111 protein-coding genes, 1 tRNA gene, 1 pseudogene and 1 riboswitch (2 of these 114 only partly in view) are annotated in these 115,343 nt (G+C 42.5%); of the genes and pseudogenes, 46 read left to right on the top strand and 67 right to left on the bottom strand.

Annotation, left to right across the window (positions count from 1 at the left end):
* A protein-coding gene (locus PQ469_RS21115; protein WP_274209450.1) for a YciI family protein crosses the window boundary here: on the top strand, positions 1–88 show its final stretch. Its footprint begins 293 nt before the window's first position; 88 of the gene's 381 nt are visible here — the last part of the coding sequence; its start codon lies off the left edge, out of view; the stop codon is at positions 86–88.
* 352 nt (positions 89–440) lie between these two features.
* Here the strand turns inward: PQ469_RS21115 and PQ469_RS21110 are convergent, their stop codons facing one another.
* Entirely contained in the window at positions 441–1,142 is a 702-nt protein-coding gene (locus tag PQ469_RS21110) for a DUF4304 domain-containing protein (RefSeq protein ID WP_274209449.1), read from the bottom strand.
* A 299-nt stretch (positions 1,143–1,441) separates the two neighbouring features.
* Between PQ469_RS21110 and fumC the strand changes: the two genes are divergently transcribed.
* From fumC to PQ469_RS21090, 4 genes are all read left to right on the top strand, one after another.
* Positions 1,442–2,836, top strand: coding sequence for a class II fumarate hydratase (fumC, locus tag PQ469_RS21105; RefSeq protein ID WP_274209448.1), 1,395 nt, complete (start codon positions 1,442–1,444; stop codon positions 2,834–2,836).
* A 271-nt stretch (positions 2,837–3,107) separates the two neighbouring features.
* Positions 3,108–3,536, top strand: coding sequence for a fumarate hydratase (locus PQ469_RS21100; RefSeq protein WP_274209447.1), 429 nt, complete (start codon positions 3,108–3,110; stop codon positions 3,534–3,536).
* The gene (locus PQ469_RS21095) at positions 3,536–4,330 is read left to right on the top strand and encodes a S1/P1 nuclease (protein ID WP_274209446.1); all 795 of its coding nucleotides are present in this window, start codon (positions 3,536–3,538) and stop codon (positions 4,328–4,330) included. Before PQ469_RS21100 ends, PQ469_RS21095 begins: the two co-directional genes overlap by 1 nt.
* A gap of 139 nt (positions 4,331–4,469) precedes the next feature.
* On the top strand, positions 4,470–4,907 hold the full coding sequence (locus PQ469_RS21090; protein ID WP_274209445.1) for a low molecular weight protein-tyrosine-phosphatase: 438 nt from the start codon (positions 4,470–4,472) through the stop codon (positions 4,905–4,907).
* A gap of 205 nt (positions 4,908–5,112) precedes the next feature.
* Here PQ469_RS21090 and PQ469_RS21085 read toward each other — a convergent pair whose 3' ends face one another.
* Positions 5,113–5,640, bottom strand: a complete 528-nt coding sequence (locus tag PQ469_RS21085; protein WP_274209444.1) for a GNAT family N-acetyltransferase — start codon at positions 5,638–5,640, stop codon at positions 5,113–5,115.
* Between the two features lie 430 nt (positions 5,641–6,070).
* Here PQ469_RS21085 and hisS point away from each other — a divergent pair, with 430 nt between their 5' ends.
* The gene (gene hisS / locus PQ469_RS21080) at positions 6,071–7,444 is read left to right on the top strand and encodes a histidine--tRNA ligase (protein WP_274209443.1); all 1,374 of its coding nucleotides are present in this window, start codon (positions 6,071–6,073) and stop codon (positions 7,442–7,444) included.
* A 268-nt stretch (positions 7,445–7,712) separates the two neighbouring features.
* Here hisS and PQ469_RS21075 read toward each other — a convergent pair whose 3' ends face one another.
* Both PQ469_RS21075 and lon read right to left on the bottom strand, forming a co-directional pair.
* Entirely contained in the window at positions 7,713–8,318 is a 606-nt protein-coding gene (locus tag PQ469_RS21075) for a hypothetical protein (protein ID WP_274209442.1), read from the bottom strand.
* 218 nt (positions 8,319–8,536) lie between these two features.
* Positions 8,537–11,011 (bottom strand): endopeptidase La, encoded by a 2,475-nt coding sequence (lon, locus tag PQ469_RS21070; protein WP_274209441.1) that lies wholly within the window; start codon positions 11,009–11,011, stop codon positions 8,537–8,539.
* A gap of 366 nt (positions 11,012–11,377) precedes the next feature.
* On the opposite strand from lon, the gene PQ469_RS21065 reads away from it, so the two are divergent.
* Positions 11,378–12,019, top strand: coding sequence for a tetratricopeptide repeat protein (locus PQ469_RS21065; RefSeq protein ID WP_274209440.1), 642 nt, complete (start codon positions 11,378–11,380; stop codon positions 12,017–12,019).
* A gap of 16 nt (positions 12,020–12,035) precedes the next feature.
* Here PQ469_RS21065 and PQ469_RS21060 read toward each other — a convergent pair whose 3' ends face one another.
* Together PQ469_RS21060 and gpmI are read right to left on the bottom strand one after the other, a co-directional pair.
* The gene (locus tag PQ469_RS21060) at positions 12,036–12,596 is read right to left on the bottom strand and encodes a hypothetical protein (protein WP_274209439.1); all 561 of its coding nucleotides are present in this window, start codon (positions 12,594–12,596) and stop codon (positions 12,036–12,038) included.
* A complete protein-coding gene (gpmI, locus tag PQ469_RS21055; RefSeq protein WP_274209438.1) occupies positions 12,583–14,106 on the bottom strand; it encodes a 2,3-bisphosphoglycerate-independent phosphoglycerate mutase in 1,524 nt (507 codons plus the stop codon). The genes PQ469_RS21060 and gpmI overlap by 14 nt, the downstream gene beginning before the upstream one ends.
* A 186-nt stretch (positions 14,107–14,292) precedes the next feature.
* On the opposite strand from gpmI, the gene PQ469_RS21050 reads away from it, so the two are divergent.
* From PQ469_RS21050 to PQ469_RS21030, 5 genes are all read left to right on the top strand, one after another.
* Entirely contained in the window at positions 14,293–14,691 is a 399-nt protein-coding gene (locus PQ469_RS21050; protein ID WP_274209437.1) for a DUF4783 domain-containing protein, read from the top strand.
* Between the two features lie 267 nt (positions 14,692–14,958).
* Positions 14,959–15,804, top strand: coding sequence for a carboxylating nicotinate-nucleotide diphosphorylase (gene nadC / locus PQ469_RS21045; RefSeq protein ID WP_274209436.1), 846 nt, complete (start codon positions 14,959–14,961; stop codon positions 15,802–15,804).
* Between the two features lie 129 nt (positions 15,805–15,933).
* Entirely contained in the window at positions 15,934–16,581 is a 648-nt protein-coding gene (gene plsY / locus PQ469_RS21040) for a glycerol-3-phosphate 1-O-acyltransferase PlsY (RefSeq protein ID WP_274209435.1), read from the top strand.
* Between the two features lie 5 nt (positions 16,582–16,586).
* On the top strand, positions 16,587–17,390 hold the full coding sequence (locus tag PQ469_RS21035) for a M48 family metallopeptidase (protein WP_090652787.1): 804 nt from the start codon (positions 16,587–16,589) through the stop codon (positions 17,388–17,390).
* 123 nt (positions 17,391–17,513) lie between these two features.
* Positions 17,514–18,239 carry a YqjF family protein gene (locus PQ469_RS21030; protein WP_090652788.1) on the top strand — a complete coding sequence of 242 codons (726 nt, stop codon included), beginning with the start codon at positions 17,514–17,516 and terminating at the stop codon, positions 18,237–18,239.
* Positions 18,240–18,252: 13 nt separating this feature from the next.
* Here the strand turns inward: PQ469_RS21030 and PQ469_RS21025 are convergent, their stop codons facing one another.
* The 6 genes from PQ469_RS21025 to PQ469_RS21000 form a co-directional block, all read right to left on the bottom strand.
* The gene (locus PQ469_RS21025) at positions 18,253–19,515 is read right to left on the bottom strand and encodes an anthranilate synthase component I family protein (RefSeq protein WP_337993742.1); all 1,263 of its coding nucleotides are present in this window, start codon (positions 19,513–19,515) and stop codon (positions 18,253–18,255) included.
* A 98-nt stretch (positions 19,516–19,613) separates the two neighbouring features.
* The gene (locus tag PQ469_RS21020; protein WP_090652789.1) at positions 19,614–20,891 is read right to left on the bottom strand and encodes an adenylosuccinate synthase; all 1,278 of its coding nucleotides are present in this window, start codon (positions 20,889–20,891) and stop codon (positions 19,614–19,616) included.
* Positions 20,891–21,523, bottom strand: a complete 633-nt coding sequence (locus PQ469_RS21015) for a nucleotidyl transferase AbiEii/AbiGii toxin family protein (protein WP_274209434.1) — start codon at positions 21,521–21,523, stop codon at positions 20,891–20,893. The genes PQ469_RS21020 and PQ469_RS21015 overlap by 1 nt, the downstream gene beginning before the upstream one ends.
* Entirely contained in the window at positions 21,478–21,771 is a 294-nt protein-coding gene (locus PQ469_RS21010; RefSeq protein WP_090652791.1) for a DUF6922 domain-containing protein, read from the bottom strand. The genes PQ469_RS21015 and PQ469_RS21010 overlap by 46 nt, the downstream gene beginning before the upstream one ends.
* A 2-nt stretch (positions 21,772–21,773) precedes the next feature.
* Positions 21,774–22,241 (bottom strand): Fur family transcriptional regulator, encoded by a 468-nt coding sequence (locus tag PQ469_RS21005; protein ID WP_090652792.1) that lies wholly within the window; start codon positions 22,239–22,241, stop codon positions 21,774–21,776.
* 149 nt (positions 22,242–22,390) lie between these two features.
* The gene (locus tag PQ469_RS21000; RefSeq protein WP_090652793.1) at positions 22,391–24,613 is read right to left on the bottom strand and encodes a RelA/SpoT family protein; all 2,223 of its coding nucleotides are present in this window, start codon (positions 24,611–24,613) and stop codon (positions 22,391–22,393) included.
* A gap of 186 nt (positions 24,614–24,799) precedes the next feature.
* Between PQ469_RS21000 and PQ469_RS20995 the strand changes: the two genes are divergently transcribed.
* The 3 genes from PQ469_RS20995 to bshB1 are packed head-to-tail and all read left to right on the top strand — an operon-like array spanning position 24,800 to position 26,572.
* Positions 24,800–25,336, top strand: coding sequence for a DUF4294 domain-containing protein (locus tag PQ469_RS20995; protein ID WP_255369930.1), 537 nt, complete (start codon positions 24,800–24,802; stop codon positions 25,334–25,336).
* Between the two features lie 2 nt (positions 25,337–25,338).
* The gene (locus PQ469_RS20990; protein ID WP_090652795.1) at positions 25,339–25,839 is read left to right on the top strand and encodes a glutathione peroxidase; all 501 of its coding nucleotides are present in this window, start codon (positions 25,339–25,341) and stop codon (positions 25,837–25,839) included.
* A gap of 13 nt (positions 25,840–25,852) precedes the next feature.
* Positions 25,853–26,572 (top strand): bacillithiol biosynthesis deacetylase BshB1, encoded by a 720-nt coding sequence (gene bshB1 / locus PQ469_RS20985; protein ID WP_274209433.1) that lies wholly within the window; start codon positions 25,853–25,855, stop codon positions 26,570–26,572.
* Between the two features lie 78 nt (positions 26,573–26,650).
* On the opposite strand, the gene PQ469_RS20980 is transcribed toward bshB1, so the two are convergent.
* From PQ469_RS20980 to PQ469_RS20970, 3 genes are all read right to left on the bottom strand, one after another.
* Positions 26,651–27,088 (bottom strand): hypothetical protein, encoded by a 438-nt coding sequence (locus tag PQ469_RS20980; RefSeq protein WP_274209432.1) that lies wholly within the window; start codon positions 27,086–27,088, stop codon positions 26,651–26,653.
* A 196-nt stretch (positions 27,089–27,284) separates the two neighbouring features.
* Positions 27,285–28,616 carry an L-lysine 6-transaminase gene (gene lat / locus PQ469_RS20975; protein WP_274209431.1) on the bottom strand — a complete coding sequence of 444 codons (1,332 nt, stop codon included), beginning with the start codon at positions 28,614–28,616 and terminating at the stop codon, positions 27,285–27,287.
* A 383-nt stretch (positions 28,617–28,999) separates the two neighbouring features.
* Positions 29,000–30,343, bottom strand: a complete 1,344-nt coding sequence (locus tag PQ469_RS20970) for an OmpA family protein (protein ID WP_274209430.1) — start codon at positions 30,341–30,343, stop codon at positions 29,000–29,002.
* A gap of 327 nt (positions 30,344–30,670) precedes the next feature.
* On the opposite strand from PQ469_RS20970, the gene kduI reads away from it, so the two are divergent.
* From kduI to PQ469_RS20945, 5 genes are all read left to right on the top strand, one after another.
* On the top strand, positions 30,671–31,510 hold the full coding sequence (kduI, locus tag PQ469_RS20965) for a 5-dehydro-4-deoxy-D-glucuronate isomerase (RefSeq protein ID WP_274209429.1): 840 nt from the start codon (positions 30,671–30,673) through the stop codon (positions 31,508–31,510).
* Positions 31,511–31,535: 25 nt separating this feature from the next.
* Positions 31,536–32,351 carry an SDR family oxidoreductase gene (locus tag PQ469_RS20960; RefSeq protein ID WP_274209428.1) on the top strand — a complete coding sequence of 272 codons (816 nt, stop codon included), beginning with the start codon at positions 31,536–31,538 and terminating at the stop codon, positions 32,349–32,351.
* Between the two features lie 112 nt (positions 32,352–32,463).
* Positions 32,464–33,498, top strand: coding sequence for a LacI family DNA-binding transcriptional regulator (locus PQ469_RS20955; protein WP_274209427.1), 1,035 nt, complete (start codon positions 32,464–32,466; stop codon positions 33,496–33,498).
* Positions 33,499–33,667: 169 nt separating this feature from the next.
* Entirely contained in the window at positions 33,668–34,456 is a 789-nt protein-coding gene (locus PQ469_RS20950; protein WP_274209426.1) for a hypothetical protein, read from the top strand.
* Positions 34,457–34,483: 27 nt separating this feature from the next.
* Positions 34,484–34,939 carry a nuclear transport factor 2 family protein gene (locus PQ469_RS20945; RefSeq protein ID WP_274209425.1) on the top strand — a complete coding sequence of 152 codons (456 nt, stop codon included), beginning with the start codon at positions 34,484–34,486 and terminating at the stop codon, positions 34,937–34,939.
* Between the two features lie 644 nt (positions 34,940–35,583).
* Here the strand turns inward: PQ469_RS20945 and PQ469_RS20940 are convergent.
* Complete coding sequence (locus tag PQ469_RS20940) at positions 35,584–36,471, bottom strand: 1-aminocyclopropane-1-carboxylate deaminase/D-cysteine desulfhydrase (RefSeq protein ID WP_274209424.1); 888 nt, start codon at positions 36,469–36,471, stop codon at positions 35,584–35,586.
* Between the two features lie 75 nt (positions 36,472–36,546).
* Here PQ469_RS20940 and PQ469_RS20935 point away from each other — a divergent pair, with 75 nt between their 5' ends.
* Together PQ469_RS20935 and PQ469_RS20930 are read left to right on the top strand one after the other, a co-directional pair.
* A complete protein-coding gene (locus tag PQ469_RS20935; protein WP_090652806.1) occupies positions 36,547–37,602 on the top strand; it encodes an RluA family pseudouridine synthase in 1,056 nt (351 codons plus the stop codon).
* A gap of 132 nt (positions 37,603–37,734) precedes the next feature.
* Positions 37,735–38,571 (top strand): aminotransferase class IV, encoded by an 837-nt coding sequence (locus PQ469_RS20930; protein ID WP_274209423.1) that lies wholly within the window; start codon positions 37,735–37,737, stop codon positions 38,569–38,571.
* 117 nt (positions 38,572–38,688) lie between these two features.
* Here PQ469_RS20930 and PQ469_RS20925 read toward each other — a convergent pair whose 3' ends face one another.
* Positions 38,689–39,483, bottom strand: a complete 795-nt coding sequence (locus tag PQ469_RS20925; RefSeq protein WP_274209422.1) for a DUF3050 domain-containing protein — start codon at positions 39,481–39,483, stop codon at positions 38,689–38,691.
* Between the two features lie 151 nt (positions 39,484–39,634).
* On the opposite strand from PQ469_RS20925, the gene PQ469_RS20920 reads away from it, so the two are divergent.
* On the top strand, positions 39,635–40,258 hold the full coding sequence (locus tag PQ469_RS20920; protein WP_274209421.1) for a hypothetical protein: 624 nt from the start codon (positions 39,635–39,637) through the stop codon (positions 40,256–40,258).
* A 174-nt stretch (positions 40,259–40,432) separates the two neighbouring features.
* Here the strand turns inward: PQ469_RS20920 and fmt are convergent, their stop codons facing one another.
* Both fmt and PQ469_RS20910 read right to left on the bottom strand, forming a co-directional pair.
* On the bottom strand, positions 40,433–41,350 hold the full coding sequence (gene fmt / locus PQ469_RS20915) for a methionyl-tRNA formyltransferase (RefSeq protein WP_177183936.1): 918 nt from the start codon (positions 41,348–41,350) through the stop codon (positions 40,433–40,435).
* A gap of 29 nt (positions 41,351–41,379) precedes the next feature.
* Positions 41,380–42,624 (bottom strand): exo-beta-N-acetylmuramidase NamZ family protein, encoded by a 1,245-nt coding sequence (locus PQ469_RS20910; protein ID WP_274209420.1) that lies wholly within the window; start codon positions 42,622–42,624, stop codon positions 41,380–41,382.
* 85 nt (positions 42,625–42,709) lie between these two features.
* On the opposite strand from PQ469_RS20910, the gene PQ469_RS20905 reads away from it, so the two are divergent.
* A complete protein-coding gene (locus PQ469_RS20905; RefSeq protein WP_274209419.1) occupies positions 42,710–43,930 on the top strand; it encodes an ABC transporter permease in 1,221 nt (406 codons plus the stop codon).
* A 5-nt stretch (positions 43,931–43,935) separates the two neighbouring features.
* Here the strand turns inward: PQ469_RS20905 and PQ469_RS20900 are convergent, their stop codons facing one another.
* From PQ469_RS20900 to mazG, 5 genes are all read right to left on the bottom strand, one after another.
* On the bottom strand, positions 43,936–44,946 hold the full coding sequence (locus tag PQ469_RS20900) for a hypothetical protein (RefSeq protein WP_274209418.1): 1,011 nt from the start codon (positions 44,944–44,946) through the stop codon (positions 43,936–43,938).
* 88 nt (positions 44,947–45,034) lie between these two features.
* Positions 45,035–46,525 (bottom strand): hypothetical protein, encoded by a 1,491-nt coding sequence (locus PQ469_RS20895; RefSeq protein ID WP_274209417.1) that lies wholly within the window; start codon positions 46,523–46,525, stop codon positions 45,035–45,037.
* Entirely contained in the window at positions 46,518–47,072 is a 555-nt protein-coding gene (locus tag PQ469_RS20890) for an RNA polymerase sigma factor (RefSeq protein ID WP_274209416.1), read from the bottom strand. Before PQ469_RS20890 ends, PQ469_RS20895 begins: the two co-directional genes overlap by 8 nt.
* A 212-nt stretch (positions 47,073–47,284) precedes the next feature.
* Positions 47,285–47,728 carry a hypothetical protein gene (locus tag PQ469_RS20885; RefSeq protein WP_274209415.1) on the bottom strand — a complete coding sequence of 148 codons (444 nt, stop codon included), beginning with the start codon at positions 47,726–47,728 and terminating at the stop codon, positions 47,285–47,287.
* A gap of 64 nt (positions 47,729–47,792) precedes the next feature.
* A complete protein-coding gene (mazG, locus tag PQ469_RS20880; RefSeq protein WP_274209414.1) occupies positions 47,793–48,596 on the bottom strand; it encodes a nucleoside triphosphate pyrophosphohydrolase in 804 nt (267 codons plus the stop codon).
* Between the two features lie 117 nt (positions 48,597–48,713).
* Here mazG and PQ469_RS20875 point away from each other — a divergent pair, with 117 nt between their 5' ends.
* Positions 48,714–49,550: a hypothetical protein gene (locus PQ469_RS20875; RefSeq protein ID WP_274209413.1), complete on the top strand. Its 837-nt coding sequence runs from the start codon at positions 48,714–48,716 to the stop codon at positions 49,548–49,550.
* Positions 49,551–49,672: 122 nt separating this feature from the next.
* Here PQ469_RS20875 and mnmC2 read toward each other — a convergent pair whose 3' ends face one another.
* The 9 genes from mnmC2 to PQ469_RS20830 form a co-directional block, all read right to left on the bottom strand.
* Positions 49,673–50,350, bottom strand: a complete 678-nt coding sequence (mnmC2, locus tag PQ469_RS20870) for a tRNA (5-methylaminomethyl-2-thiouridine)(34)-methyltransferase MnmC2 (protein ID WP_274209412.1) — start codon at positions 50,348–50,350, stop codon at positions 49,673–49,675.
* A 131-nt stretch (positions 50,351–50,481) separates the two neighbouring features.
* Complete coding sequence (locus PQ469_RS20865; RefSeq protein ID WP_274209411.1) at positions 50,482–51,834, bottom strand: MBL fold metallo-hydrolase; 1,353 nt, start codon at positions 51,832–51,834, stop codon at positions 50,482–50,484.
* A 131-nt stretch (positions 51,835–51,965) separates the two neighbouring features.
* A complete protein-coding gene (locus tag PQ469_RS20860; RefSeq protein WP_090652820.1) occupies positions 51,966–52,463 on the bottom strand; it encodes a DUF6155 family protein in 498 nt (165 codons plus the stop codon).
* Positions 52,464–52,762: 299 nt separating this feature from the next.
* Positions 52,763–53,083, bottom strand: coding sequence for an SHOCT domain-containing protein (locus PQ469_RS20855; protein WP_274209410.1), 321 nt, complete (start codon positions 53,081–53,083; stop codon positions 52,763–52,765).
* A gap of 563 nt (positions 53,084–53,646) precedes the next feature.
* Positions 53,647–55,713 (bottom strand): M13 family metallopeptidase, encoded by a 2,067-nt coding sequence (locus PQ469_RS20850; protein WP_274209409.1) that lies wholly within the window; start codon positions 55,711–55,713, stop codon positions 53,647–53,649.
* Between the two features lie 126 nt (positions 55,714–55,839).
* Positions 55,840–57,909, bottom strand: a complete 2,070-nt coding sequence (locus tag PQ469_RS20845) for a M13 family metallopeptidase (protein ID WP_274209408.1) — start codon at positions 57,907–57,909, stop codon at positions 55,840–55,842.
* 72 nt (positions 57,910–57,981) lie between these two features.
* Entirely contained in the window at positions 57,982–58,854 is an 873-nt protein-coding gene (locus PQ469_RS20840; protein WP_274209407.1) for a 3-keto-disaccharide hydrolase, read from the bottom strand.
* A gap of 390 nt (positions 58,855–59,244) precedes the next feature.
* Positions 59,245–60,204 carry a 23S rRNA (adenine(1618)-N(6))-methyltransferase RlmF gene (gene rlmF / locus PQ469_RS20835; RefSeq protein ID WP_274209406.1) on the bottom strand — a complete coding sequence of 320 codons (960 nt, stop codon included), beginning with the start codon at positions 60,202–60,204 and terminating at the stop codon, positions 59,245–59,247.
* 64 nt (positions 60,205–60,268) lie between these two features.
* Complete coding sequence (locus PQ469_RS20830; RefSeq protein ID WP_255369932.1) at positions 60,269–60,739, bottom strand: pyrophosphohydrolase domain-containing protein; 471 nt, start codon at positions 60,737–60,739, stop codon at positions 60,269–60,271.
* Between the two features lie 324 nt (positions 60,740–61,063).
* On the opposite strand from PQ469_RS20830, the gene PQ469_RS20825 reads away from it, so the two are divergent.
* From PQ469_RS20825 to PQ469_RS20805, 5 genes are all read left to right on the top strand, one after another.
* Positions 61,064–61,444 (top strand): hypothetical protein, encoded by a 381-nt coding sequence (locus PQ469_RS20825; protein WP_274209405.1) that lies wholly within the window; start codon positions 61,064–61,066, stop codon positions 61,442–61,444.
* A 158-nt stretch (positions 61,445–61,602) separates the two neighbouring features.
* Complete coding sequence (locus PQ469_RS20820; RefSeq protein ID WP_274209404.1) at positions 61,603–63,213, top strand: sensor histidine kinase; 1,611 nt, start codon at positions 61,603–61,605, stop codon at positions 63,211–63,213.
* Complete coding sequence (locus tag PQ469_RS20815; protein WP_274209403.1) at positions 63,200–63,601, top strand: response regulator; 402 nt, start codon at positions 63,200–63,202, stop codon at positions 63,599–63,601. The genes PQ469_RS20820 and PQ469_RS20815 overlap by 14 nt, the downstream gene beginning before the upstream one ends.
* Before the next feature lie 117 nt (positions 63,602–63,718).
* Positions 63,719–65,149: a DUF2142 domain-containing protein gene (locus PQ469_RS20810; RefSeq protein WP_274209402.1), complete on the top strand. Its 1,431-nt coding sequence runs from the start codon at positions 63,719–63,721 to the stop codon at positions 65,147–65,149.
* Positions 65,150–65,443: 294 nt separating this feature from the next.
* Entirely contained in the window at positions 65,444–68,380 is a 2,937-nt protein-coding gene (locus tag PQ469_RS20805) for a PAS domain-containing protein (protein ID WP_274209401.1), read from the top strand.
* A gap of 88 nt (positions 68,381–68,468) precedes the next feature.
* Here the strand turns inward: PQ469_RS20805 and PQ469_RS20800 are convergent, their stop codons facing one another.
* The 3 genes from PQ469_RS20800 to holA all read right to left on the bottom strand — a co-directional run bounded on the left by PQ469_RS20800 (position 68,469) and on the right by holA (position 71,212).
* On the bottom strand, positions 68,469–69,296 hold the full coding sequence (locus PQ469_RS20800; protein ID WP_274209400.1) for a sulfotransferase: 828 nt from the start codon (positions 69,294–69,296) through the stop codon (positions 68,469–68,471).
* A gap of 44 nt (positions 69,297–69,340) precedes the next feature.
* Positions 69,341–69,901 (bottom strand): adenylyl-sulfate kinase, encoded by a 561-nt coding sequence (gene cysC / locus PQ469_RS20795; protein ID WP_274209399.1) that lies wholly within the window; start codon positions 69,899–69,901, stop codon positions 69,341–69,343.
* 288 nt (positions 69,902–70,189) lie between these two features.
* A complete protein-coding gene (holA, locus tag PQ469_RS20790; RefSeq protein WP_274209398.1) occupies positions 70,190–71,212 on the bottom strand; it encodes a DNA polymerase III subunit delta in 1,023 nt (340 codons plus the stop codon).
* 232 nt (positions 71,213–71,444) lie between these two features.
* On the opposite strand from holA, the gene PQ469_RS20785 reads away from it, so the two are divergent.
* Positions 71,445–71,903: a type I restriction enzyme HsdR N-terminal domain-containing protein gene (locus tag PQ469_RS20785; RefSeq protein WP_274209397.1), complete on the top strand. Its 459-nt coding sequence runs from the start codon at positions 71,445–71,447 to the stop codon at positions 71,901–71,903.
* Here PQ469_RS20785 and PQ469_RS20780 read toward each other — a convergent pair.
* The gene (locus tag PQ469_RS20780; protein ID WP_274209396.1) at positions 71,900–73,705 is read right to left on the bottom strand and encodes an ATP-binding protein; all 1,806 of its coding nucleotides are present in this window, start codon (positions 73,703–73,705) and stop codon (positions 71,900–71,902) included. The genes PQ469_RS20785 and PQ469_RS20780 overlap by 4 nt on opposite strands.
* 98 nt (positions 73,706–73,803) lie before the next feature.
* Positions 73,804–76,506, bottom strand: a complete 2,703-nt coding sequence (locus tag PQ469_RS20775) for a valine--tRNA ligase (protein ID WP_274209395.1) — start codon at positions 76,504–76,506, stop codon at positions 73,804–73,806.
* Between the two features lie 525 nt (positions 76,507–77,031).
* Here PQ469_RS20775 and PQ469_RS20770 point away from each other — a divergent pair.
* Positions 77,032–79,104 (top strand): M13 family metallopeptidase, encoded by a 2,073-nt coding sequence (locus PQ469_RS20770; protein ID WP_274209394.1) that lies wholly within the window; start codon positions 77,032–77,034, stop codon positions 79,102–79,104.
* 203 nt (positions 79,105–79,307) lie between these two features.
* Here the strand turns inward: PQ469_RS20770 and PQ469_RS20765 are convergent, their stop codons facing one another.
* Positions 79,308–80,459, bottom strand: a complete 1,152-nt coding sequence (locus tag PQ469_RS20765) for an acyltransferase family protein (RefSeq protein ID WP_274209393.1) — start codon at positions 80,457–80,459, stop codon at positions 79,308–79,310.
* 252 nt (positions 80,460–80,711) lie between these two features.
* On the opposite strand from PQ469_RS20765, the gene PQ469_RS20760 reads away from it, so the two are divergent.
* Complete coding sequence (locus PQ469_RS20760) at positions 80,712–81,389, top strand: pseudouridine synthase (RefSeq protein ID WP_274209392.1); 678 nt, start codon at positions 80,712–80,714, stop codon at positions 81,387–81,389.
* 86 nt (positions 81,390–81,475) lie between these two features.
* Complete coding sequence (locus tag PQ469_RS20755) at positions 81,476–81,772, top strand: hypothetical protein (protein WP_274209391.1); 297 nt, start codon at positions 81,476–81,478, stop codon at positions 81,770–81,772.
* A gap of 86 nt (positions 81,773–81,858) precedes the next feature.
* On the opposite strand, the gene PQ469_RS20750 is transcribed toward PQ469_RS20755, so the two are convergent.
* From PQ469_RS20750 to PQ469_RS20730, 5 genes are all read right to left on the bottom strand, one after another.
* Entirely contained in the window at positions 81,859–82,248 is a 390-nt protein-coding gene (locus PQ469_RS20750) for a response regulator (RefSeq protein ID WP_274209390.1), read from the bottom strand.
* Between the two features lie 164 nt (positions 82,249–82,412).
* Entirely contained in the window at positions 82,413–83,018 is a 606-nt protein-coding gene (locus PQ469_RS20745; RefSeq protein WP_274209389.1) for a TetR/AcrR family transcriptional regulator, read from the bottom strand.
* Positions 83,019–83,176: 158 nt separating this feature from the next.
* Positions 83,177–84,718, bottom strand: coding sequence for a DHA2 family efflux MFS transporter permease subunit (locus PQ469_RS20740; protein ID WP_090652841.1), 1,542 nt, complete (start codon positions 84,716–84,718; stop codon positions 83,177–83,179).
* 69 nt (positions 84,719–84,787) lie between these two features.
* Positions 84,788–85,528, bottom strand: a complete 741-nt coding sequence (locus tag PQ469_RS20735; RefSeq protein ID WP_274209388.1) for an SDR family oxidoreductase — start codon at positions 85,526–85,528, stop codon at positions 84,788–84,790.
* A gap of 105 nt (positions 85,529–85,633) precedes the next feature.
* Positions 85,634–86,257 carry a class I SAM-dependent methyltransferase gene (locus tag PQ469_RS20730; RefSeq protein WP_274209387.1) on the bottom strand — a complete coding sequence of 208 codons (624 nt, stop codon included), beginning with the start codon at positions 86,255–86,257 and terminating at the stop codon, positions 85,634–85,636.
* A 54-nt stretch (positions 86,258–86,311) separates the two neighbouring features.
* On the opposite strand from PQ469_RS20730, the gene PQ469_RS20725 reads away from it, so the two are divergent.
* A complete protein-coding gene (locus PQ469_RS20725; RefSeq protein WP_274209386.1) occupies positions 86,312–86,785 on the top strand; it encodes a rhodanese-like domain-containing protein in 474 nt (157 codons plus the stop codon).
* 299 nt (positions 86,786–87,084) lie between these two features.
* Here the strand turns inward: PQ469_RS20725 and PQ469_RS20720 are convergent, their stop codons facing one another.
* The 3 genes from PQ469_RS20720 to PQ469_RS20710 are packed head-to-tail and all read right to left on the bottom strand — an operon-like array spanning position 87,085 to position 89,802.
* Entirely contained in the window at positions 87,085–87,681 is a 597-nt protein-coding gene (locus tag PQ469_RS20720; RefSeq protein ID WP_274209385.1) for a LutC/YkgG family protein, read from the bottom strand.
* Entirely contained in the window at positions 87,678–89,063 is a 1,386-nt protein-coding gene (locus PQ469_RS20715) for a lactate utilization protein B (RefSeq protein WP_274209384.1), read from the bottom strand. The genes PQ469_RS20720 and PQ469_RS20715 overlap by 4 nt, the downstream gene beginning before the upstream one ends.
* Before the next feature lies 1 nt (position 89,064).
* Positions 89,065–89,802, bottom strand: coding sequence for a (Fe-S)-binding protein (locus tag PQ469_RS20710; protein WP_274209383.1), 738 nt, complete (start codon positions 89,800–89,802; stop codon positions 89,065–89,067).
* Positions 89,803–90,281: 479 nt separating this feature from the next.
* Positions 90,282–90,392: riboswitch (SAM riboswitch) on the top strand.
* Positions 90,393–90,441: 49 nt separating this feature from the next.
* Between PQ469_RS20710 and PQ469_RS20705 the strand changes: the two genes are divergently transcribed.
* Positions 90,442–90,512: transfer RNA gene (locus PQ469_RS20705), tRNA-Cys, on the top strand.
* Between the two features lie 133 nt (positions 90,513–90,645).
* Here PQ469_RS20705 and PQ469_RS20700 read toward each other — a convergent pair.
* Both PQ469_RS20700 and PQ469_RS20695 read right to left on the bottom strand, forming a co-directional pair.
* Complete coding sequence (locus PQ469_RS20700; protein WP_274209382.1) at positions 90,646–91,962, bottom strand: DUF3943 domain-containing protein; 1,317 nt, start codon at positions 91,960–91,962, stop codon at positions 90,646–90,648.
* A 287-nt stretch (positions 91,963–92,249) separates the two neighbouring features.
* The gene (locus PQ469_RS20695; protein WP_274209381.1) at positions 92,250–93,422 is read right to left on the bottom strand and encodes an ATP-binding protein; all 1,173 of its coding nucleotides are present in this window, start codon (positions 93,420–93,422) and stop codon (positions 92,250–92,252) included.
* A 472-nt stretch (positions 93,423–93,894) separates the two neighbouring features.
* On the opposite strand from PQ469_RS20695, the gene PQ469_RS20690 reads away from it, so the two are divergent.
* Entirely contained in the window at positions 93,895–94,275 is a 381-nt protein-coding gene (locus PQ469_RS20690) for a transmembrane 220 family protein (protein ID WP_274209380.1), read from the top strand.
* Between the two features lie 41 nt (positions 94,276–94,316).
* On the opposite strand, the gene PQ469_RS20685 is transcribed toward PQ469_RS20690, so the two are convergent.
* From PQ469_RS20685 to PQ469_RS20660, 6 genes are all read right to left on the bottom strand, one after another.
* Entirely contained in the window at positions 94,317–95,168 is an 852-nt protein-coding gene (locus PQ469_RS20685) for a transglutaminase-like domain-containing protein (RefSeq protein WP_274209379.1), read from the bottom strand.
* A gap of 3 nt (positions 95,169–95,171) precedes the next feature.
* Positions 95,172–95,909: a proteasome-type protease gene (locus tag PQ469_RS20680; RefSeq protein WP_274209378.1), complete on the bottom strand. Its 738-nt coding sequence runs from the start codon at positions 95,907–95,909 to the stop codon at positions 95,172–95,174.
* Positions 95,910–96,122: 213 nt separating this feature from the next.
* Positions 96,123–97,055 carry a bestrophin family protein gene (locus PQ469_RS20675; protein WP_274209377.1) on the bottom strand — a complete coding sequence of 311 codons (933 nt, stop codon included), beginning with the start codon at positions 97,053–97,055 and terminating at the stop codon, positions 96,123–96,125.
* Positions 97,056–97,073: 18 nt separating this feature from the next.
* Entirely contained in the window at positions 97,074–97,556 is a 483-nt protein-coding gene (locus PQ469_RS20670; RefSeq protein WP_274209376.1) for a hypothetical protein, read from the bottom strand.
* Positions 97,557–97,793: 237 nt separating this feature from the next.
* Positions 97,794–99,176, bottom strand: a complete 1,383-nt coding sequence (locus tag PQ469_RS20665; RefSeq protein WP_274209375.1) for a sensor histidine kinase — start codon at positions 99,174–99,176, stop codon at positions 97,794–97,796.
* Positions 99,160–99,858: a response regulator transcription factor gene (locus PQ469_RS20660; protein WP_274209374.1), complete on the bottom strand. Its 699-nt coding sequence runs from the start codon at positions 99,856–99,858 to the stop codon at positions 99,160–99,162. Before PQ469_RS20660 ends, PQ469_RS20665 begins: the two co-directional genes overlap by 17 nt.
* 227 nt (positions 99,859–100,085) lie before the next feature.
* Between PQ469_RS20660 and PQ469_RS20655 the strand changes: the two genes are divergently transcribed.
* Complete coding sequence (locus tag PQ469_RS20655) at positions 100,086–100,310, top strand: hypothetical protein (RefSeq protein WP_274209373.1); 225 nt, start codon at positions 100,086–100,088, stop codon at positions 100,308–100,310.
* Here PQ469_RS20655 and PQ469_RS20650 read toward each other — a convergent pair.
* On the bottom strand, positions 100,307–101,062 hold the full coding sequence (locus PQ469_RS20650; protein ID WP_274209372.1) for a YdcF family protein: 756 nt from the start codon (positions 101,060–101,062) through the stop codon (positions 100,307–100,309). The two genes, PQ469_RS20655 and PQ469_RS20650, sit on opposite strands and share 4 nt — an antisense overlap.
* Positions 101,063–101,247: 185 nt before the next feature.
* Here PQ469_RS20650 and PQ469_RS20645 point away from each other — a divergent pair, with 185 nt between their 5' ends.
* The 4 genes from PQ469_RS20645 to PQ469_RS20630 all read left to right on the top strand — a co-directional run bounded on the left by PQ469_RS20645 (position 101,248) and on the right by PQ469_RS20630 (position 104,743).
* Positions 101,248–101,457, top strand: coding sequence for a YtxH domain-containing protein (locus PQ469_RS20645; RefSeq protein ID WP_274209371.1), 210 nt, complete (start codon positions 101,248–101,250; stop codon positions 101,455–101,457).
* Between the two features lie 136 nt (positions 101,458–101,593).
* On the top strand, positions 101,594–101,947 hold the full coding sequence (locus PQ469_RS20640) for a YMGG-like glycine zipper-containing protein (RefSeq protein ID WP_274209370.1): 354 nt from the start codon (positions 101,594–101,596) through the stop codon (positions 101,945–101,947).
* A 257-nt stretch (positions 101,948–102,204) separates the two neighbouring features.
* Positions 102,205–103,377 carry a BamA/TamA family outer membrane protein gene (locus tag PQ469_RS20635; protein ID WP_274209369.1) on the top strand — a complete coding sequence of 391 codons (1,173 nt, stop codon included), beginning with the start codon at positions 102,205–102,207 and terminating at the stop codon, positions 103,375–103,377.
* 139 nt (positions 103,378–103,516) lie between these two features.
* Positions 103,517–104,743 carry a multidrug effflux MFS transporter gene (locus PQ469_RS20630; RefSeq protein WP_274209368.1) on the top strand — a complete coding sequence of 409 codons (1,227 nt, stop codon included), beginning with the start codon at positions 103,517–103,519 and terminating at the stop codon, positions 104,741–104,743.
* A gap of 119 nt (positions 104,744–104,862) precedes the next feature.
* On the opposite strand, the gene PQ469_RS20625 is transcribed toward PQ469_RS20630, so the two are convergent.
* The 5 genes from PQ469_RS20625 to PQ469_RS20605 form a co-directional block, all read right to left on the bottom strand.
* A complete protein-coding gene (locus PQ469_RS20625) occupies positions 104,863–105,546 on the bottom strand; it encodes a ClpP family protease (protein ID WP_274209367.1) in 684 nt (227 codons plus the stop codon).
* A 111-nt stretch (positions 105,547–105,657) separates the two neighbouring features.
* A complete protein-coding gene (locus PQ469_RS20620) occupies positions 105,658–105,930 on the bottom strand; it encodes a hypothetical protein (RefSeq protein ID WP_274209366.1) in 273 nt (90 codons plus the stop codon).
* On the bottom strand, positions 105,911–106,456 hold the full coding sequence (locus PQ469_RS20615; protein WP_274209365.1) for an RNA polymerase sigma factor: 546 nt from the start codon (positions 106,454–106,456) through the stop codon (positions 105,911–105,913). The genes PQ469_RS20620 and PQ469_RS20615 overlap by 20 nt, the downstream gene beginning before the upstream one ends.
* Before the next feature lie 790 nt (positions 106,457–107,246).
* Positions 107,247–107,654: a lipocalin family protein gene (locus PQ469_RS20610; protein ID WP_274209364.1), complete on the bottom strand. Its 408-nt coding sequence runs from the start codon at positions 107,652–107,654 to the stop codon at positions 107,247–107,249.
* Between the two features lie 55 nt (positions 107,655–107,709).
* Complete coding sequence (locus tag PQ469_RS20605; protein WP_177183937.1) at positions 107,710–107,862, bottom strand: hypothetical protein; 153 nt, start codon at positions 107,860–107,862, stop codon at positions 107,710–107,712.
* 429 nt (positions 107,863–108,291) lie between these two features.
* Between PQ469_RS20605 and PQ469_RS20600 the strand changes: the two genes are divergently transcribed.
* Positions 108,292–110,175 carry an SPFH domain-containing protein gene (locus tag PQ469_RS20600; protein ID WP_090652866.1) on the top strand — a complete coding sequence of 628 codons (1,884 nt, stop codon included), beginning with the start codon at positions 108,292–108,294 and terminating at the stop codon, positions 110,173–110,175.
* Positions 110,176–110,384: 209 nt separating this feature from the next.
* Here PQ469_RS20600 and PQ469_RS31420 read toward each other — a convergent pair whose 3' ends face one another.
* The 4 genes and pseudogenes from PQ469_RS31420 to PQ469_RS20590 all read right to left on the bottom strand — a co-directional run bounded on the left by PQ469_RS31420 (position 110,385) and on the right by PQ469_RS20590 (position 111,890).
* Entirely contained in the window at positions 110,385–110,573 is a 189-nt protein-coding gene (locus tag PQ469_RS31420) for a hypothetical protein (protein WP_443192813.1), read from the bottom strand.
* Positions 110,510–110,650: pseudogene (locus PQ469_RS31415) on the bottom strand (hypothetical protein); the annotation flags it as partial. The gene PQ469_RS31420 and the pseudogene PQ469_RS31415, both read right to left, overlap by 64 nt.
* Before the next feature lie 7 nt (positions 110,651–110,657).
* Complete coding sequence (locus tag PQ469_RS20595; protein ID WP_274209363.1) at positions 110,658–111,416, bottom strand: hypothetical protein; 759 nt, start codon at positions 111,414–111,416, stop codon at positions 110,658–110,660.
* Positions 111,417–111,446: 30 nt separating this feature from the next.
* Positions 111,447–111,890: a hypothetical protein gene (locus PQ469_RS20590; RefSeq protein ID WP_274209362.1), complete on the bottom strand. Its 444-nt coding sequence runs from the start codon at positions 111,888–111,890 to the stop codon at positions 111,447–111,449.
* 200 nt (positions 111,891–112,090) lie between these two features.
* On the opposite strand from PQ469_RS20590, the gene PQ469_RS20585 reads away from it, so the two are divergent.
* Positions 112,091–112,828: a hypothetical protein gene (locus PQ469_RS20585; protein WP_274209361.1), complete on the top strand. Its 738-nt coding sequence runs from the start codon at positions 112,091–112,093 to the stop codon at positions 112,826–112,828.
* Positions 112,829–112,835: 7 nt separating this feature from the next.
* Here PQ469_RS20585 and PQ469_RS20580 read toward each other — a convergent pair whose 3' ends face one another.
* On the bottom strand, positions 112,836–113,318 hold the full coding sequence (locus PQ469_RS20580; protein WP_274209360.1) for a GNAT family N-acetyltransferase: 483 nt from the start codon (positions 113,316–113,318) through the stop codon (positions 112,836–112,838).
* Positions 113,319–113,474: 156 nt separating this feature from the next.
* Between PQ469_RS20580 and PQ469_RS20575 the strand changes: the two genes are divergently transcribed.
* Both PQ469_RS20575 and PQ469_RS20570 read left to right on the top strand, forming a co-directional pair.
* On the top strand, positions 113,475–114,635 hold the full coding sequence (locus tag PQ469_RS20575; protein WP_274209359.1) for an acyltransferase family protein: 1,161 nt from the start codon (positions 113,475–113,477) through the stop codon (positions 114,633–114,635).
* 160 nt (positions 114,636–114,795) lie between these two features.
* Positions 114,796–115,188: a DoxX family protein gene (locus PQ469_RS20570; protein ID WP_274209358.1), complete on the top strand. Its 393-nt coding sequence runs from the start codon at positions 114,796–114,798 to the stop codon at positions 115,186–115,188.
* 136 nt (positions 115,189–115,324) lie between these two features.
* On the opposite strand, the gene PQ469_RS20565 is transcribed toward PQ469_RS20570, so the two are convergent.
* A protein-coding gene (locus PQ469_RS20565) for a DUF4342 domain-containing protein (protein WP_274209357.1) crosses the window boundary here: on the bottom strand, positions 115,325–115,343 show its end. 257 nt of this gene lie beyond the right edge of the window; 19 of the gene's 276 nt are visible here — the last part of the coding sequence; the start codon falls outside the window, past its right edge; the stop codon is at positions 115,325–115,327.

The following is a 115,343-nucleotide window of genomic DNA, read 5'->3' as shown; positions in this document are numbered from 1 at the left end:
CGAGTTTGAGTACGTGCCTTCGGCCACAATTGAGGTAAGGCCTATAAAATTGAAAGAAGAGCAAACTAATTTTGTATATCCAAAATAGCGGGTTGTGAAAATATATTAATCATACCTTGATGGGATTTTGAAAGTCACTGGAAACATGAAGAAAGCCTGAATGGGCACATTAACTTTCGATTTCGTCTTTACTATAAACCTTGCTTGCCGTATACGAACGAGGGCAATTAAAATATTTTGCTGTGAGTGATGAGTCCGGATAGCTATCGGCAGTTCCCTCGACCTCGTTGTTTAATGGGATGTTCTGAGATTTTTTTAAAAATAAAAAAGCTCCGGTTTTTACTGAGTGTTCCTGCGGGATGAACGGGAATCTATTAGTACACTTAGAAGGAATTTTAGAAGCTGTAAAAGAGATTACTCAAAGTGATGACAGATAATTGTTAAATATCGATTTTATATTTTTTCGCTATCCTTATCAATTTGTTAACATGAAAATCGTTCACGGATGGCTCGGACCATCTAATATCTTCTCTTCCGTCGGGATGTACGGTAGTGTGTTTGGTCGATTTTGGAATTATTGCCTCATTATAGAGCCTCTTTAATATAGTTCTCCCTCTAACATAATCACCAAATTCTAATTCCAAAAGTGAAACATCATCAATGTTTGCTATTAAATGAAATGGACGATATTTATAATCAATTCGTATGAAGTCAAGCAATGCATCCAAGGTTTGTAGTTTTGTAAACAATGGAAGGACATGATTTTTTAAATCATTCTCTATTTGCTTAGATACCTTCTCATATTCTTTGATGTGGTCTAACTCATACCAGTAATCGCTGTTATATATCAACATTCCCGTTCTTCCCCAAATGAAGCAATTATCAGAAGTCACAAATTGAGGTTCATCAACTCTATCTTTTGAAATCTTAAATATTAAACTATTATAGAACCCCAGATTTATGGTAAATCTTATGCTTTCAGAGTGATTATACTGACTTTTTTGGACGTTTAGAGATTGAGTTAAATTTGGAAAAACGCAATTAAAATTTAAGTTCTTTTTTTTAAATCCAGTTTGCTTTAACTGGGGAGTGATAATATTTTTAACAAGTGTTTTAAATTCTACAGTTAAATCTCTTTCCATTTATCAGTTTTAGCAATCTCTCAAAATAATTGTAAATAAAAGTAATAAAAAAAGCCTATAAATATTTATCTATAGGCTTTGGGTGTTCTAAAAATCGAATCGCAGGAAGGACGGGATTCGAACACATCAGTCATTTTAAACAACCTTATCAAGCTCACTTTTCTGTCGGCCCTGAGAAACCCTGAAGTGAAGGAAACCGACCATTTAAAATCTTCCCTCCCCCATCACAAAAAGATTACCATTTCCCCATCTCCCGCATCAGATAAAAACATAACTTTGCCCCTGCAAATTTTAACATCATGAGTTTTAGGACCGAACACGATACCATGGGCGAGGTACAGGTACCTGCCGATAAATACTGGGGAGCACAAACAGAACGTTCACGCAATAACTTTAAAATTGGTCCGGAGGCGTCAATGCCCAAAGAGATCATCGACGCGTTTGCCTATTTGAAAAAAGCTGCCGCTTATACCAATACCGACTTAGGCGTACTATCTGCCGAAAAGCGCGACTTGATAGCACAGGTTTGCGACGAGATATTGGCCGGATCGCTGGCCACGGAGTTTCCGCTGGTGATTTGGCAAACAGGTTCGGGCACGCAATCAAACATGAACGTGAATGAAGTTGTGGCCAACCGCGCCCATGTATTGCAGGGCAACAAACTGGGCGAAGGCAAAACTTTCATCCACCCCAATGATGATGTAAACAAATCGCAATCATCAAACGATACATACCCAACCGCTATGCACATTGCGGCGTATAAAATACTGATGGATGTTACCATCCCCGGTGTTGAAAAACTGCGCGATACCCTGCAATTAAAAGTAGAGGCTTTTAAATCGGTAGTAAAAATTGGCCGTACCCACTTAATGGATGCTACACCGCTTACACTGGGCCAGGAATTTTCCGGTTATGTATCGCAGCTAAACCACGGCCTGAAAGCCCTGCGTAATACGCTTGATCACCTGTCGGAACTTGCCCTTGGCGGTACAGCCGTAGGTACCGGCATCAACACCCCAAAAGGTTATGATGTTAAAGTAGCCGAATATATTGCCCAGTTTACCGGCCTGCCATTTATCACTGCCGAAAACAAATTTGAGGCTTTGGCAGCTCACGATGCCATTGTAGAGAGCCATGGTGCGCTTAAACAAATAGCCGTATCGTTAATGAAAATAGCCAACGATATCAGGATGCTGGCTTCTGGTCCGCGTTCGGGTATTGGCGAGATCCATATCCCCGATAACGAGCCGGGTTCATCTATAATGCCGGGCAAGGTTAACCCAACCCAAAACGAAGCTGTTACCATGGTAGCCGCGCAGGTAATGGGCAACGATGTAACCATTTCTATTGGTGGCTCAAATGGCCATTACGAACTGAACGTATTTAAACCGGTGATGGCTGCCAACTTCCTGCAGTCGGCAAGGTTAATTGGCGATGCCTGCGTATCGTTCAATGATCATTGCGCTGTAGGTATAGAACCTAATTACGATGGTATCAAAAAACACCTCGAAAACTCGCTGATGCTGGTAACAGCGCTTAATCCGCACATTGGTTATGAAAATGCCGCCAAAATTGCCAAAACCGCGCTAAAGGAAAACAAATCCCTGCGCGAAGCCGCCATTGGCCTGGGCCTGTTAACCAACGAACAGTTTGACCAATGGGTTATACCCGAAAATATGATAGGTAGCTTATAAAGAGGAGCCTCACCCCAAACCCCTCTCCTGAAGGAGAGGGGCTTTTGATTTACTGCTTTTGAATAGCAAGTTTATGCTAAAACCCCTGAACGATTTTCTTTCAGCCCCGACACAAAAAAAGGCTTTTCGCTTTCAGCCTTCGGCTTTCAGCAAAAAAGCCTTTCACCTTTCGCCTTTCACCTTTTACCTCAGCAAAGCCTTTTTCCTAAACAGGGCCTTTTACCTTTTACCTTTCGCCTTTTACCTCTGCGGCTGCAGCATGAACCCTAACATGCAAAAGCCAGGATTAACTTATTTACAGGGCGAGTGGAAGCAGGATTCTGTTCCGGCCGAGAAGCGGTTGGTTACCTATTCGCTTTACGATATTAAATTTAGCTGCGATTCGTTTGTGATGAAGATAAGTACCGTAAGCAAGGTAAACTACGGTGCCGATACCTGCATGAATAAAGGCCATTGGGACGAGTATATTCGCGGCACCTATTCGCAAAAGCAGGATACCCTGCATCTTAAAGGCGAATTTTGCAACGCCAACCTGAGCTACAAAGACGAGAAAACCTGTTTCCGCTGGGGCGATTACGAGGAGTTTTTTAAAGTAAAACAACCTAAAGATTCGCTCATTCAATTTACAAGTACATCAAACGTAATACCCATTAATGCCCGATTGGTTAAACGTACAAGCTGCATCCCAAAACCATTATAATGAAAACATCAATCTTTAAAAAAATCGCTTTTTTTTTAGCCATTTGCTATATCCCGGTGCAAAGCATGGCCTGGGGTACCAATGGCCACCGCATTTGCGGGCAAATAGCCGATAGTTATTTAACGCCCAAGGCACGCAAAGCCATACAGGCCATTTTAGGCGACGAGTCGATAGCGATTACCAGCAACTGGGCCGATTTTATTAAATCCGATCCTGCTTACGGCTATCTGTACAACTGGCATTTTATCGACCTGGATAAGGCTTATACCTACCCCGAATTGCAAACCTATTTAAAGGCCGACACAGCTACGGATGCCTATACCAAAATGAATTTTTTGATAGCCGGCCTTAAAAATAAAAGCACCACCAAAGCGAATAAACTGCTTTACCTGCGCATGCTGATCCACATTGTTGAAGATGTGCACCAGCCCTTCCATACCGGCCACACCAGCGATAAAGGCGGCAACGATTTTAAAGTACAATGGTTTGGCAAGGACAGCAACCTGCACTCGGTTTGGGATAGCCAGCTGATAGATAACCAGCAATTGAGCTATACCGAATATGCCGCCTGGATAAACCATAGCACCACTACTCAGCGCGTAGCCCTGCAAAAGGCCCCCATAAGCCAATGGCTGTTTGAAAGCAACCAACTGGCCGAAAAGTTTTATGCCGACATTAAACCAGGCGATAACCTTACTTATAAATACAATTTTAACCACATAGCCACCCTGAACCAACAACTCCTTAAAGCCGGCATCCGTTTGGCAGGGGTGTTGAATCAGTTGTTTGGATAGGTGGTTGATTGGGTTGATTGAGTTGGACTAAGTTGATTGGGTTGAATTAGGGCACCTAATCCATCAGTACCTAATCTAAACTGAAATTAAATCACTCAACTTAATCAACCCAATCAACCACTCACTTAATCAACTTAAGATGAAAATACTAATGGTATGCCTCGGCAACATCTGCCGTTCGCCGCTGGCCGAGGGGATAATGCAGCACCTTAGCGATGAGCAGGGGCTGGGCTGGCAGGTAGATTCGGCAGGCACCGGCAACTGGCACGTAGGCGAGGGGCCCGACAGGCGCTCGGTACGCGCGGCCCGAAACCACGGCATTGATATCAGCGGGCAGATTTGCCGCCTGTTCAGGAAAAGCGATTTCGATGAGTTTGACCATATTTTTGTTATGGATAAGTACAACCTCAGCGATATCCTGAACATGGCCCGTAACGATGAACATGCGCAAAAAGTGAAGCTCCTGTTAGGCGATAAAATTGTACCCGACCCATACCACGACGATACCCAGTTTGAGCCGGTGTTTGAACTGATAGAAGGTGGGTGCAAGGACATTATAAGGGAGTTGACGGCCTGAATTCATGTCATTGCGAGCGCCTTATAGCGCGTTGTGTAAGTTGCTGAATATGAAAACACATATCCGTCATTGCGAGGCACGAAGCAATCCCGAACTGTTTGGGACTAAGCATATCGGGGATTGCTTCGTGCCTCGCAATGACGGTAGCGTAGGACATCGGTTTAACTATATTACCAGCTAAAGCTCCAACAAAAACGTTTTGTCTTTAATTCCTGACTCTAATCTCTTGATTGTCTTTCCTCACTCTAAAAAACGGCAAATCTTCTCCATACCAAAAAGCCTCGCCAAAACGCCCAAAACCGGCTTTTAACAAAACCTTTTGCGAAGCAGCGTTATTCGGATGGGTAACAGCATAAATTTCCGTTAACCCGACTGTATTGAAACCGTAATCAATTAAAGCTTTTGAAAGTTCGGTGGCAATGCCTTTCCCCCAGTATTTGAAATGCAGGCGGTAGCCCAGTTCAATTTTATCGCTGTCCGATTCGCTTGGTTTTAGCATGCATACGCCAATGAAATCATTATCGGCTACGTTGAAAATTCCCCAACGGCCCAGGCCGGTTTTGTTTTTGTAATCCTTCAGGGTATCCTTAAACACCTGCTTGCTTTCGGCCGGGGTGCGTTTCTTTACGTATTGGGTAAGGCGTTCGTCCTCATCCATAACAAGGGACAGCGCTTCGTCGGCAACACTAAGTTCACGGATGAGCAGGCGGGGCGTTTGAGTGATAATGTTCATGGGCTTCAAAAATATGGTAAATGGGCGTTCGTTGGAATTGCCGACGGTAAAAAGAGTGTCATATAAAGGATTAGGGATCGTTTGTCTGATTATTCGATTAGGTATTGCAGCGGTTTAAGGGTTGACGATCTGGCATCTTCAATCGCCGTGCCCAGCTTAGTATCAATATTCAAACTGGGTTAACATAACTTAACACATTTAGGAAATATTATGTCATAAATATTTGATAATCAATTATTTGTATTTTTTACATGGTTAACACAAAATCTGTTGTTTTTCCCGGTTAAACTCATTCAAAAGGTATTGCCAACAGTTTAGATTTCAATGGTATTCAAAGGGATATTTTTTGCGTTTTTGTGGCCAGCTTATAGCCACCTGGCAGCACCCAATTTTGCAAAACGTATAATTTGCTTTTTTGTACATTTGCCGCATGGCATCCATCAAACCATCTGTACCCAAAGGCACCCGCGATTTTTCACCTGTTGAAATGGTGAAGCGTAACTATATTTTCGATACTATTAAAAGCGTTTTTCGTAAATACGGCTATCAGCAGATAGAAACCCCGACGATGGAAAACTCATCGACACTGTTGGGTAAATATGGTGAGGAAGGAGATAAACTGATTTTTAAGGTACTAAATAGCGGCGATTACCTGGCCAAGGTAAATCCCGAAAAACTGGCGGCGCTTAACTCAAATGCGGTTGCTTCGGATATCTCAGAAAAAGCCCTGCGCTACGACCTTACCGTTCCTTTTGCCCGCTACGTAGTAATGCACCAGAACGAGATCACTTTCCCGTTCAAACGCTTCCAGGTTCAACCCGTTTGGCGTGCCGACAGGCCGCAACGTGGCCGCTACCGCGAATTTTACCAGTGCGATGCCGATGTGGTAGGTTCGGATTCTTTGCTGAACGAGGCGGAATTTATACTGATCTACGACGAAGCCTTAAGCAAATTAGGACTGAAAGATTTTACCATCAAAATTAATAACCGCAAAATACTCACAGGCATAGCCCAGATCATAGATAAGGCTGATAATATTATTGATCTTACCGTCGCCATCGACAAGCTGGACAAAATAGGGCTGGATGGCGTTACCAAAGAACTGATTGAACGCGGCTTTACCGAAGCCGACATCGAAAAAATAAAACCGGTTATTTTGCTGCAAGGCACCAATACCAAAAAACTACAAAGCCTGCGCGAAGCACTGGCCCAGTCTGATATCGGCCTTAAAGGCTGCGATGAGATAGAAACCGTTTTTAAATACATTGAAAGCTGCCCGCTGCAAACCGCAACGCTCGAACTGGATATAACCCTTGCCCGGGGCTTAAATTATTACACCGGCGCCATATTTGAGGTGAAAACAAACGAGGCAGCCATGGGCAGCATCGGCGGCGGCGGTCGGTATGATGACCTTACCGGCATGTTCGGCCTGAAAGGCCTCACCGGTGTAGGTATCTCCTTTGGTGCCGACAGGATTTATGACGTGCTGGAAGAACTAAACCTTTTCCCAGCCACGGCCAACCAAAGTACCCAGGTGCTCATCTGTAACTTTGACAAGGAGGGCGAAACTTACGCGTTACCATTGTTGCAGCAATTACGCCGTAATAATGTCAATACGGAGTTGTACCCCGCCGGTGCCAAAATCAAGAAGCAGTTAGACTACGCCAACAATAAAAATATCCCCTACACCGTAGTTATCGGCGGCGATGAAATGCAAAGCGGCTTACTAACTTTTAAAGATATGGCCAGCGGCGTGCAGGAAAAATTAACTGCGGAAGAGATTGTGGGTAGGATGGCAAGGTAAAGTATCCCTGGTTTTTATGGCTTTGGGGAAAATGGTGTCCTTATAGCATTGTCAATACAGGATAGTAAATTTCGCGAAATTTTGAAGAGGAAATGAAGTTCAAAATAAAGACTGTCATCCTTCGTTACTATCAATGACCAAAGAAAAATCGAAGACTTACGAAGTTTCAAAAACTTCGTAAGTCTTTCACCGTCGTGTCAATCCTCCTTCAGCGTCTCGCCAAATTTGATTGCCCGAAATAATGTTTTAGAGAAAATTTCCAGGAAAATTACTTGAACGTATAACCTACGCTGACGCCGCCGGCTGCAATAATGCCCTCATCACAGATTATGGGTACAAAGCCTATTCTTAAATTGATGCCGCGTTCCTGTGGCTGATAACGATAGCCTATTGTTGCTGTGCCAATAAAGCCGGTAATCCTGTCGAAAATAAATGTTTTGCCATTACTGTTTCCATGCGAATTTAAAAAGGTAGTGCCTGCGCCAAGTTCAATCAGGCTGTTGCCTTTTCCTAACAGGTAATTTATTTGTATCGGAACAGAAAATACATCATTGCCGTCGGTTGCAAAATAACCAGCGCCGGCCCTAAAGCCCAGTCCGGTACGCTTGTGGCCAAAGCGCATATCATAATTTAGTGTTAAAGCGAGGCCTGGCCCGCCAACTTCAAAAAAAGCCGTTTGGGCGCGTTCACCTTCCGGTTCAGAGCTGGTTGAATCAACCTTGGTAGTATCTATAACCACAGTTTTAGTACCGGTCGGATGCGATTTTTTAACGGTATCCGTCATGTTAGGCTCAACAATTTGTGCCGATGCGTTAAGTCCAGACAATAGGAGCAGCGTAAGAATAATTCCGTTGAGCGTAAAAAATTTCTTCATTATTTAGGTAAGTTGAACTAATATGGCAATTCATGTTGTATTACGCTAAAGGGAAATAAAAGGTTTCAAAAACGGTGGCTCGTGGATGTAAGCGATGGAATTGGTTTGATTACCAGTTGAATAAAAACAATGGGAATCAAAATATCAGCGTTAAATAGGGTAAAATATACGGCATCTCCATATAAACAAAAAAGGCACCTGATGAGGCGCCTTTTTGTTTAGTTTAAAACAGGTTTTGTTTCTTCCTTAACCGTAAGGTCAAGCGGTTCGCTCACCTTTTCATCCAGTAATGCAAGCTTAATCACATCGCGCATATCGGTTACGTAATGGAAATTCAAATCTTTTATATAATCCTCTTTAATTTCCAGGATATCTTTCTGGTTTGATTTACATAGGATGATCTCTTTGATATTGGCGCGCTTCGCCGCAAGTATTTTTTCCCTGATCCCCCCAACGGCCAAAACGCGGCCGCGTAAGGTTATCTCGCCTGTCATGGCCAGGTTGGGTTTTACTTTGCGTTGCGTAAATGCCGAAACCAGGGCTGTGAGCATGGTGATACCTGCCGATGGGCCATCCTTTGGCGTAGCGCCTGCCGGTACGTGCACATGCACGTCCCAAAGGTCAAAAAGTTTAGGGTTGATGTCAAAATAACCGGCATGGGCCCTTAAATAAGCCAGTGCAATGGTTACCGATTCTTTCATCACATCGCCCAGGCTGCCGGTAAGCGTTAAACGGCCTTTGCCGGGGCTTAAGCTTGCTTCGATGAACAGGATATCGCCGCCAACCGATGTCCAGGCCAGGCCTGTTACAACGCCGGCTACATCATTGCCTTCGTAAAGATCTTTGTCGAATATAGGCGCACCCAATATTTTTTCGATATCTTTTTTATTTACCGCCGGATTGTAAGGCTCTTCCAAAGCGATGTTTTTGGCAATGCCACGCACTACCGAACCTATCTTTTTCTCCAGCGCACGTACGCCAGATTCACGGGTATAATCAACAATGATTTTTTCCAGGATCTCGCTTTTAAGGGCAATGTCTTTTAATTTTAAGCCATGCGCCTCGCGTTGTTTGGGTACAAGGTGTTGTTTGGCTATTTCTATTTTTTCTTCGATGGTATAGCCGTTCACCTCAATAATCTCCATCCTGTCTAATAGCGCAGGCTGGATACTGCTCAGGGAGTTGGCAGTTGCAATAAACATTACGTTGGATAGGTCGAAGTCCATCTCAACGTAGTGATCATAAAAAGTGCTGTTTTGTTCGGGGTCAAGCACTTCCAGTAAAGCCGAAGACGGGTCTCCGCGGAAATCGTTTCCTACCTTATCAATCTCGTCTAAAATAAAAACAGGATTTGCCGCGCCTGCTTTTTTCACCGATTGGATGATGCGGCCCGGCATTGCGCCGATATAAGTTTTACGGTGGCCACGAATCTCGGCTTCGTCGCGGATACCGCCCAAAGCCATGCGCACATATTTGCGGCCCAAAGCCTTGGCGATAGATTTACCCAGCGAGGTTTTACCAACTCCGGGAGGGCCAACCAGGCAAAGGATGGGGGCTTTCATGTCGCGCTTTAATTTCAGCACGGCCAGGTATTCAATAATGCGTTGTTTAACCTTATCCAATCCAAAATGGTCTTTATCCAAAACCTTTTGGGCGCGTTTCAGGTCGAAGTTATCTTTAGTAAACTCGTTCCATGGCAAATCAAGCAATAACTCCAGGTAATTTATCTGTACCGAGTAATCTGCCGCTGCAGGGTTGGTGCGGGCAAGCTTCTCCAGCTCTTTGGTAAAATGATCTTTAACCTCTTTAGCCCATTTCCTTTTAACAGCACGCTGGCGTAAGCTCTCTATCTCTAAATCAGGAGAATTACCGCCCAACTCTTCCTGTATAGTTTTAAGCTGTTGATTTAAAAAATAATCGCGTTGCTGTTTATCCAAATCAACACGCACCTTGCTTTGAATCTGGTTTTTTAACTCCAGCATCTGCAAATCAAGTGTAAGGTGTTCCAGTACCAGGTTAATCCTTTCGCGCAAACTGGCAACTTCCAACAGGCGTTGCTTGGCCGCCATATCGGCATTCATGTTTGATGATATAAAGTTGATCAAAAATGAAGTGCTCTCAATATTGCGGATAGCTATGCCGGCTTCGCTGGGGATATTTGGCGATAGCTGGATAATATTCATGGCCATGTCTTTTATAGACGATACCATGGCCTTAAATTCTTTATCCTCTTTTATTTTGGTTTCGTGAAAAGGCTCAACGGTTGCTTTAATATAGGGTTCTGACTGAACCTCATCTTTTAAAACAAAACGTTTTTTACCCTGCAAAATAACTGTGGTGTTACCGTCGGGCATTTGCAGCATTTTGATGATGAGCGCAATGGTACCAACTTTATTCAATTGGTTAAAATTGGGGTCTTCAATACCCACATCCTGTTGCGCAACTACCCCAATCATCCGGTTGCCTTTATTGGCATCACGAATAAGTTTGATTGATTTGTCGCGGCCAACGGTTATCGGGATAACAACCCCGGGAAACAGCACAGTATTACGCAGCGGCAGAATGGCCAGTAAATCAGGCAATTGCTCGTTGTTCATTTCCTCTTCGTCTTCGGTAGACATTAAAGGAAAAAACTCCGAGTCTTCATTTATAACCGGTAAAGCATTTTTAAAATCGAATGGATCGAAACTCATTAATATATTTTTTGTGTAGAAAATAACGTCATGTTGTCAGCCCATAAACTTATTGGGCTTGTAATATACAGGTAAACGATGATTAAAACCTGTGCGGTATTATGGTTCAAGAGCTGTGCCAAGTTGGGTTAATAATGAATTCCGTTTGATTTGGTGTTGTAATATTTTGATTATGTGGCAATTGTAAAATTAGCATCAATTTTTCAAATAAGCAGGATTTTGTTGTTAAAGATGAAAAAAAGTCATAGTATCGCTTTCCCGATTAAGGTACCCTGATGGAATTATTTTTAATAAATTTAATTTTGGCATAATAATTCGAAGGAATGATAGTTAATGATATACAATTTGTTCACCATTAATCCGTTGATGAGGCTTTCAGTTATTTTACCATTCCTGCTACTGTCAACCATTGAAACTACATTGGCGCAAAGCGCTTATGTAAAAATGGGGCAGCAAGCTGTTATGGATGGTGATTTCAGATCGGCAGTAGCCCACCTCGAAAAAGCCTGTATCACCGATTCTACCAATGCCAATGCTTTGTGGATGTTGGGCTATTCTTACTATCACAGCGATAACTACAAAAAATCAATAGCTGCTTATACCCGCGTAATTGCTATAAAACCGGCTGATGCTACTGCTTACTATTACAGGGCGCGCGCAAAAAGCTACTTAGGTAGAGATAACCAAACTAAAGATGCCGATAAAGAACTATATTTATTAGGCGCCATTGTTGACCTTACCAAAGCCATATCTATCAACGACGACCCAGGCGATAGTAAATACTACCAAAACAGGGGTATAGCCTACCGCGATTACGGCGTATTCAAACTCCAAACAAATTCCCGCTTTTATGACAGGAGCCGTGGTGTAAATTCATTAAAAGCATCTATTGCCGATCTTGAAAAGATATTGAACGCCAACCCGGGCCGCAACGATATCGCAGTGCTTATCGATCAATCAAAAGAAAAGCTGAACCAGGCAAGTTCAACAGCTGCTACAAAACATTAATAGTTGCTGCGATAACTTAATGTTTTAAGATTCCCTTTATCCTATACAAATTCTTCCCCATTAGCCTCACTTGCTGCGATTTCTCTATCTGGTAAACCGAATCTGGAAAGTAGCTTAATTTTTCGTGTGTTTCGTAAAGCAGGTTTTTGGTATGGTTAAATATTGCAATCCATTTTACTTTGTCGCCGTCTTTTTTAATCATCACCTCGGTTGTACGCAAATCGGGGGTTTTGGCCCGGTAAATAATTAGCGAATCGGTGTTTAATACGCTGTAACTGTTTTTCCAGGCCGGGCGGTTAATGTCTGAAAGAATGAAGAGATTAAATTCCTGCCCCCAGTTGGCAATTTGTACGGTTTTGTTTTCTGTTACGCCGTTGTGGGTAACGGTTTTATCAACCTGTGGATTTAGTTTGGTTAGCCTGGCAGTATCACCTTTAAAATACCCGGCTATATCAAAATACTTAAGCGTACCGTTTGATTGCGTTTTATCGGGCCTGCAGGCTTGCAAACCCAATAAAAGCAAAATGCCACCCAACAGGGTGGCATTATAAGTTAGTTTCAGTTTATACCAATACATTACCGGTCATTTCCGCGGGGATATCAACCCCAAGTATTTTTAAAATGGTAGGTGCTATATCGCCCAGTTTACCATCGTTTACGTGGGTTACATCTTTGTCTATTATGATACAAGGCACCAGGTTGGTGGTGTGGGCGGTGTTTGGTGTGCCATCATCATTAATCATATAGTCGGCGTTACCGTGATCGGCAATGATGATAAAGCTATATCCATTGGCTAAACCAGCTTCAACAACCGCTTTTGTGCAGGCATCTGCAGTCTCGGCTGCTTTAACAACGGCGCTAAAAACACCGGTGTGCCCAACCATATCGGTATTGGCAAAGTTCAGGCAAACAAAATCAGGCCAGCCGCTTTCCAGTTCAGGAATGATAGCATCGCGAATGCCTGCCGCGCTCATCTCTGGCTGCAAATCATAAGTTGCCACTTTGGGCGATGGCACCAGCAAACGTTTTTCGTTATCAAATTCGCGCTCGCGTCCGCCAGAGAAGAAGAAAGTTACGTGTGGGTATTTTTCGGTCTCGGCAATGCGGATCTGCGTTTTGCCTGCATTCTGCAAAATTTCGCCTAATGTTTTGGTCAGGTCTTCTTTATTAAAAACTACCTGTACGTTTTTAAATGTTTCATCATATGGCGTCATAGTGATGTAACGGATATTCAACGGGTGCAGGTTATACTCCGGGAACGACTTTTGGGTTAACGCCAGGCTAATCTCGCGGCCTCTGTCTGTACGGAAGTTAAAGCAGATAACAACATCGCCATCTTTTATAACAGCCAAAGGCTTACCGTCGGCATCAACCCTAACTATTGGTTTTATAAATTCGTCGGTAACACCCTCTTCGTATGATTTTTTGATCAGGTCGGTGATGTGTTGCGTGGCTTCACCTTCACCTTTAACCATAAGGTCGTAAGCCAGTTTAACGCGTTCCCAGCGGTTATCGCGGTCCATCGCATAATATCTGCCTATGGCGGTGGCAATTTGTGCAGACGTACCCGCTATATGTTCTTCCAGTTCAGTTATAAAACCTAAGCCCGATTTAGGGTCGGTATCGCGTCCATCTAAAAAAGCATGAATAAATACATTGTTTACATCCAGCTGTTTTGCTGCATCGCAAAGGCCCTTTACATGCCTGATGTGTGAGTGTACACCACCATCAGATACTAAACCGATGAAGTGAACATCCTTATTGTTTTGTTTGGCATATTCAAAAGCATCTTTTAAAACCGGAATGGTGGGTAATTCGTTATCATCAACCGCTTTATGAATGCGGCCTAATTCCTGGTAAACTACCCGGCCTGCGCCAAGGTTCATGTGTCCAACTTCGGAGTTGCCCATTTGTCCGGCGGGTAAACCTACCGCCATACCCGAAGCTTCCAGTTTGGAGTTTGGATAAGTTTGCAGCATCATGTCAACAAAAGGAGTGTTGGCGGCAAGTATAGCGTTCGATTGATCGTTACGGCCGTAACCCCAGCCATCGAGGATAATTAATGCGAGTTTTTTTTTATTTTCCACATTGCAAATATAAATGCAACAATGTACTTATGGCTATAAATTTTGAATTTAGATTTATACTTAAACCGTGCTGATTGTTAAGATAATAATTGAAGGCAAAAACAGTTATATCTCAACATTGAGCAGAAAAAATCACCTCTTTTTTGTCAAATGTAACTTTAAACCGTTTTTTCACGTATTTATGATATGAAGTTACTTTACCTGTCGTCGTTTTTAATTTTGTTGCTGATGCCTGGCAGGGTAGCGGCCGACGCCATGGATAATGTGGCTAATTTGATAAAGCAGGGTAACAGTAAAGAAATTGGTAAGCTGTTTGCCCCAACCGTAGAGATGTCGGTGATGGCCGAAGAACAATCATATCCGCAAACCCAGGCCACATCGGTGCTCAGCGATTTTTTTACTAAGCATAAGCCACAAACAATAAAGCTGCTACACAAAGTGAACTCCAGCGCCAGCATTCAGCTTGGCGTATATATTTTAACCACCGCCGATAAACAGGAATACCGCATTGCCTTTACCCTGAAAGATGTTGGCGGCACCATGCGCATCATCGAATTGGGAATTGAGGACGAGAAGGTGAAGTAAATGTGCAAATTTCAGATGTGCAGATATGCAGATGATTTTTTGATTGATTAGATTGTTTTCTGAACGGCGATTACGCAGATTAATGGATTAATCAGATGTCATCCAGCGTAAAAAATCCGGGAATCTAATAAATCCGCTTAATCAGGGTTCAGACATATTCATCTGCACATCTGGAATTTGAAATCTGCACATCTAAAATTTGCACATTATCTTTTCATCTGCACATCTGAAAAATCACTACTTTTGGGGCTTAAAAAAGTAATTATCTTGGATAAAGAACTTGTTGACCAGTTTATAATTAATGCTTTAAAAGAGGATGTTGGCGATGGTGATCATACTTCCTTATCAACCATTCCTGCCGATACTACAGGCAAAGCACAACTTTTGGTAAAAGATGAAGGCATCTTAGCCGGTGTCGAATTAGCTATTGAGATATTTAAAATAGTAGACCCTAACCTTAAAGTAACCCTTTTTTTGCAGGATGGCGCTGTTGTTAAGTATAAGGATGTAGCGTTTGAGGTAGAAGGCAGTGCCCGCAGCATCCTGCTTGCCGAGCGTTTGGTACTGAATTGTATGCAACGAATGTCGGGAATTGCTACAAAAACCAACGAGATAGTTGATTTGCTGAAAGGCACCAATACAAAAGTTTTAGATACCCGTAAAACAACACCAGGCTTGCGCTATCTTGAAAAATGGGCCGTAAAAATAGGTGGCGGTGTAAATCATCGGTTTGGTTTGTATGATATGATATTGATTAAAGACAATCATGTTGACTACGCCGGTGGTATACGGCAAGCTATTGAAAGTGCAAATCAGTATCTTTCAGATCATCATAAAAAACTTGCCATCGAAATTGAGGTGCGTAACCTGGAAGAGTTGGAAGAGGTATTGCAAACCGGCAACATAAACCGTATCTTGTTAGACAACTTTAACTTCGCCGAACTGCGGCAGGCGGTTAATATTATTAATGGCCGGTTTATAACCGAGGCATCGGGTGGTATAACAATTGATACTATACGCGAATATGCTGATTGCGGAGTTGATTATATCTCTGTTGGTGCGCTCACGCATTCGGTAAAAAGCCTCGACCTTAGTTTAAAGGCTGTTAAGTAAATTAATTGTTTATCGTTGTTGTAAACATTTGAGTTAAAGCCGGGCTATCAAAATCTGGCTATTAAAGCACTGCGTTTAAATTATGATTAGAGTTTTAGTACGGTATCAATTTTGTAATATTGCAGGTAAATGATCAACGTATACTCAGTTTCGGCGCTCATCCTTGCTTATCTCTGCGGGTCTATCCCAACGGCTGTTTGGATTGGCCTGGCGTTTTATGATATTGATGTAAGGGAGTATGGCAGCGGTAACGCAGGGGCAACCAACACCTTTAGGGTATTGGGCAAACAGGCCGGTATTCCTGTAATGCTGCTTGATATCTTAAAAGGATGGACAGCTACCAACCTTGCTTTCTTTATCGGTGTTTCTACCACCGGGCCTTACAATTCTGCAAGCTATATGAATTACGCACTGGCTTTAGGTGTGGCTGCGGTTATGGGTCACTTGTTTCCGATATTTGCCGGTTTTAGGGGTGGCAAAGGCGTTGCTACTTTATTTGGAATGATTTTGGCTATACATTTGCACGCCGCTTTATTGTGCGTGTTGGTGTTTGTGGTGGTGTTGTTGCTTACAAAGTATGTGTCGCTTAGCTCAATTGCCGCGGCTTTTACATATCCTATAGGCGTTTCGTTTGTGTTCCCTACCTCTATAAGGTCGGTTGTTATATACGGGATGTGTATTTGCTTGCTAATTTTGGTAACCCATCAAAAAAATATCGAACGCTTATTAAAGGGCACCGAATCGAAAGTTAATTTTTTAAAGAAAAAAGCTGCCTAATCATTATGAAAAAATTCCTGTCTGCATTTTTAGCAATAACTATGGTTATTGCACTGTTCTCCTGTTCAACAGTGCCACTTACCGGTCGCAAACAATTAAGCCTGGTGGGTGACGCCGAAGTAAATCAATCTGCCGCTGCCAGCTACAGCCAACTATTATCAGATCCTAAAACAAAAGTAATTAACAGCGGAACGGATGCCCAACGTGTAAAACGGATAGGCAATAACCTGGCTGTAGCTATTGAAACCTATCTGAAAAATAACGGCTATGGCGATCAATACACCTTTAAATGGGAGTTTAACCTGATCCAGAGCCCTGAAGTAAATGCATGGTGTATGCCTGGCGGTAAAGTAGCTGTATATAGTGGTTTACTGCCGGTAGCCAATACCGATGCTTACCTGGCTGTAGTAATGGGCCACGAAATTGGACACGCTATTGCCAGGCATTCTGCCGAACGGATTTCGCAGGAAATGTTGGTGCAGGGCGGTGGTGCTTTAGTAGGCGCAGCCACAGCCGATAAGTCACAAGCTACACAATCGGCCATAGGTACTTTATATGGGGTTGGTACTCAATTAAAATTATTAAGCTATTCGCGTGCGCAGGAGTCAGAGGCAGATCGTTTGGGATTAACATTTATGGCCATGGCCGGATATGATCCGCATAGTGCCATCGCATTTTGGCAACGGATGGCTGCTCAGAATAAAGGAGGATCGCCACCCGAGTTTTTGAGTACTCACCCTGCCGACGCCACCCGCATAGCCAATATTCAAAACCTTATACCCGAGGCTATGAAGTATTATAAAAAATAGTGAATGGTGAGAGGTGAGTGGTGAATGGTGAGTAGTTAGTTGAAATACATTCAATAGCTGTTAATTCACTACTCACCGCTCACAACTGACCACTCACCAATTCACCGCTCACCCCTCACCAAAATGCCCAAACCGCAATTCTTAAAAGCGCAATGGAAAAACCTGGTAATGATAAATTACGAGGTGGATCCCACTATTCTTGATCCCTATTTACCACCCGGCACCGAACTTGACTTATGGCAGGGCAAAGCATTGGTGAGTATGGTAGGCTTTATGTTTTTAGATACAAAGGTGCTGGGCATCAAATGGCCATGGCATGTAGATTTTGAGGAGGTGAATCTTCGTTTTTATGTAAAGCACTTTAACGGAACAGAATGGAAGCGCGGGGCCGTTTTTGTAAGTGAAATAGTACCTAAGCCAATAATAGCAGTTATTGCAAATAATTTATACAAAGAGCATTATAGCGCCATGCCCATGCGCCACAGTGTACTGGAGGCCGGAGATTATACTCAATTTTTATACGAGTGGAAGTTTAAAGGCAAATGGAATAAGCTTGGCGCAACCGCCAGCAATCAATTACTGGATATACAACCCGGTAGTAGCGAAGAATTTATTTTCGAGCATTATTGGGGATATAATAAACTTTCGGCCACAACCACTATGGAATACCAGGTTGAACATGTGTCGTGGCAAACTGGCAAGGTTAAAGGTTATATTTTTGAAGCTGATGTGGCAGGGCTATATGGCGAAGCATTTAAACCTTATTTAGAGAAAGAGCCGGTTTCGGCTTTTTTTGCCGTTGGATCGGATATTAGGGTGAGGATGGGAGATAAGATTGTGGTAAAATAGTAAAGTTCGGATACTATCCTCCCAAAACCTCCAGCACCGCCTTGGCTTTCAATAAACATTCCTCATATTCCTTCTCTGCGTCGGCATGGTAGGTAATAGCACTCCCTGCATGGAATGATAAGTATCCGTTATCAGCGTTGTACAGCAGCGATCTGATTACTACGTTAAAATCAAAATCATCATCCGGAGCAAAGTAGCCTACCGCGCCGGAGTAAACGCCGCGCTTACTTCGTTCGTATTGTTCCATCAATTGCATGGCGCTTATTTTAGGCGCACCGGTCATGCTGCCCATGGGGAAAGTGTTTTTAATGGCTTGTATTGCAGATAAGTCGTCACGTAACTCACATACTACGGTTGAGATCATCTGGTGTACCTGGCGGAAGCTGTGAATGCCGAAAAGCTCTTCAGTTTTAACCGTTCCCTGTTTGGCCGATTTGGTAAGATCGTTGCGTACAAGGTCAACAATCATTACATTTTCCTGTAGTTCTTTAGGATGGTTTCGTAGTTCATGTTTAACCAGTTCATCAGCCTCCAAATTGTCATGCCTTTTGGCCGTGCCCTTGATGGGCTGCGATATGAGTTTACTGCCTCGTTTGGCTAAAAAGCGTTCGGGCGAGGCGCCCAATATGTAATTGTTTTTCCACTTAAAAAAAGTGGAAAACGGATTGGGGGAAACACGATTAAGCTGCGTAAATACGCTCAAAGGATCAATATGTACATCTTCAACATAAAACTCCTGGCAAAAATTGGTTACATAAATATCGCCCCGTGTAATATGTTTCTGGATGGCGGTTACGGCATCAATATATTCCTGTTTTGTAAACCTGCTTTTTAAATTTATTGACGGCTCATCACCATTCGTAATTGGCTCCTGCTCATCAATACAGCTAAAAACATGTTTAGGCTCATCGCTAATAATCTCCGCTTTATTGCCTTTGATAATAATCAGGTGTACCGGCGCAAAAAAATACAGATCTGGAAAGTTGAGGCCATCTAAGTTTTGTGAGGATGATTTTTCGACTTCGTTTTTCAGATCGTAGCCCAAAAAGCCACAAAGCCAACCGGGATTATCTGTGCGAAAGTTTTGTAAGTCACCAAACGCAGAACCTGCGCTTGCTTTTATTTGTGCCTTGCTGCCAATGGCTATCAGTGTGTCAAATTTGGTGTAGGGGTCATCAAAACCATTCGAGTCAAGGTAGCATACCCAATTATATGATGATGCCCACTGCAGGGCTTTAAGCTTGAAATTTTGCAGATTATCTACCTGTACTATCACCCTGCAAAAATAACCAAGTAAATGAAAAAAGACCGGGTAACCGGTCTTTTTATACGATGATGCTGAGGTTTGTTAATGTACAAACGTTGTGATCAATATTAATGCAATACCAATGTCTGCTTCCTGTCTGGCCCTACAGATAAATATTTTACTGGTACGCCCAGCTCTGCTTCCAGGTAATCGATGTATGATTGCAGTTTGGCAGGTATTTCAGATAATTCGGTAATACCTGTTAAATCTTCGTTCCAGCCATCAATTTCCTTCAAAACCGGCACCGGGCTTACCGAGCAGATATCATAAGGCATGTAATCAATAGTTTCGCCTAAATAGTTGTAGTGGGTACAAGCGTAAATTTTATCAAAACCGCTTAATACATCAGCTTTAGTCATTACCAGTTGGGTAACGCCATTAAGCATTATAGCGTATTTTAAAGCCGGCAGATCAATCCATCCGGTACGGCGGGGCCTGCCTGTGGTTGCGCCAAATTCGTGGCCTATACGGCGTAACTCTTCGCCTGTTTCGTCTTCCAGTTCGGTAGGGAAGGGGCCGCCCCCAACACGGGTACAATAAGCTTTAAAAATACCTATCACATCGCCAATTTGCTGTGGGGCTATTCCTAAACCGGTGCATGCACCGGCCGCTGTAGTATTTGACGAAGTAACAAACGGGTAACTTCCAAAATCAATATCCAGCATGGCCCCCTGAGCGCCTTCTGCTAAAACTTTTTTGCCTTTTTTAATATAGTCGTTCACCAGGTGCTCCGAATCAACTAATGGGAATTGTTTGAGAAAATCAATAGCTTCAAAAAACAATTGCTCACGTTCAGAAAAATCGGCAACCTCGCCGTACATGGCGGTAAGCATTGCCGTATGTTTGTCAACCAGTTTCTGGTAACGCTCTTTGAAATCGGGCAGGGTGATATCGCCTATACGCAACCCGTTCCTGCCGGTTTTATCCATATAAGTAGGACCGATACCTTTTAAAGTCGATCCGATTTTACCTTCGCCCATTTTCTTTTCAGATGCGGCATCAAGCAATTGATGGGTAGGTAGTATCAGGTGTGCTTTTTTTGCAATCAGCAGGTTCTTTTTAGCTAACAGGTCGTGCCCTGCATCTTTCAGCTTATCTATTTCTTTTTTAAGGGTGATAGGGTCAATCACTACGCCATTACCAATAAGGTTCATGGTGTTTTCAAAAAATATACCTGAAGGAATAGTATTCAACACGAATTTTTTACCATCGAACTCCAAAGTATGCCCGGCATTAGGGCCGCCCTGGAAACGTGCAATCAGGTCATAACCTGCGCTAAGCACATCAACAATTTTTCCTTTACCTTCATCGCCCCATTGGAGGCCTAATAATACGTCAACAGCCATTAATTTCTAATATTTCTATAATAATCGTCAAATGCTTTCACGATGGTGGTTTTTACTTTATCCCAGGTCATACCATCTAATGACTCGGGAGATATTGTATTTTCGGCGTCAGCGAAGTAAATCACTGATCTTATGACCGCAAAGGTATCATCATATGTATATCTATCATGATAAAATTGAAAAAGATTTTCGAATGTGTAAAACTCCAAAAGTTTGGCGATGTCCCAGAAATCCTTTTTAACACCTCTGCCTTTCACAGCGTTGAGTTTCAAAGCTATCAAATCTTTGGTATCGGCAAACGGTATATTGTCTATAAATTGGATGGGGTTTAAAAAAGGATCTCTTACTGAAACAAAATCGACCTTTACGTCCTGAATGATGCACTGATAGATTGATTTAGTTCTGTCATTTACAGTGTTAATACGGCCAAAATTATCTTCAAGGGTTTCTACTAAAATGTCTTTTTCAAGAGGTCGGTCTGAAAAAAAATCGAGATCTATTGATTTTCTATGGCCATATAACAGAGAAAGTGCTGTACCGCCAACCAACCTGAATTGTTTTAATTCAGGCAATGAAACAATTTTTCTTAAAAGTTCCAGTGTTGCTGGTTCAACTGTTTCTTCTCGTAACATTTAAAGTCGGTAGGTGTTACCTTAAACAAGGTACAGCAAAAGTTTATGCTCATATCTGAAAGCCATAAAGCCTGCAAAGCCAGTTTGCCTACTTTATCAAACCCATAAAACTTAATCAGGTTATTAAAGTCTTGTTCTTTGCCTCGTTCTAAAACCTTTTCCACAACATGCGCCGCATTCTTTTCATAGTCAATACTATCCATATCCACATCCCAAAATGCCTGTTTGCTTAAAATAGGTTTGTCCATGATTATACCCTTCTGTCGCAATTGCCCTCACGTAATTTGGCACAGTTACCATAAAGGTTTAGCGAGTGGTGTTTAATATCGAATTTTAAAATGTCGCCCATCATGCTCTGTATCTGCTGAATCCGCGGGTCGCAAAACTCCACTACTTTACCGCAGTCGATGCAAATGATGTGGTCATGCTGTTTGTAGCCGTATGATTTCTCAAACTGGGCCATGTTTTTGCCAAACTGGTGTTTGGTTACCAGGTCGCATGACACCAGCAGTTCAAGCGTGTTATATACCGTTGCACGACTAACGCGGTATTTTTTATTTTTCATGTGGATATAAAGAGATTCCACATCAAAGTGATCTGAGCGCGAGTAAATTTCTTCGAGTATTGCAAAACGCTCCGGCGTTTTGCGCAGGTTTTTATTCTCAAGGTAAGCCTCAAAAATTTTTTTAACCAATGCTATAGTATCCGGTTGGGGCATAATGGTCTGTTAAGCAGGCAAAGTTATTAATAATTTGGTTTATTGGTTGAATAAGTTGATTAAGTTGCATTGGGTTGAATAAGTTGATTGAGTTTGATTGCTTGAATAAGTTAACCTAATCAACTCAATCAACCACTCACTCCCCCACCTCAAGAAGCTTTTTCAATCACCGAATCAAATCTATTGACGCCGGTAACGCCTTTAATCAGTTTTATTTTTTTGATCAGGTTTTCAAGGTGATTGGTATCGTTTACGTAAACCATTATCGATCCTTCAAAAATACCGTTATCACTATCAACGGTAATGGAGCGGATATTTACCTTAAAATCGGTTGATATTACGGTGGTAAGTTTATTGATTAACCCAACTTCGTCAATTCCGGTTATTCTTAAACCAGTTAAAAATGCGAGCTCCTGTTGGTTGGTCCAGCGGGCCTTCACAATCCGGTAGCCATAATTGGCCATCAGCTTCGCGGCATTCGGGCAATTGGTGCGGTGTATTTTAATGCCATCGCTTACGGTAACAAAGCCAAACACATCATCGCCGGGGATAGGGTTACAGCAATTGGCCAGTTTATAGTCAATTTTCTGCATATCCTCACCAATCAGCAGCATGTCGGCGTCTTTCGATTTCAGGTTACGGATAAGGTTTTGAACTTGCTCCTGTTCAATTTTGTCCTGGGGCTTGTTTTCAACGTTTTTTTCAAATGCCTGGTATTCTTTCAGGTCCTTCATGTCTATCACACCCTTGGCAATGTTATAAAACAGGTCCTGGGTTGATTGCAGTTTGAAAAAGTAGCTCAGTTTGTGCAGGTTTTCGGAGTTATAAGTGATTTTAAGCGATTTCATTTTACGCTCCAATATCTCTTTCCCATCCTCAGCAACTTTACGTTTTTCTTCTTTTAAGGCCGATTTTATTTTGGCTTTAGCCTTTGCAGTAACCACAAAATTCAGCCAATCCTCTTTGGGGGTTTGCTTGCCCGAGGTGATAATCTCTACCTGGTCGCCGTTTTGCAGTTTATAGCTAAGGGGCACCAGTTTATGGTTTACTTTGGCGCCGATACAGCTGGCGCCTACGTCGGTATGTATCTCAAATGCAAAATCCAGGGCTGTGGCATTAAGCGGCAATTGGATAAGCGCCCCCTTTGGGGTAAAAATAAAAATTTCATCGCTGAACAAATTCATCTTGAAATCGTCGATAAAATCCAGGGCGTTAGTGTCGGGGTTTTTAAGCATATCCCTTACCTTTTGCACCCATTGATCAAGCCCGCTATCGGTTGATGATTCCTTGTATTTCCAATGCGCGGCAAAACCTTTCTCGGCAATCTCGTTCATGCGTTTGGTACGTATTTGTACTTCAACCCATTGCCCGCGCGGGCCCATAACGGTGGTGTGCAATGATTCGTACCCGTTTGCTTTGGGCGACGATATCCAATCGCGCAGCCTGTCGGGGTTGGGGCGGTATTGGTCGGTAACTATGCTGTAGGCCTTCCAGCAATCGGCTTTTTCCTGGTCGGGGGCGCTATCTAAAATTATCCTAATGGCAAAAAGATCATATACCTCCTCAAAGGGGATAGATTTTTTCTTCATCTTATTCCAAATGGAGTGGATAGATTTTGGCCTGCCAAACACATCGGCATGAATTTCCTGGGCCTGCAGCGCCTTGTTAACAGGTTCAATAAAATCGCGGATAAAGCGCTCGCGTTCGGCTTTCTTCTCGTTCAGCTTCTTTTTGATGAACTGGTAAGTCTCGCGCTCCATGTATTTCATGGATAGGTCTTCCAGTTCAGATTTTATAGCATATAAACCCAGCCTGTGTGCCAGGGGGGCATACAGGTAAACGGTTTCTGACGATAGTTTAAGCTGCTTATCGCGCGGCATAAACTCCATGGTGCGCATATTATGCAGCCTATCGGCCAGTTTTATGAGTATTACCCGTACGTCATCGGCCAGGGTAAGCAGCATTTTACGGAAGTTCTCGGCCTGTAACGAGCTGTTGGTATCAAATACGCCCGATATTTTAGTTAAGCCGTCAATAATTTTGGCCACCTTTTTACCAAACTCCATCTCAATTTCGTCCAGCGTCATATTGGTATCTTCTACCACATCATGCAGCAGGGCGCATACTATTGATGTAGTGCCCAGACCAATCTCTTCGGCGGCTATCTGGGCAACTGCAATAGGATGGTATATATAGGGTTCGCCGCTTTTACGGCGCATATCTTTGTGGCTTTCAAGTGCCATGTCAAACGCCTTGCGTATCATGCGTTTATCGCCCTTTTGCAGGGTCGATTTACAGGCGCGCAACAATGCACGATATCTTTTTAGTATCTCATTCTTCTCGGCTTCCAGATCAATCTCTATCTCTTTCATATATGCTATAGGCGGTATTAATAAGATAAACTTGTAATTGAAAATTATTATTACAGATTATATTAAAATACCACAAAAATTTCCTTTAATTTTGTTTTAAGTAAAAATATGAAATTTATTGGTTTTCTGTTGATGTTTTGTTGCTTAGTGAGCCAGGTAAGGGCTCAGACAGATAAACCTGCACCTATGATATTAGGCAAAAATGATACCATAAGGGTGGCCGTAACCGATGTTGACGGAGAACTGATACCATGGGTAGTTTGCCCGCCAATAAGAATTGTAGATACCCGCATATTTGCTAATGATGCCGATAGGGACAATTACCGCCGATTGCGTTATAACGTAATGAAAGTGTTGCCTTACGCACGTTTTGCAGGCCAGCGGTACGCAAAATTACAGCGGGATCTGGCGCTAACCGGCGATAAAAAGAAGCAGAAAGAATTAATAGGAAACTGCGAAACCGAAATTAAAACATTGTTCAATAAGGAAATTAAAAATCTGACAATTAGTCAGGGTGAAGTTCTGATTAAATTGATTGACCGCGAAACCGGGCAAACAAGCTACACCATGGTAAAAGAACTTAAAGGTGGTTTTAAGGCATTTATGTTTCAGTCTGTAGCCAGTATATTTGGCCACAACCTTAAAGAAACTTACGACCCAGACGAGCAGAGAGATATCGAGGCCATACTTACCCAGGCCGGATATAATTCCACTAACTACTGATAATGGATAACACAAGCGTCTACGAGTTTAACGTTCAAAAGTTAAACGGTGATGATATTAGCCTGTCGGCTTATAAAAATAAAGTACTCTTAATTGTTAATACCGCCTCTCAATGCGGCTTTACACCGCAGCTTAAAGATCTGGCCGAACTGAAAGATCAGTTTAAGGATGCTGATTTCGAGATACTCGCTTTTCCATCGAATGATTTTGGAGGACAGGAGCCTTTGGAAGGCGCCGCTATTGCTGCTTTTTGCGAAAATGCTGGTGCCAACTACCCGGTATTTGATAAAATAAGGGTCCGCGGGCCTTTTGCACACCCGTTATACCAGTTTTTTGCTGATAAGAAAGCAAACGGTAAACTTAAGTCGGTGCCGAGGTGGAATTTTCATAAGTTTTTGATTGATAGGGAAGGACACGTTACCGACTTTTATTTTCCTTTTACCAAGCCAACATCTTCAAAAATCCGGAAAAAGATTGAACGCCTTTTGGCAGCCGCTCGTTAACACAAACACTATAATGAAATTAGATATTTTAGTTTTATCGGTACATCCCGATGATGCCGAACTTGGATGCTCAGGCACTATTTTAAAACACATTGCCATGGGCTATAAGGTGGGTATTGTTGACCTTACCCGCGGCGAATTAGGTACAAGGGGATCGGCTGAGATACGTGAGCAGGAAGCCGCCGCAGCCGCCGAAATATTAGGTCTGTCGGTAAGGGATAACCTGGCTATTCCTGATGGTTTTTTTGAAAATACGCGCGAATATCAATTACAGGTAATTGCGGCAATCCGCAAATATCAACCGGAAATTTTAATAACCAATGCCTACTATGACCGGCATCCAGATCATGGCCGCGCCAACGAACTGGTAGAGGCATCGGCATTTTTATCGGGCTTACGTAAAATAGAAACTTTTGAAAACGGAGAACCGCAGCAGGCGTGGCGGCCAAACCTGGTGTTGCACTTTATACAGGATAACTATATAAAACCGGATATTTTAATTGATGTCACCGCATATTGGGATAAAAAGGTAGAGAGTATTTATGCTTATGGTTCGCAGTTTTACAACCCCGAATGGGAAAATGAACCCCAAACCTACATATCAACCCCCGAATTTATAAATGTGGTTGCAGCCCGTGCCAGCGAATTTGGTAAAAGTATTGGTGTTAAATATGCAGAAGGCTATACCAGCAGGAAAATTTTAGGGGTAGATAATTTATTTGCTTTAAAATAATATATTATTTAACTGAAAATAAAATAAGCCAATGTCTTTTTAAGATATTGGCTTATTTTATAATATTGGTTTAAATATTTAAGCTTTGATATATTCAAAACGATTATTCTCATTGCTTCTTTCTCGCCTCAGTTTATTTTCGTTTGCCAGTTTTAAAAGGATACCGGATAACTCCGAAGTTTTAAAATCCGAATCAAACTGCTCTTTACAATAGTTGGCTATTGATGAGATGGAACGTTGGGTATCAAAAAAGTCGGTACTTAATAATTGATTCAATATCTTGGTTGCCCCTGGCTTTTTACGCCCCGAATTAGCAAAATTTTCATCGTCTGGACGCATTTTACGCCCTTTTTTGCTAAAAATTTCAGATCCATCGGCATCCGCCTTTTCCGACTCAATCATTACGTCCAGTAGTCTGTCGATGATTCGTACCTGTACAGCTTCTGACTGAAATGAGTTAACAACTTCTGCTACCTCAACAAGTTGTTTTTTTAATTTCTCTATATGTTTGCTCATGATGAACTAGATTTGAATTCTAACAGGAATTGTCAAATCTAACTGGAATAATAATTAAAAATATAGCGTATTTTGGTAAAAAAGTTGTTTATGTTAATATTTCAGCTCTTTTTGTGCTAACAATTGGCAAAACATATATTAAATACTAAACAGCATTCACTGTGAGTAGCGATCCTTTGGTTTATAATACGACCTATTATAATGTTTTGGCTATTTTCTCCAGCATTTCAAGCCCGGTATCTATATGATTTTTTTCGATAATAAGCGCCGGCCTGAAGCGAATGCTCTTATCGCCACAGCCTAAATACATGATGTTATTATCTAATCCTTTGTTAATGAAGGTATCGCGCTTGCTTTTGTCAGGGAAATCAAAGGCTGTAAGCAGGCCCTTACCTCGTACATTACTGATAACGGGTATCCTGGCCGAAATTTCGCTAAGTTGATTTTGTAAATAATCGCCCATTTCTGCGGCATTTTGGCAAAGGTTATCCTCCTCAATCACTTCCATTATTTTTGATGACCTTACCATATCAACCAAACTACCGCCCCAGGTTGAGTTAATGCGCGATGAAACATGGAATACATTGTTCTCAATTTCGTCTACCCGGTTACTGCATAATATGCCGCAAACCTGCATCTTTTTGCCAAAAGCCAAAATGTCTGGCCGGGCTTTGGGACCAAAGTGCTCATGGCACCAAAATTTGCCGGTAAGGCCAACGCCTGTTTGCACTTCATCGTAAATTAACATGGCTTCGTATTCATCGGCAAGCTCACGCAGCTTTTCTAAAAATTCCTTGCGTACGTGGTTATCCCCACCTTCTGATTGTACCGGTTCAATAATAATAGCGCAAACATCATCTTTATTATCTTCAAAAGCTTTCCTGATTTGGGCTACAGACAATTGCTCACGTTGCAGCAAGTCTTCATGATTAGCGTCGCTGTAGGGGAAATTCATATACGGTACCGATACCCTTGGCCAGTCAAACTTGGCAAACCATTTGGTTTTATTGGGCACTGTATTGGTAAGGCTAAGGGTATAGCCGGACCGGCCATGAAAAGCGTGCTCAAAATGGATCACTTTAAACCCTCGTTCTTTTGTATACCCCCGGGCAAAATTCTTTTGCACCTTCCAGTCCATGGCAACTTTTAAGGCATTTTCGATAGCCAATGAACCACCAGCTATAAAAAAAGCGTGCGGCAAATAATCGGGTATACCAATCCTTGAAAATGTTTCTACAAATTGCGCGTACTGAGTGGTATATATATCAGAGTTGGATGGGTTGGTTAATGCCGCCAGCATCAGGTTTTTTTTAAACTCTTCGTCGTTCACCATTTTGGGGTGATTGTAGCCTAATGGAACCGAAGCAAAGCAGGTAAAAAAATCAAGGAGTGTCCTATCATTTTTTGAATCATAAATATATACGCCCTTGCTTTTTTCCATGTCAAAAGTGAGGTCGAAGCCATCGGCAAGTACGTGCTTCTGTAATGAAGCCTGAACGTTTTGGGGTGAAACAAGTAGATTGTACATATCAATTTTGGTTTATACAAATCTACAAAAAAGCCCTCAAAAACAAAATTTAGGCGGTTTTTGAACCGATTGGGTAAAAAGTATGTTTAAATTGTTTAAAGTTACTTTTTGTACCAAAGCCAAAAATAGTATAGCGGGATAAGTTGCTTTTTTTTGATTTTAATTTGTTTAATCCTATTTCAATCTGCCTGAAATAGCGTAAGGGCAATACTGTTGGATGTGCGTTTTTAATTTATGATATAATCTGTTTGAATATTTAGGGACAGTGGTAAATACCTTATTTTACAAAAAAATTGTCAAGTCGGTAAAATCTTTAAATTGTATCAAAACGCAAAAAGCCCCGGGAGTCCGGGGCTTTTTGCGTTTTCATGTTTAATTGAAAATTATTTTTGTTTAAACTGAACGCGACGGTTTAATACACGTCCTTCTTCTGTTGAGTTATCGGCAATTGGCATAGTTTCGCCATAGCCTTTGATTTTTACTTTCTTGGCATCAACACCAGAGTTAACCAGGTAAGTTTTTACCGAGTTAGCACGATCTTTTGATAGCGCAATGTTGTGAGCGGCAGTACCTTCAGATGATGCAAAGCCATCAACTTCCACCTTTTTACCAGAAGCGCGCAAATCGGCAGATGTGGCATCCAAAACAGGATAAGATGAGGTGCGCAATACCGAGCTGTCAAATTCAAACTGGATGTTTGAATAAGCGGTGGCAGCAGTATGAGCTGCTAATGCAGATGAATCTGGTTTAGGGAATACGATAACGCAACCAGAACCATCAACTACGCTACCTGCAGCAGTACCAGGGCATTTGTCAAACTGATCGGCAACACCATCGCCGTCCGAATCTTTTTTCAGGTCGCTAACCGCAGTTTCAACATTGGTAACGCGGCCTTTTAAAGCTTCAACTTCCTGGCGTAAAGCTGCATCGTACAATTCATCATACATTTGAGCAACCGGGTTAACCCATGTTAGGTTCTGTTTTGTTTTCGGGCCAAAAGTATACTCTAAACCACCGTACGTATAAGAGTAATGGCTAAAGGTTGGATACGTGCTTTTACCGGCAACATTATAACCCTGTACAAAGCTAACGGTGTATCCTAAGTTCAGGGCAACTGCATCAGATAACCTGAATTTTACACCCGCGCCAACAGGGGCATATAGTTCTTTTACCGTATGTCCGTAAGGGTCATTTACTGTAGTACCTGCATCTGTAACATACATTTTAGGTTTGTACATATCTAAACCTAAACCTGCGGAACCATAAAAGTTAACACTGTTTTTACGATGTAAAAAGCTAACACTTGCAATGTTGAACACGCCGCTTAAAGCCACGGAGTTAAAACTGGTTTTGTATTCGGTAATGCCAAATTTTTCAGTACCGGCTTTATCAATGCCGTGTACCTTGCCGCCTAAATAATCTAACTGCAAGCTAAAAGTGTGCGATAGCTGCTGCCTTAAATACAATCCATAACCCAAATCAACTTTAAACTTATTTGTTGTGTTAATGGTAAACGGAACAAGCCCATCAGTTATACCGGCGCTTACACCAATACTGAATGTGTTGTACTGGCCAATACCACCAAATACCTTGGCAGTAGAGGCTTCAGTCGTGGTTGTTGTAGTAGTTGCGGTTTTGGTGGAATCGGTTTGGGCATTAGCCATACCTACAACCATCAAAGAAGCAAATGATAACCCGACTGTTTTCTTTAATGTAGAATAGTTCATAGTTTTAATTTATTAATAAAACATCACTAAGAATCTTAATGATTTAATGCTAAAAACTCATTTTTTTGAAAAAAGTTTTCTGCTATAGAAATATTTTATTTAAAATATTAATTATTAAGGGGATATATTTTTTGAAAAAAGTATTTTGCGGATTTTATGGGCCTATAATTATTGCATTCATACAATCCGTACTGGTTTTAAAACTACGGCCAATGATAATATTTATAACTTTACCAGTGCTACTACAACGTTGAAGTAAAAATAAGCGAGGGATATCTTTTTAATTAATAGCGCGGGTTGTAGAATTGCATGGATTAACCTTAATACATGATACCATTGAAAGTAATACAAAGTGTACATCCGGAAGATTTTAAACGATATGATACCGCTACCATACGGTCGCGTTTTTTGATAGATAACCAGGTACAACCAGGTAAAATCAACTGCACCTATACTCATTATGATCGTATGATAGTTGGCTTTGCCAACCCTACAGATACTCAATTGCTGCTACCAAATTATCCAAACCTGCGTGCGGAGTATTTTTTAGAGCGCCGCGAGATAGGGATTATCAACGTAGCCGGTGATGGAGTTGTAGTAGCCGATGGCATTACTTATGATGTGAAGAAACTTGATTGCCTATACCTTGGCAAGGGCACTAAAAGTGTGCATTTTGTCAGTAAAAATAGTAATGAGCCGGCAGTTTTTTACTTGCTTTCGGCGCCGGCGCATGCAACGTACCCAACAACATTGTTAACCCATGCTGATGCGGTAAAAGTTACACTTGGCTCGGCATCAACAGCCAATCATCGTACTATTAATAAATACATACACCTGGAAGGCACCAAAAGCTGCCAGTTGGTTATGGGCCTTACCATTTTGCACGACGGCAGCGTATGGAACACCATGCCGTCGCATGTGCATGATCGCCGCATGGAGGCCTATTTTTATTTTGATGTGCCCGAGGGGCAGAAGATATTCCACTATATGGGCGAGGGCAACGAGACCCGGCACATCACCATGAATAATTACGATGCCGTGGTATCGCCGCCCTGGAGCATTCACTCGGGTAGCGGTACAGCAAGCTACAGCTTTATATGGGGTATGGCGGGCGAAAATCTGGATTATACCGACATGGATCCCATTGCTATTACAGACCTCAGGTAATCATCATCAATAAAAATAATATACATTGGAAAATAATTTCTCTTTAGCCGGTAAGGTAATTGTAGTAACAGGCGGCACGGGCATATTGGGTAACGCCTTTATAAATGGTATTGTTGAAGCAGGCGGCGCCGTAGGTATTTTGGGTCGCAACGCCCAGGTAGCCGAGGAGCGAGCCAACGCTATTAACCAAAATGGCGGCAAAGCGGTGCCATTGGTTGCCGATGTTTTAAACCAGGAAGAACTGCAGGCCGCTAAAACCAAACTGATGGATACATTTGGCAGGTTGGATGGCCTGGTGAATGGGGCAGGGGGTAACATGCCGCAAGGCGTTTTACAGCCCGATGAGGATGTTTTTAAAATGAATATAGCCGGCATGAAAACCGTAATGGACTTAAATACCTGGGGCACCATTATCCCCACACAGGTATTTGGCGAGGCTATTGCGCAAACCGGCAAGGGTAGTATTGTTAATATCTCGTCGATGAATTCAAAGCGGGCTATTACTAAAGTATTGGGTTACAATATAGGCAAAGCGGCTGTTGATTGTTACAACCAATGGTTTGCAGTTGAGTTAGCCAACCGCTATGGCGATGCCATCAGGATGAATGCACTTGCGCCGGGATTTTTCCTGACCGAGCAAAACCGGAACCTGCTCACCAAACCCGAAGGCGGCTATACCGACCGTGGCCAACTGGTGATAAAACAAACGCCGTTTAAACGTTTTGGCCACCCGGATGAACTGATTGGCGCGCTGATATGGTTGCTAAGCGATGCATCTAAATTTGTAACCGGGTCCATGATCTGCGTAGATGGCGGTTTTTCTATTTTTGGCGGCGTGTAACAATTTGATAGCACTTCTTTTTATCGCGAAATTTTATCTCAATTATTTTAGGTTTGTTAACTGCAATAAATTACAATTGTAATTAAACGTGCCGTTAAAGCTAAAAAGGGATATGAATTTCGCGGTTGTTACCATAAAGGATATTGCTAAAGAACTGGGGATTTCCACGTCGGCGGTATCTAAAGCACTCAAGGATAGTTATGAAATAAGCGAAAAAACCAAAGCGCTTGTACGTGAGTGTGCAAAAAGGCTTAACTACCAGCCCAATCACATGGCCCGAAGCTTAAAAAAGGGTAGCAGCAAATCCTTGGGCATAGTTGTATCTACCATCGATAATCATTTTTTTTCACAGGTTATTAACGGCATCGAGTTTGTTGCTCACGCCAGCGGCTACAATGTGTTTATTACCCAAACACATGAATCGTACGAGCTTGAAAAATTAAACGTAAGCCATTTGATGTACCGCGCAATTGATGGTTTGCTCATATCCTTATCAACAGAAACGGCCGATGTGTCCCATCTTAAAGATCTTCACGAAAAGGGCCTGCCCATTGTTTTCTTTGATCGTGTAAGCGACGAAATAGATACTCACAAAGTAATTGCCGATAATTTTCAGGGCGCTTTTGAAGCAACACAATCATTAATTGAGGCCGGGTATCGCAAAATTGCGCATATAACAAGTTCGGTAAACGTATCCATCACTGCCGAGCGCTTAAAAGGATACCAGGCTGCCCTTGCCCAAAACAACCTGAAGCAAAACGATGGTTTTATAAAATATTGCCTTCATGGAGGTAAAGACCTCGTCGAGATTGAAAACGCCCTCAACGAATTGCTTCTTTCACCCAATCGTCCCGATGCTATTTTTACCGCATCCGACAGGATAACTACCACAACCCTGGTGTTGTTGCATAGGCTGGGATTTAAAATACCTGCCGATATTGCCTTGCTTGGCTTTACCAATACCCAATTGGCCGATGTTTTAAACCCATCGCTGAGTACGGTGTACCAACCTGGGTTTGAGATAGGGAAAAAAGCCACCGAAATGCTTATCAGTTTGATTGAGAGCCGCAGGCCTGTAACCGAATTTGAAACTGTTGTTTTACCCACCCAGGTTTGTATCCGCGATTCATCACGATCAGGCCTTTAACTTTTGTTATTGGCTTTAAGCCTTATGCATTCTGCTTTCAGCTTCTATAATATAACTATATCGATGTAGTAAATATTTCGTTATTGTATTGTATAAAATTGTCTGTTCGGCAATACATTTGAAAACCAGTTATATTTTGTGTCTATATTGGCTTTTAAATTTCATAATTATGCGTTACCGGTTATTTGTAAAGGGTTTAGTAGGTGTATTAATGCTTTGCCATGGCTACAAAGCAACAGCGCAGGTTGTGCGGTTAGATTACTATTTTAACCGCGAAGTGCACACCGTTGCAGGCGAGGCTAAGCGCTTCCATTATTTATGGGACGAAAAGGAAAATACCGGTTATTCAATTTGGGGAGATGCTTTCAAAAAATGTGGCGCTACTTTAGATTCGCTTCCAACTGCTCCCACGGTAGATAATTTAAAAGGTTCATCCGTTTATATCATTGTTGACCCAGATACTAAAAAGGAGAGCCCCAAACCCAACTATATAACCCAGCAGGACGCAGCTGTCATTGCCCAATGGGTAAAAGCCGGCGGCGTATTGGTGATGCTTGCGAATGATAGCGCCAATGTTGAGCTGCCCCACTTTAACATACTGGCCAATAAATTCGGAATGAATTTTAATAACGATTTGCAAAATCATGTAATTGACGATAATCATTTTGAAGACGGCGCTATTATAACCACCGGCAACCCGCTTTTTAAAACCGCGCAAAAAATATTTATGAAAGATGTGTGCTCCATAAGTACAACTTTGCCAGCAAAGCCCGCTTTGGTAAAAAACGGATTAACCTTAATAGCCCAGGCTAAATTTGGCAAAGGAACTGTACTGGCCATTGCCGACCCATGGCTTTACAACGAGTATACCAATGGGCGTTTGCCGGCCGGATATGAAAATGATAAGGCCGCAAATGATATATCGGCATGGTTGCTGGTCCAGGTTAAAAAAAAGTAAAAACGACGATTACCCAATTAAACAACTATGAAAATATTTAACGGCATTAAAACCCTGTTTTTTTTGATGATTATGAGTGTTATTGCCCCGGGAGCAGCGGATGCCCAACAAAATCCGCATACTAAAGAAGTTGCCAATGCAGTTGAACGCCTGCGCCTTACAATGATAAGTGCGGATAGCGTAGCCCTGGATAAAATAGCGGCCGACAGCCTGAGCTACGGCCACTCCAGTGGTAAAGTGCAAAACAAAAAGGAGTTTATACACAGCTTTACCAGCGGCGCATCGGTTTTTACAGCTGTTGACTTTACGGGGCAAACAATTACCATATCGGGTAATACGGCTATAGTCAGGCACATACTATCGGCAGCTACCAACGATGCTGGCAAAGGCCCGGGCACCGTTAAGCTGGGTGTTTTGTTGGTTTGGGTGAAAAATGGAAAGGAATGGCAATTACTGGCCCGGCAGGCGGTTAAGGTGCTTTAAAAAGAAATGTAAAACTATGTCATTGCGAGTACCTATCAGGATATCCCTGAAAAAAAATGGGGATGACGTGATTGCAAATTGTGCTGAATGTGTAGACACAAAATTTTACGGATTCCCCTAAAAAAACGGTGGAAATGTGCGATTCCCCTTTCAAGAGGTCGGAGAGGTGTGTTTATGCACGTGCAATGAAACGCGGAAAAACACACCCCTGCCTGCGACCCCAAGCACTTGTCGCTGATTGTTTTGTTTTACTTAAAATATTAACCCCAGTAGTGTACCACCCCGTACCAGGGTGTACCAGGGCGTGCCACCCCGTACCAGGATGTGTCAGGGTGTATCACTTTTACCGGTACAGTACACTTTGGTGCTAAAAAAAACCTGGTACCGCACTTTCCACCCCGCCCTCTCTCGACAAGGGGATGGAAATACATCTGATAATCAATAGCTTATATCGACGTCATTATAAGGAACGAAGCAATCGCGAACTATACAGGGTAGACTTGCAGAGTTCGCGATTGCCGCGCTACGCTCGCAATGACATGGTTGTTGTGAGGCTCTAAAGCCAACATGTAATCCCTGTTTTTTTCAGGATCATCCTGATATGTACTCGCAATGACATAATATTATGGATAACAAACTTTACGCTAAAACCTATCCTTCATACCCAATAATCCCCAAATGCCGCCGCTATGGATGGCCAGTATTTTACTACCGGGTTTAAAATGCCCTTTGCCAATCAGGTCGTATAAAGCATACATCATTTTACCGGTATATACGGGTTCAATAACAATGCCGGTGGCAGCAACAAACTGCTTGATAAAACCGATAAGCTCGTCGGTTGCTTTGCCGTATCCGCCAAAATGGTAGTCGGTATGCAGGTCATAATCGACAGGAGTTGTTAAAAAATGGTTAATCTCGTCCCGGATAAACCCTCCGTTTTTAAACACGGGTATAGCGTTAAATTTTGTTGTAAGTTGATGGTTGATTAATCCGTTAATAATGCCCGCCGCAGTGGTTCCGGTGCCGCAGGCGCAAAAAATATGGTCGTAGCTGTCGGTTAGTTCGTTTACCAGTTCGGCGCAGCCCTGGGCGCCTTCTGCAGATGAGCCGCCTTCGCCAATAAAAAAAGCCTGCTCATTATCGCCAAAATGTTTTTGGAATAATGCTGGTTTATTGCGGTAACTATCCCTATCGGTAAATACCAGCTGCATGCCGTGTAGTTTGCATAAAAACAGCGTATTGTTGTCAACTTCTTCTCCGCGCACAATACCTGTAGATTTGAACCCGAATTTGGCTGCCGCCGCTGCTGTTGCCAGTAAGTGGTTGGAGTAAGCCCCGCCAAATGTTACCAGGTGACTTTTGCGTTGGTTTTGAGCCGACTTTAGCAGGTATTTAAGTTTGCGCCATTTATTGCCCGATATCATGGGGTGAATGAGATCGTCCCGTTTCAAAAAAACTTTAACCTTGTGTGCATCAAACAACGGATTTGTAATTTGATGTACCGGACTAAAAATTTCGAGATCAATATTCATAAAAATAACCTGCCCTTAATGCTATTGCAATATTACGCTTAACCTACCACAAAAAACGATTACTTTTGCGCCCAAATGGCATACGAACCCGAGCTGATAGAGCAGGAAGAACAGGATTTATTTGAACACTTACGCGTTGTGGTTGATAAGGGTCAGTCGCTGCTGCGTATTGATAAATTTTTGATGCACCGGGTTGAGAATGCCTCGCGCAACCGCATCCAGAATGCCATCGAACTGGGAAATGTACTGGTAAATGATAAGCCTATAAAAAGCAGCTACCGGGTAAAACCGCTGGATGTAATTTCGGTTGTATTGCCCCATCCGCCCCGAGACACGGAGGTTTATCCTGAAAATATCCCCATTAATATTGTTTATGAGGATGATGACGTACTGGTGGTTGATAAAGCTGCCGGCATGGTGGTACATCCCGGTTATAATAATTATACCGGCACATTGGTAAATGCTTTGGTTTACCACTTTCAGCAGTTGCCAACATTGCCGGGTAATGATGGCCGGCCGGGCCTGGTACATCGTATTGATAAAGACACCTCGGGTCTGTTGCTCATCAGCAAAAATGAGCGCTCTATGAGCTGGCTGGCCAAGCAGTTTTTTGACCACACCATTACCCGCAAATACATAGCCCTGGTTTGGGGCGATTTGGTTGAAGATGGCACTGTAACGGGCTATATTGGCCGCAGCATTGCCGATAGGCGGGTAATGTCTATTTATGACGACCCGGAGAAAGGCAAATGGTCGGTAACGCACTACAAGGTATTGGAACGTATGGGGTATGTTACCCTGATAGAATGCCAGCTGGAAACCGGCCGTACCCACCAGATTCGCGCGCATATGCGGCATATAGGCCACCCCTTGTTTAGCGATGCTACCTATGGTGGAGATAAGATTTTGAAGGGGACGGTATTCAGTAAATACAAGCAATTTGTAGAAAATTGTTTTGAGCTGATGCCCCGCCAGGCGCTGCATGCCCAAACCCTTGGCTTTTTACATCCAACCCAGAAAAAGCAAATCCTGTTTGAATCGCCACTGCCTCCCGATTTTGAAAGCGTGCTGCTAAAATGGCGCAGGTATACTGCGGCTGATAATCAGACCAATGCCAATAGCGAGGAGTAATAAAGAGTGATTTGTGACTAAATGCATAATTTTTGCACAGTAGTTTAAGTTTTAATAAAGCAAACGGCATTTATAAATCAATCCGGTTTTAAAATCTGCACATTTGCACACTTGTAATCTGCACATCTGAAAATGACACCAGTGTTAATCAATTTTAACGGACAAATACTTCCTCAAGGCAGCTTGCTGCTTAGTGTGGCTAACCGGGCATTTAAATATGGCGACGGTTTGTTTGAGAGTATGCGCCTGATGAAAGGACAGCTTAAATTTGCCGATTTGCACGCCGACCGCCTGCAACGCGGTATGAAGGCGCTTAAAATTGATGGTTACTCGCAAATGGATACCTGGTTTTTAAAAGATATTGTGGAGGAACTTGCCCGCCGCAACAAAGTAAGACATGGCCGGCTGCGCCTCACTGTTTATCGGGACGCCGAGGGCTTGTATACGCCTACTCAAAATAAAATGGGCTATTGCCTGGAGCTTACCGCATCTGACGAGCCACGGTACTTTTTGAATGAGAAGGGGTTGATTATGGATGTATTTACCGAATTACCCAAGCCATCCAATTACCTATCCAATATCAAAACCTGTAACTCACTTATTTATGTAATGGCGGGTATCTATAAAACTCAAAATAAACTTGATGATGTATTCCTGCTGAACCAAAGCGGCTTTTTGTGCGAGGCAAGCAGTTCAAATATATTTATCCATTACCAGAACCACCTGTACACACCAGCACTAAGCGAAGGTTGTGTAGAAGGTGTAATGCGCCAGGTAGTGATAAAGCTTGCCCAGGATAACAATATAGATATTACCGAAGCCCAGATAAACCCTGACATCCTCTACGAGGCCGACGAAGTGTTTTTAACCAACGCCACCCGCGGCATCCAAACTGTAATGGGCTTTGGCGTAAGGCGCTATTTTAACAGGGTAAGTAAGGTTTTGATGGATGAGCTGAATAAGTTGTAGAAAAGTATCAAGTAGTAAGTATCAAGTATCAAGATTGATTTGCTGTTGATATTAACCCTGCCACTGCATGCAGTAGTAATAATAATGAATGTCTTTATTGGCGGTGATCTCACACCACTACTGTACGGCTACCGGCGCTTTAATAGCTGCCAATATTCCATCCCAAAGCGCAATACGTGCTTGTAGTGCTTCCTGTACAGCAGTGCCTGCTTCTTCCCATTTGGAGTCGTCATTACCGCAAAGTTCGGCAGTCATTTCGTAGGCCAGGTGGGAGTGGTGGTCGCCATCAACTTCAATGTGGCGTTCCAGGTAGTAAAGCAAAATATCAACCTTGCCGGGCAGTTGGCGGCTGAGTTCTTTAACAATACTTACAAACATATCGGGTATTAAATCCTCGCGGCCAAAGGTAAATACCGCTGCCTGCACATGGTTTTTGTTGGTGGCTATAACATCAAAAGTATGCAGCATAAAATTCCGGGCCGCCAACGGGATATCAGCAATAATTAAAGCTTCGTCGATATGTTTGCCGAAGTTTAATTCATGAAATAAATTGTTAATAGCAATAGCTTCGCTGCCGGCCTGCTGCATGGCGCGCAGGTATAGTTCAAAATGACTGGTGCGGTTGCCTTGCTCGTCAACATCGCTTTCCTCGCCGGTTACAATTTCGTTAATCAGGTAGCGGGTATTGGCGTTACCGGTTGGCATCCATGGTGTGGCAGTACAGGTAAGTTTTTGTTGCAGCGATTTTAACAGCGACATAAAATCCCACACGGCAAACACATGATGATCCATAAAAACGGTTAATTCATCCAACGAGTTAATGTTTTTATATAATTCGTGTTGTATCAGTTGATCACGTAAAGGCTGGATCTGGGTTTTTAGTAGTGCTATGCGCTCGCTGTAATTTGCCATCGGGTATTCGGTATATTATGGCGGCAAAAGTAGCAATAACAGGTGTTAAAAAACGTTAAGTTGTAATTTTTGACTTTGACTTGATTAGAATATCATTAGTCATAATAGTAACAATCCTAAATATTCCTTATCCTATTACATATAATCAATTATGAAAGCAACCGCCTTATTATCAACCCTGCTCATCATCCTGTTTTTTTCGGCATGTAACTCTACACCTTCGAAAGATATTGCTACACCGAAGACCGATATGCCCGAACCGTTAAAGGACGATAAATCAGACTTTAGCATGAAGAGGATGCCTTCAGGTTCGTTAATGGATGAGATTTATGACGACTTAGCAAAAAAAGACCCGCAACTTCAAAAGCTGGAAGAGCAGCTAACTCATTTTAACGGTGGCATAGCTGATAGTTTGAAGGCGTTTAACAATTATGCTGCAAAATCAGACGGATACTATTTTTCTGCAAACGAATCGTTAACGGCTATAAAAGATACCGTGCTGCGGGTGCAGCTTAGTGCATTAATAGCCGAGAGCAAATTGAAATACATGGAAAAAATAAGCAGGTTTACCAGTTTAAAAGCGCACATTGATAGCAATCAGATAAAAATGGACGACTATCATGCTGTGCTGAAAATAGTTGCAACCTTGCCCATTATTGAAAAGTATCAGGACAAAAATATGCCCGATATTACCAGTACGGCCAACCTGGCCAATGAAGCGCAACATTTAAAGGTTAAAACAATGCAGTTGGCAAAGAAGTATCAGAAAAAATAATTTGTTTTTGACTTTAAGTTCGAAAGGGCCACTTTGCGTATTTCGCAATTATGGCCTCCAACGGAATGAGGTTTGCTTCATCTTCGCTTTCGTCATAGGCTTTAAGTATACCTTCCCGCTGTTCTTCTGTTAATGAAAGCCAGTCCGAATTTTCTTGTTCTAATGATTGATCCATCACAATTTCACCCCTCTCAGAAAATCCTCAATACCCATGCGTTTTTTGCCTTCCAGCTGTATATCTTTTACACTTATAAAACCTCCTTTGGCTGCAAACTTTAAAAATGTTTTGCCGTCGGTAAGGAAACCGCCTGGTTGTATTGCCGGTTCATCAATCAAAAGTTCTGAAGCGTAAATCTTTAATAGTTTACCGTTCAAGTCGGTATAGGCGGTAGGGATGGGGCTTAGGCCACGGATTTTGTTGTATACAGTTTCGGCAGGTTGCAGCCAATCTATCTTACAATCTTCCTTAAATATTTTAGGGGCATGTTTAAGCTCTTCGCCGGTTAACAGCTGTACTTGCGGATGCTCATGATAACGGCCGCTTTCAACCGCCTTTACGGTTTTTACCAGCAGACCCGCGCCTTTGTTCATCAGCCTGTCATGTAAGTCGCCTGCAGTTTCGGTGCCGGTTAGGGTTATTTTTTCGGTGAATAATACATCACCGGTATCAATTTCATGTTTCAGGAAAAAAGTGGTTACACCGCTTTCCTTTTCGCCATTGATAATTGCCCAGTTGATAGGTGCCGCGCCACGGTATTGTGGCAACAACGAAGCATGAAGATTGATGGTACCTTTGGCAGGCATCGTCCAAACAGCTTCTGGTAACATCCTGAAGGCTACAACCACCTGTAAATCTGCCTTAAGGGCTTTAAGCTCGGCTAAAAAATCGGGGTTTTTTAGTTTTTCGGGTTGTAATACTTTTAAACCATTGGCTACTGCATACTGTTTCACTGCCGATTCGTTTAGTTTTTGCCCACGCCCTGCGGGTTTATCAGGGGCGGTAACAACGCCAACGATATCGCTGCCGGCTTTTATTAATGCATCAAGCGATGCCACTGCAAAATCGGGGGTGCCCATAAATACAATTCTCATGGTATATGCTGTTTTATTTGCTTCGTTTATTAATTGTACAATAAGTACTTGCTACGTGTTATGTTAAATTGCTTTAAACCTGGTTCCCAACTTGCGCGAATCTCGTTCTCGGTTTTGCCATTTGCAATCTGTTTCTGCAATTCTTTGCCGCCTGCTAACTTGTTAAAGTAGGCATTAAAAAAGTGGTCTTTATCCGGGAAAGCTTTATAAAGCTCAATAAGCCACGATAAGTTAATATGCTCCATTGCGCGTATTTGGTTCGGCGTGTAATTTTTAAGGTCGACGCCGAAGCATTGTTTATCTTTTTGCGGAGGGTTCTCGCTCATACCGGGGATGCCAACAGGAGTAAAGGAAAAAGGATAAATGCCCTTTAACAGGGGGTGTCCCAACAAAAGGAACGGGAAATAAGTGCCCCTGCCCAGGCTAAATGTTGTGCCTTCAAACAAGCAGGTGCTGGGGTAAATTAAAATAGACTGTTCTGTATTTAAATTGGGCGATGGGTTTACAGGCAGCTTATAAGGCATATTGTGGCTGTAATTGGCCACTTTTATAATTTTTAGCTTGCATTGCACACCGTTTTTTAGCCAATGCTCGCCGTTTATCATTTTGGCATATTCGGCAATGGTCATGCCATGGCTTATAGGGATGGGGTGCATGCCCACAAAGGAGTGGTAAGCGGTATCCAGTATGGGGCCATCAACCATATAGCCATTGGGGTTTGGCCTGTCCAGTATCATCAGTTCAATGTTGTTTTCGGCACAGGCCTCCATTACATAATGCAGGGTTGATATATAGGTGTAAAATCTTGCGCCAACATCCTGTATATCAAATATCATGAGGTTTATATCCTTCAGGTCTTCGGCTGTTGGCTTGTAATGCTTATTGGCATAAAGAGAGATTACGGGCAAGCCTGTTTTGGCATCTATAGCATCGTTTACCACAGCCCCATTGCTGGCATTGCCGCGAAAGCCGTGTTCGGGGCCAAATACCTTTTTAATGCTGATGCCACGTTTTAGTAAACTATCAACACTGGGTGTAAGGTTTTTGCCAATAACAGAAGTTTGATTAACAACCATCCCGATATTTTTTCCCTTAAGATAGTCAATATACAGCGGAATTTGATCGGCACCGGTCAATATTTCTGTATTATTTTTTTTATCGTTTTTTTCTTTTTTTAGATGGCTTTTAGAATTTGGAGCCGGATTGGCGCAGGCGGTATATACACTTAGTAATGCTATTAAAGCGCTTTGTAAAAAAACAGGTGTAATCTTCATAAAATATTGTTTTGAAACAATTTAAAAAGTAGCAGGTTTAATAGCAAAACCGCATATTTGCGAAGGTACTAAAAATCATTCTGCATTGAGTTTCGCCTCCTTTATATCCGCCCGTATAACATTCAAGTCAAAGCGTACATTTTCAAAGCTAATTGTACGTATTGCCATTATTGGTATTATGCTTGGTTTGGGCGTAATGATATTATCATTGGCCATTGTAAAAGGATTTAAACACGAGATACGCGAAAAAGTTCGTGGTTTTGCCGGCGATATACGCGTCATTAAGTTCGACCTGAACAGTTCATACGAGAGTTCGCCTATTGTTGAAGATGCTGGTTTTATTGCGCGGATGCGTAAAAGTCCGCTGATTACCCATGTAATGCCAACGGCCACCAAACCCGGAATTATTAAAGCCAATAATGAAATTGAAGGCGTGGTACTAAAGGGTGTTGATAAAACGTACGACTGGGCATACTTTAAAAAAATGATGGTTGCCGGCGATGTGATCGACTTTAAAGATTCTGTTGAAGCCCAAAAAGAGATCATGCTATCGCAGCAAACCGCCAACCGGTTAAAGCTACAGGTAGGCGATAAGCTGCTGATGTATTTTGTGCAGGAGCCATTGCGTAAGCGACAATTTAAAATAAAAGGCATTTTTAATATCGGGGTAGAGGAGGTTGACAAAACATTTGTAATAGGTTCTTTATCATTAATAAACCGCCTGAACGATTGGAAACCCGGCGAAATTGGGCAATATGAATTACGCGTAGCTGATTTTGACCAGGTGGATTTTGCGGCAGATCAACTGGACCAGGTTTTACCGGTAAGGTTAAAATCGCGGACGGTAATAGAAGATTATCCTAACATATTTGAGTGGTTGAAATTATTGGATGTAAATTCGGTAGTGATGCTTGTACTGATGGTTATTGTGGCGGTTATCAACATGATATCGGCCCTGCTGATCATGATTTTAGAACGCACCGCCATGATTGGTATGTTTAAAGCCATGGGGGCATCAAACTGGAACATCCGGAAAATATTTTTATACAATGCCACTTATTTGATAGGCCTCGGCCTATTGTTGGGCAACGCGCTTGGGCTTGGCCTGGGTTATTTTCAGCAACAAACCCACTTTTTTAAACTCGACCAGGCATCGTATTATATGACCTTCGTACCCGTACAATTTGGATTATGGGATGTATTGCTGCTTAACCTGGGCACATTGATAATTTGCTTGCTGGTGCTTATTGTTCCATCGATGCTCGTGAGCCGGATTTCGCCGGTGAAGGCAATAAGGTTTAAGTAAAGTAGTTAAATTTCCTGTAGATACAGATATTCGCCATCTTTTTGAGCAAAGACATAGTTATTCCAAAAGTTGTCGTCGTCCATGGTGCAGGAGGAATCGAGATAATTTTCATTATCCCAATTGGTTATTTGTTTTAAATCCCTAATAATTGCTGTGCCGTAGTAAATAGAGAAGTCGAAATTCTCTGGCTCAAAATAGACCCACTTGTAATATTTTCGTTTTGCACTATCAAATACGAAATAATGCAATAGCCAGTTATCAGCAGAATTTGAAACCATACAACAAAATAGTGTGCACTGTTTCTGTTCAGGGAAAATCATCGTAAAAGTGATACCCGAACCGGCTATATACCGATATTGGTCAGGAAGTTCAATCCGTATACGATCAAAAAAAGGTAATATCAAATCCTCGTTAAAATAATACCTCCACGCTTGATTTACTTTTTCTTTTTTTTCCTTTTTTAGCGATGCAACCAAGTACGGGGCATCTTTAAACTCTTCCATTCCCACATCTTTATAAGATGCAGTTTCGAATGTTTGCTTGAGATAATCGAGCGTTTCGTATGGTTTGAATAAAGTTTGCTGCCAAAAGTCAGGATAATCCGGTTCTTTAGACAAATTCGCCTTAATTCCATCTTGATTAACCAAATCGCCATAAAAGCAAAGCGTTTTTAAAATAAACCATTGTTCCTGATAAAGCATACACAAAAAAGTTATGGAAAAATATTGGTAAATACCTTCTTCGATAAGTTTTTGAGACGATTTGTTTGTGTAGGATGTCCGGTCAAAATTATAGTCCTTTCCTAATTCCTGATTATAATTTTTAGAGGTGTGCCATCCTATTTGTTCATGCAAATATTCAAACTCATCATAATCGATGGTACTTATGTCAACAAGAGTTGCCGCGTAAAACTTATCTTTTTCAGGATTAAATACCCCGCCAAAATATCCTACTAATAATTGTTCATCAACTCTTGGTTGCAAGATAGCTTCAATATCGTTGTTATAATCAAACATAAGTGATTTAGATCTCGACTAAATATATAGATTATAATCAGGATTGGTGTAATGTTTAACCATCGATGGAATATAGGTTATCGCCTTTTTACCTTTTTCCTCCCGCAAAATTAAACTTCAAATTTAAACCGCCGGCGCCAAATTTTATCTGTTGCGCACCCATTCCCTGGAGCGGGTATTTCAAGAATGGTTCAATAATTAAGCGGTTTTTGCCTAAAGCGGTGCCTACACCTACCGATATATTCAGCGTTCTGGCAAAATAAAAGCCATTGAAACTTTGTCGGTTTGTTTCTTCGGATGTTTGCTGGGTTGCGCCGCTTAACAACGAACTATGGGGGATACCATAACTGGTAGTATAAGCTTCATTAATAAATGTACCCGAACTTAAACCAGCCGAAAAATAAGCATCTGTTTTTTCGGGGTTAAACTCGTATTTTAAATTGATAGGCACATCAAGCCCTACCAAACTGGCATTATAATTTTTAAACACCGGGAACGACGAAGCAGGCACCAGCTTGTTATCCTGTGCTGCAACAGCAAATGTTACTGCATTGGCGGCGCTTGCGGTTGGTGGTACGCTGGTGTTGTATTTCAACGTGTTTTGCGCTAAAGCAACCCCGGTAGACAGTTTAAGGTTTTTGCTAAGCCTGATATCGGATGTAAAACCAGCTCCCGCATTTACCTGGTTGGCGCTTCCTTTGGCATAGTTAAAAAAGGTGGCTGCATAAATACCAAATTTTACTTTTTTATCATCCGCAACCTTGTCTTTTGTTTTTGATGTTTGCAAATTATCGGCAGCCAGCATTGTTGCCATGGCATTGGCCGATGACGGTTTGACTTGCGTAGGCTGCTGATTTGCCGTATTGGGTGTTACAAAGGTTGCTGCAGCTTTGGTAGTTGGTGCAACAGCCGGATTTGCCGCGTATTGCTGCTTGCCTGCATCAGTAACAGCGGTTTTAACACTATCTGCTTTATTGCCTGGTGTGGCAACGATAATGGGTTGTTTATTGGCAGCAGCTGGCTGTTGGGCTGCAAATTGATTAACCGTGCTGTTTATACTATTATTTTGGTTAACCTGGGGCTGTTTAGCCGCCGGAGCATTGGTTGATGGCGTGAAAACTGCCACACTATTTTGGATAACGGCAGCTGCGTTTACCGCCGGGTTATTTATTACAGGCTTTTTATGTGAGTTACCCTGATTTTGGGCAATATTGTTTTGGGCCGATACTGCGGTATCAACAGCATTACTGTTACCTGCTGCTGTATTAGCTGCTATCTGGCTAGCTGTATCAACCTGCGCAGCTTGTTGATGCCGGGTGTGTTGCTTTACCGGTGGTATTGCCGCGGTATTGATGTTTGTTGTTTGTTTATCATTCAGCATCCATACGCCAATAGCTAAAAATAGCAACAATCCGGCTGCGGTGCTTGCCCACCACAGCCAAACCATAGGGCGCTTCTCCTCCTCCTCAGGAAATTTTTCCCTGAGCAGCAGCCAGCCCTCATTAGCGGTGTTGTCTTCGTAATGATCAAACACCTCCCTGATGCGGTTCTTTAAGTCGTTATCCAACTGATCATCCATGGTTTTGTGCTTCTTGCCTTAATATTTTCCTTAATCGTTCTTTAGCCCTGCTCAAATAAACGCGCGATGAGCTTGCCGGGATAGCTAACATATTGCCAATTTCGTCATGATTATAACCATCTATTTCGTACATATTAAAAATGGTAAGCTGTATGGCAGGCAGCTCATTCATCATTTTTAATATGTCTTGTACATTTAAATTATCAACCGTACCCATATTACTGCTTATGGGCGCGGCATTATCCAACTCAACATTTAACTGGAATTTCAGGTCCTTGCGGCGGCGGTCGATAGCAGTGTTCACTACAATTGTACGTAGCCAGGCTTTAAAGGGTTTATCTGTATTGTAATTATGTACGGCGTTAAATACTTTTATAAATGCATCATTTACAGCCTCCAAAGCGTCGTCGCGGTTAAGGCTGTAACGCAGGCTAATACCCATGGCGTAGCCATAAAACTGCTTATACAGCATTTCCTGGTATTTAAGGCTGCCTTTTTTGCATTGGCTGATAATTTCTTCTTCAGTAATGCCTTTGGGTGGATGCATTAAGTGTGTTTAATTCCGCTTAAATATTGTGTTGTTTTTTATGTATTTACGCAATAAACAACCCTGTTGATACAAATAAAAAAGATTTTCCTATTAACGCCATATGCAGGTATCAATAGTTATCGCTAATTATTAAATCAGGTGAGCCCGACTTACCAAAAAAGCCGCCACCAAAATATGGGCGACGGCATTTCAGTTAAAAACAATAATAATTAGTTTGCAGTTTTTATAAGGTCATAACGGCCTATAGTATCCGGGCTGGTAGATGAGCTTGCACGTAACATTTTAAAGTTGGTGCCGTCGTAAATATATTGGTAAACGCCTACCAAATGATTTTTAAGCCGTGGTACGCCCGATTTAAAAGTGCTATCATTAAACTGGATGTAATAACCGTCAAAAGCAAAAGTACCGTGGCTGCCGGCATGTTTTACAGTAGTGTCTGCTGTTACGGCGAAGTGATAGTTACTGGTCATTTTCAATACTATCGAATCTTTCAAAGTATCATATTTACCTGTCGAGTTTTTAGTTAATAGTCTGAACTGACCGTTAAAAGTTCCTACCGGTGCAGATACTACTACTGATGTTCCTGAGTTTTTGGCGCAGGCTGCAAGTAAGGTTAACATCAGCGGGAGTAAGTAAAATAAATTACGCTTCATATATTTAGTATTTGTAGTCATTACGAATATAAGCATATAAACGCTACAGCCTGCTGCGAAATTTTTATAGTTTTTTTGCTTCGTTCCAAAAAATGTCCATTTCGGCAAGGCTCATATCCTGAAGCTGCTTGCCATGTTCTTTGGCTTTTAACTCCAGGTATTGAAAACGTTTTATAAATTTCTGGTTTGTTTTCTCAAGCGCGTTCTCGGGGTTAATATTAATAAAGCGGGCATAATTAATAAGCGAGAACAACAAGTCGCCAAATTCACCCTCGGCTTTTTCATAGTCGATGGTGGTTTCGTCTTCGGCGTTAAACTCATTTTTAAATTCCTGCATTTCCTCTTCCACTTTGGCCCATACCTGGTTTTTCTCCTCCCAGTCAAAACCCACGCCCCGGGCTTTTTCCTGTATCCGCGATGCCTTTACCAATGCGGGCAGGGAGGACGGTACACCGCCCAAAACAGATTTATTACCCTCTTTTAGCTTAATTTGCTCCCAGTTACGTTTTACGTCTTCTTCATTCTGTACCTCAACATCGCCATAAATATGCGGATGCCGGTTTATCAGTTTGTCGCAAACCCCGTTTAATACATCTGTGATGTCGAAATCATTAGTTTCCGACGCTATTTTAGAATAGAAAACAAGGTGCAGCATAATATCGCCCAGTTCTTTTTTAATTTCCTGCATGTCATCGCCCAAAATAGCATCGCTCAGCTCGTAGGTTTCTTCAATAGTCAGGTGCCTGAGGCTTTCAAGTGTTTGCTTTTTATCCCAGGGGCAATTGGCCCGCAGGTCGTCCATTATAATAAGCAGGCGTTGAAAAGCAATAGTTGCGGTAGGTGCAGTTTCGGGGGCTTTTAAAGGCATAATATGGTGCGGTATTTTTTGCAAAGGTATGATAACATCTTTAATGCAAACTTATCCCGGTATTAATTTAAAGGTAATATTAATTAACTTTATTGGCCAACTCATAACTGTAAAACCATGATCAAGAAAATCTACCTGCCTTTATTTTTTTTAATGCTGATAATTGAATGTTGCCAGGCCCAGCAACTGATGCAAACTACGCCGCAAAACAGTACGCTTGAACAGCCGCAGCCATTTTTATTTACTATTAATACTTTAAACCCATCTGGCCGAAACTGGAGCGTAAATTATTCGGGCGGTTATGGCGAGCACACTGTTACACCATTGGGCTTTGATGGTGTAGACCAAAATATATCTGCAAAGGGCTATTTAGGGTCAAAATTTACGTTTTTGGCCACTTTAGGTACCGGTTTTAGCAACAATGGAAGCGTACATACTTTGGAGCAGGCCGAATTGCTGCGCGATTTTATAGGTGGTAACCAGCCCATGGGTTTCCGAATAGGAGCAGGCCTGGGTTTCAGGCATGAGTTTAATAATGATAACGTGGCATTTAGCCGGATAACCGCCGCTTATGATGTTATGCGGTGGAAGATAGGGGCCAACGTACGGTTAGAAAGAGCTTTCGCTACCAACCGCGATGGTCTTGATATTGTTACAAGCGTTGGTGTACACAGGCACATTACCGGCCGGTTTTTTGGAGGTTTTGAGGCAGTAGGGCAGGATTTGGAAGGTTTTTGGGAAACCGATGAGGCCGAAGGCGGAGCCCGGTTACTGGTAGGCCCATCTATAAACTATGCACCAACAAATTCGCGTTTTGCGTTTACCCTTTGCGGAGGGCCTATTATATATGCAACAAGGAGCGCCAACACCCAGGGCCAGTTTGCTGCTTACCGCGAGCTGCCGGCTAATAATGGTTTTACCCTGAAATTTAACGTCGGTTTCCGGTTTATGTAAGCTGGTAGTGTTGTGTCATCGATAAAGTTACGGATAGTCTTTAGCCCAAAGTCTTAAGTCCCAGGTCAAAAAAAATCAACTTTGGACTTACGGCTTAGTACTGTTGACTTAACAGCAGTACTTTAATGTTTTATTGCCCGTAGCATTTCGCGCTTGCCCGCGGCGCCTGGTACTTTTTGTATGCTAAAACCAAGCGCTTTAAGCATCCGTTTAAGGTTGCCGGTTATGGCGTAGGTAACAAATACACCGCCGGGCTTTACAAAGCCCGCAACATGGCTAATGGCTTGTTGTTCCCACATTTCGGGCTGGCGCGATGCTGCAAATGCATCAAAATAAACAATGTCATATTGCCGGCCTGATTGAAAATCCAACAATTTGCAGTTGGCTATTTGTAGCAGGCAATTACCGTTAATGCTTACTACATCGGTTAAAGCCACAGGGTAGTTTTTTAAATATGAATTCCACAATTCAGCAGAGGTATAATCATGATAACCGGTCTGGCTCATCATTTGGGCTGCAAGCGGGTATGCTTCAATGCCGGTATAGTTAAGGTTGATGTGGTTAATTGTGCAAGCATCTGCGCTCAACAAAAAATTGAGCCCCGTGCCAAAACCAACTTCTAAGATGCTTACTTCCTTTGTATTATTTTGATCAAGGAAATAGTTAAGCCCCGCGTTTACAAATACTTGCAGACTTTCCTGCAGCGCCCCGTTGCGCGAATGGTAAAGCTCACCTACTTCGGCGTTGTAAATGGTTTTTGAACCATCGGCGGTTGTAACTATTTTTAGTTCATGGTTCATGATTGATAGTTCATAGTTGATGGATCATAGTTCATGGCTTATCGATCATGGTTCATGGGTTAACGGTTTGTTAATCAATTGGGCAAGAAGCTTATCCTGCTAACGGGGCTGCGTTCGCCATGAACAATGATCTATGAACCATGAACATTTTTAGCAAATTCCGTCACAACTTCGCCCAGGTCATAAACAGGCACTTCGCTTATGGTGCCTGCTATAATACTTGTTGCAGCAGCCGAGCGGTAACCCGCCGCGCAGTGCACAACAATTGGCTTATCTGCAGGTATTTCATCAATACGTTCCCGCAGTTCGGGAAGAGGGATATTGATGGCATGTTTAAATATTTTACCCTCATTTACTTCGTTGGTATTCCTGACATCTATGATGGTATAGTTTTCGGGCCGGGCCTTAAAATCTTTAAGATCCAGATCGGGGAGGTTTTCAATAATGTTTTGGGGCGATAGCTGTATAGCCATGATGTTGCTTTCATAACCTATTTTGGCAGCTTTTTTTACCAATAAATCGGCAGTATCGTCATCTTCTGCAACAAGGTAAAATTTTTCGTCGGGCTGCAGTATCGAGCCTAACCAGGTTTCAAACTTGTCGCCATCCTGCAGGTTGATAGCGCCCGGAATGTGGCCGGCACTGAAAAGCGTTTTAGGCCGACTATCTATAATGGCGATTTTTTCCTGCAATTGAATATCGGCCTCGAATTTTACGATGTTATCAATGCTTTGCTGGAATTTAAGAGCGCCGGTTTTATTCAATTCTACATCGTAACCAAAGTATTTTGGTATAAATGGCTGGTCGGCCATGAGGGTTTTGATGAAGGTTGCCTCGTCCATCAGTTGCAAGGCGTAATTTTCCTGTATTTCGCGGCCGATAGTACTTTGCAGGTCGGGGCTCATATTTTTGCCACAAAGTGAGCCCGGGCCATGCGCCGGATAAACTATAACGTTTTTGGGCAGGGTCATGAGCTTGTGGCGGGTGCTCAGGTACATTTGTTTGGCCAGTTCTTCTTTTTTGGCAGTAATGTTGCCCACATTTTCGCGCAGATCGGGGCGGCCAACGTCACCAACAAATAAGGTATCGCCGGTAAAAACGGCTGTTTCTTTACCCTCTTCGTCTACCAGTAAAATACAAATAGAATCGGGGGAGTGGCCGGGGGTATTTATGGCTTTTAGCTTCACATCATTCAGTTGGATAACATCGCCATCGTCGAAGGTTTCATGGGGGTAGGTGGCGCCGGTAAGCTTGCTGCAATAAATAACGGCATCAGTAACCTGGTGAATTTCAAGATGCGAACTCACAAAATCGGCATGGGGGTGGGTTTCAATAACGCCCACTATATCGGCATTGTGCTGGGCCGCAAGGGAATAATATGGCAAAGGATCGCGCGCCGGATCAATAAGGATCATTTTGCCTGTGCGAATAACGGCGTACGATGCATGCGCCAAACCTTTGTCGTAGAACTGCTGGATAATCATAACAGCCGCAAAGATAACTGTTTGGCGGGGATGTTTTAAGGCCGAAATGTTTGGAGGCTGTAAAGTTTGGAGCGCTTGAACATTCCCTTTGACAAGCGAAATACAGGACTAAAAATACCCCGATTAAAGGTTTAATAAAAATTATAAAACGTATAAGAAAGACTGTCATTTAAACCCCAGCCAATATTTTTCGAATCGAGCAATAGCTGGAAAGCCCGTTCTTCAAACTGGTCAAGTAAATCCTCTTTTTTGAGGAGTTTTAAAGCGCTTGCATAGGTACTGGAAAGGCTGTTATAAAAAGTCTCGTCTATGTCGCCATAGTCGTTTGTGAATTGGATGCCTGTTTGCACGTAAAAAAGCATCAGCGCTGCCAAAAGCGCCGCAGAGGCCTCCAGCTTTTTAAATTCGCTAATGTATTGTTTACCCTGTTTTAAGTTATAGCCGAAACCTCGCTTCGGATAAAAGGTCTCATATACTTTGGCCTGATATTTTTCAAATAAGCCATCTTCATCCGGCTTGAAATAAAAGTCGAGGTATTCTTTTACCTGTTTGTTTTTTTTATATAAGTCGGCTAATATTTCAATCAGCGCCTTTTTGTCGAGTTTAGTAAGGTCGTTTTTGAGGGCCATTATCAATTTTTTTTATGCGGAATAATATACTTTAATACAAACATAGTAAAGTGCTTCAATTGGGAATGCCATGGTACTTGTAAAATATGGAAATCGCTTTTAAGAGTTGATCCTGAAGAAGTTAGTTCCTAAGGAGCAAAAAAGTTAACTGTTTTACAAACAGTGAGCCTCTCCGAGGCAGCTTAAAATTATATAATCATTTACAGATTAGCGATTTGCTGATGAAAGTTGAAAAGTGATTTTCCTGGCTTGTAAAGTTTAATGTGCCGCGTTGTGCGAAGGAACATCTCAAAAGCTCATCAGTTTGAATTTAAAATTCTGCCCTTTTGAATATTATATTCGTTTTCTGTGATTGCGCCGCTATCTAACAACTGCTTATACTTTTGCAATTCATCTGCAGGCGATTGATTGGGGAAGCCGTAAAATGGTTTTTCATCTATCCGCCTGGTGCAATAAACTATAATTACACCAAATATGCTAAGAAACAGGCCCAATAGCAGCCCGCCGACTGAGCCGATTGCTCTTTTTGAACCTGCGTTGCATCCCCAGATAGCAGGTATAAACCACATGCCACCAAAGGCAATAATAATTAAAATGATTTCAGGTGCGCCGAGTCCCATATTATATTAGGTTTAAGGTTTTAAAAATTCAGTTATTTATGTGGGTTCAATGTATGAATAAGTTTTTAATTGTTTGATTGCCGTAATCTTAAATCCTTGCATCCACAAAGCTTCTACCCCCTCTGGAGCACATAAATTAATCTAAGGATAAGAAATCAAAATCCAAAAATCTGATAAATCTGCTTAATCCAAGTTCAGACAAATTTGCGTTAGGGATCGGCGCGGATACCGGCCAATGTGGCTAAGGCCTGTGCAGTATAAGCATGGAGCCCGGGCCGCAGGCAACGCCCCTTTTAGTACCAAGTAGTTAGTATCAAGTATCAAGATTTTTTGGGGAGAATATCAGATACTAAGCTGGTAGTGTCGTATCAACGATAAATTGACGGATAGTCTTTAGCCCAAAGTCTTAAGTTCTAAGTCAAAAAAAGAAAAAATTCAACTTTAGACTTACGACTTAGTACTGTTGACTTAACAGTAGTATCAGTTAGTAAGATTGGTAACCAGGTTTACGCTGTGCGATTGCATACCCTGTCTTGATACTCAATACTTGCTACTAAAAAAAGTTACCAAATCCGCGTCCTGTCTTCCGGTTTTTTGTACAATTTATCGCCCGGCTTAATGTTAAATGCCTTGTACCAGGCGCTGATGTTGGTTAAGGTGGCATTGGTGCGGTGCTTATCGGGCGAGTGCGGATCCTTAAGGATATTTTGGGCAGTAGCCTCGGGGCGTTCCGAACTGCGCCAAGTTTGCGCCCATGACAGAAAGAAACGCTGATTGGGCGTAAATCCGTCTATAACTTTGGCCGACCGACTTTGTTTTGTTTTCAGGAAGGCCTCATAGGCTATGCTCAAGCCACCCAGGTCGGCAATGTTTTCGCCAAGGGTTAGTTTGCCGTTTACGTGCAGGGTATCCAGGACTGTAAGGTTATTGTATTGCATTACCAGTTGGTTGGCGCGTATTTTAAATTTGTCAGCATCACTTTTCGTCCACCAGTTGCGCAGGTCGCCGTTGGCATCATACCGGCGGCCTTTATCGTCAAAACCATGGATAATTTCATGGCCTATAATACCGCCTATACCACCGTAATTTACGGCATCATCGGCCTGTAAATCAAAGAAAGGGAATTGCAGCATAGCTGCCGGGAAAACGATTTCATTATTGGTTTCGGAATAGTAAGCGTTAACGGTTTGCGGTGTAATTCCCCAACGGGTTTTATCAACCGGTTTGCCCAGAAGGCTTATGTTAAAATTATACCGCCATTTTAAAAGACTACGGATGTTTCCTACATAGTCGTCGCGTTTTATGATTACACCATCATATGTTTCCCATTTATCAGGATAACCTATTTTTAAAGTAATTGCGCGTATTTTTTTTAGCGCCTGTTCTTTTGTTTCCGGACACATCCAATCCAGGCGCTTAATGCGGTCGCCCAAAGCTATTTTAATGTTGTTTACAAGCATCACCGCATATTGTCTGGCGGCCGGGCTAAAATATTTCTTTACATATAGTTGGCCCAACAATTGGCCAAGGACCTCGTCAATAGTGTGGCTCACTCGTTCGTTATGGGGTAATTGTGTTTTTTCACCTGTTAAAACGTTTTTATAAGCTAAGTATGCTTGTGCAAAAGGCGAGCTTAAGGCGGGCGAAGCGCCTCTTAAAATACCCCATTTAAGAAGTATTTTCCAGTTTTCAACAGGGGTAACCGCTAACAGGGAATCGGTAGCTTTGAAAAAGGAGGGCTGGCTAACCAGGATGCTATCCTGGCCAGGTGCATGAAACATGGGCAATAATGCTGTCCAGTTTAAATGTGGGGTAACTTTAACGAAATCTGCTACAAGGAATTTATTGTAAATAACATTCGGGTCGCGCATCGCCACACGGGAAAGCTGCGCTTTTGCCAAAGCAACCTCAAGGTTATAAACTATTCCGGCGTTTTTAGCAGCTTCATCTGCGCTACAACCATTTAACCTAAATATGGTTATTATGAAAGTTTTTAATGCATCTGTAACGCTTTTGGATCGTTTATCATTTTGTAAGTAATATGCCCTGTCGGGTAACGAGATGCCTCCCTGGCTAAGGCGAAGAATATACTTTGATACATTTTTATCATCCTGAACAGCCTCCAGGCCAAATAACAGGACAACTATGCCATTAACACGTTCAAAAGCAAGCTCGTTGATTAGGCCATTCAAGTCTTTGATTTTGCCGATGCGTTCCAGGTCCGGTTTAATATGCGAGTAACCTAACCTTTCAATAGCCAGGCTATCCATGCCGCTGGCGTAAAGGTCACCAACGCGTTGTTCAATGCTGCCTTTAGGCGCCGTTACGGATTGCTGGCTTACTTCTTCCAATAATCGTAAAAGTTTTTGGGTGTTTTCGTGGCGTAGCACAGCAAAGCTGCCCCAGCGGTTTTCATTGTCAGGTATGGGGTTGTTTTTTATCCAGGTACCGTTGGCATATTCAAAAAAATCATCGCCGGGGTTAACGGACATATCCATATTAGCCGGGTCGATAAATTTTTTGCGTATGGTAGTTTTGTGTTTTGGTGGTTTTGTTTTACCGGTTACCTGGGCGTTTACCGATGGTAATAAGGCTACCATGAGCATAAAACACCAGAATTTTAATTTCATTATAATATTATTTGAAAATTAAAGGTAATAAATTACCGAAATAACGTACTAACCAAAAAGGTGGCCGGATATCAAAACTAAGACTGGCAGATAGTCAGGGCCAGTCCAGGTATCCGATATTAAAACCTACCAAATCTCCGTCCTGTCTTCCGGCTTTTTGTACATTTTATCGCCGGGCTTAATGTTAAATGCCTTGTACCAGGCGCTAATATTGGTTAAGGTGATGTTCGTGCGGTGCTTATCAATCGGGTAGGGGCTTGTTAATATGCGCTGGGCTATGGCCTCCGGGCGTTGAGCGTTGCGCCATACCTGGGCCCATGACAGAAAGAAGCGCTGATCGGGCGTAAAGCCATCTATCCTGTTGGCCGACTGACCTTGTTTTGTTTTCAGGAAGGCTTCATAAGCTATGTTTAAGCCGCCCAAATCGGCAATGTTTTCGCCAAGGGTTAGCCGGCCATTTACATGCAAGGTATCCAGTACAGTAAGGCTATTATATTGCACTATTAATTGGTTGGTACGTGCTTTAAATTTGTCGGCATCGTTTTTTGTCCACCAATCGCGCAATACCCCATCTATATCATATTGGCGGCCCTTATCGTCAAAGCCGTGGGTTATTTCGTGTCCTATTATGCTGCCTATGGCGCCATAATTTATCGCATCGTCGGCCTCTAAATCAAAAAAAGGAATTTGCAGCATCGCCGCCGGAAAAACTATTTCATTGTTGGGTGTAGAGTAGTAGGCATTTGCGGTTTGCGGCGTTATGCCCCAACGACTTTTATCAACAGGTTTGCCAAGGTGGCTTATCTCGAAGCTGTAACGCCATTTTGATATATTACGTACATTTTCTAAATAGCGGTTGCGCTTAACGATTACACCATCGTATGTTTCCCATTTTTCCGGGTACCCAATTTTTACCGCAAGGGCGCTCAACTTTCTTAACGCGTGTTCTTTTGTGTCCGGGCTCATCCAATCAAGGCGTCTGATACGGTCGCCAAGGGCTGTTTTTAGGTTGTTTGCAAGTTCGGTTACGCGTTTTTTAGCCGATGGCGAAAAATATTTCTCTACAAATAATTGGCCTAATAACTCACCCAGGGCATTATCAACCAACTTACTTATACGCTCGCTTCGCGGCAGTTGTTCTTTTTCGCCGGTTAAGGCGCTGTTATAGTCAAAAGTTGCTTTTACAAAAGGCGAACTTAAATATACTGCCGACCCCCTGATGGTATTCCACTTTAATAAAAGTTTCCAGTTTTCAACAGGTGCGGCCGCTAATAAAGAGTCGGCAACTTTAAAAAACGACGGCTGGCCTACCAGGATGCTATCCTGTTCGGGGATGTTTAACGCGGCCAACAGTTTGGTCCAGTTTAAATGCGGGGTAATTTTATTAAAGTCGGCTACCAGGAATTTATTATAAATAACGTGTGGGTCGCGCATGGCCACGCGGCTAAGCTGTGCTTTTGCCAATATACTTTCCAGGTTATAAACAGCTGCGGCATTGCTATTTGCTTCAGCAGAAGTGCTGCCGGTTAGGGTGAATAACTTCACCATCAGGGTTTTTAAAGCACCTTGTAACTTTTTTGCGCGCTCGTCATTTGTCAAATAATAATCCTTATTTGGTAAAGAAGTGCCTCCCTGGCCAAGATTTACAATGTATTTTGTTGAGTTTTTATCATCCGGGTCAATCCCCAATCTGAACAGTTGGGCGCTGCCATTAATGCGTTCAAAAACCAATTCATTAATGATGTCATCAAAATTTTTGATTTTGTCAATGCGCTCAAGGTCGGGTTTAATTGGCGAATAACCCAGTTTTTCGATAGTGACACTATCCATGCCGCTTGCGTAAAGATCGCCAAGGAGTTGCTTTAAACTGCCGTTGGGTGCAGTTGCCGATTGCCGGCTAACCTGGTTTAATAAACCTACAAGCTTTTGGGTATTTTGCCAGCGTAGCACGGCGAAGCTGCCCCAACTATTTTCATTGGGTGGTATAGGGTTGTTTTTAAGCCAGTTGCCGTTGGCATACTCAAAAAAATCATCGCCTGGTTTAACCGAGGTATCCATGTTGGCCGGATCGATAAATTTTTTTCGTATGGTACTTTTATGTTTGTGTTTTGGTAGTGTTGCTTTTGTGCTTACTTGTGCATTTGCCGATAACGATAAGGCGCATATCAGGATAAAACACGAAAGTTTTAACATCATAATTTATTACTTGAAAAATAAAGGTAATAAATTGTGGCAAAATGGAAAAACCTGTTAATTTCCGAAACTGGTTCAAAATAAACCAGCATATTCCTCTGGCATTTTATCAATACTTTTAATCTGGATATCCTTAAAATAAACTTCGGCAGCTTCGCTTTGCAGCTGGAGTTTGCCTTTGGTTAGGGGCTTACTCTCCTTACCATCCTGGTAACCCAAATTTGATAAGGCATTTACAACGTGGCCGTTTACGATATAAACACTTTTATCGCCATAACAAATCAACTCCATGGTGTTCCATTCGCCTTTGGGTTTTTCAAAGTTTTGGTGGCGCTGGCAAAAGCCCTGATTAGGTGCTCCTACGCCCATGTAAACCCTATCCGCATTTTTATCAAACATGTAATTGGGCACGCCGTCAGGCTTGCTGGCCCTCACGGTGGCATGGGCGGTGCCTACGTTCCAATAATCGCCAATGTCGCCTTCCATCACCTGGAACTCTTGTGATAACATCCAGGCATGAAAATAGTCTGCGCCACACTCGCCCTGCGAATGGTATAACAAACCCGAATCCATAGGTTCGTTTAAACGTGGTTCCCATTTTTTGGTGCCGAATTTGGTTTTCAACCGGAGGCGATAATTTTGAAATTCCTGTTTGGTATAAATACAGCCATATATTTCGCCGGTAATATGCAATACAGGTTCGCCGTTTTGCATCTCGACCGAAAATAAATTACCTTCATTTTTATCATAACCAATAGGTGGCAGCGTTTTTCCATCGGCGCCTTTCGGCGCTTCGCCTTTGTAGGGATAGGTTAACCGGTAGCTTTGGTAAATGGTCCATTTGCTCATCTTTTTATCCATCAGCTTAACCCAGCCTTTATCAGGGTTAAAAGAAGTAAGGCCGGCCAAAACCAGGCAGCCAAGCGCAAGTGCTAAAGTTTTTTTCATAGTGGTGAGAAACTATAAGTTTAAGAAATTCAAATCAATTCGCAATCGATTGTAATTGCGTACTAATGTAAGCAATTGGCATTGCAGAAATACTGCGAATGCTAAAAAACGATCAGGAAATGTTTAAATGTTATTAAAAAACGACATGATTGCGGGAACATAAAACCGGAGACGCTGTACCATCGCATGTCGGCGAAGACTCACCCTGTCGAGGCTACGCCCGACATCCCTCTCTTCTGCTGCGCAGGAAAGAGGGGCTTGAATATCGAGTAGGCCTCAAAAGGTCATTAGTCATTTACGGCCAAATTTAATTGGTAGCCCTTGTTTTAAAAATTGACTAATGACAGCGAAGCGAAATGACTAATGACAAGCGCAGCGACAATGACCAACTCATTTCTTCACCCACTCCTTTTGTTCTTGGGGAGTAAAAAATGTCCAGGCCATAATGCGACTGGCCTTTTGGCCTTGCGACATATTGATGGTTTGTACCTCAACTGCGCCTGCTTTTTGCAGGGCGTTATATAAAATACGCAGGTTCTCTTTTTTTGATACCAGGGTGGTAAACCACAGGCATTGTTTGGCAACGCGGGTACTTTGGGTAGCCATTTGCTTTAAAAACGCGGCCTCGCCGCCGGGATACCATAATTCCATATTCTGGCCGCCAAAGTTCAATACGGGTTCTTCCCTGCCTGTTTTCAGACCCAGGTTATTCCATTTACGCTTGGAGCCCTCGGCTGCTTCTTTGATAGAGGCGTGGAAGGGCGGATTACATAATGTAAGATCAAACAGCTCGCCGGGTTTTATAGCGAATGTAAAAATATCTGCTTTGTGTTTTTGCAGGCGCAGTTCAATAGCGGCTTTTAATTCCTTACTCTGATCTATTATTTTTTGTGCCGATGCCAGGGCTTCCTCATCAATATCAACTCCGATAAAGCTCCAGCCATATTCCTGGTGACCAATGATAGGATAAACGCAGTTGGCGCCAACACCAATATCAAGTACGCGTACTTTTTTACCTTTACGCACTATACCATCATTAGCGGTGGCTAACAAATCGGCAGCGTAATGAATATAATCGGCCCGGCCCGGTATAGGCGGGCACAGATATCCTTCGGGGATGTCCCAGTACTCAACCCGGTAATGGTATTTAAGCAAAGCCCTGTTAAGCAATTTGACAGCTTCGGGATCAGAGAAATTGATGGTTTCGTTCTCGTACTTATTTACCGTGACAAAGGCACGTAACTTAGGCATCGCCTTTATAAGCGCTTTAAAATCATATCCCATACGGTGCGCATTGCGCGGGTGCATGGCTTCTTTTACTTCGGGCTTATCTGGTGTCGGTTCTGACAAAATATTTATTTTAGTGTTCGATTAATTAATTGTTTTAAGCTTTCCGCCTTCGGCTTTAAACTTATTATCCTACAATACTGCCCAAATCGGCGGGCGAGTAATTGATCGATTTCAAGGTTTTATTATCGGCGGTGCGGTAAACCAAAAACAGGCCGTCAATTTCTTTATAGTGCGATTCGGTACCGGCAGTATTGCGGTAATGCTCAATAGTTTGGTTGGCTTCTTCAATGGTTTTGCAGGCTTTGCTCATATTGGAGCGGTGCACTTCGTCAAACAATTCTTTAAACTTTCCGGCAAGGCCAAACTCAAGAACAGCGCCCGATAGCACGTATTGTAAATCGCAAAGCGCATCGGCTATTTCAACAAGGTTATTATCGTTCACGGCTTCCTGTAGTTCTTTCAGCTCTTCGGCCAAAAGTTCAATACGCAGCTGGCAGCGCTCTTTTGAAGGGATTTGCGGATTTGCTACAATGGGATGTTTAAAGGTGCTATGAAATTCGGCAACCTGGTTAAGCGAGTTTAAATCTTTGATCATTTTGTTGAGGAAGCATCTAAGCCCGCTAAGTTATGAATAACCTGATCGCTTTCAAAAAGTCACGTTTTAAAAAGACGGTTCGTCCATTAAAACATATTTATTTGAATAATGTTGATGTTTTGCTTTTAATATATAGTAACACCGTTTTTGGCGCAATTAAAAACCTTATAATTAGTCCAATGACAATTATTTGCAATAACATTTACTTAACATATCATAACGTTGTTAACATAAACATAATATTAAAATAGCATTTAGTTAACGTACCTTTGTGCCGAATTTAAAATTCTTGAGTCAACCTGAATTTTTCCATCCCCCGAACATATGAAAGATAAAAAAGTAAAATCCGCAGCCAAAGAGGCCCGTAAGGCGCTTAAAAAACAATTAAATGATAAGTTTACTGTTCAGCTAAAAAACATTGTGAGCGAATTTGAGCCCGATTTAAAAAGCCTGACCAAAGCAATTGAAAAGGCTTCAAAAAATTTAGCCAAAGCAATTGCTGCAAAAATAAGCGATAAAAAGGACGCGCCAGCCGCACCTGCAAAAAAAATAAAAGGAATTGTTGTTGAAGTTAAAGCGCCCGCTTTACCAATAGTTAAGGAGGCCGCCGCCCAGGCACCTGTTGCTAAAGTTGCCAAAACAGCCACCAAAACGGCCGCTCCTAAGCCCGTAGCTAACAAAAAGGAAAGTGAACCTGCAAAATAAACCTGTAAATACGACGGTTATTTTTGCCGTAGTCAGGTGCCTTTTATTCATAGATGGTAAATTTATTAACTTGATTAACAAATAGTTAAATTAAATTTAACTATTGTAAGTTAAAATAAAAAATGTAAATTGTCGGTTGCGATAACTGATAATTTACATTGATTAAACCAGACTCATTAGCATCAAAAGCGCATAGCGTTTGTGGTGCCCAATGCGGCAGAGTGCAGCATGCGGCAATTGCCAAAGCGGGGCTTTACCAACAGGTAAAGGATTTTTTTTCTGGGATATTTGACACCAGCAACTGGCCCGCCCGATGGCATTGTGGCACATGGAGCGAATTTCATGGCTGGCTGTACATTTTTTCTGATTTGTTAATAGCGGTATCTTATTTTGCCATACCACTATTGCTTATCATCCTGCTCACCAAACGAAAGGATGTTCCCTTTCCAAAAATACTTTGGTTATTTGTGGTATTTATTGTTTTATGTGGCATTACACATTTAATAGACGCCGGCATTTTTTGGTGGCCTGCATATCGCCTGAGCGCGCTGTTAAGGTTATTCACCGGTATTGTATCGGTAACAACAGTATATACGCTATACCGGGTTATGCCAACTGTACTTTCGCTACGTTCGGTTAACGAGTTGCAAAAGGAAATAAATGAGCGTAAAATTGCCGAGGAGAAGCTGGCTGCAAGCGAGTTCCTGTTGCTGGAAGCAGGCCGGATGGGCAAATTTGGCGGATGGGAAATGGATTTAATCACTAATAAGATTACCTGGTCTGAAACTATTTTCGATATCCATGAACTGCCCTATGATTATGACCCCACTTTTTATGATTTCAGCCGGTTTTACTCCGAACCGTATTTGACGACAATGACCCAGGCATTAAACGAGTGCCGGGATACAGGCACGGGTTATGACCTGGAAGTGCAGCTGATAACCGCCAAAAACAACCGGGTCTGGGTGCGCGCCCGTGGCGAAATGTTGTATGATGAGCATAGCCAGCCCGCCAAATTAAGAGGCGTATTTATGGACATTGATAAATACAAGCTCAATGAGCTGTCGTTAAACAAAACCGTAGAAATGGTTACCAAAAACAACCAGCAGCTCAAAAATTTTACGCACATCCTGTCCCATAACATCCGTAACCATGCCAGCAATATCTCGCTGGTTTCGTCATTAATTGATGAAAGCACATTGGATGAAGAGAATGCCGAACTGTTTCAAAAAGTCAAAAAGATTTCTGAAGGCCTGAATACTACTCTTGAAGACTTATCATACGCCATTAAAATTAAAGATGAAATTATAGAGGCCGAACGGCTAAGCTTTAAGGAAATAACTGGCAAAATTCTGGGAATTATCGGATCGGACGTAGCTGCAAACCTCGCGGTAATTACGCAGCAATTTGAGGTTGAAGAGGTTACTTTTCCAAAAATTTACCTCGAAAGCATCCTGATGAACCTGTTAAATAATGCAATAAAATACCGTAAGCCAACCGTCGAGCCAAGGGTGTTATTAAAAACATACAGGGACGAAAACGGAAACACCGTTTTAGAATGTACCGATAACGGTATTGGCATTGATTTGAAACTACACGAAAAAAAGATTTTTGGTTTATACAAGACTTTTCATGACCGCAAAGACTCGCATGGGGTTGGTTTGTTTTTAACCAAAACTCAGATCGACTCGCAAGGCGGACAAATAACCGTAAAAAGCAAACCCAACAGTGGCAGCACATTTAAAATAACTTTTAATGAAAAAAATTAATACCCTTTGTGTGATAGATGATGATGATATCTACACTTTTACCATCAAACGCATTATCGCCAAAGCAGAAGTTGCCGAAAAAACTATTTTTTTTCATAACGGCCGGGTCGCAATAGATTTTATTTGTAATTGCATGGAAGCCATTGCCAATTTGCCCGACATGATTTTGCTTGACCTGAACATGCCTGTGCTTGACGGTTGGCAGTTTTTGGACGAATTTATAAAACTGGTACCCCGCCTTGGCAAAAAAATACTGATTTACATTGTAAGCTCGTCAATTGATGAAGACGACTTTAAACGCGCCAAAGAGATGGAATTGGTATCTGACTTTATTGTAAAGCCCCTTAACGCAATCGATCTCAGGAATATTGTAGATCAGTGGGCATAAAGCGAAAAGCCTAAGGCAAAAGACTTAAAGCTGGATGTTAAAAGGCCAATTTGGTAAGTACCATGGCTTTTCGTCGCACATAATCCTTAGCTTCGCTGTTGATTTGTGTTGATACCTATGTTTACTTTTAACGCATTTTACAACATCCTCCGGGAGCGCCTGCATTACATATATCTTTTGTATGCTGTGCCGCTGGTGATTACTATAGCCATGATAACCCCGGCTTTTCAAAGCCCTGACGAGCCGAATCATTTTGCACGCGCCGAACAGGTTTCAAGGCTTGAATTGGTGCCCGAATTTGTGTATGACAAGGCACACCCAGTTACCGCAGCCGATTCTATATCCAAGGACCCAACTTTGGTTTATCCCGATAAAGGAGGCTTCAAGGTTGATAAAGGCATTTACCAACTCGATGGTATTTACAAACCACTTGCCCGGCACGATAGTATAAAATTGGCAACGTTAAAAATAGACAGCGCTAAAAAAATAAGATGGCATACAGGTACCATCTATTTCAATTTTGGCAACACGGCCATTTATCCGCCTGTTGTTTATTTAATGCAGGCGCTGGGTATTTCGGTGGGTAAACTGCTTCATTTAAGCATCCTTAATACATTATACCTTTCCCGGATATTAAATGGTTTACTATGTGTGGCGCTATGTTTTTTTGCCTTGATGCTGGCCAAACAGAGTAATATCTTACTATTCATCGTGTTACTTTTCCCGATGACGGTATCGTTATTTGCTTCGGTAAGCCAGGATGCTGTTTTGATTAGCTGTTGTTTTTTGCTCGTTGGCTTTATAGACGATTTCTCTTTTGGCGATAAAAAACATCAGCCCCAATGGAAACTGTATGCCATGGTTATCCTGGTATCTATCATCGGCATTGCCAAACCGCCTTATATTATCTTCGCCTTTTTGTTCCTGTTTTTAAAACTTACCCCAAAGCAAAAGGCCGTCGGTATTATTACACCTTTTGCTGTGTTGGTGCTTTGGCTCGTGGTCAATCATGGCAGTTTTATGATTAAATTCGCGCCTGCCGAAATGCGGCTCAACTCAAAATTACAGGTATTGTATATTTTGCACCATCCTTTCAGGTTTATAGGCATGTTCTTCAACTTTGATAAAACCGCATTACAAAACACAGCTGATATGTTTGTAGGCGTACTGGCCTGGCTTGATGTGCCGTTGCCCGATATTTATTACCGCAATGCGTACATCTGCCTTGTTTTAGGGATCATCATCAGCCTTGGTTTTAAAGGCAGCGCCAGGCTCAGGATAGCTTTGCTGGTTTGCAGTATCATTACCATCGTCGCGGTTATATCTGCCCAATATATAACCTGGACTGCCCTCGAATCTCCAACCCTCGGCGGCATGCAGGGCAGGTACCTCATTCCCATTTTTCCGCTTATTGCGTCGGCTTTATGTGGCTATTCGTTAAATAACCGCTTCGCGGGTTTAAAAGCAGTTGTGTTATGTATTGTCTCATTATTCCCGGCATATTCGGCCATCATCATGATACAGGTTATCAGCAGCAGGTATTATTAACCCCATATGCTCCACAGCCGCTATTAGGCGATGCCTGCGGCCGGGCTCATACACCTGAAGGCTTTGTGTGTGGCGAGGGTATCCGCTGCTATCCATAACGCATTTTGTCTGAATCAAAATTTTCAGAATTAAAGAATGAACAGAATTTGCCTGACTTGCATACCATTTTCTCCATGAACTATGAACCATGAACCAACGGCCCGATGAACTTTTTCTAAAACAATTTCACATTTAATATCATTTTAATATCTGCTATCAGTTTAGTAACCTTGTATACATCTTACTATAGCTTAAATGGCTTTAAAACACAGTTCTGCATTGCCCCCGGAAATGTTAAGGGTTTTTGAGACCTTGCCTCAACCGTACCTTATACTTTCGCCCGAGCTTTATATGCTCACGGCCAGCAATGTTTATTTGCAGCTTACAAATAAAACCCGGGTCGAAATTGAAGAACAGTATCTTTTTGATGTATTCCCCAAAATGCCGGATTGGTCGTCAGAAGAGGGGGGGATTGCTTTTTCGCTTAATAAAGTTTTAGAAACCCTTCAGCCGCACCAGTTGCCTGTTACGCGGTTTGATATACCGGATCGTGATGATCCGCAACAATTGGTTGAGCGCTATTGGGAAACGTCGCATACACCCGTGTTTGATGCTGAGGGAGAGATTTGCTATATTATTCATCATACCGAAGATGTTACCAAACGCGTACTGGCCGAACGTGCTTTAAAAAATAGCTTGGATAAAGAAACCCAGGCAGCCGCGACAGCCGAAAGATTAGGCAAACAAATAGAAAAACTTTTTGCCGAGATTCCCGCCCAGATAGCGATAGTGACCGGTCCTGATATGGTTTACGAGTTTATAAACCCACGCTACAAAACCGACCTTTTTCCAAACCGGGAGGTTTTAGGCAAGGCTTTGCTATATGCCCTGCCCGAAGTAGCCGGCCAGCCTATATTGGATATTTTGCAGCATGTATACAAAACAGGCGAGACCGTTGCCGGCAACGAGATTAATATTCCATTGGCCGATGAAGTAGGCGGCCCTGTTAAAGATCATTATTTTAACTATGTATACCAGGCTATCCGCAATGACGATGGCGATATAATATCTGTTTTAAGCTTTAAATATGATATAACCGAGCTTGTTTTGGCAAAAAAGCGTTTGGAGCAAAACGAGAAAGAGTTGCTGGCTTTAAATTATGATTTGGCCAATGCTAATGCCGAGGTTCAGGCTACAAACGAGGAGATACAATCGGCGAATGAAGCGCTACACGCTACTAACCAGGAGCTTTTTAGGGCACAAGAAAGTGTGTTAAGGCTTAACGATGCGCTGGAAGAAAGGGTTGAACAGCGTAACATTGAACTATTTAACGCCCAGGCCGAGGCTGCAAGGGAACGCGACAGGCTAAAACGTTTTTTTATGCAGGTACCAACCGGCATTTGTGTGCTTGACGGTCCCGAAATGATATTTGAGCTGGTAAACCCGGCCTATCAGCAGCTTTTTCCTGGCAGGGATTTATTAGGTAAGCCTATCATGGAGGCACTCCCGGAGTTGGATGGTACCCCCATCATCGATATATTAAAAAGGGTTTACTACACTGGTAATACCTTTGAAGGAAAAGAACTTTTAGTGCCGCTGGCACGCAGGGTGGGCGGCACCATTGAAGACCGGTATTTTAATTTTATTTACCAGGCCCGGTATGATGGTGATGGTGTAGTAGATGGCATTTTGGTTTTTGCTTTTGAGCTGACCGAAACGGTACTTACCCGCCAAAAAGAAAAGGAAAATGAGCAGCGTTTCCGTTTTTTGCTTAACGCCATGCCGCAACAGGTTTGGACAGCCCGCCCTGACGGCTCGCTTGATTATGTAAACGAAGTGGTTTGTGACGATTTTGGCCGAAGTATGGACCAGATTTTGGGCCGTAGCCTGCAGGAATTTATCCACCCTGATGACAGGCAGCACAGCTCGAAAAAATGGAAGGCGGCCTTGCAAAACGGCAACGAGTTTATGGTCGAGTTTCGCCTTAAGTTTCATAACGGGCAGTATGTTTGGCATTTGGCCCGCGCACTTCCGCTGATCGAGAACGGTCATATCAGGTTATGGCTGGGTACAAATACCAATATCGAAATTCAAAAAAACAACGAGCAAAAGAAAGATGAATTCCTATCTATAGCAAGTCATGAGCTAAAGACACCGCTTACCAGTATAAAAGCTTTTAACCAGCTGATGCAACGCACATCAGATATGCACAAGCTTAATGGCTTTATCCAAAAATCGGCCTCGCATGTGTTACGGTTGGAGAAGCTGATTAACGATTTGCTTGATGTAACCCGGATTAACGCAGGTAAAATGGAGTATAATATGGAGCCCTTCAGCTTTCTGGAAATGCTTAAAGATAGCATTGAAAGTATGCAGCAGGCTACTACATCGCACCAGATTATTCTTGAAAAGGCCGACGATGTAATTTATACCGGCGACCGTTTCCGGTTGGAACAGGTGGTAAATAATTTACTCAGTAACGCCGTTAAATACTCGCCGGAAGGCAAAAAAGTATTGGTAAACTGCAGCATACATTCCGATGGCAGCATCATTGTTTCTGTAGAAGATTTTGGCATCGGCATAGAAGAGAAAAACCTGATGCGGTTATTTGACCGATACTACCGGGTTGATAACACTGCTATGCGTTTTGAGGGGCTTGGCCTGGGGCTGTTTATATCGGCCGAGATATTGAAAAGGCACCATGGCAGTTTTTGGATTGAAAGTACCCCGGGTAAAGGCTCAACTTTCTTTTTCAGGCTTATACCTGATACAGCTACCAAAGCCAAACCTGTTGCAGATAGCGACACCCATTACCAGGACGATACCATTATTATTAAATATAACCCTAAACATAACCGCCTTGATGTTGATTGGATAGGGTTCCAAAACCTTGAATCGGTACAGCATGGCTGTTTTAAAATGCAAAACATGCTTATCAAAAACAATGTAGGCAAGGTGCTCAATAGCAACATCCATGTTTTGGGCAACTGGTCGGAAGCATCTGATTGGGGTAATACCGAGTGGTTCCCGGATATGGAAAAAGCAGGCTTACGTTATTTTGCCTGGGTGCATTCGCCAAGTGTTTTCAGCCAGTTATCGGCCCGTAAAAGCATATATGCATTAAAAGGCAAATTGGTGATTGAGTTTTTTACCGATGTAAAATCGGCGGAGGAATGGATAGAAAGCGTGTAGTGTTAAGTCATAAGTACTTAGTCGAAAGTTCTGAGTCTGAATTATTTTTTTGACGTAGAACTTAAGACTTTCCACTAAAGACTTTCCTTCAGAGGCTCATATATCCCATCAATTCGTCCTGTAATTGCTTTGCCTGGTTTAGTAATGCTTTATTGGTAATATAGGGATCTATATCAATATCCTGGCCTATCAGGTTCTCTTTAAACACGTCCTTAAACTTTGAATAGGTTAACGAAAAATTCCATTTGTTTTGCAGGTGCCCAAAAACGCGTGTATCCTCTTTGCTCAGCATGTTGTAGTTAACCACAACAAAAGCGTCGGGGGCCAATTTTTTAATGCATGCTAAAATATCACTGGTATAGTTAATCCACACTTTTAAATATGCTTCGGTATTTATCCGGTAAAAGGATTTTTTTCTGTGTGCCCGTCTAAAAATTAGCCATACCAACCTTGATAAATGTTTACGGTCCAGGTACTTTCTGTCAACAGTTTTAAACTCCCGCCTTAACAATGAACTGGTTACCGACCGGTAATCGCGCATAATAACCAAATAACGGGCATCTGGAATAAGTTCTTTATAAACATCAAGAAACATACAGGTGCGGGGATCTTTCCAACCCCATTGGTCGTACAACTGCTGTTTAACCCTTATAATGCTTTTTATTTTCTCTTTCTCATAAATAGAAACAGCGTCAACATATCCGTCTGTTAAGCCGTTCCTGGGCAGGTTATGATTGGTCAGGATCTCCTCATGGATCTTCAAAAACTCTACGTCCTCAAAATGCCCTTCCGCATTTCCCGGGCCCGGCTCAACCATTTTTTCGCCCAGCTGCATGCCGCATTTGGCAAGCCAGTGCGTTATAAGAGAGGTACCGGAGCGGTGCATGCCGGTTATAATAAGCGTTCGTTTTTGCATAACGTGCGGTGGCGCTAATAGCTGTTATCTTACAGATTTAACTATTATGTATGGGCTACTTTTTTTTCGGCCTTATCAAACGGGTTAAGGTTGCTCAGTATAAAATATAGCAAGGTTGAGGTGCTTTGCGCTACGGTGCTTTCGTTGGTGTTTATATACAGGTCGGGAGCGTACGGAACATCAAACTGCGCGTTAATGCCTGTCAGGTTTTTTAGTTTATCAGGGTGTCCATCGGGTAAAAAAGCTTTTTTGTAAAGTCCCTTGGTGTCGCGGCTGATGAGCTTTTTTACCGGGCAATCAATATGCACAATGTTTACATGCTTGTATTTTTCGGCAAGTTCGCGGCGCATTTCGTCATATGGGTTTATAGCGCTCACTATGGCAACAATTCCGTGGGCCGAAAATCGACTGGCCACGAAGCCCAGCCTCCGGATATTTTCGCAACGATCGGCCTTGCTAAAGCCCAAATCGCGGCAAATTTCTTTGCGATATTCATCGCCGTCAATTATCTCAGTCCTAATGCCAAGCCCGGTTAATTCATTTGCAACATTTTTAGCCAATGTTGTTTTACCAGCTCCTGATAATCCGCAGAATAAAAGTATCATATCTCAAATAATTTATGTTGATAATGAGGCTCAAAAGCACTGCAGGTTACCTTTGATGGGATGAACATAATAAATTAAATTACGGGTTAATTTTATTGTAATGTAAATACTTCTTTACAAATAAGCAGGCTTGGAAGGCCAATGGGTGAAAAACCGCTAAACTAAGCTGTATCAGCCATTTTAGCATGAAAAATCAAGGGTACGGGTAAAGGCACCAGAGTGATACATCTAACAAAAATGTTACCTTGTCACCCCCAAGGGTAAGCTAACATTTGGGCAAAAGAAAGGTTAATGCAGTATTTTAAACATTAGTTCTTTCATTAACTCACCGTGGGGTGCGTTTGATTCAACACCTTTGCTTTTCAGGTCGTACTCACGCAAATAGCTGATGATTTGCATGGTTTTGTAATAGTTGTAGCTACGGCCGGCCAGCTCATAATCTTTTACAAAATACGGGTTTACGCCAATTTCGCGGGCAACGTTTTGAGGCGATTTATCTTTTACATAATGATAGGCCAGCACCTTGCTGAAAAAATTATTCAGGTTACCCAATACAAGCACAATGGGGTTTGCCTTAGGGTTTGCCTCAAAATAATTAATAATCTGGTTAACCTTTAAAACATCCTTTTTACCAAGGGCGGTTTGCAGCTCAAATACATTATACTCTTTACTGATGCCAATGTTGTCCTGCACCAGTTTTAGGGTAATCTCTTGCCCGGCAGCTATGTTAAGCATCAGTTTCTCCAGCTCGTTGGCTATTTTAGATAAATCGTTGCCCAGGTATTCAGATAACATGGCCGATGCCTGTTGGTTTATTTTATAACCTTTATCGCTAATAAAGCCCTCTATCCAGGCAGGTATCTTACTATCATACAAAGGAGCCGACTCAAAAATGAGCCCGTTTTTTTCAATTGCTTTGTATGTTTTTTTGCGTTTATCAAACTTGCCATATTTGTAACAAAACACCAGTATGGTACTTGGCAGGGGTTTTTCCAGGTAGCTCAATAAAGGGTCGATGCCTTTTTTGTTGTCATCATCCTTGCCCCATTTCATATCCTGGGCTTCTTTCACCATTACTACCTGGTAATCGGCCATCATGGGGTAGCGTTTGGCCGCGTTAAGAACGGCCATCATCTCGGTATCTTTGCCATATACTACGGTTTGGTTAAAGCCCTTCTCGGCCTCTGGCAGCAGGTGATGTTCAATGTAGTTGCTCACTACATCAATAAAATAAGGCTCTTCGCCGTGCAACAGGTACAGGGGCTTGTATTTACGGTTCTTTATATCCTTTACTATATCTGCTGCGGTCATTCTTTTTAAGTCAAAATTCAAAAGTCAAAATTCAAAAATGACTTCCTGGTTCTTTTAAGTCAAAATTAAAAATTCAAAAGTCAAAAATGACTTTTTGGCTGAGTATTCAAAATTAAAAAAACGAAGCGGTAAAATGTTGCTATTGCCATAATGTGGAAAGTAATATTTGAATTTCACTTATCTTATTCACATTACTTCCTATTTTTGAATTTTGACTTTTGAATTTTGACTTTTGAATTTACCACCTCTCAATCTTCCTCCCTATCCTTTTAAAATAAGCGACGATAACGGGCAGTTGAGCTTGTTTGATGAAATCCGTAAAAAAAACATAATACTTACACCCGAGGAGTGGGTGCGGCAGCATTTTGTACAATACCTCATCAGGCAAAAAGGCTATCCGCGTTCGCTCATCCGGCTCGAGGGTGGCCTTAAGCTTAACGGGCTGCAAAAACGCACCGATATAGTAGTATTTGACAGCAGTGGGCAAAGAATTTTGATTGTAGAATGCAAAGCGCCATCCGTTAGTATCGATCAAAAGACTTTCGATCAGGTAGCCCGTTATAATATGGTGCACAAAGTATCACTATTAGCGGTAAGCAACGGCCTGCAGCATTTTTATTGTACCATTAATCACGAAAAAAGAAAATATCAGTTTATTGAAGAGTTGCCTGCTTACAGCAAACCTGTTTAAGCAGCGCGTACCAGGAGGTGCATTTTCTCCAGCAGTTCGTCGGGCTTAAATGGTTTCGAAACATAATCGTTCATACCGGCCTCAAAAATTTTCTCTTTAATATCCAGCAGTGCCGAAGCCGTAAGGGCAATAATAGGAATGTGCGATTTTTTAGGATCGGCCATTTTTCTGATCTCCATGGTGGCATCAAGACCATTCATTACCGGCATCTGCAGGTCCATCAGTATAATATCAAAGTTGCCATATTGCATCAATTCAACCGCGCGCAGGCCGTTTTCGGCAACGGTTGGTGTTATGTTCCATTTAGATAATAGTTTTTTCATCAACATAACATTTACCATGTTATCTTCGGCAATAAGCACACGGATACCCGATATAACATCGGCTTTTTCACGCGGCTGCACCAAAGGAGTTATGGCTTTTTCAACTGCCATTTCTGTTGATACCGGGAACTCCATATTAAATGAAAACTCCGAACCTGAACCTGGTATGCTTGATATATCCATATGCAGGCCCTGTAAATCCAGCAAACGTTTCACAATAGCCAAACCTAATCCAGTGCCGCCGTACTGGCGGGTTGTGGTTAATGATTCCTGGGTAAAGGGCTCAAAAATACTGGTGAGGTTATGTTCTTCGATGCCAATACCTGTATCTCTTATCGCAAATTTAACCGTAACCGTATTGTGCCTATCCTCAAAACAGGTAACCCTAACCCATACGTTGCCTTTTGCAGTAAATTTTATGGCATTGCTTACCAGGTTATAAATAATTTGCGTAATACGGGTAGGATCGCCAAAAATTATCTTGTTGCAAAGGGAGCTATCCACGTCAAGCTTAAACAACAATCCTTTTTCTTCGGCCTTAATCATTTGCGCGCCGCAAATATTGTTCATTAGCTCAACCAGGTTAAAACGGATATTTTCAAAAACTAACTTGCCCGATTCAATTTTGTTAAAATCAAGTACATCGTTTACAACGGCCAAAAGGTTATTGGCCGAAAACTTCAGGATCTCAAGATTTTCTTTCTGATCGGCCCTCGGGTTGCCCATTATTAGCAGGTTGCTCATGCCTATTACCGCGTTTAACGGCGTGCGGATTTCATGCGACATTGTAGATAAAAACTCCGACTTGGCCTGGGTTGATTTTTCGGCTTTGCTTATTGCTTTTTCAAGCTGGGCGTTTAGTGCAACCAAATCTTCACCGCTTTCTTTCAGCTGTTTTATATTCTTTAAAAAGGCGGTATAAAAATGGCTGTGAATAAATATCAACAGGATAAAATTGGCAAAAAGGGTAATAATAATAGTAGATTGATCTATCCTGTCTGGCTTAATACCAATAACGTACCCCTTTGTGAATTCAATAATCATGAAAACCAATACAGGCATCGCATTCAACAACGAATAAATAAGCCCGCCGGTTTGCCCAAGCATGTAATAGCTAAATACAATAACTAATATAATTACCTGTACAGTAACTATATTTACAGTTTGTAAAGTAATATAAACTATGCTAAGGTTAACAATAGTACCCGCGCTAAGCAGTAAATGAGAAATTAAACGCCATTGAGGCCGGTATGTTAAAAATTTAAACAGCCCGGCTACACAAACCATTAATACACCGGCTGTATAGGCCAGCATAGTTTGACCCTGGAAATAAACACTCATGAAAACGGCCCCTAAGGCAATGAACACTAAGGGGAAACCAAAATAAAGCAACCGGATACGAGCCTGGTCAAGAAAAGGCTGCTCCTTTGATAAAATCCTGAAAATTGAAAAATTGAAAAAGCTTACTCCTTTACTCATGATTAAAGCACCTTGCTTATACAAAACGTATTATAGCTAATCAATTAACGTTGAATACCTACCTCCATTTTGTATTTCGCAGCCTCTCGTTCATGCAATTAGCAAGCCAAATCAACCATGTTTTGTTCAATGATGCTCAATTTGGCTTCGGCATCGGCCTTTTTGCGTTGCTCAATTTCAATAATTTCGGGTTTGGCATTGGCCATAAAACGCTCGTTGCCAAGCTTCGCGTTAACCGCTTTAAGGAAACCTAAAAGGTAGTCCTTCTCTTTTACAAGCCTCGCGCACTCAACAACAGGGTCAAGCTTCTGGCTTAACGGAATAAAAAACTCATCGGTTGAAGCAATAAAATTAACCGCTCCTGAAACTTTATCGGCAACAGATGCAAACTCGCATATATTACCCAGTTTGGCTATAATGGCCGCGTACTGCAGGTAATTTATGCCCGAGTTTGATTTATATGAAAGGCTCAGCGCCTCTTTAGGCGAAATTTCATTTTTATTACGAATATTCCTGATTTGCGTAAGAACAATTTTTACTATCTCCACTTCTTCAAGTAGTTGTGTATTTATTTCCCCAATGTTTGGCAATTGGGCAACAATACAGCAGTCTTTTTCGGTGCGTTCGCCAAATATTTCATCATGCCATAATTCCTCGGTAAGGAACGGCATAAAGGGGTGAAGCACTTTCAATATATTCTCAAAGTACTGAACGGTAGCTGCATAAGTAACTTTATCAATTGGTTGCTGGTAAGCGGGCTTAATCATCTCCAGGTACCAGGCACAGAAATCATCCCAAACCAGCTTATAGGTAGCCATTAACGCTTCTGATAAACGGTATTGGCCAAAGTCATCTTCAATCTCGCCCAGGGCCTGGTTAAACCTGCTGCCAAACCATTCAATTGCAATTTTATTGGGGTTTTCAAGGCTATCATCAACCTCCCAACCTTTTAGTAATTTAAAGGCATTCCAAATTTTATTAGCAAAATTACGGCCCTGTTCGCAATAGCTTACATCAAACATTAAATCGTTACCGGCAGGCGAGCAAAGCAGCATACCTACACGTACGCCATCGGCGCCGTATTGCTCGATAAGATCAAGCGGATCGGGCGAGTTACCCAATGATTTCGACATTTTACGACCCAGCTTATCCCTTACAATTCCAGTAAGGTAAACGTTTCTAAAAGGTAACTCTCCCCTAAACTCATGGCCAGCCATAATCATCCTGGCTACCCAGAAAAACAGGATCTCGGGGGCGGTTACCAGGTCGTTAGTTGGATAATAATAGTTAATATCGGCATTATTAGGGTCTTTAAAACCATCGAATACCGATATAGGCCACAACCACGATGAAAACCAGGTATCAACCACATCGGGGTCCTGGCGTAGGTCGTCAGTAGTGAGTAGTGAGTTTTGAGTTTTGAGTTTTGCTTCGGCTAATGCTTCGTCAATGTTTTTGGCAATAACAAATTCGCCGTTTGGAAGGTACCATGCCGGGATTTGTTGTCCCCACCACAACTGGCGGCTGATGTTCCAGTCCCTTACGTTCTCCATCCAGTGACGATAGGTGTTTATAAACTTTTCCGGGATCAGTTTTATCTCGCCGTTTAGTACATAATCCAATGCAGGTTTGGCCATCTCGCTCATTTTGCAAAACCATTGCATCGATAATTTTGGCTCGATAACAGCATCGGTACGTTCGCTGAACCCGATTTGTGATTTATAATCCTCCACTTTGGCCAAAGCACCAGCTTCCTCCAGTAAACCGGCTATTTTTTTACGGGCCATAAAACGGTCTTCACCTACCAGTATCTGCGCCTTTTCGTTCAGCGTACCATCGTCATTTAAAATATCAATAACGGGCAGGTTGTGTTTTTGGCCAAGCTCATAGTCATTCAAATCATGCGCCGGGGTTACCTTTAAACAACCCGTACCAAAATCCATCGTAACGTATTCGTCCAGTATAACCGGGATCTCGCGTTTAATTAAAGGGATATAAACAGTTTTTCCGTGAAGGTGGATGTACCGCTCATCATTAGGGTTGATACAGATAGCAGCATCGGCCATAATGGTTTCCGGGCGGGTTGTGGCAATGGTTAAGTAGTGAGTGGTGAGTGGTGAGTGGTGAGTGGTGCCATCGTTAACAGCCATCGGCAATTCACTACCTACCATTGACGACTCACTACTCACTACTTCGTACTTAATATAATAAAGCTTCTGATTTACTTCTTTACGGATAACTTCCTCGTCAGATACCGCCGTTTTTCCCTGCGGGTCCCAGTTTACCATGCGCACACCGCGGTATATCAGGCCTTTTTTGTACAGGTGAATAAAGGTATCAATCACCGCTTCAGACATTTCGGGATCCATGGTAAATTTGGTACGGCCCCAATCGCATGATGCGCCTAATTTTTTAAGCTGATCGAGAATGATACCACCGTATTTTTCTTTCCACTCCCAGGCGTAAGTTAAAAATTCGGGGCGGGTAAGGTCTTTTTTGCTGATGCCTCGCTCTTTAAGCATGGCCACCACTTTGGCTTCGGTAGCAATACTGGCATGATCTGTTCCGGGTACCCAGCAGGCATTTTTGCCTTTCATGCGGGCGCGGCGTACCAATACATCCTGAATGGTATTGTTTAGCATATGCCCCATATGCAAAACCCCGGTAACGTTTGGCGGCGGAATCACTATAGTATAAGGTTCGCGCTCATCAGGCACCGATTTAAAAAAATCGTGCTGTAACCAATAACTGTACCATTTATCTTCGGTTTCTTTAGGCAAATATGTTTTAGCAATACTCATAACGCGCAAAAATACGATTGTTAGGGGTTGATAGCAAATAGTTCATGGATCATAGTTTAGTTCATGGATCATGGTTTAGTTCATGGATCATAGTTTAGTTCATGGATCATAGTTTAGTTCATGGATCATAGTTTAGTTCATGGATCATGGTTGATAGTTCATGGCCGAGACTTCTTCTTACTATGTTCCTGGATTATAGCTGATAGTTCGTAGCCGAATGTCGCAACGACGAATTTAGTTTGCTCCCTGATTATAAAACTCCTTTCCACTATGAACCATGAACTATGATCCATCAACCATGAACCATCAACTTCCAGTCACAATATTTTTGCAATTAAAAAGTTATAATACTACTCAAACATTAATTAGTCATGAAATCACTGCATATACACCGTTTTTGGCTCGATGTTTTAAAAAGGTCAAGGCTGGGTTTTGTAATAAACTGGTTTAACCGTTAAACGGTTGCGGCCATAGTTTCGCGCATTTTTGCTGCAATTTACTACCTTTAATTTCCAAATAATAATTATGAAATTAAGGTTCTGGTGTTTCATATTCCTGATAGTCTTATGGCAATCTGTAAACGCCCAGGTAACCGGGAAAGTAAACCCACCAAAACACAAGCGCAGCCCCCCCGCTCCTGTAAAGTTTATCGACCCTGCCAATATGGATACGTCCGTTAAAGCCGGAGATGATTTTTTTGAATACGCCAACGGCGCCTGGATTAAAAATAACCCGATACCTGCCAAAGAAAACCGTTGGGGCAGCTTTGCTATTGTGCGCCAGGAAAATGCCAAAAAGCTTATAGAATTATTGAAAGAAGTAAGCAGGCAATCGGTAACTGCACCTAAAGGCAGCCTTATACAGCGCGTTGGCGACCTTTACGCCAGCAGCATGGATACCGTCACTATTGAAAAGTTGGGCTATTCGCCCATTAAGCCCGACCTGGAACGCATTGACAAAGTCGACAACCTTGACGACCTTATCAATGAGCTTGCTTTTGAACGTGTTAACGGCATATTCGCACAGCTGTTTGGGTTGGAGGTTAATCAAGATGATAAAAATGCATCAAAATATATTGTTCGCCTTGGCCAGGGAGGTACTGCATTACCCGATAGGGATTATTATTTAAAAAACGATCAGCGATCAAAGGATGTCCGGGACGCTTTAAAAACTTTAGCGATAACTGTGTTTACGTTAAGCGGCTGTGATGCCGGTGAAGCTGTTAAAAATGCGACAATAGTTTATAACCTTGAAACGGCTTTGGCAAAAGCGCAGCTTAGCCGTGTGGCTATGCGCGACCCGCATGTTATTTACAATAAATTCCTGGTGGCAGATTTTAATAAAGTTACCCCGCATTTAAACTGGACCAAATTATTGCCAATGCTTAAAGCATCCGGGCAGGACAGTATCCTGGTTGGGCAGCCCACATTTTTCAAAGTGGCCGATTCGTTATTGGCGGCTGTGCCGGTTGAAAACTGGAAGGTGTTTTTTAAATGGAATATTTTAAAAGGGGCCTCATTAAGCCTAAGCTCGCCTTTTGTACGGGCATACTTTGCTTATAACAGCGCGCTGACCGGCGAAAAAAGACATGTGCCGCGGAACGAGCAATCGAGCCATACAGTTGATGGAGCCCTTGGCGAATTGTTAGGACAACTGTATGTAGAGAAATATTTTAGCCCGGCCGCCAGGCAATACATGCTGGAACTGGTAAACAACATGAAAATGGCCCTGAGCGACCGCATTAAGCGCCTGGATTGGATGAGCACCGAAACAAAGGAACACGCGCTTAAAAAATTGAATGCATTTACCGTAAAAATAGGGTACCCCGATAAATGGGAAACTTACGCCGGTGTAATAATAAACCGTAATGACTACCTGGGCAATATGCGGAGCATATACAAATGGCGGTACAATTTTATGGTCGGCCACCTTGGTAAACCCGTTGATAAAGCCCGTTGGGGATTAACGCCATCAGCCGTGAACGCTTACTATACCGAGACCAATAATGAAATTGTTTTCCCGGCAGGGATCCTGCAATTCCCCTTTTTTGATTTAAATGCCGATGATGCTATAAATTATGGTGGTATAGGCGCATTAATAGGCCACGAAATGACCCATGGGTTCGACGATAAAGGCCGCCAATATGACGCCGATGGTAACCTGCGCGATTGGTGGACAAAAAGCGACGCTGATAAATTTAAAGTACGTGCCAATCAATTGGTAATGCAATATAACAACCTCACCGTGCTGGATAGTCTGCATATAAACGGGAAACTAACCCTTGGCGAAAATATTGCCGATTTGGGCGGCTTAAGCATTGCCTACGAAGCCTTTCTGAAAACAAAGCAAGGTCAATCAGGCAATACGATAGACGGTTTTACGCCCAATCAGCGCTTCTTCCTGTCATGGGCGCAAATATGGCGCAGCTCGCAACGCCCTGAGGCGGCAGCCCAACGTATTCTTACCGATCCGCACTCGCCCGATCCGCACCGTGCCAATGCTACTTTAACCAACATTAGCGCCTGGTACAAAGCATTTAACGTTAAGCCTGGCAATAAAATGTACAAAAAACCAGCAGACAGGACAGAGATCTGGTAGCTATTTTAGCAGCAAGTATCAAGAGAAGGCAGCCAGGCTTGGTTAAGATCGTTTGAATATCGAACATTGAATGCCTTGTATCGAATAATAAAAGAAAAATTTCGATGTTGGAAATCCAAAATTCATTGTTCGATATTACGTTCGTTTTCCTAACTTAATAACATTGGACATATAATGGGGGGCAAGCCCTTAGCGCCTTTTTATTACACCCTTAAAAACGTCTTCTTCTGATATAAATAATATAAAAACAGCCATTTTACCATCACAAAGGTAATGGCCATGGCCACAGCGTTAAACGGATCGCCTATGAGCTGACCTATCCAGCCGAAGAAGCCGTTATTGGTATAACTCCATTTAATAAAGTGGCCAGATACATAGATCAGGATGGAGTTCATGCCTATCACCCTAAAATAAAACGACCATTTTTGGTAGCCCAGCACATCAATAATATAGTAAAAGAAAGCCATCAGCAATAAGCTTAAACCGCCCACCTGCATTACAAACGAACTGGTCCACAGGTTTTTGTTGATAGGGAAATCGAGGTTCCAAACCTGGGCTATAATCAGGAAAGCAACACCGGCTATGGCAAGGATGGCTACTTTTTTCATTTGCGCCAGTCCCGTTTTTTTCAGGATGGTGCCGGTAATGATGCCCAGTAGCCCGGTACTAATGGCCGGGATGGTTGAAAATAATCCTTCGGGATCATGAATGCCCAAATATAGTTTTCCCGGCAGGATACCCCTATCCATGTAGGATGCAAAATTACCCTGCATGGTTAAATCGCCATGCGGATAGCCCGGGGCCGATGTGAATTTTAACAGCAGCCAATAGCCTATAATGAATACCCAAAACCAAACCATTTGCATGCGCTCGCTGCTATACAGGTAAATAATATTGGCAAACATGTAGGCTATGCCTATGCGGCCCAGCACGCTTGCAAACCGGATATCTTTAATGGGCATAATATTTAGGCCGTTGTTTACCACCAAGCCCAGCAATACTAATATCAGTGCCCTTTTCATCACACGCAATACCAGTTGCTGCCTGCTTTTACCTTTCTCCAGCTCGCGGCCAACCGAAAATGGAGTTGATACACCTGCCATGAACAGGAACAGCGGGAAGATCAGATCGTATAAATGAAAACCGTTCCAGTCGGGATGGGTAAACTGGTTGGCGATGGAACCCCAAAAAGGCGATCCGGTGGCCTTAGCCATGGTATGAAATATCTCTTCGCCACCCATTATCCAAAACATATCAAACCCGCGCAAGGCATCTAATGAAAAAAGCCGTGTAGGAGCAGAGTTGATACTATCAGGCGCGGTATCGCCTGTAACGGTTTTTGCTTTGGCAGTCATTGTTTTACGGTTTATTGTGATGAACTAAAGATATAAAAAGAATAAACTAATTAAAATATTTTTTTTAGATGGTTGACTTTTTAAAATTTAGTTGTGAGTTGTGAGTTGTGAGTTGTGAGTTGTGAGTTGTGAGTTGTGAGTTGTGAGTTGTGAGTTGTGAGTGTACATTATGTAAAATATCAAACCCAATCCAACCTAATCAACTCAATCCAACCCAATCAACTTAACCAACTATATCCCTACCTTTGCCGGATGTTAGAGATCGTATATCGGGATGAATACCTTATTGCTGTTAATAAGCCGCATGGATTGCTGGTACACCGGTCGCCCATTGCGGCAGAGGCCACGGAGTTTGCGTTGCAGATATTGCGCGATCAGATAGGGCAGAAGGTTAACCCGGTACACCGGATAGACAGGAAAACAGGCGGTATTTTACTTTTTGCGCTGGATAAGCAGGTAGAGGTGGCCATGCAGCAAGCTTTTATGGATAACAAGGTGCAAAAAAAATACCTGGCCATTGTGCGCGGGCATACCGTTGATACCGAGGATATTGATTATCCGTTACGCAAAGAGAACGGAACATTGCAGGATGCATTTACAACATACACCACGCTTAAACGTGCCGAACTTGATGTGCCTTTTGGCGCACACCCCACATCAAGGTACTCGCTGATTGAGGCTGTACCAACCACGGGGCGCATGCACCAGTTGCGTAAACATTTTGCCCACATTTTTCACCCCATTATCGGCGATCGTACGCATGGCTGTAACAAGCAGAATAAGTTTTTTACCGATACCTGGGATATGAACACCATGCTGCTTCACGCATCGCACCTGCAATTTAACCACCCGGTAACCGGGCAGCAAATCACTATAAATGCCGGTTTTCAGCCCGAATTTGCAAGGGTGATGGAAATAATGGGCTGGTAACGTTTTAGCTAAATGCTGGTAACGTTTTAGCTAAATAAAGTAAACAAAAGCGGCTTTGATTTGTAGGTAATGCAAATACATTAAACATGACAAAGCCTGTAGATTATACATTATATACATCAAATGGCGATCGCTTTATTACCATAAACCCGGTAACCGAGCCCACAACGGGGGGCCACATCCAGGCTACCGGTGTTTTTGGGTTGAACGAGGGTATGGTTGATTTGGGCGATATTGTTTTTGACGATAACATGAACCAGTGGGAGTACAGCGGCATGGGCGACCTTACACACCTGCAAGCCGAAGAAATTGCAAGTTTTATCAAAAACTATCATGAGCCTAACGCCGAAGGCAGGGCGTTTGACGAGCATAGCATATTGTAACTACGGATAGTTTTTAGTCGGAAGTCCTAAGTTCTAAGTCAAAAAATGACATTTGAGACTTAGAACTTAAGACTTCGGACTCATTTTTAGTTAAGGCTATGCTCAATATCTCCGGCCTTCAGCAGGCATGCTTTTACCGTACTAACAATGTCGGCAAGGCTAAAGGGCTTGGCTACAAAGGCATCAGAGCCATAGCTGCCCAATGACTCCAGCACCCGGGGGTAAGCCGAAACCATAACTACTGGTATATGGGCCGTGAGCGGGTTGGTTTTTAGCATATGGCAAAGTTCGCCACCGTTTATGCCAAAAAGGATATAGTCTAATATCACCAGGTCGGCATTAAAAGTTATGACCGATTTGCATATATCTGCCGTATAATTTAAAATTTCAATCTCGTAACCCTCCATCTCGAGCACGTCTTTCATCACCTCAAGGATATCTTCGCTATCATCGAGTATCAAGATTTTTTTAGACATTTTTTATATAATTGGTACTCTTGATAACGTAGCGGATTTAAAATTTGTTTTTTGTGGCTACAACCTGCTGTTGTAATGTTTTGAATTACAGCTAAATATTTTTTTTGGTAACAGTCTTCTTACATTAAGCCGACAATTTTACAATTGTGCGGCGGCAAATAGGGTTAGGTTACTTTAAGGGCGGTTATTAAAGCGTTTACAGTTTGCAATACCCTATCCAGGCTTGTGGGGGTGTTGGTAACCTTGGCTATCATAATGCCGCCTTCAATAAGCGCTATCATAGATAGGGCGGTGCCGCTTAAATCTGCATCGGGCTTAAACTCGCCCGCATCAATACCCGCTTGTATCAGGTTTTCTATCGATTTTTTCCAGCGGAGCACTGCCTGCGCGGCCTTATCTTTTAACAAAGGGTTGGTATCGTCGGCATCAACGGCAGTATTCAAAATAGGGCAGCCGCCTGCCGGGAATGTAGCCCTGGTAAAGCTGTGATATACCTGGGCGTAAACCAGCAGCTTATCGTAATAAGTGCCGGCTTTTTGAATGCGGTCCTGGATCTGTTTTCTCAGGATAGCCGAGTTATGATCAAATGCTGCGGCGGCAACTTCCTCTTTATTGGCAAAGTTTCCGTAAATGCTCCCTTTGGTAAGGCCTGTAGCATCCGTCAAATCAGACAGCGACGTACCGGCATATCCTTTTTTATTGAAGATGGGCGCGGTGGTTTCTACAATGAACCTGCGGGTGCGTTCGGCTTTTGATAATTCCTTTTCCATGATGTAAATATACCGGTTGGTATTTGAATTGTGGGAATTTTTGAACGTATGTTATTTTTATATAAAATCTATAATTAATTTTACATATGTTGCTTTTGTCGAATAGAAAATCAATGTCAGCTTTTAGCCTTCTGCCTTCAGCTTCTACATAATCCCGATTAATGATCGCTTACCAAAACTACCGGGCCAGCCTGCTTTTTACGATCGAGCACCACCAGCAATAAAGGCATAGCCAATACAAACAACAGCCCTACAAAAATATAGGCATCCAGGTAGCTCATCAGGAATGATTGCCTGTCTATCCCGTTATTTACCACTGCCATCGCTTTATGCTGTGCTTCTATCAGCGTGCCGCTTTTGCCTGCAAAATATTGGGTTAGTCCGTTTATACGTTGCGTAGCTTGCGGATTGTAAATACTGATGTTAGAAATAAGATCGTTACGGTGCGATCCAAAGCGATGGGCCACATAAGTATTGATCATAGCGATACCGAACGAGCCGCCGAGTTGCCGCATCATATTGTTTAATGCCGATCCCTGCGGAACATCTTTGGCATCCAACCCGGATACTGCCAATGCCGTAAGTGGAACGGTTAAAAAAGCCAACCCCAAAGCCCTGAATATGAGTATCCTGGCAAGGTTGCCAGGTGTTGCTTCCAGGTTTAGGCCCGACATCAGGAAGCTGAAAATTATAAACAACACAAAGCCAATGGTAATAATTATTAGTGGCGATACGCCCCGTTTAAGCAAGGTAGCCGAAAACAGCAGGCCAAAAATGGCTAATATAGCGCCGGGCAGCAAGGTAAGCCCCGTTATAGTAGGCGGGAATAGTAGTACCCGCTGTGCCAGCACCGGTGTTAAAAACACCGATGTAAACAGGCCCACACCTGTTACTGCGGTAAGTATTGCGGCAACTGCCAGCGATTTGCTTTTAAGTACCCGCAAATCAATAACCGGGTTGGGGATGGTAAGCTCCCACCAGATAAAAGTGAGGATACTGAATACGGCTATAACCGTTAACGCTACAATATAACCGGCAGAAAACCAATCGTCGGTTTCGCCGCGCTCCAGTACTGTTTGGAGCGAGCCGATGCCTATAATCAACAGCAGGATGCCCCACCAGTCGACGGCTTTTGGTTCAACTTTAATCTCCGGTTCGGTAACCAATAAAATGCTGGATACTGCAACGGCGATGCCTATGGGGATATTGATAAAAAATATCCAGGGCCAGGAGTAGTTTTCGGTGATGAAACCGCCAAGGGTTGGGCCAATTGTTGGGCCTAAAAACACGCCTACACCAAATAAGGCGCTGGCAATACCCGCGCGGGCTTTGCCATACACCTCAAAAACTATTGCCTGCGATACCGATAACAGCGCGCCGCCGCCAATGCCTTGTAAAAAACGGAACAGTACCAATGTCCAGATATTTGACGCCAGCCCGCACATGGCCGAAAAAAAGGTAAAAGCGATAATAGAGCCTATATAGTAATTGCGCCTGCCAAGTTTGGTAGCCAAAAAGCTGGTCATGGGTATTACGATAATATTGGCAATGGCGTAAGCGGTGATAACCCAGGAGGTATCTTCCAGCGTTGATCCCAGATTACCACTCATATGCGATAAGGCTACATTGACTATCGACGTATCAATGAGCTCCATCATGGCCGCGGTAATAACAGTGATGATGAGGATGCTTCTTTTCATAGCGAATTGTGTAAATAACATAAATTATACCAATCGGTATAATTTATGTTAAATTTTTTTATTTAGCTATTATTCCCTTGGTAAATTTATCACCCTTAAAGCTTCATCCGGGTTGGATAGGTAAAGCCTGTAAAATTGTTCGGTACCGGCAACGCGAATCTCGTAGGTATCGCTTTGTAAACCGGCTAAAAACTCATCGGCAACCTGGGCAGGGGGGATGCCATTTTTACCACCAATTTCGGCAGAGAATTCAGTATCAACCAGTGGAGGCATCAACTCAAAAACTTTTATGCCGGTTTCGGCCAATGCTAATCTCAAAGCCCTGGTGTATGCATGTAACGCAGCTTTTGTGGCGCCGTAAGTAGCCAGTTTGGTGCTTGGCGCAAACGCGACTATTGAAGATACGTTTACAATAGCCGCATCTGGTTGATTTTTGAGTGATGGCAGCAGTTTTTCGTTAAGGCGGATAACCGACAGGTAGTTAGTCAGCATTTCTTCACCGGCTTTTTCAAACGTATTGGTATCGGTAAGCAGGTTATTCAGATTTGCAGCGCCTGCGTTGTTAATCACGATGTTGAGTTCGGGGAAATCGGCAGTTAGTTTTGTTACCAGTTTTTCTACATCTTCAGGGTTGGATACATCTGCGGTTATAGCGCTCACGTTTTGTAATTGAGCCGCAGCTTTTTGTAAACGGGCCTCGTTACGGCCAATGATGATAACATGGTTATCTGCTGATAATTTTTTTGCTAACTCAAAACCTATGCCGGCACTGCCGCCGGTAATGAGTATGGTGTTTTTTGAAGTTTTCATTTTGATGCGTTGTTGATTAAACTCAACATGACAAAAATATACCAATCGGTATATTCTTACAATAGGTAATCTTCATCTTTGTGTCATCATTACCAAATGGCTTTTTTATAGGTTATCCTTGCGCTTTTTAAAGCTGCAAAACAGGAAGTTTTGTTTTGTTGCAAAAGGAGTAGTATGGTTTTCGGTAATACAGGTTACCTTCTCAAAATGCCGGTCAAATATGGTTTGCAATTGTTGTTCTGCGTATTTTTTAATGACTAACCCACTGCATTTTTCGGGCCCGTTTTCAGAGAATGTGCCGATGATCAAATAATGGCTGACTGCTTTTGCGGCAATATTTAAGTAGCGGGTAATTTTATCCTGTGTTGTCAGGAAGTGGAAGGTCGCCCGGTCATGCCAAAGGGTGTAGGTTTCTTTGGGTTCAAAATTGGTAATATCGCAAACTATCCAGGTAACCAGGCTGCTTTTATTGCCAAGTCGTGCCTTTGCTTTGGCTAAGGCTGTTTCGGAGATATCCAAAACGGTAATGTTGGTGTAACCCTCTTGTAGCAGGAAATCAACCAGTTTGCTGTCGCCGCCGCCGATGTCGATTATCTTGTCGGTTTTTGCTAAATCGAAGCCACGAATAAAATTAAGCGAGGTTTGCGGTATGGCTTGCGTCCAGCTTACCTGGCCGGGATTTTTGGTCTGATATATCCGTTCCCAATGTTCTTTTTTATCTTCTTCCATAGATAATTGATGTTCATATTTGAGCAAACAAAGTTGCTGATAAACACCCGGAACATGAAAAATAAATATTTTGGAGCTTTGCTAAGCTTGATTTTTGTAGTTTTATTAACTACAAACACCAGGGCGCAAACTTCGCCGATGACTATGCCAACGTTAGGCGTTACTAACCCCTGGACAGAAAGTCAATTACTGGAACCGGCTACCTTAGCTGCTAACATAAAAACTGGTACAACTGCGCTTGTTATCTTTAACATCGGTGCTGTAGAAGATATTAAAGGCGCTACCCACATTGGCGCAGTAAACAAACCAGAAAACCTGGAAAAGTTAAGAATGGCTGTTGCTAATTTACCCAAAAATACCGCGATAGTTATTTACTGCGGATGCTGCCCATTTGTTAAGTGCCCTAACATTCGCCCGGCTTTTTCTGAATTGCAAAAATTGGGGTTTACTGATGTGAAACTGCTTAACCTGGCCACCAATCTGAAATCCAACTGGGTTGATAAAGGGTTTCCGTTGGCAGGGAAGTGAGTAGTGAATAGTGAAGTGTGTCTTGTCCTGAAATAGTGAGTAGTGAGTTGGCATTATGCTAAATTAAAAATCCAATCATCCCTTAATCCGACGAATCCCGGTTCAGACAATTTTGCGTTAGGGATCGTCGCGGATACCGGCCTGTGAATAAGGCCTGTGCGGTATGAGCAAAGAGCCCGGCCGCAGGCAACGCCCGGGAAAAGAATCAAGAAGTTAGACTCAAGACGAAGCCATTAAAAAAGCCTGCCGTCAATCAACCGGCAGACTTAATTAAAAATATATAACCAGGAATTAAGGGGCTAAGGAAGTATAAACACCGACAAACTCCTTGGGCCATGCGCACCAATAACCAATGATTGTTCAATATCGGCGGTTTTTGATGGGCCAGAGATAAAAGCACCATAGCCATATGTGGCCCCGCCAATTTTTTCATAAGCCTGCGCCATGGTAGGCACCAAATTAGTTTTACTGATTACTACGGCCAGGTGCTGAGCAATAAAGGGCAGCACCCTGACGGTCATATCCTCCTCTGTGAGCCATAATGCCCCGTTTTCTGCAACGCCGAGGCCCGACCAGAGGATGCATAACTCCACATCGGCAAAACTGTGGGATAATTCGTTTTTTACATCGGCAACATAGGTGTATTCGCTTAATTCTTTAATGCCTGATATGATTTTTACACCCGGTTTAAACTCTTTGTGAAGAATGTTTTGGATGGCCTCGTAGCCGGCTACTTCGTACACAAAACTGCCCCCGGCGCTGCCGATGGTTTTGTATTTTTCAACCAGGTCGTCGTTGGTGGCCGTCAGGGTGTTTAAAACCTCAAGGCCGGGCAAATCTGCCTGGCTAAACTGGTTGGCTTTTACGGCTGCTAATATGTTTTCGCGGCTGCTCATTTCTTGTTTTCCTTTCTTTTGGCATACCATTCGCCAAATGATTGTTCGGGTGCTTTGGGCATTTCGCGGTGTTTGTACCATGGGTTTGCGCCATTATTAACCGCAAAGGGTGCATATTTAAACGTAAAGCGCCCCATTTTGCCTGCCGCCCGATAGATCATCGGCGAGGATAGGGTAAAAGCCATACCTTTCATGGCTAAAGTTTTTGCTTTGGGCGTATAGCCTGCCTTAACAATTACCTGCCGCCATTTGTATAGCTGGTCGTGAATATCAATTTTAACGGGGCATACGTTACTGCACGATCCGCACAGGGTTGAGGCAAAAGGCAGGTCGGCATATTTTTCCATATCGAGGTTGGGCGCCAGGATGCTGCCTATGGGGCCGGCAACCGCGGTATGGTAACTGTGGCCGCCGCTTTTGCGGTATACAGGGCAGGTATTCATACAGGCCCCGCAACGAATACATTTTAACGAATTGCGAAAATCCTCGCGGCCCAGCTGGATGCTGCGGCCGTTATCAACTATCACAACATGTATTTCTTTACCATCCTGCGGTTTGCTGAAATGGCTGGAGTAGGTGGTAATAGGCTGCCCTGTGGCGCTACGGGTAAGCAGGCGCAAAAATACACCAAGGTGTTTACGCTCCGGGATTATCTTTTCGATACCCATGGATGCAATATGAATTTCGGCCAGGTGGGCGCCCATATCGGCATTGCCCTCGTTGGTACATATCACAAACTCGCCGGTTTCGGCAATGGCAAAGTTAACGCCGGTAAGGGCCGCGCGGCGGGTCAGGAACACTTCGCGAAGGTGCTGGCGGGCCGTTTCGGTTAATATTTTAGGGTCCGATTCGCCTTTGGCTGAGCCTAAGTGCTCATGAAAAATGTCGCCTATTTCTTCCTTTTTCTTGTGGATGCAGGGCAGTACAATATGGCTTGGCGGTTCGCCGGCTAACTGAACAATGCGTTCGCCCAGGTCGGAGTCGATAACATCTATACCCTGTTTTAACAGGTATTCATTAAGGTGACATTCCTCGGTAAGCATCGATTTGCTTTTTACCATACGGCTGATGCCGCGTTTCTCCAACAGGGTGTAAATAATTTTATTATGCTCTTCGGCATTAGCTGCCCAATGTACTATTATCCCATTGTTAATGGCATTGGCCTCAAACTGCTCCAGGTAAGTGCTCAGGTTTGATAGTACGTTGTTTTTAATTTGCGAGGCAGTTTCGCGCAGCAGTTCCCACTCGGGTAGTTTATGTGCGGCAATATCGCGTTTGGCGCGAACCCACCACAGGGTTTCGTCGTGCCAGTCAACCCGTGGTTCGTCGCGGTTAAATATGGCGGCCAATTGCGGGTGATCTTTTGTTGCGGTGCTGCTCATATTAGATACTGTGGTTTAAAATTTCGGCAACATGAATTACTTTAACACTGCTGTTTTGGCGGCGCAGGATGCCTTCCAGGTGCATCAGGCAGCTTAAATCGGCCGAGGTGATGTATTGTGCCCCATGTTCAATATGGTCGTCCACACGGTCTTTACCCATTTTGGATGACACAGCTTCTTCTACCACGCAAAAGGTACCGCCAAAGCCGCAACAATCATCGGCCCGGCTTAAGGGTACCAGTTCCAGGCCTTTAACCAGGCCCAGCAATTGAGCTGGTTTGCTAAACGGCGGGGCCACCAGTTCGGTCATTTGCGAAATGCGTAAACCGCGCAAGCCATGGCAGCTTTGGTGCATACCTACTTTGTAGGGGAAGCTGGCTTTGAGGCTTTTTACCTGTAATATATCTACCAAAAACTCGGTAAGTTCAAAAATACGTTTACGGATTTCGATAGCTTTATCTTCGTTTTCGTGAGAATGCAAATGTTCTTTAATATGCAGCGTGCAACTGCCGGATGGGCATACGATATAATCGTAACCGGCAAAATTATCGATGAATAAATTATTGCAGCCGCCGGTAAGGTGCTCATAGCCGCTATTGGCCATAGGCTGCCCGCAACAGGTTTGATTTTTAGGGTAATGAACTTCGCAACCCAGCTTCTCCAGCAATTCCAGGGTTGCAACGGCAGCCTGTGGATAAAATTGGTCTACATAGCAGGGAACAAATAAAGCTACCTTCATTTTTGTGTTTATTTCAATTGGTTAAAGCAATATTAGCGCTTATCATTTGCATAACTATCCTTATGTATCTGCAAAGTATAGTTGTATATTAAGGTACCCAAAATACAGTTATAACAGGCAACTGTTATTCAGTTTTTTTTGCAAAAGGATACAGGAGATTGGCTTGTTTGGGTAGTGGAATAATCCATCAGATGGAAGAAAAGTGAATGACGGGGGTTAAGGCAGAAATTCAACACCTGTGAGATTAGGTTAGCATTACTCGTGAGTATCTCCGGGTTTAAATTCTCTTGACTTAGTTCAGCTGAAAGCTGAAATCATTCGGCCCACGAGCTGGAAGCTCGCGGGAGTATTTGTTATTTATATTGCTGATTTTTAGAGAGATAATGGATTGATAAAAAATATTCTACTATTTCTATAGGATTTATATAAATAATGTTTTATGTTTGCATTGTCAAAACAGACAAATCGTTCTTTATTTTAACTTATCAAGAAAGACTGAGGGAAAGGCCCAAAGACGTCTTAGCAACCTATACATCCGCATAATGTAAAAGGTGCTAATTCCTGCTCCATTCAACGGAGAAAGATAACATACCATCTTCGCCCCCTGCCAATCTAATAAGTGATTTTATAGTTTTTTTAAGTCGCGTGACCGAGAGGATAGGTGGGGGTCTGCAAAACCCTAAACGGCAGTTCGAATCTGCCCGCGACGTCTATTTTAGCTGAAAGCTAAAGGCGTAAAGCACAAAGCCTTCCTTTTAGGCTGAAAGCTAAAAGTTAAAAGCACAAAGTTTTTTTGGCGCGTTGTCAGGCTTTAAGCCTTAAGCTTTCCGCTTTTAGCTTCTTCTACAAATTCCCTATTGTATATCTTGTCGAGATCCTGAGGTAAGGATATTTCTTATTCACATCAGGATAATCATGGTAGTTTCCTTCCAGCCGGAAATAACCCGATTCGGCAGCTATGGAAAGTCCTTTAATAAACATGTAGTTTACTTCGTTACTAAAGGTGTGCAAAAAATAATGCGATTTATTACCGTCTATGGTTATCATCCAGCCTCCCCGGTAATTTGCGCTGTATGATAACCTGTTTAATAACCTTATTGTCCCGCCACCGTTAACAGAGAAGCCTGGTCCGTAATCATAATTACGGCTATTGTATGTGTATTGATCAGGTACGGCAGCCAAAAGTATTGGGCCAGCCCCAAGATTGCCGGTTATTTTGATGCCGTGTGTTAGTTTAAGCTCTGAGAATAGATTGAATTTTACGCTTTGCGCCCCATAGAAAAAAGCCTGGTTGCGGATATAGTCATAATTTGCAGATAGTATTACCAGGTGCTCTATTTTATCCTGGTCAACCGCAGAAACGTCCCAGCCGGTAAGTGATCCATACACGCTTATCACGTTAACCGAGCTGCTATCGTCTTTACCAAATTCGGCAGTTATAGATATATTGCTGAAGGGTTTCCTGAAGCCTTCATTTGGTACACCATATAATAATGCTGCCCTGCCGAACCAGCCAAAGCGACCATGCTTAAACGGGCTTACCGATTGGGAATTAAATATCCGCCCTCCGAGGTCAAACTCTGCGCCTATTTTTGATGAGTCGCGCTCGGTGCTATTGCCATAAACTTTGCCCCAGGTGCCGTCTAAAATGCGGTTTAGTCCGCGCATGGGGTTAATTATTAGTCCAGCTACTTCGCTGGCCTGCCTTTTAAAACCCCGCTGGCGGTTGTTTACTATGCGGCTTGATAGGCGAAAAGTCATCTCGCCCAGCACGATACCGCCAAAACTGGTATTTATAAAATCGTTTGGAGAGGGTGCCTGGTTTTCGGCAAAGGTTTCCCAAAGGTAGCTACCCGCCATGGTAGCCGGTACAGATTGCCAAAAGCTAAAGCCATTGCTTCGGAACGCGCTATAAAACAAACTGCCGTGATAGGGGTGTCCAAACTGATTAGTTTGAAAAGGATCGTTATCAAACTCCCAGTTGCCGGGGTTAAGGTTGTGGCTAACGCTTTTCCAGTTTATACGGGCGTAATCCTTGTTGGCTACATATCGGTCAAAAATCCAGGGGGTAATTTCGGCTATACCCAATTCGGCTGCAGCGCGGCCAAACCTGCGTTTTACCGAGGTATCCCGAACATCCCGGTAATAGCGTAGTTTCACCTCGGGCTTTTGATCAAATATATTGTTTTGGGCAAAAACCTTGCAAGCGGTACAGAAAAATATAAAGCTGATTAATATTATTTTTTTTGAAGGGTAAAGATCAGCTAAGCTCATATAAAGGATATCAGGAGGGACAAAAAACTACTATCCAAAAGCGCTTAAGTAATGAAATTGTTTTGATGGATGTTATAATAATGTTAAATGTTTGTTTTGAAATTGAGGAGATGGAAGTTAAGAGCCGTTGACACGGGCGTGTAACCAGCGGAATCACTGGGTGCGACTTCATATTAACCCATAAAATCAGGTACATTTTGCCAGCTAACAACGTCGTATCTTGTTCTTTTTTCATTTTCGGCGCCACCATAAATCAACGTTTTATTTACTTTTTCAGGAGCGGCAATCTCCTCAAACCTATCCATCTCTTTAAATAGTGCATTGCTTACAGTTTGTGTTGCTTTGATTTCAAAAATTGAGAAGCCTTGTGCTTTTTTCATCAACAGGTCGACTTCATGGGCATTGCTGTCCTGCCAGAAATAATAATCTTTATGCAGATATAAATGATGGTTTTGTTTTTGATACTCGGCCAGGATCATATTTTCAAATATGTTCCCTTTTAGCCGGTTTTCGTCAAGTTCTTCGGCAGTTCTTATTTCCAGTAAATGATTTAAAAGGCCTGTATCATAAAAATACAATTTGGGGCTTTTAACTAAACGTTTATTGAAGTTTTGATGATAGGGCTGTAAAAGAAAAACAATATAGCTACTTTCAAGTATCGACAACCAGGCTTTCGCGGTATTATGCGATATGTTGCATTCCTTAGCCAAAGCACTGAAATTGAGTAACTGGCCCGCCCGCCCGGCACACAAACCTAAAAAGGTACGAAATTGCTTAAGACCCTTTATATTCATTAATTCTGTTACATCCTTTTCAAGATATGTTTGAATATAATTAGCATAAAATACAACCGGGTCAATATCCCTGTCAAATATAGCCGGGTAAAACCCCTTAATACTGGCCGGCGCATAAGAACTTGCTAATAAAGCAGCCTGTTTTAATTCAGTAAAATCAAAAGGTAGTAATTTAAACAATGCAACCCTGCCCGCCAGCGTTTGAGTGATATTATTTAACAAATGGAAATTTTGTGAGCCGGATAATATATACTGCCCCATCATTTTAGATTCATCAACCCTGCCCTGGATGTATGAAAATAATGCCGGCACTCGTTGTACTTCGTCTAAAATGACTTTATGATCGTAACGGTTCAAAAAACCGATCGGATCATCCATAGCAAAGGATCGTGTGTTTGGATTTTCGAGACTTACATAGCTATAATCACTAAAAATCTCTTTCAGCAAGGTAGTTTTACCAGATTGCCTTGGGCCGGTAATAGCCAATACGGGAAATTTGCTTTTTTGAGCCTCTATTATAGGCGCAATTTGACGTTGTATAAATTTACTCATCTCGATGAAATTTAACAAAATTACTTAATTGCTTACAATATACATGACGCGAACTTACAAAATACATAGGTATTACTTACAATATACATAATGTGAACTTACAATTTACATAAAATCAGCCGGAAATTTATGCTCGCATTTTGTTGAGATGGCCAGCGCATTTGCGTTTGGCAAAAAAAAGCTTCGTGTCTTTTTAATCGAATAAGTGACTTGTATTGGCCAACAACAGGCACAAATATTTGGATATTTCTAAATTGAACGATCAGTTTAGTGTTAACCATGTTAAAATACAAAACATTGATTATTAAATATTTATAAAAAATATATTTGAAATGTGTTAAGTTATGTTAACCCAATTAGATGCGTTTGCCCTGGTTAACTATCTCCAACATTGACAGGCAAACTCAAAAATTATTATCTTTAAGCGCTTAACCTGCATTAAGCCCAATCAAAACCAATATCCATTTAAACAATGAAAATTTTCAACATCGTATTTGTTGTGCTGTTTGTCATTTTTGCAGCCCTGCAATATAATGACCCCGACCCTTACATTTGGGTACCTATTTACCTTTACAGCGCATGGTTTTGCTTTAAGGCTTCGCGAAAACAGTTTTACCCGGTTTGGTATGCAGTTGGTATATTTATTTACCTGGCTTATGCTACTTATAAAATATTTGACGCCAACGGCCTGATAGACTGGTTTACCAAGCACCACTCCGAAAGCCTGGTAGAAAGTATGAAGGCCGAAAAACCCTGGATTGAAGAAACCCGCGAATTTTTTGGTTTGTTGATATGCGTTGCCGTATTAGGCATCAACTGGGTTTATGGGAACAGGTTGAAAAAGAAAGCATAGTATTGATGCGCTTCAATCAGTACAACTTCCAAATAGAGCGGCTATAAATACGATAATCCGTTATACCCGCCATGTATATAATACACCGGCTCAAAATTATGCTCATCGGGGGCAAGTTCGCAGCTTACCTGCATGGTGGTAAAGGTTACATCGCCAAAAATATTGGCTATGGCTGTGTCGGCAGCATCACGACCGGTGGCTATTTTTATCAGCCCGTTTAAGGGTACCAGTTTGGTGGCGTCAAAAAGAATCCATTTGCCGCCAAGGTAAGCCTCAAAACAAGCATGAAAATCGGCAGGGTATAGGTGATATGCATAACCCGTAAAATAGCGTGCCGGAATGGTTAAGGCCCGGCAAAGGGCAATACCCAGGTGGGCAAAATCGCGGCAAACGCCAATCTGCTCCGTAACGGTATCAAATGCTGATGTTTGCGAATTACTATACCCGCTTAAATATTGCACATTGTTGTGAATCCAGTCGGTAAGGGTAACTACTTTTTCAAATGGGTTGGTAATGTGGCCAAACAGGTTGTGCGACAGCCGGTATAATTTATCCGACTGGCAATAACGGCTTGGGTTTAAATAAGGTAGCACCGATGAGTCGAGCTGGGCCACCAACGTTTCTTGTTGTTGCGAGTAGTCTGTAAGTTCGTAAAAATTGTCGACCAGCGCATTGTACGTAACTTTAATAGTCCCCGGCTGATATACCTCGAAGCGCATCAACCGGTTTTCGCCCTGTGCAGATATGATCTCCTCAATTTTTACGTAAGGGTCAACTGTAAATTCCTCGTTCAGTACAGTTTGGTTGGGTGTACGTAATGCATGTATGTTTAATATCAATGTGCCCGGCGCCCGTACTACATATTCCATTTGGGTAAACACATTGAATTTCATTGATCAGCTTTCGGTTTTAATTTCTTCTAATTTGTTAAAGGTCGTATCCATCCAGTCTTCAGATATATGTTCTAAAGCCAGTTTTAATTCTTCGGCCCACTGGGCCGATATATATTCCAGGTCTTTCTTTTCGTATCGCTGTTGAATAATATCGAAGCTATCCTTTTTATAAACAGCTACATCAATCGGGAAATCCACATTATTGGAGCTTACCCTTGTTGAATCGAACGAAAGAAAGCCTGTTTTGAGGGCCAGTTTCAGGCTGCTGTCTTCGGTAAGGATGCGGTTTAATATTGCTTTGCCATGGCCCGAATTGCCTATAACTACATAAGGTGCGCCCTGCCCAAGTTCAACCCAGTTTCCTTCAGGGTACAGCAAAAAAAGCTTGTGCTCGTCGTCGTCTTTTAGCTGCCCGCCTATAATGGTGTTCAGGTCAAACCGGAAGCCTGCGGCTTCTAACGATGCCTTGTCTTCGGCAATTACCCGTTTCACCTGCTCGCCAAAGGCGTTTACAGCTTTGTACATTTTGTTAAAATCCTCGGTTTCCAGCAATTCGTTAAAATAAACAATGGCCTTATCCCTTGCCGACCGTAAACCGCTGGTCATGATAAAAAGCGAAAAATGATCTTTTTGTTCAATGGTGATCTTCTTTTTTACAGTGGTATCTGTACCAGAGGTTATTCGGGTATCGGCAATAGCCAACAAGCCTTCTTTAACCTTAATTCCGAGGCAATAAGTCATTTTTATATAGTGCGATTTTTTTCAAAATTTAAGATAGCCAAAGTAGCGAAAAGAATCGGGGAAAATAGAATCAAGAGGCAAGACGTTTAAAAAGTATCAAGTAGTTAGTATCAAGTATCAAGACTTTTTTGACGTTCAACACAAAAAAGCCGCCGTTTCCTTTTGGAATCCGGCGGCATCACGGAACAGAAAAAAGTAATAACTCTTGATTTTTTAAAGTATGTAAAACTGAGTTTGTTTTTGAGTCTGTTTACTGATCAATGCGTCGATGTCATGAGGTAACTCGTCCTTCATCATCTGTTTCAGGTTTTTTTCGATGGTGCGGCTGATGGTTGTTGTTGGTGTATCTGTAGGTTTGTTTTCAAATGGATCCTGCAGGTGGATGGCCATTTTTTCGATCAGGAAAAAGGCCGATGATATGGCTATTACCAATGGCACCTGGAAAATTCCGAAAAACTCCATCAGGCTGAAAGGCAGTAGCAACACAAAAAACATGACCAGCCAGTGAATGTATACGCTATAGGTAACCGGGAAAACGGTATTCTTGATACGTTCGCAGCCACCCATCGAATTCATAAAGTTGGTGAGTGTGTTATCAAGGGTCACCTGCTGGTACTCATTTATCCAGCCCAGTTTATACAGTGTGCGCAGGTCATGACCCTGCAGCTCGTTTATTGCAAGCGGAATATGGTCAAGCTTTTTGATGTTTTTTACATCATCGTCGGTTAGGTAGGCCTCCAGGTTATCCTTTGCGTTTTGGCCGCGCAGATGGCAGCTTAAGCTATAGCACCAGGCCATTTGCCTGCGGATGATGCGCTCTTTTAACGCCCACTTTTGCTCGCCATCATGACTGCTATCCACAAAAGTTAAAATTTGGCGTGCAAAGGTGCGGCAATCATTTACGATACCTCCCCAAAGGATGCGGGCCTCCCACCACCGGTCATAAGCCTGGTTTGACCGAAAGGCCAATAGCAGCGATATAATGGTTCCGAGGATGGTAGGCACTGTTAGTGGTATCGAAACATCTTTGAAGTTATAGTATTGGTGAATACAATAGACAGTAATTGCGTAAACCGCCACCATCAAAACTTCCTTTTTTATTTTGCCAAATACATAGCTTACCGGTATATTTTCTTTTAATAACATAAGGTGTAAGATTTTAATTTATGATTCTTGTTCAGTTAAAACGTGTTCTTCAATTACCACGTTGGCCAAAGTGCCCGGCGTTTTAGGTAGTTTTATAAGGGCTGTATCGCATTTATCGAAAAGCATTTGCGGGGCTATGCTGTTTTTAAAAAGCAACTCGTAATTGTCATGTGCAGGCACAATGGCGTCAATTTCATTAGCTTCCAGAAAATTATTGAAAACTGCAACCGTGCTGCCATAAAAAAAAGTGATCGCAATATTGTTGATGACATGGCTGTACTTGTTTTCGATATCGCGGCACCTGATATAAAAATTATCGGGGATTTGCCGGTACTCTACGCTGCGCCGCGATAGCATCAGCAATTCGCTCATATTATCAGTAATTTTAAGCATGTGTACCAACACAATGTTTACCTTTTCGGGGTAAAAAACCTGGGCCAAAGCAGGAATATCCTGGATAGACTGCTGGGTGAAATCGGTAGGGATTAATAACGTTTTCATGGTAATTTTAATTAATGGTGAAACCTTGTATGTTTTGTTTGATACAAGTGTAGCAGCCAATAATTAGGAGGATATAAGAAAGTTATTAGAATTTGATTAGAATGCCACACCAATTAATAAATTGCAAAGCATTTAAATATCGAACACTGAACGTCCAACATCGAATAATGAAGGGAAAACTTCAGTATTGGACATTCAAAATTCATTATTCGATATTATCTATACCTGCGTTTTGCCTTAACTTATACTGTTAGTGAGGGCAGGGTGAGGCTCAACTGGCAAAAACACCTTAATCTCTGTACCTACCCCAACTTCTGAGCTGATGCCCAGGCTGCCTTTGTGCAGGCGGATGATGTTAAGTGTTAAGGGCAGGCCAACGCCATGGCCTTCATACTCGTGTGCATTTGAGGCGCGGAAAAAAGGCTCGAATATATGCTGAAGCTCGGTTTGGGGAATGCCGATGCCCTGGTCTTTAATGGCAATAATAATTCTGTTGTTTTCGGTTAACAGGCTAACTGTAACCGGCCGGTTGTTTGAGTATTTGCAAGCGTTGCTGATGATATTGTTGATGGCCAGCCGCAACAAATTGCTGTTGCCTTTTACGTAAAGCAGGGTTTCATCAGCCGGTAGGTTTTCAAGGTCGATATATATACTGCTCTCGGGGTTTATTCGTTTAACCGATTCAGAAGCGGTTAACAGAAGTTCATCCATGCGTATGCTTTCCCAGTTTTGTCTTTTGCCGTCAAAACCCGATTGGGCCAGCATAAGCAGGCTGTTCAGGATCTGACCCAGTTTTTCCGATTCGGCATACACCGTGTTTAAAACCCCGCGTTGATGCGTGTTCAGGTCTTGTTTGTTTAAAGCCAGTTCAAGCTCAGATGATATGATGGTTAGGGGGGTGCGCAACTCGTGCGATGCATTGCTTACAAAATTGTTTTGCGTTTCAAAGGCCGTTTCAAGCCTGTTAAGCATATCATTAAATGTAAGGGATAGTTCGGCTATCTCGTCTTTTCCGGTCAGTTCGTCCAGCCGGAAATGCAGGTTATTAGCTGTAATGTTTTTTACATTGTTGATGATTCGCCGCACCGGCTGAAAGGTGTAGAAGGAAAAAATTTTGCCTACAAAATATACCAATATCATGGCCAGCAAAAAGCCGTACAGCAATATTTTTTGAAGGTCTTTTAGTTCCTGAAAACCAGCGGGGTTTGACGCCGAAACAATAACAACATAACCCGCATTGTCTTTTTTGAACAGTGAGCCAGCATAAAAAGTATTATCGTGCCTGTAATGAGCCTGGCCAGTCATTAATATATCGTCGATAAAAACCTGGGCAATGCCGGCACTTGCATGCACCTTTTTGTTACTATCTACCGCTAAAAAATACTCTTTTTCCGAATCCAACTTCTCCAGGTACTTGTTGCGTACCTCTAAGGTAGCTTTACTTTTGGCGCCTGGCGATAGCTGCACTTCCGCCGCTATATTTACGCGGGCTTCCAGCCGTTTATAAAAATCATCGAAGTTGAATTTGTAAACCAGGTAAAAAATGGATGCATTAAGCAGTATAAGTATACCGCCCGACAGCAGCAGGAATAGTAATGTTATTTTACTTTGTATCTTCATCGGTATCGCCCTCTTTCATCAGGTAACCCATACCAAACACCGTATGGATAAGGTTAGGGCCCCCGTTTTTCTCCAGCTTTTTACGCAGATAGTTTACATAAACATCTACCACATTGGTACCCATATTAAAATCAATATCCCAAACATTTTCCAGGATCTGGATCCGGGATAGTACCTTTTTCTGATTTTTTACAAAATATTCAAGTAGCCGGTATTCGGTAGCTGTGAGTTTTAATACTTCGTTGCTGCGGTAAGCTATTTTCGATTCGGTATTGAGCACCAGGTTGCCTATTGTATAAGTGTTATTTGCTAACGTTTCGCTTCCGCCGCGGCGCAGTAGGGTGCGCAGGCGGGCAGCAAGCTCAGCAATTTTAAATGGTTTTACCATATAGTCATCTGCCCCGCTGTCCAGGCCGCTTACAATGTTCTCGGTAGAGTCAAGTGCAGTAAGCATAATGATGGGTATCATCTTTTTTTGCTGTCTGATGTGTTTACAAACCTGTATGCCATCCATTACGGGCAGCATTACATCAAGTATAACAAGGTCAAAGTCATGATCAAGCGCCATTTGTAAACCCGTTGCGCCATTAGCTGCAACACTTACTTCAAAGCCATAATCGGTAAGGCCGCGTTTAACTACCGATACCACATTTGGTTCATCCTCAACTAATAATATCCCCATAAACAGCTAATTTGATTTAAACGCATTGTTTGCCAAAATAATTAAATAATTTGTTGACTACTATTGTTATTGAAATATAAGCTATCATTGTAAAATCCATTTGTGCCACTTAAAAACCGCCATCGGCATATCAATTTAGTTTATGAAGCCGATTTTAACCGCTGGTACAAAAATACATCATAGTAGGTTTATTAAATTAAAAAAGCAAGAGCCAAATTAACAGTCAAATGGGCAAATTTATTAGCATACAACCTTCAGTAATTTGTGAGAATTGCATCATATGTGGTAGCCGTCCCGTAATTGAACAAAGTAAAGGAAGCAAATTTACGGTACGGTGCCCTAAAGACAGCACACACTACCAAACCCTACCAGGGTTAATAGACATAAACGACTGGAATACGAATAACAAAGCGCAGGATAGCGGCGGCGAGTTGAAATTGGGTATCAATTAGCCCTTGCCTATTATATAGTTAACTGCAAAGCCAACAATTTCTTTTATGTAAAAGCTCCATCTGTTTAAAATTTCGGCGCTGGGCATAAACTCAAAAAACGACCATTGTACATCGCCTGCTATTACATTGCATGAATACGGAATTACATCAACGTGCTGGCTTTTAAAAATTTGCATGGCCCTGCGCATGTGAAAGGCCGAAGTTACCAGCAGATAAGGACCTTGCTGCTTGTTTTTGATTAACAATGTTTTGGTTAATGATGCATTTTCAAGTGTGTTTCGGGCCTGGTTCTCTATCAATATGCAACTATCGGGAATCTGTAGAGCCCGAAGCTGCTGAAATACAAAATTTGCTTCCCTGAAAGCTCCAGGAACAAGATTGCTGTTGCCACCCGATATCACTATTTTTTTTACCTTACCTTTCCGCTGTAGTAAAACACCTTGTATAAACCGGTCGGCGGCCCAGTTAAATACTCCTTTGCCATGTTTGTTTTCACTTGTAAAACCGCCTAAAATTATGGCAGCGCTATATGTTTTGCCTGGCTGCAGTTTGGCCGGAGCAATATCCCACGCCCTGGCCAGCAGGTTTAAAAATACCGGGGCCGAAAATATCCAAAACAATGCAACACCCCAAATTAGGCACCTGCGTTTTAACCTTGGCTTTTTTGATAGTACAGCAATAAGCAACAAAACAAAAACATATAGAACAGGCAGCAGCAAAAATGATAGTACTTTTGACAGGATAAAAAACATAGTTGTGGTAAAAATAGTTAAAAACAAAGAACATGGAAGTTGTCATTAAACAACGCCGGGACTAAGCGTTATTATTGCCTGTATACGCATTAAACTATTTGTAGTTATAAAACTCTAAGCATAGGCGCCACGTAACAAACTGGCACCATCATTGTCATATACTTATTAAATAAAACACTAAAAATATGGGCATTATAAAAACACTTGCTATTGGCGCTGCAGTTGCTTATGGCATAAATTACGTTACAAAAAAAGGACCTGACGGAAAATCAATCGTCGATAACCTGGCCGACGAGGCGCCCGAATGGTTTGATCGGGCAAAAAAATATAGCGAGCTTACTTTACAACAAATTGCTGTACGCGCACAAAACTTCAGGGATAATACGCGTTATTAGTTTATGGGCTATTGTAGATTGAGTTGAGTAGTTAAAAACCAGGCAGTGGTAAAGGGGGCATTATCTACAGAAACTGAATGTTTGGCCTGCTATTTGCGTAAGTGTAATTATTAACACTTATCAGATACATTATACCATGAAAAAGCTAATCATATTTGCATGCCTGTTTTTCGCGATGTTATTAACGTTTGCGCAAAATACCGAGGCTCAAACTACAAAGAAAAAGGGAATAAGCGACCAGGGTAAGGGCGCTATAATAGGAGGTGCCGGTGGCGCTGTTGCCGGTGGCCTTATTGGCCACAATGTTGGTGGCGCTTTAATTGGCGGTGCCATAGGCGCAGGGGGCGGTTACATTATTGGTAATGAAACCCGCCGGGCAAGGGAAAAAAAAGAGCGCGCCCGCCGTATTGCGTGGCGCAAGGCCCACCCAAGGCATCACGCACATCCATACAGCAAAACCACTACTGTAACTACGGTTAAGTACCAGTAAAAGGTTAAAAAGAGTTAAATTTTATTTAAAGGCCCCGGTTCTATTACAACCGTGGCCTTTTTTTATTATCTTAAGTGAGTGCTATTATCGGCAAAATGTAAAATAAAGTTTGCCTGATAAATGCGTTACGGATGGGTTATTCGTTAATAAGTTTGGTTTTACAGGCAACAATGCCCAGCAGGTGTACATATTACGTTGAATAAATAATGGGTAAAACGTTTATAGCATTATTGTTTTGTTTAATACCTTTTGCTATAATGGCGCAAACCAGCAGGCCTGATGCCGATACAATAAGGAAACCAACGGATACTATTCCGCAGCGGGACCTGATAGATGTTTTCCGGTCGGTATTTAACGTTAAGCCAAGGAAGGTTTCAATTACTGAGAAAAAGAAATTTTATTTCTCCTTTTTGCCTATCTCAACGTCTGACGGGCGAAGCGGGGGCAGGGCGCTGTTTACCTCAACAACAGCAGGCTTTTACCTGGGCGATCAAAAGACTACCAATCTTTCTACCGTGGTGTTTACCCCTTATTTTAACCTGAAAGGCCGTTATGGGTTACCTATTCGTTCAAGCGTTTGGCTTCAAGATAATCAGTGGAATGTGATAGGCGATATCCGCTTATTAGTTTATCCGCAATATACCTGGGGCCTTGGCGGCGATATGAACAACCACGACAAATTTTTGGTTGATTATAATTATATACGCCTTTACCAAACCGTGCTAAAAAGAATAAAACCTTATTTTTATGCTGGTGTGGGGTATAATCTTGATTATTATGCCGATATAGATAGCCAGGGTGAACAAACCCTGCGCGATTTTACGAAGTATAAGTACGGTACAGCAACTGGCCAGGATGCATTTTCATCGGGGGCCACCCTGAATTTGTTATACGATACACGCAGAAACTCAATTGACCCTTTGCCAGGGGTTTATGCTAACGTGTCGTACCGGTTTAATACTAAAGTGCTGGGAAGCCATACCAACTGGCAATCATTATATATCGATTTGCGTAAGTATGTTTCGCTAACTAATTCGGGCCCTAAAAATGTGCTGGCGTTCTGGACGTATTACTGGACATCGCTTACACCGGGCACTCCTTATTTAAACCTGCCCAGTTTAGGCTGGGAGCCATATCAACGATCGGGCAGGGGTTTTCAGCAAAACCGTTACCGGGGCCAGCGACTGGCTTATTTTGAAACCGAGTATCGCCGTGATATCACCCGCAACGGCCTGCTGGGTTTTGTTTTATTTGCCAACGTGAACTCGGTAACCGAACCGGATACCTATAAATTTACCTATTGGCACCCCGCGGGTGGCACCGGCTTGCGGTTTAAATTCAATAAAAAATCTGGTACAAATATTAGCCTTGACTATGGTGTAAGCCGCAACTATTCGTCGATAAACCTTAATTTAGGCGAAACGTTTTAGCGAAGAGTTCATGGTTGATAGTTCATGGATCATGGCTGCTTCAAAAAATTATCAGGCAAAAATAGCAACGTTTTAATTAATTCACGGCAGTACGGCTACCATGAACTATGAACCATAACCTATGAACAAATAACGCCACATGACTAAAAAAAGATACTTTTTCCTTATCCTTATATTAGGTTCGCTAACAGCTTTGGCGCCATTTTCAATAGATATGTATTTGCCGGCGTTTGATACCATTGCTGCGTATTTACATACCAGCCCCGAGCAAATGACGCTGACCATGTCGAGCTTTTTTATCGGCATATCGGCCGGCCAGTTGTTATATGGGCCGTTACTTGACAGGTTTGGACGTAAACGCCCCCTTTATTTCGGCCTCATTTTGTACATAGTTGCTTCAATAGGTTGTTTTTTTTCGACTTCACTACCGATACTTGTGGGAATGCGGTTTTTTGAGGCCATTGGAGGCTGTGCTGCAACCGTGGCAGCAATGACCATGGTGCGCGACTTATTCCCGGTAAAAGATAATGCTAAGGTGTTTGCCCTGCTTATACTGGTGTTGGGCGCCTCGCCCATGCTTGCCCCAACCGCGGGCACCGCTATAGTTAATCATTTTGAATGGCAGGCCATATTTTTGGTACTTACCGTGATAGCTGTACTCATATTTATTGCTGTGTTTTTCTTCCTGCCCGAGAGTTATAAGCCCGATCCTACTTATTCGCTTAAGCCTGTACCCATCATTACTAACTTTTGGGCGGTTATAAAAGAGCCTCAATTTTTTACTTACGCAGTAAGCGGCGCTTTTATATTCGCCGGTTTGTTTACCTATGTAGCATCGTCATCGCTTGTTTTTATCGGCATTTTTAAGATAAGCAAAGGTGCGTTTGGCTGGGTTTTCGGTGGACTATCAATTGGCTTTATTGGAGCAAGCCAGGTAAACAGCCTGTTGGTTAGGTATTATAAAAGCGAGCGAATTATAAACGTCACAGTGGTTTGCCTGGTTATAATTTCGGCAATATTTTTAACCGGATCATTAAATGGCTGGTTTGGTATGGCTGGTACAATAGTTATGATATTCGGTGTTTTGTGCTGTGTTGGCATTTCGAGCCCCAATGCGTCCGCCTTGTCGTTGGCGCCATTTACCAAAAACGCAGGCTCGGCATCGGCATTAATGGGAGCGCTACAAATGGCGATAGGTGCGCTTGCATCATACGGCATCACACTTATTCAAAACCAGGGTACGTTGCCTATGGCCGGTGTTATGGCGGCATCCTCGGTTGTGGCTTTTGTAGTATTATTTGTAGGGAAGCGGTTTATTAAGAATAAGGTGGAAGCAGTGGCCGGTGCGGCGGTGGCGGCGCATTGAAAGTTTGATATCATATTTGACCGAATTGCAGACTTACGAAGTTTTTAAAACTTCGTAAGTCTTTTGCCGGTAAGTACGCCCCCATCTGCACATCTGAAATTTGAAATCTGCACATCTGCCTACACCAGCACCTCATCAATTATCCCAAATTCTTTGGCTTCGGCGGCTATCATCCAGTAATCCCTGTCTGATACCTGGTAAACTTTTTCGTAGGGCTGGCCGCTGTGTTTAGCAACTATTTCATACAATTCCTGTTTCATTAGTAATATTTGTTGCGCGGCTATCTGGATATCTGATGCCATGCCCTGCGCGCCGCCTGATGGTTGATGCAGCATTACGCGCGAATGTTTTAAAGCAGCCCTTTTGCCAGCCGCGCCGCCGCATAATAATATCGCGCCCATGGATAAGGCTATGCCCGTACAAATGGTAGCTACATCGGGGCTGATGAAGTGCATGGTGTCGTAAATACCCAGGCCGGCGTATACCGAGCCACCGGGCGAGTTAATGTACATCTGGATATCCTTTTTGGCATCGGTCGACTGCAGGAAAAGCAGTTGCGCCTGGATAATGTTAGCCACGTTATCATCAACGGCCTGGCCCATAAAAATTATGCGGTCCATCATCAGGCGCGAAAACACGTCCATCTGGGCTACGCGCATTTCGCGCTCTTCGGTAATATAGGGCGTCATGGCCGTTGGCAAGGCACTTTTTTCGACTCCTGAGATGTAGTTATCTACCAGCGAACCGGCAATAGCATGGTGCATGACCGCATATTTGCGGAATTCCTGTTTATCAATATTCATGATTTAAAGTGGTGAGTAGTGAGTAGTGAGTTTTAAGTCGGAAGCACTAAGTCATAAGTCTTGTTTTTTTTGTCGATTAAAACCCTGGGCTTGAGACTTAGAACTTTCGACTTAAGACTTAAAAAATAATCGTGCTATTTTCTGTTTGAAACTCAAATGTTCAGGCTGGCTGAATAGTTTTTCATGAGCCGCCTCTATCTCTTGTTTTAATTGTTTGCGGCTATACTGCCGTACCATGCTATATACTTGTTTTTGGGCGGATACATCAACCGGCAGACTATCATCCAGTAATAGCGTGGCTTCAAACAGTAAAGCATCTGTGGGCTTTTGGCTGCCAAGCAGGTGTGCTTCTATCCGGGCTATGTTATTTAAGGAAGTCCTCATAGGTTAGCTCTTTTTGTTTAACAGTTTCCCTTACTTTTTCTATGCATTTATATTTCTGCACGGTGGCCGATCGTACACCCGAGAAGCCAAATGTTTCGGCAACCTGTGTCATCGGCAGTTTATCGTAATAAAACGAACGGAGCAGTTCCATACAGCGCTTGCCGGCAGATTCCAAAAAGCGGAGCAGTTTGCTATCGTCGGGTAAACTGATGCTTTCCTCCGCAGTGTTGACGATAAGAGCTTCATTTAACTGCGAGGTTTGCCCGCCTTCTTTATAACGTTTTATCCAAAGATACCGGGCCGTACCGTAAATATAAGCGCCGTCGCTATTATTAACAGATAACCCGATCTGTGCTGTTTTTTCGTAATAGCTTAATAAGGCATCTTGGAAAACATCTTTAGCCTCATCAAACGAGCCCCCGCAGCGGGCCACGTACTTTGCTACAGCCGGGAATACCTTTTTATATAGCCCGACAAAAAGCTCCTGCCTTTGCTGCGCCTGCTCCTGTAATTTAACTGTATCCATTGTTTACTGTTTATTACTATGTGCAAGTTAGGGAAGATATATCACCTTTTGAGAGAAAAGTTTTTTGTAGCAAGGACTCTTGGATGATTAACGTTATGTCATTGCTGCGTACTTTATAATGACACGATTGTAAGTTATTGACTATCAATATTAAATATCCGTCATTGCGAGGCACGAAGCAATCCCCTACATGCTAAGTCCCATATTGTTCGGGATTATTAATGTTGTGTTTTGATTTTTATAGGTATTAATGAGATCTCTGCGGTCGGTTATCTTCGTACCTTATAATGACGTCGATATAAGCTATTGATTATCAGATGTATTTTTATCCCCTTGTCGAGAGAGGGCGGGGTGGAAAGTGCGGTACCAGGTTTTTTTTAGCACCAAAGTGTACTGTACCGGTAAAAGTGATACACCCTGACACATCCTGGTACGGGGTGGCACACCCTGGTACACCCTGGTACGGGGTGGTACACTACTTGCGGTTAATATTTTTAAGTAAAACAAAACAATCAGCGAGAAGTGCTTGGGGTCGCAGGCAGGGGTATGTTTTTCCGCGTTTCATTGCACGTGCATAAACACACCTCTCCGACCTCTTGAAAGGGGAATCCGCAAAATTTTGTGTCTACACATTCAGCACAATTTGCAATCACGTCATCCCCATTTTTTTCAGGGATATCCTGATATGTACTCGCAATGACGGTAGTTTAGAACACTCGTTTAACTATATCTGTTGCACGTCATAACGATTTTTTTTTCCTAACGGATATTCGTATGACATATCCTGGGCCTAAAATTTACTTGCTCTTAGCGCCGTCACCTTCGATCCATCAACACCAATAGTTTCAAAAACTATTTTGTTTTCCGTTAGTTCCGATACGGTGAAAACATAGCTGCGAGTTTTACCATTTTCTAATTTTTCGGTCATGTTCATGTTGCCGCCATTAAGGGTAAAGGTGCCATGCGCTAAAAATTTGCCACCCCATACAATCAGAAACTTCATTTCGGGCGTAAACTGGATATATGGCGCTACCTCATCAAGGTCGGCCTTTTTCATGGTATCCGGAGGGCTGGCATTGGGGTGCTCTATTTTTACATATTTCCATTTGCCGGTAAGTGAGGTGACCGAAACTGACGGCTTGCACGCGGTGATGAACAGCAGCACGACAGCAAACAATAAAAAACTATGTTTAATCATAATGAGGATAATTGTTTGCCTAAGCTATAAAATTGCTGCCAAAATAAACAGAAAATTATTTGCCCTTTGTTTGTTTTTTCATTCGTTCTTCGGCTTTTTTTACTTCGTCCTTTTCGCTCATGGGGAAGTCGGTTTTGAGTTCATTTTTAGCCTGCTTGCTGGTATCGGGGCTTACTTTTTTTGGAGTGATTTTATTGGATGTGGCCATGATCATAAAGTTTTTAGTTGTATTACATTTTAACTCCTGGCGATTTGGATTTGTTTGCAATTATTTAAAGTAGATGAGGGGAGTATCAAGTATCAAGATTTTTGAACACTTTGGTTCTGTGGGCTTTTAGCTTCTGAGGCCACCCTGTTGTCTTTCATGAGCTTATCATTTTCCTGTTGGAATTTTGCAAAATTTTACCACTTTCAAAACTTCTTGATTTAAATAAATCCGAAATCGAACATTCGAATTCCCAAATCCAAAAATATTTTTTAAAATTGTTGTAACAACCTATAACCGTAACTGTCTAAATGACACTAAATAGCCAAGGACTCCCTTCCAAAAGGTATGCTACTTAGTATTGTGAGGGCCCGCACCTTAAGGGTTCCGTTAAAAAAATCAAAAAAAAATTAAATTCTAAATCTTAAAAAAATGGACAAATCAATTGTTATGCTTTTTTATGCCGTGCCCCTAATTTTATTATTGGTACTGTACAAATTTGTTTTACGCGTATTCTTTGGGATGGTGATCGTCCCCGACGACCGTATTGGCCTGGTGGTTAAAAAGTTTACCTTGTCAAGTAAATCGCGGTTGCCCGACGGACGTATCATTGCCACCAATGGCGAGGCCGGTATGCAGGCCAAAGCGCTTGCGCCAGGCTTGTATTGGGGCATGTGGCCCTGGCAGTATGGTATTACTATGGAGCCCTTTACCATTATTGAGCAAAACAAGCTCGGGCTGGTAAAAGCAAAGGACGGTGCATCCTTTGATACAGGCCGTGTGCTTGGTAAACCGGTAAACTGCGATAAATTCCAGGATGCTATTGCGTTCCTTGATAACAACGGTCAAAAGGGCCCGCAGGCCGCTTTCCTTACGCCGGGTAGTTACCGTATCAATACTTTCCTGTTCGAGATTGTAACGGTACCTATTACCCAAATACAGGAAAACAAGGTTGGTATTATTACTACCTTGGATGGCGAGCCGCTGGCCAAAGGCGAAATTGCCGGCTACTCGGTAGAAGGGCATAAAAACTACCAGGATCCTATAGCGTTCATCAACGCCGGTGGCCGCAAGGGTTTGCAGGAAGATGTTATCCTGGCCGGTACTTATTACCTTAACCCCTGGTTTGTAATTGTGGAGCAGGTAGATATGATATACATACCCATTGGTTATGTAGGCGTTGTTAACTCCTTTGTTGGCCCCGAAGGTAAGGATACCAGCGGTGATGCCTTTAAACATGGTAATATTGTAAAACGTAACGAAAAAGGCGTTTGGGATGAGCCGCTTGACCCTGGTAAACACCCTGTAAACATTTATACCCACGCTGTTGAAATTGTGCCAACTACCAACATCGTGCTTAACTGGGCCGACAGCCGTACCGAGGCACATGAGCTTGATAAAAACCTGTGTACTATTACCGTAAGGTCATCAGATGGTTTTACATTCAACCTTGATGTGTCACAAATTATACACGTTCCACGTAACGAAGCGCCAAAAGTGATAGCCCGTTTTGGTAAAATGAAAAACCTGGTATCGCAGGTATTGGAGCCTACCATTGCCAACTATTTCCGTAACTCGGCTCAACGGAGTGATGTTATCGGCTTTTTGGCCAACCGTATCGAAAGGCAAAACGATGCTAAAGAACACATTAGCACCGTACTGCAAAGCTACAATGTAATAGGTGTAGATACCCTGATTGGCGACATTGTGCCGCCAGCCGCTTTGATGAAAACCTTAACCGACCGTAAAATAGCCGAACAGGAAAAAGTAACTTACGAGATACAACGCCATGCGCAAATTGAACGTAAGGAATTTGAAAGCGCCCGTGCCGGTGCCGATATGCAGCCGGAGGTTGTAAAATCGACCCGCCAGGTTGAGATAAATACACAAATGGCTGCCTCAAGGGTTGCCGCATCACGTGGTGAGGCCGAGGCAAAAACCATTAACGCAAAAGCGGATGCCGAAGTAAGGATTACGATTGCCAAGGCCGATGCAGAAGCAAAAACCGTGAACGCCAAGGCTGATGCAAACGCCACCGAAGTGAATGGTTTGGCCGAAGGTGCTAAAATTAAAGCCATAGGTATGGCCGAAGCCGAAGTTACCAAACAAAAAACCGAAGCCATGGGTACCGAACAATACGCCATTGTGCGTGTAGCCGAAGCCCTTGCCAGCAATGGTATTAAACTGGTACCAGAAATAATGGTAAGCGGCAAAGAAGGCGGTGGCAACGGCATTATAGACGCCTTAATTGGCAGCGAAATGCTCAAAAAGCTGCAAAAAGCCAATGAAGAAGGTGGAGCAGTGAGTGGTGAATAGTGAGTGGTGAGTAGTGAATGGTGAGTGGTGAGGAGTGAGGAGTGAATGGTGAAAGTTGGTAAAAGGCGGGGACTGTGCGATTCCTTCCTTGGGGAAGGGAAGGTAGGGGTTAAATCAGGCGAAAAGCAGTGTATTTGTAAATCGTGCGGAGAAACCCCTCCCGGCCTTGCTTATAACTCCGATATGCTCCATGGGAATGAATTTCAAAATCATCCATTATTAAACACAAATGGCGCATCGAAAGGTGCGCCATTTGTGTTTAATTCGACCACTGACCACTGACCACTGACCACTGACCACTGACCACTGACCACTGACCACTGACCACTGACCACTGACCACTGACCACTGACCACTGACCACTGACCACTGACCACTGACCACTGACCACTGACCACTGACCACTGACCACTGACCACTGACCACTGACCACTGACCACTGACCACTGACCACTGACCGCTGACCACTACTCACCACCCAACTAAATAACCTTCATCACTTGCAATGCTAAAAAGCCAACTGCAGCAACCATCGTTAGTACCATGGTTAGTATGCTGGTTTTCATTTTGGCGCGGATGCCGGGCAGGCAAACTATTACAGATATCAGTACAAAAAAACTGATAACAATGAGGTTCCGGATAACTTCGTCTGTTGATATGATATCGGCATAGCGGTCATTTAATTTAATATCCAGGTCCTTTTTTAAAAAATATGCCTGTTTAAGCGCGTTATACATTACTGCCCAGGACAGCATTATCCACCCAAGTTGTTTTCTTAAACCAAAACCAATGGCGCCCAGTGGCAACATTAAATAAGGTATTACTACAAACAAAAAAGATGGGCGATATGAGCTTGATTCGGTAATCATGCGTAAAACGGCGGTATCACCCTCGGCGAGTGTGATAAAATACACTGCCAAAACTGTTAACGAAACAATGCCGATTACCCGCTTGGCCGAAAAAAACTGCTGATTTACGGGCGCTTTTTTTGCTTGCTGAGGCTTGGGCGAATTTAACTCCTGCGTTTGTTTGGTGACTTTTCGCTTCAGGTAAAAATTAAATTCGTCATTTATTTCTTTAAGTTGTTCGGGTGGCAAGGCCCTGCGCTGAAGTTCGATGTACGCAGTTTCAACAGCAAGAGGCTGAAAATTTCTTGAATTGCGTATGATAGCGATAAGTTCTGAGCTTTCAAGTCGTTCGTACTTGTACTCAAATGAGTTGACATTAACAAGTTGGTCCATAATAAAGGTAAGGAGCGTAAATATATTACATCAGCCAACATCACCATATACCAATGAGTTGGTATTATTTCTATTTGATTCAGCCAGGTCTTCAATTTTTGTAATTGTAGTGCCGGCCTGCACAGCTATATATTGATGTTTGTTGTAGTATGTTTTATTGCTGTTAAATTCCGCGTAACTGTGCAACCTTGTGCCACTTTGGGGCAGATGGGTTTTATATAAATTGAAATTGTTTTGTGCCTGTTCAATTTCGCTCCGGGCATTTGATGGCGCAGCAAAGGGCATGCTTTGAGCGATATGCTCCATGTTGAGTTTTAGCTGCTGTAATAGGTCGTTTACTTTAGCAAACCAAGTGCTTTTAAAACTGGTTTTACCAACTCTAAAAATGGGCTCCGATAGCGTGACTGCGAATTTATGCACAGCTAACAATTCGCCCCCGCTCAGGGTTTCCGAACTTTGTAACAGTATATTCAAAATAAGATCAGGAGGTATTTGGTTAAAACTGGAACCAAATATAGATACTTTTTTAAATTAAAATGTAGTTAAAAAATTATCTTTTTTTAAGATAACAACCTTTAAGTATCTGATGTATATGTAATTACGTTTAAATGTTAATTTTAGTTAAAATGCAATTTCGTTACAGTTACAGATCGGATTTATGTTTATTTTTAAACATGCTTAAACATCTACTTTTATTACTACTGAGCGGCTCAATTCCGGCATTAGCGCTTGGGCAAACTATCCAAACCGGGGTTGTGTTTGAAAACAAAACACGTGTAACGCTACAAGGCGTTAAGGTTGAAAACATGGGCACGCACAAGGTTTTCATTACCGATAAAAGTGGCCTATTTAATATTGAAGGGAAAATAGGCGAGGTACTGGTATTTAGCAGCAGTTTTTACCGGGCCGATACCGTATTGCTTACCGGCAATAAGCCAATGGAGATTTTTCTGATACCGCAGCATAACATGCTTAACCAGGTTAACGTTACGGCAACCGAAGCCAAGCACACAGGCTCGTTTCAATCGCCAGATTTTCATAACCAAACGATAGTGTACCAGCGCGATGCAAAAACCGGATATTATAAAGGCGGCGTAGCTATACGGTTACATTATTTTAAAAAGGATGAAAAACGAAAAGCTAAGCAAGCCGCTTTTTTAAAAGACCAGCAGCAACAGGATGAAATAGCTAAGGTTTTTAACGCCGAAAATATGGCTAAGTACCTGCCTCTGAAAGATAAGGACATGGATGATTTTCTGATCCTGTATACCCCATCAACAAAATACTATTTTAGTGCTGCTTTTAACCTTGTTAGTTATCTGGATACCAGTTACAAAGCGTTTTTAAAGATCCCGGCAGATAAAAGGAATACCAACCTGGGCGCTTCGCCGCCCGTTTTGGGCAAGCAATAAGTTTAACTTACAGGTTTCTGTACATGATATAAGTATCTACAAACCCCAGTTGTCGGTGCCTGAATCCGCCGGGAGTGGTTCCGATGATGGCGAAGCCATATTTTTGCCAAAGCTTTACGGCTTTTTCGTTAGTTGAAACCACAAAGTTAAACTGCATGCCCTGGTAACCTTGTTCTTTAGCTTTTTCAAGCGAGTGCAGGCACAATTGACTGCCCACACCTTTACCGCGGGTATCGGGATGCACCATGTAGCCGCAATTGGCAACGTGGCTGCCCAGGCCCGGCTGGTTGGGTTTTAATATATAGGTGCCCAGTATTTTGCCATCTTCTTCGGCAACAAACGTTTCAATAGAGCTGCCAAACCAATATTTGTCCAAATCGGCCTTTGGGGTTTCCGGGTCAAATGCGTAGGTATCGCCGCTTTGTGTAACGTTCGAGAATATTTCCCAAATCGAGTCGTAATCTTGTTTTGTAGCCGGCCTTATTTCCATGAGGATAAAATGTTGATCGTTATGATGTTTATTATGATGGCAAAAGTGCATTATTAGCCATTCAGATTAAAAAATAAAGGCAGATAATTTTGCAGTGTGCTGTAACAAGGGGGCAAAATTGCCGTCTGTTTTACAATATTGTTTATCGACAACCTTATGCAAACAGAAACTGGTATCCCTGCGACAGCAAATAGCAACAGCGCCAAAATCGGCTATGTAGATAATTTAAAGGTAGTGCTTACTGTATTGGTGATCATGCATCATGCATTTATTACGTATGGAGCGCCCGGAGGCTGGTATCTTACCGAAAAAACCACGCTTAAGGCGGCGCTTATCCCCATGACGTTGTTTGTAGCCACCAACCAGGCGTTTTTCATGGGCTTCTTCTTTTTCCTTTCGGCATACTTTACCGAATCGTCATATAATAAAAAGGGCACTCTGAAGTTTTTGGGCGACAGATTGAAACGCCTTGGTATCCCGCTGATATTTTATTCGTTTATACTTTCGCCGGTTTTAAGTTACCTTGTTTATAGATTTGCCCAGGGGAACAACATTACTTATCTGCAATTTTTGAGCGGCTTTCATCCCTGGATAAATTTTGGGGTGCTGTGGTTTGTAGCGGCTTTATTGTTATTCAGCGTGTTGTATGTAGTAGTAAGATTTTGGTTTGATAAAAAGCCAGGTGTAGTAAACCCAATGCCGCCAGGTGGCCGGAAGATTATTTTATTTACCGCCGCGCTGGCACTTGCGAGCTACTTTGTCCGATGGGTTTTCCCCGTAGGTTGGATCTTGAAACCGGTTGGTTTCCAGTTAGGGCATTTTGCGCAGTATGTGGCTTTGTTTGCTTTAGGTATTATAGCTTCGCGGGGGAGATGGTTGAATAATGTAAACTATCAATTGGGTAAAAGTTTTGCTATAGTGGCGTTGGCCATGATAGTTGTATTGTTCCCTGTATTGTACGCAGTGGTAACTATAACCCAAAGCCCAATCGAAACCCTTAACGGGCATGGCAGCTGGCAATCATTAATGTATGCCTTTTGGGAACAATTTACAGGTATTTTTATCATCGTTGCCCTGTTGGGTATAGCCCGCCAAAGGTGGAACAATCAATCCGTTTTTTTTAAAAAGCTCTCCCGCTTAACTTTCTGCGTTTATATTTTTCACCCGCTGGTATTGATATCGTTATCGGTGTTGCTGAAACCATGGGCTGTCGATCCGGCCTTTAAGTTGTTAGTTGTTGCTCCAGGAGCTGTTGTTGGTTCCTTTTTGCTGGCAGCGGTGTTAGTTAAGGTGCCGGGAGTGAAAGCCATTGTGTAAAGAGATTTAACATCAAACTGTCAAGTTAAAATGACTGTTGAAGAATTCGGTTTCAACGGTATATAAAAATCGCTTTTTACTGCGACCGCAATTACCGGCCGGCGATTTTTATACATGGAATGGTATTTGTATCGTTAAACCAAATTGTAAATAAACTACCGTGAAAGACGAAAACATAAAAACAGCCGCCCGGGTATTATTAGGGGTAGGTTTAATAATGGCTGGCATCAGTCACCTTACATTTGCGCGTAAAGATTTTAAGGCACAAGTACCCGACTGGGTGCCTTTAAAAACAGACGATACTGTGGTATACTCCGGCATAGCCGAGATAACCTTGGGAACTGCATTGGTACTTGCTCCCGAAAAATACAAAGCAACTACAGGTAAAATCGCGGCCACATTTTTTACAGCGATATTCCCCGGTAATATATCGCAATATGTAAATAAACGCAGTGCTTTTGGATTAGATACCGATGGTAAACGGTTTGCAAGGCTGTTTTTTCAGCCTGTGCTGGTGTACTGGGCGCTTAAAAGTACGGGTAATATAAAGTAGGTTATAACATGTGGCCTCCGTGTTTGAAACGAATGGGCTTGAATATAATCGAACGTAAGGCAGTTAACGCAATCTGGCGACGAAATATAGGGTGCAGGCCTGTCGGGTTTTTTCACCGCCAAATTGCGATAGTATATTATATTTCTTCTTTTTCT

Origin of the sequence: Mucilaginibacter sp. KACC 22773 (assembly GCF_028736215.1) — a bacterium.
Lineage (GTDB): Bacteria > Bacteroidota > Bacteroidia > Sphingobacteriales > Sphingobacteriaceae > Mucilaginibacter.
Note: the sequence above shows the minus strand (reverse complement) of the source record. Positions and strands in the feature narration are given on the sequence as shown.

Excerpts from the sequence above, each read along its gene's own strand:
- PQ469_RS21110 (WP_274209449.1), bottom strand. The coding sequence starts at position 1,142 with ATGGAAAGAGATTTAACTGTAGAATTTAAAACACTTGTTAAAAATATT.
- fumC (WP_274209448.1), top strand. The coding sequence starts at position 1,442 with ATGAGTTTTAGGACCGAACACGATACCATGGGCGAGGTACAGGTACCT.
- PQ469_RS21100 (WP_274209447.1), top strand. The coding sequence starts at position 3,108 with ATGCAAAAGCCAGGATTAACTTATTTACAGGGCGAGTGGAAGCAGGAT.
- PQ469_RS21095 (WP_274209446.1), top strand. The coding sequence starts at position 3,536 with ATGAAAACATCAATCTTTAAAAAAATCGCTTTTTTTTTAGCCATTTGC.
- PQ469_RS21090 (WP_274209445.1), top strand. The coding sequence starts at position 4,470 with ATGAAAATACTAATGGTATGCCTCGGCAACATCTGCCGTTCGCCGCTG.
- PQ469_RS21085 (WP_274209444.1), bottom strand. The coding sequence starts at position 5,640 with ATGAACATTATCACTCAAACGCCCCGCCTGCTCATCCGTGAACTTAGT.
- hisS (WP_274209443.1), top strand. The coding sequence starts at position 6,071 with ATGGCATCCATCAAACCATCTGTACCCAAAGGCACCCGCGATTTTTCA.
- PQ469_RS21075 (WP_274209442.1), bottom strand. The coding sequence starts at position 8,318 with ATGAAGAAATTTTTTACGCTCAACGGAATTATTCTTACGCTGCTCCTA.
- lon (WP_274209441.1), bottom strand. The coding sequence starts at position 11,011 with ATGAGTTTCGATCCATTCGATTTTAAAAATGCTTTACCGGTTATAAAT.
- PQ469_RS21065 (WP_274209440.1), top strand. The coding sequence starts at position 11,378 with ATGAGGCTTTCAGTTATTTTACCATTCCTGCTACTGTCAACCATTGAA.
- PQ469_RS21060 (WP_274209439.1), bottom strand. The coding sequence starts at position 12,596 with ATGTATTGGTATAAACTGAAACTAACTTATAATGCCACCCTGTTGGGT.
- PQ469_RS21050 (WP_274209437.1), top strand. The coding sequence starts at position 14,293 with ATGAAGTTACTTTACCTGTCGTCGTTTTTAATTTTGTTGCTGATGCCT.
- plsY (WP_274209435.1), top strand. The coding sequence starts at position 15,934 with ATGATCAACGTATACTCAGTTTCGGCGCTCATCCTTGCTTATCTCTGC.
- PQ469_RS21035 (WP_090652787.1), top strand. The coding sequence starts at position 16,587 with ATGAAAAAATTCCTGTCTGCATTTTTAGCAATAACTATGGTTATTGCA.
- PQ469_RS21030 (WP_090652788.1), top strand. The coding sequence starts at position 17,514 with ATGCCCAAACCGCAATTCTTAAAAGCGCAATGGAAAAACCTGGTAATG.
- PQ469_RS21020 (WP_090652789.1), bottom strand. The coding sequence starts at position 20,891 with ATGGCTGTTGACGTATTATTAGGCCTCCAATGGGGCGATGAAGGTAAA.
- PQ469_RS21015 (WP_274209434.1), bottom strand. The coding sequence starts at position 21,523 with ATGTTACGAGAAGAAACAGTTGAACCAGCAACACTGGAACTTTTAAGA.
- PQ469_RS21010 (WP_090652791.1), bottom strand. The coding sequence starts at position 21,771 with ATGGACAAACCTATTTTAAGCAAACAGGCATTTTGGGATGTGGATATG.
- PQ469_RS21005 (WP_090652792.1), bottom strand. The coding sequence starts at position 22,241 with ATGCCCCAACCGGATACTATAGCATTGGTTAAAAAAATTTTTGAGGCT.
- PQ469_RS21000 (WP_090652793.1), bottom strand. The coding sequence starts at position 24,613 with ATGAAAGAGATAGAGATTGATCTGGAAGCCGAGAAGAATGAGATACTA.
- PQ469_RS20995 (WP_255369930.1), top strand. The coding sequence starts at position 24,800 with ATGATATTAGGCAAAAATGATACCATAAGGGTGGCCGTAACCGATGTT.
- PQ469_RS20990 (WP_090652795.1), top strand. The coding sequence starts at position 25,339 with ATGGATAACACAAGCGTCTACGAGTTTAACGTTCAAAAGTTAAACGGT.
- bshB1 (WP_274209433.1), top strand. The coding sequence starts at position 25,853 with ATGAAATTAGATATTTTAGTTTTATCGGTACATCCCGATGATGCCGAA.
- PQ469_RS20980 (WP_274209432.1), bottom strand. The coding sequence starts at position 27,088 with ATGAGCAAACATATAGAGAAATTAAAAAAACAACTTGTTGAGGTAGCA.
- lat (WP_274209431.1), bottom strand. The coding sequence starts at position 28,616 with ATGTACAATCTACTTGTTTCACCCCAAAACGTTCAGGCTTCATTACAG.
- PQ469_RS20970 (WP_274209430.1), bottom strand. The coding sequence starts at position 30,343 with ATGAACTATTCTACATTAAAGAAAACAGTCGGGTTATCATTTGCTTCT.
- kduI (WP_274209429.1), top strand. The coding sequence starts at position 30,671 with ATGATACCATTGAAAGTAATACAAAGTGTACATCCGGAAGATTTTAAA.
- PQ469_RS20955 (WP_274209427.1), top strand. The coding sequence starts at position 32,464 with ATGAATTTCGCGGTTGTTACCATAAAGGATATTGCTAAAGAACTGGGG.
- PQ469_RS20950 (WP_274209426.1), top strand. The coding sequence starts at position 33,668 with ATGCGTTACCGGTTATTTGTAAAGGGTTTAGTAGGTGTATTAATGCTT.
- PQ469_RS20945 (WP_274209425.1), top strand. The coding sequence starts at position 34,484 with ATGAAAATATTTAACGGCATTAAAACCCTGTTTTTTTTGATGATTATG.
- PQ469_RS20940 (WP_274209424.1), bottom strand. The coding sequence starts at position 36,471 with ATGAATATTGATCTCGAAATTTTTAGTCCGGTACATCAAATTACAAAT.
- PQ469_RS20935 (WP_090652806.1), top strand. The coding sequence starts at position 36,547 with ATGGCATACGAACCCGAGCTGATAGAGCAGGAAGAACAGGATTTATTT.
- PQ469_RS20930 (WP_274209423.1), top strand. The coding sequence starts at position 37,735 with ATGACACCAGTGTTAATCAATTTTAACGGACAAATACTTCCTCAAGGC.
- PQ469_RS20925 (WP_274209422.1), bottom strand. The coding sequence starts at position 39,483 with ATGGCAAATTACAGCGAGCGCATAGCACTACTAAAAACCCAGATCCAG.
- PQ469_RS20920 (WP_274209421.1), top strand. The coding sequence starts at position 39,635 with ATGAAAGCAACCGCCTTATTATCAACCCTGCTCATCATCCTGTTTTTT.
- fmt (WP_177183936.1), bottom strand. The coding sequence starts at position 41,350 with ATGAGAATTGTATTTATGGGCACCCCCGATTTTGCAGTGGCATCGCTT.
- PQ469_RS20910 (WP_274209420.1), bottom strand. The coding sequence starts at position 42,624 with ATGAAGATTACACCTGTTTTTTTACAAAGCGCTTTAATAGCATTACTA.
- PQ469_RS20900 (WP_274209418.1), bottom strand. The coding sequence starts at position 44,946 with ATGTTTGATTATAACAACGATATTGAAGCTATCTTGCAACCAAGAGTT.
- PQ469_RS20895 (WP_274209417.1), bottom strand. The coding sequence starts at position 46,525 with ATGGATGATCAGTTGGATAACGACTTAAAGAACCGCATCAGGGAGGTG.
- PQ469_RS20890 (WP_274209416.1), bottom strand. The coding sequence starts at position 47,072 with ATGCATCCACCCAAAGGCATTACTGAAGAAGAAATTATCAGCCAATGC.
- PQ469_RS20885 (WP_274209415.1), bottom strand. The coding sequence starts at position 47,728 with ATGAAGCGTAATTTATTTTACTTACTCCCGCTGATGTTAACCTTACTT.
- mazG (WP_274209414.1), bottom strand. The coding sequence starts at position 48,596 with ATGCCTTTAAAAGCCCCCGAAACTGCACCTACCGCAACTATTGCTTTT.
- PQ469_RS20875 (WP_274209413.1), top strand. The coding sequence starts at position 48,714 with ATGATCAAGAAAATCTACCTGCCTTTATTTTTTTTAATGCTGATAATT.
- mnmC2 (WP_274209412.1), bottom strand. The coding sequence starts at position 50,350 with ATGAACCATGAACTAAAAATAGTTACAACCGCCGATGGTTCAAAAACC.
- PQ469_RS20865 (WP_274209411.1), bottom strand. The coding sequence starts at position 51,834 with ATGATTATCCAGCAGTTCTACGACAAAGGTTTGGCGCATGCATCGTAC.
- PQ469_RS20860 (WP_090652820.1), bottom strand. The coding sequence starts at position 52,463 with ATGGCCCTCAAAAACGACCTTACTAAACTCGACAAAAAGGCGCTGATT.
- PQ469_RS20855 (WP_274209410.1), bottom strand. The coding sequence starts at position 53,083 with ATGGGACTCGGCGCACCTGAAATCATTTTAATTATTATTGCCTTTGGT.
- PQ469_RS20850 (WP_274209409.1), bottom strand. The coding sequence starts at position 55,713 with ATGAAATTAAAATTCTGGTGTTTTATGCTCATGGTAGCCTTATTACCA.
- PQ469_RS20845 (WP_274209408.1), bottom strand. The coding sequence starts at position 57,909 with ATGATGTTAAAACTTTCGTGTTTTATCCTGATATGCGCCTTATCGTTA.
- PQ469_RS20840 (WP_274209407.1), bottom strand. The coding sequence starts at position 58,854 with ATGAAAAAAACTTTAGCACTTGCGCTTGGCTGCCTGGTTTTGGCCGGC.
- PQ469_RS20830 (WP_255369932.1), bottom strand. The coding sequence starts at position 60,739 with ATGATCAAAGATTTAAACTCGCTTAACCAGGTTGCCGAATTTCATAGC.
- PQ469_RS20825 (WP_274209405.1), top strand. The coding sequence starts at position 61,064 with ATGAAAGATAAAAAAGTAAAATCCGCAGCCAAAGAGGCCCGTAAGGCG.
- PQ469_RS20815 (WP_274209403.1), top strand. The coding sequence starts at position 63,200 with ATGAAAAAAATTAATACCCTTTGTGTGATAGATGATGATGATATCTAC.
- PQ469_RS20810 (WP_274209402.1), top strand. The coding sequence starts at position 63,719 with ATGTTTACTTTTAACGCATTTTACAACATCCTCCGGGAGCGCCTGCAT.
- PQ469_RS20805 (WP_274209401.1), top strand. The coding sequence starts at position 65,444 with ATGGCTTTAAAACACAGTTCTGCATTGCCCCCGGAAATGTTAAGGGTT.
- PQ469_RS20800 (WP_274209400.1), bottom strand. The coding sequence starts at position 69,296 with ATGCAAAAACGAACGCTTATTATAACCGGCATGCACCGCTCCGGTACC.
- cysC (WP_274209399.1), bottom strand. The coding sequence starts at position 69,901 with ATGATACTTTTATTCTGCGGATTATCAGGAGCTGGTAAAACAACATTG.
- holA (WP_274209398.1), bottom strand. The coding sequence starts at position 71,212 with ATGACCGCAGCAGATATAGTAAAGGATATAAAGAACCGTAAATACAAG.
- PQ469_RS20780 (WP_274209396.1), bottom strand. The coding sequence starts at position 73,705 with ATGAGTAAAGGAGTAAGCTTTTTCAATTTTTCAATTTTCAGGATTTTA.
- PQ469_RS20775 (WP_274209395.1), bottom strand. The coding sequence starts at position 76,506 with ATGAGTATTGCTAAAACATATTTGCCTAAAGAAACCGAAGATAAATGG.
- PQ469_RS20770 (WP_274209394.1), top strand. The coding sequence starts at position 77,032 with ATGAAATTAAGGTTCTGGTGTTTCATATTCCTGATAGTCTTATGGCAA.
- PQ469_RS20765 (WP_274209393.1), bottom strand. The coding sequence starts at position 80,459 with ATGACTGCCAAAGCAAAAACCGTTACAGGCGATACCGCGCCTGATAGT.
- PQ469_RS20760 (WP_274209392.1), top strand. The coding sequence starts at position 80,712 with ATGTTAGAGATCGTATATCGGGATGAATACCTTATTGCTGTTAATAAG.
- PQ469_RS20755 (WP_274209391.1), top strand. The coding sequence starts at position 81,476 with ATGACAAAGCCTGTAGATTATACATTATATACATCAAATGGCGATCGC.
- PQ469_RS20750 (WP_274209390.1), bottom strand. The coding sequence starts at position 82,248 with ATGTCTAAAAAAATCTTGATACTCGATGATAGCGAAGATATCCTTGAG.
- PQ469_RS20745 (WP_274209389.1), bottom strand. The coding sequence starts at position 83,018 with ATGGAAAAGGAATTATCAAAAGCCGAACGCACCCGCAGGTTCATTGTA.
- PQ469_RS20740 (WP_090652841.1), bottom strand. The coding sequence starts at position 84,718 with ATGAAAAGAAGCATCCTCATCATCACTGTTATTACCGCGGCCATGATG.
- PQ469_RS20735 (WP_274209388.1), bottom strand. The coding sequence starts at position 85,528 with ATGAAAACTTCAAAAAACACCATACTCATTACCGGCGGCAGTGCCGGC.
- PQ469_RS20730 (WP_274209387.1), bottom strand. The coding sequence starts at position 86,257 with ATGGAAGAAGATAAAAAAGAACATTGGGAACGGATATATCAGACCAAA.
- PQ469_RS20725 (WP_274209386.1), top strand. The coding sequence starts at position 86,312 with ATGAAAAATAAATATTTTGGAGCTTTGCTAAGCTTGATTTTTGTAGTT.
- PQ469_RS20720 (WP_274209385.1), bottom strand. The coding sequence starts at position 87,681 with ATGAGCAGCCGCGAAAACATATTAGCAGCCGTAAAAGCCAACCAGTTT.
- PQ469_RS20715 (WP_274209384.1), bottom strand. The coding sequence starts at position 89,063 with ATGAGCAGCACCGCAACAAAAGATCACCCGCAATTGGCCGCCATATTT.
- PQ469_RS20710 (WP_274209383.1), bottom strand. The coding sequence starts at position 89,802 with ATGAAGGTAGCTTTATTTGTTCCCTGCTATGTAGACCAATTTTATCCA.
- PQ469_RS20695 (WP_274209381.1), bottom strand. The coding sequence starts at position 93,422 with ATGAGTAAATTTATACAACGTCAAATTGCGCCTATAATAGAGGCTCAA.
- PQ469_RS20690 (WP_274209380.1), top strand. The coding sequence starts at position 93,895 with ATGAAAATTTTCAACATCGTATTTGTTGTGCTGTTTGTCATTTTTGCA.
- PQ469_RS20685 (WP_274209379.1), bottom strand. The coding sequence starts at position 95,168 with ATGAAATTCAATGTGTTTACCCAAATGGAATATGTAGTACGGGCGCCG.
- PQ469_RS20680 (WP_274209378.1), bottom strand. The coding sequence starts at position 95,909 with ATGACTTATTGCCTCGGAATTAAGGTTAAAGAAGGCTTGTTGGCTATT.
- PQ469_RS20675 (WP_274209377.1), bottom strand. The coding sequence starts at position 97,055 with ATGTTATTAAAAGAAAATATACCGGTAAGCTATGTATTTGGCAAAATA.
- PQ469_RS20670 (WP_274209376.1), bottom strand. The coding sequence starts at position 97,556 with ATGAAAACGTTATTAATCCCTACCGATTTCACCCAGCAGTCTATCCAG.
- PQ469_RS20665 (WP_274209375.1), bottom strand. The coding sequence starts at position 99,176 with ATGAAGATACAAAGTAAAATAACATTACTATTCCTGCTGCTGTCGGGC.
- PQ469_RS20660 (WP_274209374.1), bottom strand. The coding sequence starts at position 99,858 with ATGGGGATATTATTAGTTGAGGATGAACCAAATGTGGTATCGGTAGTT.
- PQ469_RS20655 (WP_274209373.1), top strand. The coding sequence starts at position 100,086 with ATGGGCAAATTTATTAGCATACAACCTTCAGTAATTTGTGAGAATTGC.
- PQ469_RS20650 (WP_274209372.1), bottom strand. The coding sequence starts at position 101,062 with ATGTTTTTTATCCTGTCAAAAGTACTATCATTTTTGCTGCTGCCTGTT.
- PQ469_RS20645 (WP_274209371.1), top strand. The coding sequence starts at position 101,248 with ATGGGCATTATAAAAACACTTGCTATTGGCGCTGCAGTTGCTTATGGC.
- PQ469_RS20640 (WP_274209370.1), top strand. The coding sequence starts at position 101,594 with ATGAAAAAGCTAATCATATTTGCATGCCTGTTTTTCGCGATGTTATTA.
- PQ469_RS20635 (WP_274209369.1), top strand. The coding sequence starts at position 102,205 with ATGGCGCAAACCAGCAGGCCTGATGCCGATACAATAAGGAAACCAACG.
- PQ469_RS20630 (WP_274209368.1), top strand. The coding sequence starts at position 103,517 with ATGACTAAAAAAAGATACTTTTTCCTTATCCTTATATTAGGTTCGCTA.
- PQ469_RS20625 (WP_274209367.1), bottom strand. The coding sequence starts at position 105,546 with ATGAATATTGATAAACAGGAATTCCGCAAATATGCGGTCATGCACCAT.
- PQ469_RS20620 (WP_274209366.1), bottom strand. The coding sequence starts at position 105,930 with ATGAGGACTTCCTTAAATAACATAGCCCGGATAGAAGCACACCTGCTT.
- PQ469_RS20615 (WP_274209365.1), bottom strand. The coding sequence starts at position 106,456 with ATGGATACAGTTAAATTACAGGAGCAGGCGCAGCAAAGGCAGGAGCTT.
- PQ469_RS20610 (WP_274209364.1), bottom strand. The coding sequence starts at position 107,654 with ATGATTAAACATAGTTTTTTATTGTTTGCTGTCGTGCTGCTGTTCATC.
- PQ469_RS20605 (WP_177183937.1), bottom strand. The coding sequence starts at position 107,862 with ATGGCCACATCCAATAAAATCACTCCAAAAAAAGTAAGCCCCGATACC.
- PQ469_RS20600 (WP_090652866.1), top strand. The coding sequence starts at position 108,292 with ATGGACAAATCAATTGTTATGCTTTTTTATGCCGTGCCCCTAATTTTA.
- PQ469_RS20595 (WP_274209363.1), bottom strand. The coding sequence starts at position 111,416 with ATGGACCAACTTGTTAATGTCAACTCATTTGAGTACAAGTACGAACGA.
- PQ469_RS20585 (WP_274209361.1), top strand. The coding sequence starts at position 112,091 with ATGCTTAAACATCTACTTTTATTACTACTGAGCGGCTCAATTCCGGCA.
- PQ469_RS20580 (WP_274209360.1), bottom strand. The coding sequence starts at position 113,318 with ATGGAAATAAGGCCGGCTACAAAACAAGATTACGACTCGATTTGGGAA.
- PQ469_RS20575 (WP_274209359.1), top strand. The coding sequence starts at position 113,475 with ATGCAAACAGAAACTGGTATCCCTGCGACAGCAAATAGCAACAGCGCC.